Consider the following 115,343-nt stretch of genomic DNA (forward strand, 5'->3'; position numbering starts at 1 on the left):
ATTTCTACTATTCTTTTTGAAGGTCCTAATCCTGGTGGACAATTATTAAATACTTCTTCTATTGAAAATTGGCCCGGTCAATTCAATTTTATTAGTGGTCAAGAATTAATGACAAATATGAAAAAACAAGTAAAAAATTTACATATAAAAATTATAAACGATACAATACTTAAAATTTTAACAAAAAAAAAAAAATTTATTGTTTTAACAAAAAATAATCAATATTTTTCAGATTCGATTATTATTGCTACTGGAGCTATAGCTCGTTCATTAAATATTTCTACTGAAAAAAAATATTTAGGTAAAGGTGTATCTACTTGCGCTATTTGTGATGGATATTTTTATAAAAATAAACCTGTGGCTGTGATTGGTGGAGGTAATACTGCAATTGAAAATGCATTATATTTATCTAAAATTTCTAAAATTGTATATTTAATACATCGTCAAAATACTTTTCGGGCCGAAAAAATTTTAATTAAACGTTTAATGGAAAAATGTATTTCTAAAAAAATTATTATTTTTCAGCCCTTCATACTTAAAAAAATTTTAGGAGATAACTCTGGTGTATCTGGAATTAAAATTCAATCTGTTATAGAAAAAAATAATCAAATTTTAAAAATTTTTGGATTGTTTGTATCAATTGGTTATATACCCAATACTCAAATTTTTAAAAATTTGTTACATATTGATTCTAATGGTTACATTATTTTAAACAAGAAATCAAAATTTTTTACTACTGAAACAAATTATCCAGGAATATTTGCTGCTGGAGATGTAGTTGATAATGTTTATAAACAAGCAATTACTGCAGCAGCTAATGGTTGTCAAGCTGCTATGGATGTTGAAAAATATTTACATATAAAATAAAACGTTTTTTAAATTTTTTTTAAAAATATATTTTTTAAAAAAATTAAAAAATTTCTAAAAATTTTAAAAGAAGATAAAATATGAAAGAAGAAAATATTGAAATGCAAGGTATAGTAATCGATACACTTCCAAATACTATGTTTCGAGTAGAATTAGAAAATAAACATATAGTAATTGCACATATTTCAGGGAAAATGAGAAAAAATTATATTAGAATTTTAACTGGAGATAAAGTTACTTTAGAATTAACACCTTATGATTTAAGTAAAGGGCGTATTATATTTAGAAGTCGTTAAAAAATATAACATTTATATATATTAATTAATTCAAAAATATATTTTTTATAAAAAAAATTTATTTAAAAAAAAGGAAAAAAATGCGTACTATAAAATGCGGTATATTTAAAAAAAAATATTTTCAAAAAACTTGTACTTTATGTGGATGGGTTCAAAATATCAGAAATTTAGGGAATATGTTATTTATTCAATTAAAAGATCGATATGGAATTTCTCAAATTGTTTTTCATTCAGAAATTTTAAAAAAATTTCCTCTGATTATGAAAATTAAAAAAGAATTTTGTATACAAGTTACAGGTACTGTACAAAAAAAAAAAATGTTAAAAAAAAATTAGAAAATTTTGAACTTCATGCTCAAAAATATAAAATTTTTAATAAAACACTTCCAATTCCTTTAGATTATAATAAAAAAAATAAAGAAAAAATCCGACTTCAATATAGGTATTTAGATTTACGTTGTAAATTTATGATTGAAAATTTTAAAATTAGAAATATTGTTTCAATGTTAACACGAAAATATTTAGAAAAAAACAATTTTTTAGAAATTGAAACACCTATCTTAACAAAATCTACACCCGAAGGCGCTGAAAATTTTTTAATTAAAAGTAAATATTTAGGTAAGAATTATGCATTACCTCAATCTCCTCAATTATTTAAGCAATTATTAATGATTTCTGGTTTTGATAAATATTATCAAATTGCAAAATGTTTTCGAAATGAAGATTTACGTTCAGATCGACAACCTGAATTTACACAAATTGATATTGAAGCTTCTTTTATAACATCAGAAAAAATACAAGATTTTATCGAAACTTTAATTAAAAAAATTTGGTTAAAAATTTTAAAATTTAAATTAAAAGTTTTTCCTAAAATTACATATAAAAATAGTTTAAAATATTACGCAACAGATAAACCAGATTTAAGAAATCCATTAAAATTTTTAAATATTACAAAAATTTTTAAAAAAAAATGGAATATTTTTTTTTCAAATTTTGACTTCTTATTAAATCAAGATAGAATAGTTTCTCTTCATATTTTTCAAGGTGTTTTATTATTAAATGAAAAACATTTTAAAAATTATAAAAAAATTTTTAAAAAATTTAAAATTCATAATTTTTATATTGTAAAAGTTATGAAAAAAAAAATTATTATTAATAATTTTAATACAAAAAAAATTACAAAAAAAAAATATCATATGTGTTTAAAAATTATTTCTTTTATTAAATGTATACAGAATGATATTTTATTTTTTGCTATAACCTCAAAATATGTTAATAATAATTTTTTATCTAAATTAAGAATGCAAATTGGAAAAGATTTAAAAATAATTAAAGAAAAAATTTGGAAACCTGTATGGATTATAGATTTTCCATTATTTAATTTAGATTTAAGTAATAATACTATAAAATCTGTACATCATCCTTTTACAGCTCCTAAAAATATTGATGAAAATATCACTCAAGAAAATGTTTTAAAAATTATTTCTAGTGCATATGATTTAGTAATTAATGGATATGAAATAGGTGGAGGATCACAACGTATTTATGATGCTGTGTTACAAAAAAAAATTTTTAATTTTTTAAATATTAGTAAAGATTCTTTAGAAAAAAATTTTAATTTTTTTTTAAATGCTTTACAGTACGGCGCTCCTCCTCATGCTGGTATAGCTTTAGGATTAGATCGAATAATTATGTTATTAACTAATAATTCTACAATTAAAGATGTTATAGCTTTTCCTAAAACTAATTCAGCCCTTTGTTTATTAACTGGAGCTCCAAATGAATAAATAAAAAATTTTTTTCAAAAACCATCATGCGAAATAACATGTTGGTTTTTATTAAAAAAAAATCTATTAATATTTTTCGGGAGAATAAAATGGCAGGACATAGTAAATGGTCAAATACTAAACACAGAAAAGCAGCTCAAGATTATAAAAAAAATCAAAAATCTATGAAATTAATACGAAATATTACAAGTGCAAGTAAAAAATATGGTAATAATCCTAATATAAATTTTTGTTTAAGAGCAGCTATTATCAAAGCTACTAATAATAATATTTCAAAAAATTCTATAAAAAAAGCTATTCAACGTGGATCTTTGAATTTCGAAAAAAAAAAAAAAATTCAACAAATCAAATATGCAGGATGTAATAAAGAAGGAATAATTATATTAATTTCTTATATTTCTAAAAATATTTTAGATATTCAATCAAAAATTCATAAAATTTTTAAAAAATATAATTTTTTTTTTATTCATTATTTAAAAATTAAATATTTGTTTCAAGAATGTATTATTTTTTTATTTCAAAAAACTAAAAAAAATGAAGAAATTTTAATTAATCTAGCTATAGAAAATAATGCATATGATATTGACACAAATTCATTTAAAAAAATTAAAATTATTATTAATACTTTTGATGCTAAAAATATTAAAAAAGAATTTAAAAAATTTTCTTTAAAAATTTTAAAAACTGATACTAAAGTTATAGCTTTTAAAAAACATCAAATAATTTCTTTAACTATAGAAAAATTTAAAAAATTTTTAAAAGAATTAAAAAAAATTCCAGAAATTCAAAATATTTCTCATAACGCATTTACTAAAATATAAAAATTAAAAATTTTTTTAAAAAAAATTGCTTGAATTCTCCAGAATTTTTTCTGTTAAAAACAAGCAGTTTAAATATAAAAAAATTTTTCATATTTTTTTATTTTTTTTAAAAAAAAATTTTTAAAATTTTTAAAAGAAGAATTAAACTTTAAGAATACGACAAACATTCATTGTTTTATAAGTATTTTTTTTATATTTTTCTTGAATTAAAATTACAAAGCTTTCTTTTTTAACGTATTTTTTTTGTTTTAAAAATTTTATTAAAGAATTTTTAAAATATATTTCTTTTTCTGTAATATTAAATAAAATAGGTATAATACCTCGATATAAAGTACAAGTCTGTAAAACTGACATTTGAGAAGAAATTACTAATATTGGTAATGAAGTTGAAATTCTAGATGCAATCAAAGCAGGTTTACTTGAATTAGTTAATAAAATAATTGCTGAAACGTTTAATAAATGATTAGCAGCATACATTGAAGACATTAATATAGCTTCTGAAATATCTTTAAATACAGTATGTAATCTATGTTTCGAAATTCTTATACTAGGAATTTTTTCTGCTTCATAACATATCTGAATCATTTTTTGAATAGTTTCTATAGGAAATTTTCCTGATGCAGTTTCAGCAGATAACATAACAGCATCAGTACCATCTAATACTGCATTAGCAACATCTGAAACTTCAGCTCTAGTTGGGAAAGAATTAAAAACCATAGATTCCATCATTTGCGTAGCTGTAATTACAGCGCGATTTAATTTACGAGACATAGAAATTAATTTTTTTTGTATAGAAATTAATTTAGTATCTCCAATTTCCACACCTAAATCGCCACGAGCTATCATAATTGCATCAGATTCTAAAATAATTTCTTGAATATTTTTTTCTGTTTTAATAGCTTCAGCACGTTCTATTTTAGCTATAATTTTTGCATTACTACCAGAATTCTGTAATAATTGACGAGCAACTTTTAAATCTTTTGAAGTTCTAGGAAAGGAAACTGCTAAAAAATTCACATGAATTTTAGAAGCTAATAAAATATCTTTTTTATCTTTTTCAGTTAAAGCTTCGGCAGATAAACCACCTCCTAATTTATTTAATCCTTTATTATTTGTCAAAAATCCACCAATTAATACTTGAGTAATAATTTTTGTATTAAAGATTTTAATAACTTGTAATTGAATGCGACCATCATCTAATAATAAAATATCATTATATTTTACTTCTTGAGGTAATTTGCTATAATTAATTCCAACTTCAGTTTCTGTTCCATTATTTTTTTCTATGTTCGGATCTAAAACAAAAATATCTCCAATTTTTAAAAATATTTTTTTTTTTTGAAATCCAGAAATTCTAATTTTAGGACCTTGTAAATCTCCTAATAAAGACACTATAATTCCTAATTTTTTAGAAATTTTTAAAATTTCACAAGCTCGATTTTTATGATCTTCAGGTGTTCCATGAGAAAAATTTAAACGAAAAACATTAGCCCCAGCTTTAATCATATTCTCTAAAACACCCGGATAATCAGTAGAAGGCCCTAATGTTGTAATAATTTTTGTTCTTAAAAAATTTAAATCCATAAAATATTATCCTATTTTAAAAAAATATAATGTGTTTAGCAAAAAAATATAAAACTTAATATATTTTTATATTGTATATAAGAGAAATTTTATTAAAAAAAATATTTTTTTAAAAAAATATATAAAAAATATTTTTTTTAAAAGATATATAAAATTTTTATATAATTTTTTTATATTATGATTTTTTTTAAAAAAAAAATTAAAATCTGTATAATACATATTATATATATAAAAATTATATTATAAATATAAATAGTAAAAAATAATTTTATCAATATTAATAAAAAATAATATTTTTTTAATTTTTTATAAATTATAAATTTTATTATAAAATATTTTTTTTATATTATATACATTAAACTTCAAGAATTTTAATAAAAATAAAATTTTTAAAAAAATAGATATTATTTTTTTTGAAAAAATATATTTAAAAATATTTAATTTTTTAATACTAAATAAAAATTTTACAATAATTGTAAAATTATTAAAATTAAAATTTTTATAAATTTTACTTTTATATTTTAAAAAATATTATACTACATTAATTTTAAAAAAATAAATTTTTAAAAATCTCTACTTTTGAAAATTATTTTTTAAAATTCTAAAAAATAATATATTTTATAATAAATATAATTATTATTAAAATAAAAAAAATTTAATTTTTTTAAAAAAAATATAAAAATTTTTATATATAATTTTTTAAAATGATTAAAATTTTATATAAATTTTAAAAAAATTAAAATTAAATTAATAAATAAAACTGTATAAAAATATTATTTTTTATAAAAAAAAATCTAATTTTAATAATAAAATATAAATTATAAAACTACAGGAGAAAAAATATATGTTACGTATTTTTTTATTTATAGTAATTAATTTTTTCATAAATATTACATTAAGTATAATTTTACATAGTATCGGAGTACATCATAATAATATATTAAATATTTTATTAATTTCTGGAATTTTAGGGTGTTTAGGATCAATTATTTCTTTATTATTATCTAAATGGATTGCTTTAAAAACAGTTAATGGGTATATTTTAAAAAACTCTTATAATTCAAAAAATAATTGGATCTTAAAATATGTATATCAAAAATCTCTATTAATGAAAATTAAAACTCCTGATATTGCTATTTATAATTCTCTTGATTTAAATGCATTTGCAACTGGATTTTCAAAAAATAATTCTTTAATAGCTTTATCTACCGGATTATTAAATTCTATGAGTAAAAAAAATATTAAAGCTGTTTTAGCACATGAATTGTGTCATATAGAAAACGGTGATATGTTAACTATGACTTTAATTCAAAGTATTTTAAATACTTTTATAATTTTTTTTTCTCATTTTTTTGCAAAAATTTTTGAAAAAATTTTATTTAAAAATAAAAAATCTGAAAAAAATAAATTTTTATTTTTTTCTAATTCTATATTTTATTTTTTTATTTCTTTAATATTAGAATTTACTTTCGGAATTTTAGCTAACATAATTATTATGTGGTTTTCTAGAAAACGAGAATTTTATGCTGATGCTGGAGCCGCTAATATAGTAGGGAAAAAAAACATGATTTCAGCTCTCTTATCTTTAAAAAAAAGTGTAGAACCTAATATTATTTCAAATTTAAAACCTTTCTATATTCATGGTAACACAAAAAAATTTTTAAATTTATTTTTATCACATCCTACAATTGATGATCGAATTTTAGCATTAAAAAATAATATTTTTTATAAAAAATCTATAATATAAAAAATATTTTAGAAAATTTACTTAATAATATTTTTAACATGATATTATAATATAATAAATTATATTTAAAAAAATAAATATAAAACCCTTATATATCTGGAGTATAAAAATGTTTTTTTTTTTAAATACATCAAATTTGATTAGTCTTATAACATTAATTTTTTTAGAATTAATTTTAGGAATTGATAACATTGTTTTTATTTCTATTTTATCAGAAAAATTACCTTTTAATCAAAGAGAAAAAGCAAGATATACAGGATTAATATTAGCTTTATTTATGCGTATTATTGTTCTTTTATTTTTTGCTTTTTTTATTTCTTTTGAAACAATTATTATAAAAAATAATTTTTTTTCATTTTCTATAAGAGATTTAATTTTATTTTTAGGGGGTTTTTTTTTATTATTTAAATCTATTATAGAATTATATGAACGTGTAAAAAATTTAGATGAAAAAAAAAAAGAAAATAGTATTCCTCAAAAATTTTGGGTAATTGTAATACAAATTGTGGTCTTAGATGCTATTTTTTCAATAGATTCTATTATTACCGCAATTGGAATGGTAAATAATATTTTTCTTATGATTTTTGCAATTATTATTTCTACTATACTTATGTTATTTATTTCTAAAATTATTACAAATTTTTTAAGAATTCATCGAGCAATTATTATTTTATGTTTAAGTTTTTTATTTATTATTAGTATTAATTTAATTTTAGAATCCTTTAATATAAAACTTCCAAAAGGATATTTATATTCAATTGTGATTTTTTCTTTATGTATAGAATTTTTAAATCAAATAGCTACAAGAAATTTATTACATCAACAATCTAAAAAATCTATAAGAGTACGAGTTGCTGAAACTATTTCTAATTTAATTTTTCGAAACGAAGAAAAAATTTATCTTCAAACTAATAAAAATACTAAAATAGAAAAAAAAAATCATACTTCTATATTTTCAATTCCAAAATTAATAAAACCATTTAAAGATGAAGAAAAATATATGTTAACAAGTGTATTAATGTTAGCAGATAGATCAATTAGAAGTATAATGACACCTAGAAGAGAAATTTCTTGGATAAATTTAAATCATTCTAATAATGATATTAAACATCAATTATTAGATACTCCTCATAATTTATTTCCAGTATGTAAAGGCGAATTAGATGAAATTATCGGTGTAGTACGTGCTAAAGAATTTTTAAATGAAATATATAAAAATTCAAATTTATATACGTTTTCGCAAAAAACTCCTCCTATTATTATTCCTGATACTTTAGATCCTATTAAATTATTAAGAGTTTTACGTCATTCGAAAGGAAGTTTAATTATCGTTAGTAATGAATTTGGATTAATTTTAGGTTTAATTACTCCAGTAGACATTTTAGAAACTATTGCTGGAGAATTTCCTGATGCAGATGAAACCCCTGATATTATACAAGAAAAAAATAGTTTATTAGTAAAAGGAGCTACTGATCTATATACATTAAAACAAGTATTAAAAATTAATCAATTTGTAAAAAATGAAACTTATATTTCTTTAGCAGGTTTATTAATTTCTCAAACTGGAAAATTTCCAATTCCAGGTGATAAAATTAATATTTTATCTTTTTGTTTTGAAATTATTGAAGCTACAAAATATCAAATAAAACTAGTCAGAGTAACGAAATTAAATTCTATTTTATAACACAAAATTTAATTAAAAATTTAAAAAATATTTTACTATATATGAAATCTAATTATACAATTTTAGCTTTAGATACTTCTTTTCAAAATTGCTCGATAGCATTATTACATAAAAATATTTTATATCATTTTGAAGAATTATGTATCAAAAATCATGAAAAAAGAATATTAAAAATAATTATAAAAATAATAAAATATTCTAAAATAAACTTTCAAGAAATTAATTTTATTGCTTGTAATACTGGTCCTGGTCATTTTACTGGAATACGGATTTCTTTAACAATTGCTAATGCATTATCAATTGGATTAAAAATTCCTATTTTAAATTTTTCTATTTTTCAAATTTTATCTGAAAAAATTTGGTATAAATATTCTATAAGAAAAACATTAATAAAATTAAAAATTTCAAAAAATTATTTTTTTGTTGGTAAATATTTTAAAAATATACAAAATAAATGGATAGGAGTATATGAAAAATATCAGTCTGTATCTGTAAAAAATTTTTATTTTATTAATACAACTTTTTCTGGAATTTGGGCAATTTCTGGAAATATTAAAATTACACAAATTAAAAACAAAAAAAAATTAAAATTTTTTTATACAAAAATTTCTCAAATATATGCAAAAGACATTATTTTTTATATGTTATTAAAATTTAAAAAATATATAAAATTTAAAAATATTAAAAAATTTTAAAATTTTTTTAATAAAACTATTATAAAATAATATTAAAAAATTTAAAAATAAAAATTTATATTATAGAATTTTTTTTTTAAATAACATAATATTTATTTTAAAAAAAAAAAATTTTTTTATTAATTATTTTATATTTAATTTTAATCATATTTGGATTTATATTAGTATATTTGGATATAATAGTTAATAATTCATTTTTTAATTTTGGAAAATAAATTGGTTCTTTCAAAGATTTTCTTTGTTCTTTTAAAATAATTTTTAAACGTTTTTTAGCAACTAAAGCAGTTTTTTTTTGTTTAAAGAAAAAAAATTTTAAAATAGACACGATTACCTCCTAAATAACCATTGTAAAAAGCTTTTTTTTTTATATTCAATAAAACGAAAAGGAGTTTCTTTTCCAATTAAGCGCTGTATAGTATCTTGATAAGCTTTTCCAGCATTGGAAAAAGAATTTAAGATAATTGCAGTTCCTTGATTGGAAGATCGTAATACAGAATTATCTTCAGGAATAATTCCTATTAATGGAATTCGTAAAATATCAAGAATATCATCTTTACTTAACATATCTCCTTTCTTGACTTTTTGAGGATTATAACGAGTAATTAACAAATATTCTTTAATAGGAGTTTTTTTAAATTTTGCTCTATAAGATTTAGAAGATAAAATTCCTAAAATTCGATCTGAATCACGTACTGAAGAAATTTCAGGATTTGTAATAACAATGGCTTCATCAGCAAAATATAAAGCTAAAATTGCACCTTTCTCAATTCCAGCAGGAGAATCACAAATAATAAAATCAAAAGTCATACTTTTTAATAAAGTAAAAATTTTTTCTATTCCTTGTTTTGTTAATGAATCTTTATCTCTAGTTTGAGAAGCAGGTAAAATAAATAAATTAGGAGTATTTTTATCTCGAATTAATGCTTGAGAAATAACTGCTTCTTCATTAATTACATTTAAAAAATCATATACTACGCGTCTCTCACAACCCATAACTAAATCTAAATTTCTTAATCCAATATCAAAATCTATTACAACAGTTTTATAGCCTAATAATGCTAATCCTGTAGCAATAGATGCACTAGAAGTTGTTTTTCCTACTCCTCCTTTTCCAGAAGTAACTACAATAATTCGAGACATAAAAAATTTTATCCTTTTTTTTAAAATAAAAAAATTTAAATTAAAAACATTGAATTATTAAAGATTGTTCTTTTAAATAAATACTAACAGTTTTTCCGATATATTTTTCTGGAATTTGTTCCAATACCCAATATTCTCCCGCGATAGAAATTAATTCTGCAAATAAATTAGAACAAAAAATTTGACTAGTGATATCTCCATTAGCTCCTGCTAATACTTTTCCTCTCATTATTCCATAAATGTGTACATTTCCATCTGAAATAATTTCAGCTCCAGCATTAACATTATTTTTAATAATTAAGTCTCCATTTGGTATATAAATTTTTTGTCCAGATCTTATTGGTATATTAATAATATGTGTTTGAAATTTTGTTTTTATTGTTTTAGGAAATTTTGAATAAGAAATAGATTTTTTATAAAAATTAGATTGTGAAATATCAGTTCCTTCTGATAAAATTGGAATTCCAGAATTTAAAATTATATTTTTAAAATCTAGATTTTTACAACCACTTACTCCAATAATTAAAAAACCAGCAGATAAAATAACATCTTTAATATAATTCCAATTTACAGTATAGGATAGCTCCGAAACATTTAGAACTACTGGAGCTTGTTTAAAAAATTTAGGAGATTTATTTACAATTTTAAGCAATTGTTCTTCTAAAGAATTTAAAGAAATATCTTTTAAATAAATCACTGAAATTGTAAAATTTTTTCCTTTTATAGAAATCTCAAACGAACTCATTTTTTTACTCAATTAATAAAATTTTTTTAAAAAAAAATTTGTTAAAAATATTTAAATTTAAATTAGGATTGTTATAATAATGTTTAATTAATTTTAATAGTTTAAATATAGGTATAGAAAATTCTAGATGAATAATATTATTCAAGATTCAAAAAAATATCTTAAAGAAAATAAAATTTTATCTCAAAGTATTAATTTTTCTAAAATATCTAACATTATTTTTTCTGGATATTTATCACATTTAACTCCAGATATTTTTAAATTAAAAAAATATATTTTATATACACAAAAATGTAATATTTTTCAAGAATTTTCTAATAATATACATAAAAATATTATTTTTAATACATATAGAATAAAAAAAAAACTTAAAAAATGTGAAAATTTAATCTTTTTTTGGTCTAAAAATAAAAAAGAAATAATTTTTGAATTATCGTATTTATTTTCAAAATTAAAAAAAAATTGTAAAATTTATGTGACAGGTTCTAAAAAAAATGGTATTCGAAGTCTTCCAAAAATTTTTTTAAAATTTATAAATTTTAAAAAAATAGATTCAAAATCACATTATTTATTATATTACGGAAGAATAAAAAATCCTATACAATTTTTTCTAAAAGATTTTTTTAAAATACATTATTGGAAAAATTTAAAAATTTTACATTTACCAGGTGTTTTTGGATATAAAAAAATAGATGAAGGTAGCCTTTTCTTAATATCTACATTTAATAAAAATATTAAAGGAAAAATTTTAGATCTTGGATCTGGATCTGGAATTTTAAGTGTAGCATTATTTCAGATTAATAAAAACCTTAAATTACATTTAAGTGATTTTTCAAAAAATTCTCTTATTTCAAGTCAAAAAACTTTATTAATGAATAAAATTCCAGGAAAAATTTATACTAGTAATATTTTTTTAAATATTTTTAAAAAATTTAATTTAATTATTTCAAATCCTCCTATTCATAAAAATTTAAAATTAAACTATATAGTTCTTTTTAACATTATTACTAATTCTAAAAATTTTTTAAAAAAAAATGGAGAACTCAGAATAATTGTTAATTCTTTTGTATCTTGTAAATTTTTATTAAAAAAAATTTTTAAAAATTGTAATCTATTAAAAAAAAATAAAAAATATAAAATTTACCAATCATATAAAAAATAAAAAATATATACCCGAAGCGGGACTTGAACCCGCAAGACTATTTATAAGTCGAGGGATTTTAAGTCCCTTGTGTCTACCAATTTCACCATCCGGGCAAAAAAATTTTTTAATAAGCGCATCCCGGAATTGAACCGGGTTATACGGATTTGCAATCCGATGCATAACCAATCTGCCAACGCGCTTTTTATAAACTTATGATTTTAAAAAACTATTTTTTATAATAATTTTTTTTATTTAGGAGGAAGAGAGATTTGAACTCTCGAATAATTTCTTATTGGCGGTTTTCAAGACCGCTGCCTTAAACCACTCAGCCATTCCTCCAAATTTTTTCTTATAATAATAAAATATTTTACAGAAAAAAAATAAAATGTAAAGCTCATTATAATTTTTTTTATTAGAATTTTAGTATAATCTAAAATCAATATTAAAATTAATTATATGGTATTAGGCAAAGAATATAATTTTATTGTTACTCGTCTATCAAATGCTAAAAAATTTTTTAAAATTTCTTGATTTTTAATTGTAGAATATGTTGAAGCGTCAAAAAAATGATTACAACCCATTCCTTTCAAAAAAATTTTTTTAATAGGAAAATTTTTTGACTTTAAAAAATCAGCGACAATTTGTGCTCTTTTTTCTGATAATTTTTGATTATTTTCTACAGTTCCAAATTTATCAGCATATCCCGTAATCATAATATATTTTGTATCACAATTATATTGTGTAATTTTTTGTATAAAAGATTCTAAAATTTTTTTAGAAACCTCAGAAAGTTCATAACTATTAGAATCAAATAAAATATTTTCTTGAAGATCCATTGAAACATTAGATCCATTTCCAATCGAGATATTCGAAAAATTTGTATTAATTTTATTATTTTGATAAGAATATTTTGAATATGAATTTATCGGATGATTTTCAGAATTATTTTTATAATTATTAAAATTCCTAGAAATACCAACATTAAAACAGCCCCAAGTAGCATTTTCTAAAGAAGAAAATCCATCTTGCATAATTTTTTTAAAATTATAATCAAAATGCACATTAGTTTTATGAGTAAATAAATAATCTAACCCTAATGTTAAAATTGGTAAAATTTTATATGTTGTATGTAAATCTTTATTTGATTTTTCAAAATCATTCATATCTTTAAAATTTTGTACTGAATACATTGTACCAATTCGAGAATATACATTTAACGAAGAAGATAATGGTACAGAAAATTTTGCAGTTCCAGAAAAATCATAATTATAAATTTCAGGTAAAGAAAATTGTAATATTGGTAAAATTTTTCCGGATATATCTGTATCTACTTGAAAATGTAAATATGGATTAAATTTATAACCAATAAAACCACCAAAATTAAAATTTTTGATATGATTAAACAAATTTGATATAGTAAATAATTCTTTTATTTCTTGTACTCCAACTCCATTATGAGGAGGTAACCAATTATTTTTAATTCCAGTATACCAATAATGTTTTTGTATTTCTGAAGCTTGTACAGTAGAAAATATACTAGATATAAAAAATATTAAAAAAAACAATATCTTTTTCATAAAAGAACTCATAATTTTAAAAATGTTAAAATACATAAATATAAATTTTATTATTTCATTATAATATAATGAAGTATATTATTTTCATTAAATAAATTATTAAAATTTTTTTTAAAAAAAAATATAAATTTTATAAAAAATTTATAAATTAAAAATTTTTAAGATATAATATAATTTTATAAAATTTAATATTAAAAATATTTAATGAGTAATTTTATAATAAAAATGTTGTAAATTAATTCCTGTTATTTTTAAAGAAATTAAATATACAAAACTACTTAAAATAAATACTAAAAAAACTCGAGTAATTCGAATAAAAATATTACCAACATGCCATGAAGGTATAAAATACAAAATTATATATAAAAAAAGAGACATAATAATAGTTGATAAAAAAATTTTCCATAAAAAATTTAACCAATCTGGCTGAGGTTTAAAAATTTTAGTACGACATAAAGAAAAAAATAATAAAAAAGTGTTAATCCAAGCAGAAATACTAATAGATAAAGCTAATCCTGATTGTTTTAAAAAAAATACAAAAATTATATTTAAAATTTGAGTGATTAATAAAATAATAAAAGAAATTTTCATTGGAGTTACAACGTTTTTAATAGAATAAAAAGCTGTAGATAACACTTTTGTAGACATTAATGCAATAATTCCTGAAGTATAACATAAAAGAATTTTTTGAGTCATAATTGTATCAAAATCTGTAAAATGTCCATATTCAAATAAAGATATAATTAAAGGTTTAGAAAAAATAAATAAAAATGCAGTACCCGGAAAAGATAATAAAACCGAAATACGTAAACCCCAATCCAATAATTTAGAATATTCTATTTTAGAATTTAAAGTATGATGTTTAATTAATTTCGGGAATATTAATGTACTTACTGACACTCCTAATACTCCTACCGGAAACTCCATTAATCGATCAGCATAATACAACCACGAAATTGAACCAGAATTAAATAAAGAAGAAATAATACTATTAATTACTAATGAAATTTGACCAGCAGCAACACCTAAAATTGCCGGAGAAATTCTTTGTAATACTTTTTTTAATCCACTATTTTTAATATTAAATTTCGGAAAAACTAAAATATTTTTTGTACATAATGTAGGAACTTGATATGCAATTTGTAACATACCCCCAATAATAATTCCCCAACCTAAAGAAGAAATTTGAGGATTAAAACAGGATGGTTTAAAAAATGTACTTAATAAAGTAAAAAAAATAATACTAATGTTTAATAAAATAGGAGAAAAAGAAGGCAATAAAAAACAATTATATGTATATAGAATCGAAGAAATAAATGAAGATAAAGATACAAAAAAAATATAAGGAAAAATAATTTTAAACAATTGCACACCTAAATATAATTTATTTGTATCTTTAGAAAAACCAGGTGATGTTATTAATACTATTGAAGAAGGAAAAAAAATTCCTAATATAATAAAAAACATTAATAATGTAATTAAAACTCCTAAAATAGTGGCAATAAAATCTTTAATTGTTTTTTTATCATATTTTGTTTTATATTCTGATAATACAGGAATAAAAGCTTGTGAAAATGCACCATCTGAAAAAATTCTTCTTAAAAGATTAGGTATTTTAAAAATTGAAAAAAATACATCTGTTTCTACTGAAGCTCCAAATGTATAAGCAATTAAAAAATCTCGAATAAATCCTAAAATCCGACAACATGAAGTTATTATACTAATAGAGGCTAAAGATTTTAAAAGATTCATTGTATATAACCTTAGTCACATTTTACTATTGAAAATAATATTATATTAAATTATAAATATTATAATAAAATTCATCATCATGTAATATTATAAACTATGTTAAAAGAAAGATATAATTTTTTTTAAAAAATTATTTTTTGAATTATTTGATAAAATAATTATCTTAAATAAAAAAATTTTTAAAAGAAAAAATAAATTATTATATAAATATTTTTTAAAATATTCTAAAATACTTTTTTTATTCAAAAAAAATAATTATTTAATAAATTTTAAAAAATATATAAAATTTTTAAAAATATAACAAATTATATTTTTAATATCTACTTTTATTTTCAAAAAAAAATAATATATTATAAAAATATATAAATTTTTTTTTCTTTATGTAATTTCCCAAAAATAATTTTTTTTTTATTTAAGAGAATTTGGATTTTTTGATTTACTTCAGCATCTTGTAACGAAGTTCCAAAAACTTTAATTATAAAACCTTTACCATATAAAAAAATTGGAATTATATCTCCTCTTTTAACTAAAAAAAAAGAATGTAAATTTTGATATGAAAAAGGTTGATTTGGAGAAAGAGGATTTATTAATTTTTTATTTAAAATATTTTTAATATTATAAATAGAAGTAGAAATATTATATGGAATGTTTAAATATTTAATTTTAATATCAGATTTAGAAATTATAACACCTTTTTTTAAAAATTTAGAAGCTACAAAATATTTATAGAATTTTTTTTTTTTATAAAAATTTTTATTTTTATTAAAAATTTTATAATTTTTTTTTTTAAAATCATTTTTTTTAAATGTTTTTTTTATTTTATATTGTAAAAAAAAATTTTTTTTTTTCTTACTAGCATTTACGAAATGATTATTAGTTAGAATTTTAAAATCTAATATTTTTTTTTTTTTATAATAAATATTATCATTAAAATTTTTTGTTAAAATAAAAGGCTGAAAAAATACCTGAAAAATATACAAAAAAAAAAATATTAATTTTAAAAACATAAAATATCCTTTTTGAAATAAATTAATAAAAGAAATATAATCTATTGAAAAATATAAATATATTTTTTTTATAAAATTTTAATAAAAAAACAATTTACTATTTTTTTTTCTACAGATAAAATTCATTTAATTATAAATTTTTATTTGAGAAAAAAAATGTCATTTTTTGTATCAAAATTTTTTGAATTAGATAAAATTGCTTTAGAATTATTACTTTATCAACAAAAAATAATTATTTCAAATATAGTTAATATACAACGAAAGAATTATTTTTCAAAAAATATAAATTTTAAAAAATCTTTTATTGAAGCAGTTAAACAACGTCAAAAAAATTTAAAAAATCCAAATTTTAAAATTGATTATTCAAAAATCATTGTTGAAAAACGAAAAAATTTTATATGTAATAACAATATAAAAAAAAATAATAAAAATTTAGATTTAGAAAGAACAGAATTCTTAAAAAATTCCCTGATGTATCAAAAATGTTTAGCTTCAATTAAACAAAAAGAACGTATATTTTTAGACGCTATAGGAGCTAAATAATTATGCTATCATCATTATTTGATTCTTTTAATATTACGGCTGCTTCATTAATTACGCAAGCTAGATTAAAACAAATTAATATAGAAAATTTATCAAATGCATCTAGTTTAGTTAAAAATTTTAATGGTTCATATCATACATATGTTCCTAAAAAAGCTATTGTTAAATTTTTACCTTATCAAAAAAATGAAAAAAATATTGGTAGTATATATATAGATAAAATTATTGACAAAGAAAAACCAAAAAATTTTATAAATAAATTAGATTATATGTCATTAAAAAATTATGAAAATTTAAAAACAAATCATACTAATTTTTTAACCGAGACTGTTAAAAATTTAGATATTTCATTGCAATATAAAATGAGTTTAGAAATTTTAAAAACAATTAAATCTTTAATTTTAAAAACTTTATCATTATATGAAATATAATTTGTTAAGGAAAGATTATAAATGAAATATAATAATTTTGAAAAAATAAATTCTAAAAATATTAATACAGGAAATAAATTTTTTAAAAAAAAAAATTTTCTAAACTCTTCTACAATACAAAAAAATTTTTTAAAAGTCTTAAAAGCAGAAATAAGTAATCAAGATCCTACAAAACCTATTAAAAATAGCACTTTAACATCGCAAATTACACAAATGCAAATGAATGATAGAATTCATGATGTTCAACAAAATACTAAAAAAATTTTACAACAAATTAATACTAATCAATTTTTTAATGCTGTTAATTTAATTAATCGAAAAGTCTTAATTAATAATAATAAAATTTTTGATATTAAAAAAACAAAAATTCCTATTTTTTTAAAAATTTTTAAAAAATCAAAAAAAGTTCAAATGAATATTTTTAATTCATATCAACAAAAAGTTTTTTCAAAAAATTTAGGAAATTTATCACCTGGTATACATAAAATATATTGGGATTCTAAAAAAGATTTTAAAAAAGATTCTTTCAAAAAATTTCCATATACTGTAAACTTTACTGTACAAAAAAATAAATGTATAAATAAAAAAAATATTTATACACAACATATAATTAAAAATATTTCTAAAAATAGAAAAAAAATTTATGTTACATTAGATAGTGCTAAAATAGTAAAATTACATGATTTAAAAAAAATTTTTTAAAATTTATAAAAATTATAATTGTTCTTTTTAAAATTATCGATATGATACGAAGAGTCAATAAAAATTTAAAATCTTAATAACATTCTTTTAAAATTATAATGAGTAAATATCTATGAATAAAATATTAAGAATTGTATTAAATTCTGCAAATAATAATTTAATGAAACAAAAAGTAATCGCTAACAATATTGCAAATGTGTCTACAGCAGGTTTTAAAGAACAATATGTGTATAACATACGAAAAAAAGATAGAAATTCAAACATAAAAAATATTAATAATATAGTATTTAATTTTACTAGAGGAAATTTTAGAAAAACAAATAATCCTATTAATGTTTCCGCTAAAGATAATTATTGGATTTCTATTATTGATACTGATGATACTGTGGCATTTATGCAAACTGGAAAATTTCATTTAAATGAAAAAAATGAATTATTATTAAATGAATATCCTGTTTTAACTACAAAAGATGAAACGATTGTATGTGATAATCATAAAATGCCTCGAATATTAGAAGATGGAAAAGTTGTATTATCTTTTAAAAAAAACAATAAAATTGTAAATAAATTTTTAGGACAAATAAAACTTATTAAATTATTACCAGAAGATGTCATACATAGTTCACATGGTAAATATTTTTTAAGAAATAGTGGAATGAAAAAATATCAAAATCTTCAATTACGAGATTTTTATAAAGTTCCTGCAATTGCTAATGCTACAGAAGGTAGTAATGTTGATTTAACAGAAAATTTAATCAATATGTTAGACGCTATGCGTGATTTTGAATCAAATATCCAAGTAATTTCTAACGAACATGAAAATGAAGATAAAGCAAATAATTTATTAAATGGAGTTATACAATAATTATTAGGAAAAAATTTTATGATATCAACTTTATGGATTGCTAAAACTGGACTTGACGCCCAACAAATGAATATGAATGTTATTGCAAATAATTTAGCTAATGTAAATACAAATGGCTTTAAACGTTCACATGTCATTTTCGAAGATTTAATATATAAAAACATTAATCCCTCTGGTTTATTAACCATGCGGGATACTGAAAAACCTAATTCAATACAAATTGGCACTGGAGTTCAACCTGTTGCAACCGAAAAAATTTTTACACTTGGAAATTTATCTAAAACAAATTCTTGGAAAGATTTAGTAATTAACGGAGATGGATTTTTTAAAATCTTGTTACCAAATGGACAAACGCGTTTTACAAGAGACGGTTCTTTTCAAATTAATTCAAAAAGACAATTAGTCACTCATCAAGGATATTTAATATCACCAGAAATTAATATACCTCAGAATATTGAAACTATTCATATTGGAAAAGATGGACTTGTAACAGCTAAAATAGACGGAAAAATTTCACCTGAAATACTAGGTCAATATACAATTGTAAATTTTTCTAATAATTCTGGCTTAGAAAGTATAGGGGAAAATTGTTATAAAGCTACAAAATCTTCTGGAAAACCAATTATAGGAATTCCAGGTCAAGTAGGTTATGGAGAATTATATCAAGGATTTATTGAAAAATCCAATGTGAACGTTGCTGAAGAATTAGTAAATATGATTCAAGCACAACGTGCTTATGAAATTAATAGTAAAGTCTTAACTGCAACAGATCAAATGTTACATAAATTAACTCAATTATAAATTTATTATAGGAAAAAAAATTCTGTGTTTAAAAATTTTTTAAAAATTTTAAATTTTTTATTATTAATAATTAGTTTATCTTTTATAGATTCTATTTATGCTCGGAATGAATTTCCAAAAAAAAATAATATTATCTTTATACATAATAAAAAAGATAAAAAAATAATTTATCAAAAATATTATTATCATAATTGGTTTGAAGATAAACCTCATTATCAAATAGGAGATAATTTAATAATATTTTTACAAGAAAATATTATGACTCAAAATCGAACTTTTAATAATACACAAAATAATTCTTCTACTTTTTTTAAAATTCGTTCATTATTATTTTCTTTAATTAGTCAAATTTTTTCAAAAAAAAAAAATGATTTACCATTTTTACAAACTATCGGAACAAATGTTTTATTAGATGATAATAAATCATTAGAAAAAAATACTTTTTTAGGAATGATTACTGTTACAATACAAAAAATATTTCCTAACAATCATTTAGAAGTTGCAGGAAAAAATTCAATTTTAATTAATGGAAATGTAGAATCTATTCGTTTTTTTGGTATAGTAGATCCCAATGAAATTGTAAACAATATAGTTCCTTCTTCAAAAATTTCTCATAAAAATATTGAATATGTAAAACATGACACATCAAAAAAAGAAAATTTTTTTGAAATTTTAAAAAAATTTTGTATAAATTTTTTTCCTAATTTTTAAATTTTTTTATTTTATCTTAAAAATTTTTTAAATTGTAAAATTTTTTAAAGGTATTTTAATGAAAACTCTGTTAAGATATTTTTTATTATGTAATATTTTTATAAATATGATATTAATAAATTTTGCATTTGCTTCAGAAAATACAATCAAGAATTTAACTAACATTTCAGGAGCTTATACTATTCCATTAATTGGATATGGTTTAATGGTAGGATTACCTAATAGCGGCGATCAAATTCCATATTCAAATTTTACTTTACAGACTATGTTAAATCTTTTTAAAAAAATGGGAATTGATGTTAAAAATACAAAAAATATTCAAACAAAAAATATTGCATCAGTAATGGTTACCGCTGAATTACCTGCTTTTAATTATATTGGTCAAAAAATTCCTATTTATGTTTCTTCTATTGGTAATTCGCAAAATTTACAAGATGGTACTTTATTAATGACTCCTTTAAAAAATTCCAATGGTATACGCTATGGAACCGCTCAAGGACATTGTAATTTAAAAATAGAACACTTAACAAATATAAATTTATTAAATAATCAAAATTTTAAAAATAATATTAAAATTAAAAATGGGGGTATTGTTGAAAAAACTTTTCAAAATGTTATAGAACATAATGGGCATATAAAATTACAATTAAAATCTAAAAATTTTTATATGGCTCAAAAAATTAGTGATATAATTAATAAAAAATATCCTAAAATTTCTTTTCCTTTAAATGAAAGATCTATACAAATAAAAGTACCTCATAATAAAAGAACGCAATCACGTTTATTAGCAAATATACTACATTTAAAAATTAATACTAAAAAAAAAAAAAAAATATAATTTTTTTAAATTTAAAAAAAAATAAATTTTTCTTAAATCATGAAATTTATATTAAAAATTGTAAATTTTTAAAACATAATGTTTTTTTAAAAATTAAAAATTTTAAAAAAAAAAAACAACAAAATATATATAAAAAAACTAAATTATCCCATATACTTACCGCATTTAATTTTTTAGGAATTAAATCATCTAAAATTTTATCTATTCTAAAATCCTTAAAAAATAAAAAAGCGATTATTGCAACTATAAAAGTGATATAAATGAAAACATTAACATATGAAGATTTCAATACAATACAAAAAATAAAAAATTTTTTACCACAAAAAAATGATCAATTAAAAAATTTAAAAGAAATTTCTTCACAAATTCAAACTTTATTTATAAACATATTTTTAAATAGTGTAAAAAATTCTAATATAAATTTAAATCCTCAAATAAATTTAGATACTACTAGTAAATTTTATAAAGATCTATATATGAATTATCTTTCAAATAAATTTAATCAAAAAGATATAGGTTTTTTGCAATTAATAAAACAACAAATTTTATAAAAAATTTTTTTATTAAAATTTTTTTAATAAACAAGATAATTTTTTATAATTTTAAAAATTCATTATTTTAAAATATAACTATAAAAAACTTTTAAAACTTTTTCTATTTTATGAAGATAAAAAATAAATTATGATAAAAAAAGATTATAAAATTTTTATAAAAAAAGATACAAGTAATCAAAGAATTGATAATTTTTTATTTACAAAATTTAAAACACTACCTAAAAGTTTAATTTATAAAAACCTAAGATTAGGAAAAATTTTAATTAACACAAAAAAAAAAAAACCATCTTATAAATTAAAAAATCATGATGAAATATTATTAAAATCTTTAAAAATCACACCATTTAAAAAAAAAAAATATTATTTCATAAAAATTTAAAAATAAAAATTTTAAAAAACATTTTATATGAAGATTCTTCTTTAATAATTTTAAATAAAACTTCTGGAATTTCTGTACATGGAGGTAGCGGAATTAATGCTGGAATTATAGAAATTTTACGAATTATTAGAGTGGATATTTTTTTTTTAGAATTAGTACATCGATTAGATAAAGATACATCTGGAATATTATTATTAGCAAAAAAAAAATCTGTCTTAAGAAATTTACATCAACAATTACGAGAAAAAAAAATTAAAAAGTATTATATAGCTTTAGTGCATGGATTATTTAAAACTCAAAAAATCATTACAAATTTTCCAATTTTAAAAAAAAAAAATAAATTTAATCTTATGTCAATACATAAAAATGGAAAACCTTCTAAAACTATTTTTACAATTAAAAAAATTTTTTTAAATTCTACCTTAGTAAGAATACACCCTATAACAGGCAGAACTCATCAAATACGTATTCATGCTTCTAAAATTGGACATCCAATACTTTATGATTCAAAATACGGAAATAATAATTTAAATTTAAAAATTAATAAAATTTTACAAAAAAAAAGACTTTTTTTACATGCATATCAAATCTTTTTTTTACATCCTAAAAATAATAAAAAAATGTGTATAAAAGCCCCTTTAGATCAAAGATTTGAAAACGCTATTAAAATTCTTTCAAAAAATAACTAAAAATACTTAAAATATTAAAATTTTTTTTAAAAAAAAATTTTCTAATATAATTTTTTTTATAATTAAAATATAAAAATTTTTTAAAAAAATATTCAGGAATGTATATGGCAGTTCAAAAAAGTAAACCTAGTAGATCAAAACGTAATATGAGAAGATCTCACGATTTAATTATTCAAAACACAATTTCGATAGATAAAATTTCTGGAGAAACACATATTCGTCATCATATGACAAAAAAAGGATATTACAAAGGTAAAAAATTTTTTTTATAAAAAACAATTCTTCTTAAAATCAATTACAAATTAATAAAATACAGTGATTTAAAATTTTTAAACACTGTATTATATATAATATAAATTTCACTTAAATTTATTCAAAACTTTTAAAATTATAAAAATATGAAAAAAATTGTTTTATTATTTCCAGGTCAAAATTTACAAAATTTTAAAGATATTATTTATTTTAACCAAAAAACTAAAATTCTAAATAAAACTTTTGAAGAAAGTTCAGAAATTTTAAATTTAAATTTGTTAAAAATTTTAAAAAAAAGAAATTTTATAAAAAAAAAATATATTTCATATCTAATTATTAATATTTCTATTGCTTTGTATCGAGAATGGAAAAAAAATATTCCTATTATACCTAACATTATGATAGGACACAGTTTAGGGCAATATTCTGCATTAATTTGTAGTAAAAAAATAAGCCTGAAAAATGCACTTTTAAGTTTAAAAAAAAGAAATCGAATATTAAAAAATAGTTTCAAAAATATTCCAACTTTAATGTACATTATTATTGGAATTCATTTTTCTATAATTAAAAAAATATGTTATATAGTTTCTCGTATTTTTCAAAAAGTTTCTATTGCATGTATTAATTTAAAAAATCAAATTATTATTTCAGGACACAAAAAATATGTTTTAAAAGTTTTAAATTTTTGTAAAAAAATTCAAAAAAATTATATTATCCGTTTACCAATATATTTTTGTTTACATTATTCATTTCTTAAAAAAAATTCTAAAAAATTTTCAAAATATTTAAAAAAAAATATTTTTAAAAATTCACATATCAAGGTTTTTTGTGCCACACAAAAAAAATTTTTATACTCTTCTCAAAAAATAAAAAATAGTTTGTGTCAACAACTTTATAAACCAACATTATGGTATGATACTCTTAAAATAATAAAAAAAAAAAATATTAAAAATTTTATAGAAATTGGTGCGGGGAATACTTTAACTAAAATAAATTTTCATAATAAAATTTTTAATACATACTCAACAAATACATTAAAAAATTTTTTAAAAACTTTAAAAATTATTAAAAATCAAAAATTATGAAAATACACAAAAAAATTGCTTTAATAACTGGAGCTAATCGAGGAATTGGTAAAAATATTTTAACTACATTAATAAAAAAAAATATTTATGTAATAGGAACTTCTAAAACTTCGATAGGTGTAAAAAATATTAAAAATTTAGTAAAGAACAATGGAACAGGAATTTTAATAAATTTCTTAAAAAAAAAAAAATATGAAGATAATTTTAAAAAAATTCTTAAAAAATTCAAGAAAATCGATATTTTAATACATAATTCCGGAATAACTCATGATAATTTATTAATTAATATGACAGAAAAAGAATGGAAAAATGTTATAAAAATAAATTTGTCTTCTTGTTTTTATTTAACAAAAATTTTTCTACCAAATATGATTAAAAAAAAATGGGGAAGAATTATCTTTATAAGTTCTGTAAATGCATATCAAGGTCAAATAGGGCAAACTAATTATTCTGCTTCAAAATCTGGTGTCATAGGATTTTTAAAATCTTTAGCTTTAGAAGTAGCATCTTTCGGAATTACTGTAAATTCTATTGCTCCTGGATATATCAAAACTGATATGACTAAAAAATTTTTTAAAAATTTACCAAAATATATAAATAAAATTCCATTAAAAAATTTTGGAAAAACTACAGATATTTCTAATGTAATATTATTTTTAATTTCTAAAAAAACATCTTATATCACTGGACAAACTATTCATGTAAATGGAGGATTATTTATGATATAAATATTAAAAATTTTTTTAAAAAAAAATAAAAATATAATCTAAAATTATAATATATTAAGGAAAATAATGAATAAAATCGATAATTCTATAAAAAAAATTCTTTCAAAACAATTTAATTACCCAATAAAAAAAATAAAAAATACCCATATTTTAAAAAAAAAATTTAAAGTTGATTCATTAGATATGATTGAATTAATTATGTTACTTGAAGAAAAATTTAAACTGAAATTACATGATAGAAACTTTAATAAATTAAAAACTATACAAGATATTATTAACTATATAAATTTAATTTTAAAAAAATAATAAATTTTATATTAAAAAAATATTTTATATAAAAAATAAATTTTTTTTAAAAAAATAAATTTCAAAATACACTATTTAAATTCATAAAAATTTTAATTATCTTAAGAAGAAAATTATGAAAAAAGGAAAATTTATTGTTTTAGAGGGATTAGAAGGCGCCGGAAAAACAAGTGCCTGTAAATATATACAAAATTTTTTATATAATTTCGGAATTAAAAAAACTTTATTAATCAGAGAACCTGGTAGTACTTTTTTATCTGAAAAAATACGAAAATTTATAAAATTTAATCCAAAAAATGAAATTTTAAATTATAAAACAATAGTTTTATTACTTTATGCATCACGCTTACATTTAACTGATACCATTATTAAACCAACTTTAAAAAAAGGTATTTGGGTAATTAGTGATCGTTATGAATTATCTACTTTTGCCTATCAAGGGCAAAATTCACAAAAAAGAATAAATTTTATTAAAAAAATTAGTTCTTTAATTTTAAAAAAATTTTATCCTAATTTAACGATATATTTAGATGTTTTACCTCATATAGGTTTAAAAAGAATTAAAAAAAGAGGGATTTTAGATAATATTGAAAAAAATAATATAAATTTTTTTCTAAAAGTTCAAAAAACTTATTTAAAATACTTTAAAAAAAAAGAAAATATTTTTATTAATGCTAATTTATCACAAAATATGGTACAAAAAAATTTAAAACATATTTTATTAAAATGGTTAAAAAAAAATATATGAAATTTCCTATTTCTTGGTTAAATAAATATTATGTTCAAATTATTACTTTATTTATACAAAAAAAATTGCACCCCATTCTTTTATTTAAATCTACATATAATATTGGCATTCCAAAATTAATTTATGAATTAAGTTGTTTTATTTTATGCATAAAAAAAAAAAATTTTAATTATTGTAACGTTTGTTCTTCTTGTATTTTCATGAAATCTAAAAAACATCCTGATTTTTATATCATAGAAGAAAAGAAAAAGAAAAATATTGGTATTGATTTTATTCGTGATATAATTATAAAAATATATTCTACTGCACAACAAAGTAATGAAAAAATTTTATGGTTTACAAATATTTTAAAATTAACTAAAGAAGCTATAAATACATTATTAAAAACTTTTGAAGAACCACCTAAAAATACATTTTTTTTTCTATATACTTCCAACACTGAAAATATTCAAAAAACTTTATTAAGTAGAATGATTATATATAATATATCAGGAATTAAAGAAAAAAATGCATTATTATGGTTAAAAAAAAAAAATAAAAAAAAAAATTTTTCTCAAAAAAATCTAATAACTATTTTACGTTTATATAATTCTTCACCTTTTTCAGCAAATTTTTTTTTAAATAACATAATTTTTGAACAACGTATTAAAATCATAAAAATTTTTAAAAATTATTTATTCTATAAAAAAAATTTATTATTAATTAATGCTTTTAAATATATTTACAATCCAGACGTAATATTTTGGATTTGTTTCATTTTACTAGATGCTATAAAATTAATTAGTAAAAAAAAAATAAAAATTCAAAATATAGACCAAATTTTATTTTTAAAAAAAATTGCAAAAAAATACTCATATCGGATTTTATATAAGATTTTAACTTCATGGTTAAAATGTAATTATCACATACATAATATTCCAGGAATAAATAAAGAAATTTTTATTATAGAACAAGTTTTATATACAACACTTCTTATCAAAAATTAAAATTTTATATTATAATATTTTTTTTAAGGATAAAAAATGTTTTTAATTGATTCTCATTGCCATTTAAATTTATTAAATTTTAAAAAAAAAAAAATAAATAAAATATTAAAAAACGCATATTCAAAAAATATTAAAATTATTTTAACGATTTCTATTTCTTTAAAAAATTTTAAAAATTTATTACAAACTATAAAAAAAAAAAATATTTTTTTTTCTTGCGGATTACATCCCATATTAAAACATAATAAAAAAGATATAAAATTGATTAAAAAATTTTCTCAAATTAAAAAAGTTATTGCAATTGGAGAAACTGGTTTAGATTTTTTTCAAAAAAATCCACAAAAAATCAACCAAGAAAAACTTTTTAAAAAACATATTCAAATAGCTAAAAAATTAAACAAACCATTAATTGTACATAGTCGAGAAGCAAAAGATCAAACTATTAAAATTTTAAAATCTGAAAATGCATATTTATGTTCTGGAATTTTACATTCTTTTACGGAAGATATAAATATGATAAAAAAATTATTAGATTTAAATTTTTATATTTCTTTTTCTGGAATTATTACCTTTAAAAATTCTGATACTTTAAGAAAAACTTTAAAATTTGTACCTTTAAATCGTTTATTAATTGAAACAGATGCTCCATATTTAACTCCAGTACCGTATCGTGGAAAAGAAAATCAACCAAAATATTTATATGAAATTGCTAAATATATTTCAAAAATATTTAAAAAAAATATTATAGATTTTTCTAAAATTCTTAAAAAAAATTTTTTTACATTATTTAAATTATCAGCACTCAAATTCGAAAAATAAATTATATAATAAATGAATTATAATATTATAAAAAAATATTTCCATAAAAACATTTTTATATTATTTTATTTTTTTAAAAAAAATAAAATTTTTAAAAAACTTTTTTTACTTATTAAAATTAAAAAATTTATGAAAATTGAAAAAATTTTTTCTCAAATAGTTTTAAATAAAAAAAAAAAAAAAATAATTTATCAAGATAAAATTGTAACTGCATTTAAAGATAAAAATCCTCAAGCACCAATACACATTTTAGTAATTCCAAATATTTTAATTCCTACAGCAAATGATATTACTAAAAAAAACAAACACTTTTTTACACATATGTTTTATGCATCCTTAAAAATTACTAAAAAATTAAATATTCATAAAACAGGATATCGATTAATTTTCAATTGTAATGCACATGCAGGACAAGAAATCAAATATATACATTTACATATTTTAGGAGGAAAAAATTTAGGACCTATAATATGTAAATCTTAAAATTTTTTAAAAAAATTGATAGATCTGAAATATTATCTAAAAATAATATTAAATTTTAAAGATCTATCAAAATACTAAAATATTTTATAAAAATTAAAAATTTAAATTTCCTGAAGTTCTAGGAAAAGGGATTATATCACGAATATTTTTTAAACCTGTTATATATAAAATTAACCTTTCAAATCCTAAACCAAATCCTGCATGCGGAATTGTCCCATATTTTCTTAAATCTTGATACCAAATATAATCTTTTTGTGTATCCTTTAATAATTTCATATTTTCTTTTAAAATTTCAAATTTATCTTCACGTTCAGAGCCACCAATTACTTCACCTACGTGAGGTAATAAAACATCAAATGCAGATACTGTAATACCATCAGTATTTAATTTCATATAAAATGGTTTAATTTTTTTAGGATAATTATATATTATAATTGGCGCTTTAAAATATACTTCTACTAAATATTTTTCATGTTCAGTACTAAAATCTATTCCCCAATAAATTTTTTCTAAAAATAAATGAGAATTTTTTAACAATATATTTAATGCTTCTTTATATTCAATATAAAAAAATTTTATATCTAAAAAAGATTGTAAACGAGAAATAATTTTTGTATTAATATTTTTATTTAAAAAAGATAAATCTAAAAAATTTTTTTTTAATACTTTTGATATAAGAAATTTTAATAATTTTTCAGAAAATTTAGAAATTTGATTAATATTAGAAAAAGCTTCTTCTATTTCTAACATCCAAAATTCCGCTAAATGTTTACGTGTATTAGAATTCTCTGCTCTAAAAACAGGACCAAAAGAATATACTTTAGATAATGCGCAAGCATAAGCTTCTAAAGTTAATTGACCTGAAACAGTTAAAAATGCAGTACGATTAAAAAAATTTTTTTTATGTTTTTTTTTTTGATATTCATAATTTTTCATATCTAACATAGAAATTTTAAACATCTCCCCGGCACCTTCTGTATTAATACTAGTTATAATTGGTGTAGATATCCAAAAATATTTCTTAGATTGAAAAAATTTATGTATATTAAAAAATATTGTATTTCTAATGCGAGTAATAGCTCCTATAATATTAGTTCTAGGACGTAAATGACAAAAATTTCGTAAATGCTCTAACGTATGTTTTTTTGCAGACATAGGATACTTTTGAGGACTTAAAATTTTTCCTATTACATGCACAGAAATAGCTTTAATTTCATAAATATTTATACTTGAAGGTGAAAAAATCAAAATACCTTTTATAATTACTGAACATCCAATAGTTAATTTTAAAATTTCAGTAAAATAATTTGATAAAGAATTTTTGATAACTACTTGAATTGAATTAAAAATAGATCCATCATATACATTTAAAAAAGAAATTCCAGATTTTGAATCACGACGACTACGAACCCAACCACGAATTAAAATTATTTCATTAATATTTTTTTTTTTTAAAAAAATCTCGGAAAGAGACGTTACTTTCATTTTTTATTTTCCTAATTTTTAAAGTATAAATAAAATATTTTTATTATCTTTAAAATACTATTTTTTAAAAAAAATATATATAAATATTTTTAAAAATAAAATATTTTATATAAAAATAAAATTTTTTAAAATACAAAAAATAATCTTACAATATTTTATAAAACTTCATATAAAAAATTAAAAAATATTTTATTTTATACATGAAACATATATTATTTTCTTTATAATAAAAAATAATAATTTATATTTTTTTAAATTTAATTTAAAATTTAAAAATAAAATCAGAAAGAGAAAAAAATGTTAGTAAATATTAAAAACGGAAAAATAAAATTTAATAAAATTCCAATTTTAAATAATATTAATCTTATAATACATCAAAAAGAAAAAATTTGTGTTTTAGGAAATAATGGTTCCGGGAAATCAACATTATTAAAAATTATTAAAAAAAAAATATTATTAGATGCAGGTTCTTTATTTATTAAAAAAGATCTTAAAATAGCATATTTATCACAAAATTTACCTAAACGTTCCAAAGAAACTATTTATGAATTTTTATGTAAAAACATTAATAAAAAATATCGAGAACTTATAAATTTTCAAAATTTTTCAATAAAAAAAAAATCTAATTTAAAAAATTTTAATAATTTTTTTAATATTAATGAAAAAAAAATCTGGAAAAAATATTCAAAAATTAAAAAAATTATGAAAATTTTGCAATTAAAAAAAAATACACTTTTAAATTCTTTATCAGGAGGTTGGTTAAAAAAAGTTAATTTAGCAAAAATATTAATTCAAAAATCAGATTTATTATTACTAGATGAACCTACTAATCATTTAGATATTACTAGTATTGAATGGTTAGAAAAATATTTATTAAAATATAAAGGTGCAATTTTATTTACTTCTCATGATCGTGAATTTATTCATCATATTACACATAAAATTATTTATATTAACTTTAAAACTTTAAACTTTTGGAAAATAAAAAATTTTAACGATTTTTTTAAAAAACTTAAACTTCAAGAAAATATTAATAATATTAAAAATTTAAAATTTCAAAAAAAAATTAAAAAAGAAGAAATATGGTCAAAAAAAGGTATAAAAGCTAGAAGAACAAGAAATGAAGGACGTCTTAAAAAATTTATAGAATTAAAAAATGAATATGATCAAATTGAAAAAACACAAGAAAGTTATCCAATTTTAATCAATTCTTTAGAAAGATCTAATAAAATTATTTTTAATCTTAAAAATATTTCTTTAATAAGAAATCAAAAATACTTAATAAAAAATTTTTCAGAAAAAATAATATATGGAGATAAAATTTCTTTAATAGGCTCGAATGGATGTGGAAAAAGTAGTTTTTTAAAATTACTATTAAAAAAAATTAATTTAACATCTGGTAAAATCAAGATTGGAAAAAATATTAAAATTTCTTATTTTGATCAGGAACGAAAAAATCTTAATAAAAAAAAAACTATTTTAGAAAATTTTTCTACAAATTTAAATAATATAAAATTTAAAAATCAAACATATAATATTTTTAGTTTATTAAAAAAATTTAATTTTTCTACTGAAAAAATCTATTCATTAGTACAAACTTTATCTGGTGGCGAAATTAATCGATTATTATTTTTAAAAATATTTTTAAAACCTAGTCATGTATTAATATTAGATGAACCAACTAATGATTTAGATTTTACAACATTATCATTTTTAGAAAAAATCTTAAAATCTTATCCGGGAACAATTTTTCTAGTTAGTCATGACCGAAATTTTATAAAAAATATTTCAAAAAAATTTTGGTATTTCCAAAAAAACGGTAAAATTACAATCGATTTAAACTATTATCCCAATATTTATAAAAAATCAATAAATACTAAAAAAAAAATTAAAAAAAAAAATAAAAAAAAAAAAAATCTTAAAGACTCACAAAAATTAACATATAAATTAAAAAAAGAACTAAAGAATTTACCTCAAGAATTAGAAGAAATTGAAGCGCAAATACAAAAAATTGAAAAAAAAATCATTCAAAAAAATTTTTATCAACAGAATCCTATCGTAATTAAAAAAATCTTTTTAAAATTATCAAATAAAAAAAAAAAAATAAAAAAAAAATTTTTAAGATGGGAATTTCTAGAAAACTTAAAAAAATAAAAAATTTCTTATATATAACACTATAAATAATATAAAAATAATCTTAACAGTATATTTAAAAATATTAAATATTTAAAATCTGTTAAGACTAATTTTAAAAAATAAAATTATTTTTATTTTTTAGATATTTTTGCATTTCTCAGAACAAAAAAAATTAAATTTTTTAGAACAAGAATTACATTGAATAAATAATAAATGACAAAAATTATTTCTACAATTAATATATTTATTATTTGTAATTTTTTTACAATTTTTACATTTGGTAAAAATATCTGAAGTAACTTTTTCTTCTAAACGAGCATCAAATACAAATAACTTTCCTAAAAAATAAATTGGTAAATTTTTTATTTTTGCTTCATGTATATATCCTAAAATCCCCCCAAAAATTTGAAAAACATTTTTGAAATTATAATATAGTAAAAGAGAAGTAGCTTTTTCACATCTAATACCTCCTGTACAATATAAAATAATATTTTTTTTTTTATAATCTTTTAAAAAATTATGTAAATTTTTTAATTGAATTTTGAAAGTCTGAGAAGGATAAGTTATAGAATTTTTAAAATGCCCTATATAATATTCATAATGATTACGCATATCTACTAAAATAGCATTTTTTTTATGTATATATTGATTAACTTGTTCAGCATTTAAATATTTTCCAACTCTATTTCTATCAAAAATAAAATTTTTTATTTTACTAGACAAAATTTGTGATCGTATTTTAATAATTAATTTCCAAAAAGATATTTTTTTATTTGATAGTTCCCTCTGAAAATTAATATTATTTAATTTTATATCTAAATTTTTAATAAATAATTTAATAAATTTTAAAAAATACCATGGAATACTAATTTGTGCATTAATTCCTTCTTTAGAAATATAAATTCTTCCTAATATATTTTTTTTAATAAAAATTTTTTTAATTTTATTAGAAAATTCAGTTGGATTTTTTATAAAAAAATATTTATAAAAAGATAAAACATATCTTAAAAATAACTCTTTTAATACTTTCTTTTTTAATTCTAAACTTGAAATATATTTTTTTTGTACAGACATATATTTATAACATTCCTAAAAAGATTATATAAAACAATTATAAAAATTTTTAAAAATTTAAAATTTTATTATAAAAAAATTAATTTATTTTTTTAAGTATATATTTTTTTAATTTTTTTATATTTTTTTAATAATTTTTTTTTTTTTAAAATCAAAGATTGAGGAGCATTAAATAAAAAATTATGATTAGATAATTGTAATTTTAATTTTTTAATTATAAGTTCTATTTTAATGTTCTTTTGAATATTTTTTTTTTTTAAATATTCTAAATATGTACTTTTAGGTAAAAAAATAAAAATTTCTATTTCATCTATTATATATGATATAAAAAATTTTTTTATTTCTAAAAAAGGAAAAAATGTGATTTTTGTAAGGAAAGCAATTTTCTTTAATAAATTATAATTTTCATTTAAAAAAATTTTTTTATTATATGACAAATTTTTTATACAAATTTCGAAAGAATAATTATATTTAAATTTTAAGTCTGAACGTATTTTACGTAACTTAAAAATTATTTTATAAAACCATTCAATAAAATCAAATGAAGATTTATAAGAATCAACATTTATTATTTTAGGCAAATTCATAATATATTTTTTTTTAGAAAAATTTTTTAAAATTTTTACCATATTCATCCAAATATATTGTGTAATAAAAGGTATAATAGGATAAAGAAGTTTTAAAATTTTTTTTAAAACTTGAATACAAATTGTAAGAACATGAAATTTTTTCCAAGAAAATTCTTCCAAAAAAATACATTTTATATTTTCAATATATTTATCACAAAATTGATACCATACAAAATCATATAATAAAGCTACTAAAAGATCGAAACGAAAATTTTTAAAATAATTATGATAATTTTTTATTACTACCTGTAATTTAAAAAAAATCCATTTATCTAAAATAGATATATAAAAAATTTTTTGAAAATTTTTTGAAAATTTTTTTTCTATTTTTAAACAAATAAATCGACTAACATTCCATAATTTATTACAAAAATGTTTATAACCTTTGACACGATTCATATCCCAAGAAATATAACGACTCGTAGATGATAATGATAAAAAGGTTAACCTTAATGCATCAATTCCATAAGCTTTAATTCCATGAGGAAATTTTTGAATAATATTTTTTTTAATATTATTTAACATCTTTTCATCTGTTAAATTTTTTGTACGTTTTATAATTAATTTTTTTAATTTTATACCATATACAATATCTAAAGGATCTAAAATATTACCTTGAGATTTAGACATTTTCTTTCCATTATCATCGCATATTAAACCTGTAATATATACTTTTTTAAAAGGAATACAAAAATTATTATTTTTATTATCTTTTAAAATATATGCAGTCATCATAATCATACGAGCAATCCAAAAAAAAATAATATCAAATCCACTTACTAATACTTCCGTAGGATGAAACATTTTAAATTTTTTAGTACATTTAGGCCAACCTAATCCTACAAAAGTCCATAAACTAGAAGAAAACCATGTATCTAAAACATTTGTGTCTTGTAACAAAATTACATGTTTTTTGAGAAAATATTTTTTTCGAACTTCTTTTTCATTTTCAGCAATATAAATATTATTATGTTCATCATACCAAATAGGAAATCGATGTCCCCACCATAATTGTCTTGAAATACACCAATCTTCAATTTTTAACATCCAAGAAAGAAACATATTTTTATATTGCTTAGGAAAAAATATAATTTTTTTTTCAACAATTAAGTCGATTGCAATTTTAGATAATTTTTTAGTACACAAAAACCATTGATTTGTTAATTTAGGCTCTAAAATTACCTGACTACGCTCTCCATAAGGAATAAAGTTTTTCTTTAAGATACTAGAATGTAATAAATTTTTCTTTTTTAAAATTTTTATAATTATTTTACGAGCTGAAAAACGATCTTCATTCTGTAAAATAACCGGAATTTTTGAATCAAAAAAACATGATGGATTTCCTTCATAATCTAAAACTTCTAATTTCTTTAAAATTTTTCCGGAATCAGAAAAAATATTAATCATATATAATTGATGTTTTAAAGCTATTTGGTAATCAAAAAAATCATGTGCTGGAGTAATTTTTAAACATCCAGTACCAATATTTAAATCAACTGTAGAATCACCAATAATAGAAATCTTTCTATTAACAATAGGAACAATTGCAAATTTCCCAATATATTGTGAATATTTAATATTTTGAGGATTTACTGCAATTGCAGTATCTCCTAAAAGAGTTTCAGGACGAGTTGTAGACACTACAATATATTTTTTTTTTTCTTTAATATTTTTTTTTTCAAATATTAAATATTTAATATACCAAATTAAACTTTTAGATTCTAAATGTTTTACTTCTAAATCAGATAAAACAGTTCTTAATTTTGGATCCCAATATACTATTTTTTTTTTTTGATAAATTAATTTTTTTTTAAATAATTTTAAAAATACACGATTTACAGCTCTTGAAAATTTTTTATCTAATGTAAATCGTATATCTGACCAATCTACTGAGATACCTAATTTTCTAATTTGCTCAAAAATGAAAAATTCTGTATTTTTTTTCCATTTCCAAATTTTTTTTATAAAATCTTGACGTGTGTAATTAAATCTTTCTTTACCTTCTTTTCTAAATATTTCTTTTTCTATAATCAATTGCGTAGCAATACCAGCATGATCCGTACCCATCTGTAACAAAGTATTATATTTTAGTAATTTATGATAACGAATTAAGGTATCCATAATAATCTGTTGAAATGCATGCCCCATATGTAATTTTCCTGTAATATTAGGGGGAGGCATCATAATACAATAATTATTATTAATTTTAGAATATTTTTCAGAATTTTTCTGATGTAATTTTTTAAAAACAAATTCTTCTATTAAGATAGTATTATAATTTTTTTCCATAAATACCCTTTATTAATTATATTTTTTTAAAAAAATATATTAAATTAAAAAAATATTTTTTTTTAAAAAAAAAATTTAAGAAAATTTAAAATACAGTATAATAAATATATGTTATAACAATATGAAAATAAATTTTTTATTAAATTGTTTTTAATAATATTTTATTTTTATTTTTTAAATATTTTTATAAATTTTAAAAATAAAATATTATTTTTTTAAAAATATTAATATTATAAAAATATTATTATTCAAAAAAAAAATTAACAACTAAAATTATTAATATTGAGTATAATTATGAACACATTATATAAAAAAAGTTTTTTAAAATTTTCAGATTATCAAAAAAAAGAAATTTTATATCTTTTGAAGATTTCAAAAATTTTAAAAAATCAAAAAAAAGAAAAAAAATTTTTAAAATCTAAAAAAATTATTTTAATTTTTGAACAATCTTCTACACGTACACGTTGTTCTTTTGAAATTGCTGCTTATGAACAAGGAGTATATTCAACAATTTTAAATTCTAATGAATCTCATTTAGGATATAAAGAATCTATTCAAGACACAACTAAAATCTTAAATCAATTATATCATGGAATACAATATCGCGGCACTTCTCATAATACTTTAAAAATATTTAAAAAATACGCTACTATTCCAATATGGAATGGATTATCAAAACTTTTTCATCCAACGCAAATTTTAGCTGATTTATTCACAATAAAAGAAATTTATCCTAATTTAGAATTTGAAGAAATTAAATGCGCTTACATAGGTGATGCTCAAAATAATATCTCTAATACTCTTTTAGAAGCCGCTAAAATTTTAAAATTTCAATTAATTATTATAGCTCCTAAAAAATATTGGCCTAAAAAAAAATTTTTAGATAAATATATCTATAAAACAAATACAAAAATCAATAATATTCAATATACTGAAAATATTTCAATAGGAACTAAAAATATACATTTTCTTTATACAGATGTTTGGGTATCTATGACCGAACAAGAAAAAAATTGGAAAAAAAAAATATATGATTTATTACCGTATCAAATTAATTCTCAATTAATTAAAAAAATAAATAATCCAAAGCTAAAAATATTACATTGTTTACCGGCTTTTCACAATACCCAATCAACTTTAAGTAAAAAAATTCATAATAAATATAATTTAAAAAAAGGTTTAGAAATTTCAGAAAAAATTTTTAAATCTCAATATAATATAAGTTTTCAACAATCATATAACAAACTATTTACTTTAAAAGCGTTATTAATTTCTACATTATCTTCTAAAAAACATTTATAAAAAAATAATAAATTTATCAATTAAAAAATTATTAGTTTTTTAAATTAAAAAAATTTTAACAATAAAGAAATTTGAAAAATTATACAATATGTTAAAAAAATTTCAAAATTTTTTAAAAAGGATACATTAATGAAAATATTTACTGAAAAATTAAAAAATTTTAAAAAATACGGACCATATTCACATACAGTAAAAGCTGGAAATTTTTTTTTTACATCAGGACAAATTTTTGTAGAAAATGATCAAAAAACAAAAATTTTCCCTAATTTATATACTCAAACACTTTTTACATTAAAAAAAATCAAAAAATTATTATTACAAGAAAATTTAAAAATTTCAGATATCATTAAAACAACCATTTTCACTACTAAATTATCTGAAATTAAAATTATTAATCAAGCATATGAATTTTTTTTTAAAAAACATACACAAATATATCCCGCTAGATCATGTGTTGGAGTTTTAGATCTACCCTATAAAGCTTTCATAGAAATTGAAACAATTTCATATGTATCAAATTTAAAAAATTAAAAATATATGCCACATTGTGGCATAAAAACTCTTTAAAAAAAATTTTTTCAAAAATAAAAATTAATATAAAACAAAAATATTCAAATTATTTTTTTTGATATACATTTTTTTTAAATTTATCAGAAAATTTTGAAACTCTTGAATAAAAACGTTTTTTAACTATACGACGATATTCTTTAGGTTTCGCATCTGGTAATAATTGAATATTTATTGGTTTATTTAAGACACGCGTTTTTTTTAAATTTTTAAGAATTTTTAAAGAAAAATTTTTTGGTAATTCTACTGTAGAATAATCAAAAAACAATCTAATATTTCCTATAAAACGACTATTAATATCTCCTTCGTTTGCAATAGCCCCTACAATATGTCGTACTTCAACACCATCATTTCTACCTACAGAAATCTTATAAACATTCATTAAAAATCTTTCAGGTAATAAATTTTGAGTAGTGCCAGAAAAAATTTTTCTTTTAAATATTTTTTTTTTTTGTTCCTTTCCATACATCGAAAAAGATTTTTTACGAGTTGAATATAAAAAATTTTCATCTGGTTTTAGAATTAAAACACGTTCACCTTGAGCCATTTTTAATAATGCTGCCGCTAATAATTCAAAATTTTTTGTATCAGTAATTTTTAATTTAGGTAATAACAAACGATATTCTTCTAAATTTTTACTCTCTAATTGTTTTTGTAATTTTTCAGAAAATTTTTGTAATCTACGTTTACTAATAATATCAATATTAGGTAATTGAACTTCCGGAATATTCATTCTTACAACACGCTCAATATTACGTAATAAACGTCTTTCTCTATATTCTACAAATAATAATGCACTACCAGTTCTTCCAGCACGCCCAGTACGTCCAATACGATGCACATAAGATTCTGCATCCATTGGAATATCATAATTAATAACTAAACTAATTCGATCTACATCTAATCCTCTAGCAGCCACATCTGTAGCAATTAAAATATCTAATCTTCCATTCTTTAAACGAGCTAATGTTTGTTCTCTTAAAGTTTGATTCATATCACCATTTAAAGCAGCACTATTATAACCATTTTTTTCTAATGCTTCAGAAACTTCTAAAGTAGCATTTTTTGTTTTCACAAAGATAATTGTTGCAGAAAAATCCTCTGCTTCTAAAAAACGAATTAAAGCATCAGTTTTTCGTCCTCTAACTAACCAATAACTCTGTTTAATATCGGGACGAGTTGTTAAATTAGATTGTATTTGAATTTCTTGAGGATTTTTCATAAATCTTCGAGAAATACGTCGAATAATATTAGGCATAGTAGCTGAAAATAAAGCTGTTTGATGATTTTTAGGTATTTTAGACATAATATTTTCTACATCTTCTATAAAACCCATTCTCAACATTTCATCTGCTTCATCTAAAACTAATCCACATAAATTTGATAAATTTAATGTACCTCTCTTTAAATGATCTAATAAACGACCAGGTGTTCCTACTACAATTTGAGGACCTTTTTTTAAAGCTTTTAATTGTACTTCATATCTCTGACCACCATATAATGCCAAAACTTGAATACCCGTTAAATACTTTGATAAATCAGAAAATGATAAAGAAACCTGTATAGCTAATTCTCGCGTAGGAGCAAGTACTAAAATTTGAGGTACTTTACGATTAATTGATACATTATGTAATAATGGTAATGCAAATGCTGCAGTTTTTCCACTTCCAGTTTGAGCCATTCCTAAAACATCTTTTCCATTTAATAATAAAGGAATACATGCCGTTTGTATAGGAGAAGGTTTTAAGTATCCTAAATCTTTTAAAGCTTTTAATAAATTAATATTTAATTTAAAAGAAGAAAAAGATTGATAAATATGAGTCATGAAGTTTATGAGCCTCTTTTATAACCATGGCCAGTCTACTACATAACTCACGAAGAAAATAATAATATTTTCTTCTTACAGAGTGTGAACTGGCAAAAATTAAATAAATGTAAAAAATATTTAAAAATATTTAAATTTTTTAAAAAAAATATTTATAAATACTTAATATTAAATAATAAATATCATATAAAAACAATTATACAATAAAATGTAAAAGTTAGATAGTCATGATAAATTTATTATAAATAAAATTTATAATAGTTAAAACAAAATATTTTAATCTATAAAATAATTTCAAAATTTTTTAAATACTTTTCATACTTAAACGTAACCGACCATGACGATCAATTTCTAAAACTTTTACAGAAATAATTTGATTTAAACACAAGTAATCTGTAACTTTTTCTACTCTTTTATTACCAATTTGAGAAATATGTACTAATCCTTCTTTTCCTATTCCAATGGATACAAAAGCTCCAAAATCTACAATTCGAACTACTTTTCCAACATAAATTTTTCCAATTTCAATATCTTCTGTAATTTCTTCAATTCTACGAATTGCATGTTTTGCTTTAGATTCTAAAGCAGCAGAAATTTTTACAATTCCATCATCTTTAATTTCAATAATAGTACCAGTTTCTTCTGTTAACATACGTATAACTGCTCCTCCTTTTCCAATAACATCTTTAATTTTTTCAGGATTAATTTTAATAGTGTGAATCCGTGGTGCAAATGGAGAAATTTGATGACGAGGTATTTGTATAAATTTTTCCATTGTATTTAAAATAAAAATACGAGATTCCTTAGCTTGTAATAAAACTTTTTGTAAAATTTCTAAAGAAAAATCAATAATTTTAACATCCATTTGTAATGCAGTAATACCTTTAAGATTTCCAGAAACTTTTAAATCCATATCACCAAAATAATCTTCTTCTCCTACAATATCAGATAAAATAAAATATTTATTTTTTTCTTTAATTAATCCCATTGCTATACCAGCTATTGCCGATTTTACAGGTACTCCTGCATCCATTAAAGATAAAGAAGCTCCACATACCGAGGCCATTGAAGAAGAACCATTAGATTCTGTAATTTCTGAAACAACTCGCACAGTATAAGGAAATTTATCTATTGTAGGCATAATAGCTAATAAACTGCGTTTTGCTAATTTTCCATGACCTATTTCTCGACGTTTTGGAGAACTAATAATCCCTATTTCTCCGACTGAATAAGGAGGAAAATTATAATGAAATAAAAAATTTTCTATCCGATCCCCTAAAAGTTCATCTAAATTTTGAGCATCTCTTGAAGTACCTAATGTTGTAGAAACTAATGCTTGAGTATCTCCACGTGTAAATAATGCAGATCCATGTACTCGAGATAATATTCCAGTTTTAATATCTATAGTACGTATTTTTTTAAATGTTCTCCCATCTATTCTTCTTTTTTCATTTAAAATTTTTTTTCTAAAAATTTTTTTTTCTAAAATAAATAAACATTCTTCTATTTCAGAAATTTCAACATCTTTAAAATGTTCTAAACAATATTCTATTAAATTTTCTTTAATTTCTTGTAGTTTCTCTTCTCTCTTAATTTTTGAGATTATACAATATGCATTTTGAATAGATTTTTTGAAAAACTTTAAAATAAATACATATAAATTACGATTAAAAGGAATCACTATGTTAACAAATTTTTTTTTAATTGAAATAATTTTTTTAGAAAAAATTTTAATATTATCAATTAATAATTTTTGCTGTTCATGTCCAAATGAAATTGCTTTTAAAATTTTCTCTTCAGATAGAATTTTTGCTTCTGCTTCTACCATTAAAATAGTATTTTTAGTTCCAGAAATTATAAGATCTAAAGAACTATTTTTCATAATTTCTATATTTGGATTTAATAAAAATTTATTAGCAACATACCCTACACGCGCTACACCAATAGGACCTAAAAAAGGAATATTAGCAATATTTAAAGCAGCAGAAGTACCTATTAAAGAAATAATGTCTGGATTAATTTGAGGATTTAATGAAATTACTGTAATAACAATTTGTATTTCAAACAATAATCCCTTAGGAAATAATGGGCGTAACGGACGATCTATTAAACGTGCAATTAAAATTTCATTTTCACTTGGGCGCCCTTCTCGACGAAAAAATCCCCCAGGAATTCTACCCGCCGCATATGTTCGTTCTTGATAATTAATAGTTAAAGGAAAAAATTTTTGAGAATGTTGAGTAATCTTTTTACATACTACTGTAACTAAAACAGTAGTATCATCCATACTAGCAAGAATGGAAGTAGTGGCTTGACGTGCTATTACTCCTGTTTCTAAAGTAATAATATTATTACCATATAAAAATTTATGTACAATTGGGTTTAACAAAATTAGATCCTTTCTACAAAATAAAAAAAATTTAAATAAATTTTATAAAATATTTTTATATATAAATTATAAAAATTTAATCAAATATCATATAAATACTTAAAAACTATTAAATTTTTTTATAAAGAAAATAATAAGAAAAGAGCACAAAAGCCCTTTTCTAAAAAAATATTCTTAAAAAAAAATTTTAAAAAATTTTTTAATGCCGTAATCCTAAAACTTTTATTAAACTTAAATATTTTATACGATCTTTATATTTAATATAATTTAATAATTTTCGACGTTTTGAAACCATTTTCAATAAACCTCGACGACTACTATGATCTTTTTTATGTACTAAAAAATGTGACTGTAAAAAATTAATTTTTTTAGTTAATAAAGAAATTTGAAAATTTGAAGATCCGCTATTGTTTTTCATTTTTTTTTTCATAAAAAAATAACCTATAATTTTTTAAAAATATTAATTTTACTTTAAAATTATATTTTTTTGTAAAAAAACAACATATATATTGAAAATTTTTTTCTAAAAATTAAATATCAGAAATTATTTGATCCATAAATAAATAATTTTTTGAATTAATTTTACCCATTCCTACAAATTTTTGAGTATTTTCTTGAAAAATTTGAATAAATCCTAAATATTTTTTTTTTTTTAAAAATATAGATTTTCCATTTTTTAAAAAAAAAATATCTTTCTTTATTAAAAATATTTTAGGATATACGTTTACTAATGAAGTTAAAGGTAATAAAAATTCTCTTATATTTATAAAAAAATTTGTTTTTTTTTGAAACCTTTGATTATGTTTTTTTTTATATATTTGAGATAAAGTTATTAAATTTGAAATATTATATGGACCTATAGATATTCTACGTAAAAATACAACATGAGCTCCACATCCTAAACATTCTCCTATATCTTCTATTAAACTACGAATATAAGTACCTTTAGAACATACAACTTTTAATTCTAAAAAACCATATAAATATTGTATACAGATTAATTGATAAATTTTTAATATACGTTTCTTTCTAGGAACTATTATTCCTTGACGAGCATATTTATATAATGGTATACCTTTAAATTTAATTGCAGAATACATAGAAGGAATTTGATGTATAATACCATGAAATTTTTTCAAAATTTGTATAATTTTTTCAAATTTAATATCTACTATCTCTTTTTTTAAAATAATACCTGAAATATCTCCTGTAATAGTTTTTTGTCCTAATTGTGCAATCACATGATAAGTTTTTTTCATTTCTAATAAATATTTTGAAAACTTAGTTGCTTTACCAAAACAAATTGGTAACATACCAGTAGCTAAAGGATCTAAAGAACCAATATATCCTGCTTTTTTTACTGAAAAAAGATATTTAATATGTTGTAAAAAATTATTAGAAGATAAACCTTTAGGTTTATCTAATAATAACATACCATTAATCTCAATATATTTTTTAGACTTCATTAATAAACCTTTTTTTTTAAAAAAATATTATTTTTTTTTCTTTAATATTAAAGAAATTCTAGATCCTTCTAAAAAAGAAGAATCATTTAAAAAAAAAAGTTTTGGAAAAATACGTAAAGATATTCTTTTACCTAATAAAATTCCAATAAAATGTGCAGCATTTTGTAAAATTTTTAAATATCGAACAATTTTATCCTTAGTTTTTAAAGACCAAAAAATTATAAAAACTTTACTATAACTTAAATCATGAGATACTTTAACATGTGTAATAGTAAATTTCTGAAATAAACGAGGATCCCGTAAATCATAATAAAATATATTTGACAATTCTTTCTGAAAATAACAAGATAATTTCTTTAGACGATAAAATTTTTTTAACATAAAATATCCCTAAAATATTTTTTTAAAAAATAAATAAAATTTGTTTTTTGTTTTAAAAAGATTTTAAGAAAAAATTTTAAATACTTCTATTTGATCTCTAATTTGAATTTTATGATAATTTTTAATACCAATTCCACATTCTATATTAGTTCTCACTTCTATAACATCTTCTTTAAAACGACGTAAAGACTCTAAATATCCTTCATAAATAACAATATTATCTCTTAAAATACGTATAGGATTTGTTTTTTTTACAACACCTTGAAGAACTATACATCCAGCTATTAAACCAAATTTAGGAGATTTAAAAATACTTCGAACTTCAGCTAATCCTATAATTTTTTGTTTTTTAAGAGGTTTTAATAAACCCTTTAAACATAATTTTATATCATCTATTAAATTATAAATAATAGAATAATATCTTAAATCTAATTTTTCTGAATCTATTAAACGTTTTGCTGAAATATCTGCTCGTACATTAAATCCTAATAAAATAGAATGAGACGTCATACATAAAGAAGCATCAGTTTCTGTAATAGCTCCTACTCCAGAAGATATTATATTAAGTGTAAAATAAGAATTTGATAATCCTATTAAAGAATCTAAAATTGCTTCTAAAGAACCATGAGTATCTGTTTTTAAAATAATATTTAATGTTGTATTAACATCTTTTTTAATATTTTTAAATAAATTTTCTATATTTTTACGCTTGACATTTAAAAATCTTTCTTCACGATCCTTAAATCTACGATATAAAGCAACATTACGCGCTTTTTTTTCATTTTTAACAATTAAAAAAACATCTCCAGTTTTTGGTAATCCTGAAAATCCATATATTATTATAGGCATTGATGGTCCGGCTTTTAAAATTTCTTTTCGATTTTCATCTTGTATGACTCGAATCTTACCATATTCAAATCCACAAATAAAAACATCATTTTTTTGTAAACATCCTTCAGTAACTATTAAAGATGCAGCAGGACCGTATCCTTTGTCTAAAAAAGATTCTAAAATTACCCCAGAAGCCATTCCTGTATGAGAAACCTTTAATTCTAAAATTTCAGCCTGTAAGTAAATAGCTTGTAATAAATCTGAAATACCAACTCCAGTTTTAGCTGACAAATTAACAAAAATATTATTTCCACCAAAATCTTCTGAAACAATCGAATATTTTAATAAATCTTTTTTAATTTTTTTAATATTACTTTCTATTTTATCAATTTTATTAATAGCAACAATAACTGGAACATTAAAAAATTTAGAATGTTTAATAGCTTCAATAGTTTGAGGCATAACTCCATCATCAGCAGCTACTACTAATATAATAATATCAGTAAGCTTAGCACCTCGAGCTCTCATAGCAGTAAACGCTGCATGTCCAGGAGTATCTATAAATGTAATATTTCCATTTTTTGTTTTTAATAAATAAGCCCCAATATGTTGAGTAATTCCTCCAAATTCTTTTTTAACTAAATTTGTAGTACGAATTTTATCCAATAATGAAGTTTTTCCATGATCTACATGCCCCATAATAGTAATAATAGGAGAGCGTTCTTGAAGATTTTTTTTCAATATAAAATCACGCTCTTTTAATAATGATAATTCTAATTTATTATCTGCATGTAATATTACTTTATATCCCATTTCTTCTGCTATTAACTGTGCAGTTTCTTGATCTAAAACATTTTTAATGGAATTATTAAGACCTATTTTCTTTATAGTCTTTAAAACCTTTTCTTTTTTAATAGACATTTTATCTGCTAGATCAGAGATAGTAATAAAAAATCCTATATTTACAATTTTATTAATATTTTTTATAGGTTTTTTAAAAACTTGTCTCAAAGCCGAATGTACTAAAAAACAATTTTTTATTTTACGATTAATCTGAATATTTTTTTTTTCTTGTTGAGATAAATATTTTTTTTCGTTTTTTTTAAAATATTTACGAAATTTAATATTCTTTAAGTTTTTTTGAATACTTTGACGCTTAATAACAATATTTTTATTTTTCTTCTTTGCACTATTAATATTTACAGATTTTTTTTTAAAAAATTCTGTTTTACTTTTAACACCTAAAAATTTGTGATTTTTTTTTTCTTTAATTACTGAACTTCTATCAGATTTTTTATCTTTTAACGCCACAAAATTTCCTTAATATAAAAAAACTATTTTTTAAAAAAAATTATTTAATAATACAAATCACATTATTAAAATTTTAATCACTTATGGTACAAAAAAATATATAAAATAAAAATTTCTAATATACAAAAAATATAATTTTATGATATAATTTTATAATTATAAATATATAATTAATTTTTAACAATTTTAAATATTAAATTTATATAAATTTTTTATATAATATAAATATTTTAAAAATAAATAAAATTTTTATAATTTTTTATTATTTTTTTTTTAAAAAAAAAATAAAAAATATAAAATTTAAAAATTTTATAAAACTAATAAATTTTACGTGCTTGAGTAATTAAATCATTAGCTTGAATAAGATTTAAATTTGGTATATTTTTTAAATCTTCAATACATAAATTTGATAATTGTTTAATTGTATAAATTTTTTTATTAATTAATTGAATAGCAATTAAATTATTCATACCTTTTAATTTTAAAAAATTTTTTAAAAATTTCTCTGCGTTTAACATTTTTATTTTTTCATTATTATTTTTTAATAAAAAATTTTTTGCTTTAATTTGTAATTTTAACAATATATCTTTTGAAATTTCTGGTATTAAAGAAAATTGAAAAATATCTATTTTTGATAATATTTCAAGAGAAAAAATACCAAATTTTATTAAAATATTAATTAAATCTGTATTTAAATTTAAGACTTTTTTAAAAATTTTAATAATATTTTTATATGGTATATGATCTAAATTTTTCAAATCTTCAATTGTCATTATGTTAAATTCCCAACCTGTTAATTGTGAAGCTAAACGTACATTTTGACCATTTCTACCAATAGCTTGAGCTAAATTTATTGTTTCTACTGCAATATTCACAATATTTTTTTCCGGATTAAAAATTAAAGAAGTAACAGTCGCCGGAGACATAGAATTTATCACAAATTTTGAAAAATCCTGATCCCATAAAATAATATCTATTCTTTCACCATATAATTCATTAGAAATAGATTGAACTCTCGCTCCACGAATTCCCACACACGCACCGACCGGATCTATATTTTTATCTTTAGTTTGTACAGCAACTTTAGAACGAAATCCAGGATCTCGAGCTATAGATTTAATTTCTATTAAAGATTCTCCAATTTCTGGAACTTCAATTCTTAATAATTCTATAAGCATTTCTATTTTAGTACGACTAATAAACAATTGTGATTTATATGTGTCTGTGATTATTTTATATAAAATACCACGAATTCGATCCCCTATTCTAAAATTTTCTCTTGGTAACATTTCTTCTTTTAATAGTATTCCGTCAAGATCTTTTCCTAAATCTAATATTATATGATCTCTAGTAATTTTTCTAACAATACCACGAATAATTGTACCTCTTTTTTTTCTAAATTTTTCTACTAACATAGATCTTTCAGCTTCTCGTACTTTACGAACAATCACCTGTTTAGCTATTTGAGTAGCTATACGATCAAATTTTATAGAAGAAATACAATCTTCTATATATTCATTAATTTTAATACATTTATTTTCAAATTTAGCTGCTTCTAAAGTAATTTCTTTAGTAGGATAACTTACATTATATACTACTAACCAACGACGATAAGTTTTAAAAGTACCTTTTTTACGATTAATATGTATTCTAATTTCAATATCCTTATTATATTTTTTTTTTGTTGCCATTTCTAATGCTTTTTCTAAAGCATCAAAAATTTTTTCTCGTGGAAGAGATTTTTCATTAGCAACTAACTCTACTACAGTTAAAATTTCTTTTTTCATGCCCATTATCCTTAATACAGACGATGTATTTTAAAAAATTTTATTAAGATTTTATTTTTTTTTAAAAAAAAAATATAAAAAAAATTACTGAAGGCGGGATTCGAACCCGCATATTTATATTTTTTAAAAATGCTATCTCCTCAAGATAGTGTGTTTACCAATTTCACCACTTCAGTATTTTATGTTTTAATTTAAAAAAAAATCTAATTTATCTTAAAAATTATATATTTTTTTATATTTATATTAAAAAATTTAAATTACATAACATTAAACATAAAACAAAAAATAAAATAGCTAATATAAAAGTAATTTTTTTAATAGTATTTTCACTTACAAATTTACTTAAAATAGGATGCGAAACTTCCCAAATATTTGCAATTGATTCTGAACCTTCTGTAGGTTGTATTAAAATTAAAAAAATTAAAAATAAAGCAATAAAAAAAAAAAAAGATGTAAAGAAAGAAAACATACAAAAAATTTCCTTATGTTTTTTAAAAAAATAATATAATTTTAAAATATATAAAAATTTATAAAAATATTATATATCTAAAATCTAAAAAATTTTATTCTATAAAAAAAATAATTTATATTTTTAAAATATATTTCTAAAAGATTTTTTTTAAAAAAAAATGCCTATCTCATGAAATGAGATAGACAAAAGATATTGCTTAATAATATATTAAGATTTTTAATTTTAAATAATATAATTTTTCAAAATTTTTAAAGTTTTTTTAAATAATTAATCTTTCCAACCTTTTGGAGCACTAACTAATTTTCTTAACATTAATTCTTGTATTTGTTTTGAATCAATAGTTTCATATTTTAATAATGCATTTTTCATAGCATGCAAAATATCTAAATTTTTTTCTAAAATTTTTCGTGCTCGTTGATAATTTATATCAATTAATAATTTAATTTCTTCATCTATAATATGAGTCGTTTCATTAGATAAATTATTAAATTTTGTAACGGATTTTCCTAAAAAAATTTCATTATTTTCTTTATGATATAATAAAGGACCCAAACGATTTGAAAAACCCCATTTAGTTACCATATTCCTCGCTAAATCAGTTGCCATTTTAATATCATTAGAAGAACCAGTAGAAATATTTTTTGAACCGTAAATAATTTCTTCTGCAAGTCTTCCACCATATAAAGTAGAAATTTTACTTTCTAGTTTTTGACGACTATAACTTAAAATATCTCTTTCAGGTAAAAATAAAGTAACACCCAAAGCCCGTCCTCTAGGAATAATAGTAACTTTATGTACCGCATCATGTTCAGGTACTAATTGACCTATAATAACATGTCCCGCTTCATGATAAGCTGTAGATTCCTTTTGAAGATCAGTCATAACTAATGATCTTCTTTCAATACCCATAGTAATTTTATCTTTTGCTTTTTCAAATTCATCCATAGAAACTACTATATTATTAAATCTAGCAGCTAACAAAGCAGCCTCATTTACTAAATTAGCTAAATCTGCACCTGAAAATCCTGGAGTACCTCGAGCTAAAATTCTCAATTTTACATCTTTAGAGAGAGGAATTTTTTTAATATGTAATTTTAATATTTCTTCTCGACCTCGAATATCTGGTAGAGAAACAACAACTTGACGATCAAATCTACCTGGTCTTAACAATGCAGGGTCCAATACATCTGGACGATTAGTTGCTGCTATTAAAATAATCCCTTCATTTCCTTCAAAACCATCCATTTCAACTAAAATTTGATTTAAAGTTTGTTCTCGTTCATCATGCCCCCCCCCTAAACCAGAACCTCTTTGACGTCCAACAGCATCTATTTCATCAATAAAAATAATACAAGGCGCATATTTACGAGAATTTTCAAACATATTACGAACTCGCGAAGCTCCTACACCAACAAACATTTCTACAAAATCAGAACCAGAAATTGTAAAAAAAGGAACTTTTGCTTCACCTGCAATAGCTTTTGCCAATAAAGTTTTTCCGGTACCTGGAGGTCCTACCATTAAAATTCCTTTAGGAATTTTCCCTCCTAACTTCTGAAAACGTTTAGGTTCTTTTAAATATTCTACTAACTCAGATACTTCTTCTTTAGCTTCATCACAACCAGCTACATCAGAAAAAGTAATTTTAATTTCATTTTTTGCTAACATTTTTGCTTTACTTTTTCCAAAAGATAAAATTCCTTTTCCTCCTCCTAATTTCATTTTTTTCATAAAAAAAATCCAAACACATATTAATAAAAACATTGGAAACCAAGACACGAAAATAGTAAAAAAAATATTAGGTTTTTTAGAAATTATTCCAACAATTTTAATTTTCTTTTTTAATAAAATATTTAATAAATTTGCATCATACATAGGTAAAAAAGTTATATATCTATTATTATTTTTTTTAACAACTTCTATTTTTCGACCATTAATACATACTTTTTTAATTTCATTATTTGTAACTTCTGATAAAAATTCAGAATAATGATTTATATCTATTTTAGATTTTTGAAAATTTATATTATGAAATATTGACATTAAAATAATAGTTATAAAAGACCATAACATTAAATTTTTTATAGTACCCTTCAAAAGAAATCCTCACATGACATCTATAAAAGAATTCATGAATTAAATTTTTCGTTGATTAGCCACAATAAAAACTTCTCGCGATTTTTTTCGTGAAGTTTTAAGTTTAAAAATTTTAACTATTAAAAAATATTTTTTAATATGCTGTATATAAAATTGAAATCCCACTCCTTGAAATAATTTAAAAATTAAATATCCTTTTTTAGATAATAATTTTATAGATATTGTTAAAACAATATCACATAAATTAAAAAAATTTTCATTATCAATAATTGTAAAACCACTAATATTAGGAGATATATCCGATGTTATAACATCACATTTTTTTTTTTTTAATAAAAAAACAATTTTTTCAATTAAAATAGTATTTTGAATATCTCCTAAAATAAAAAATACATTTGGTATTTTTTTCATTGGCAATCTATCACATGCAATAATTCTTCCTGTATTACCTATTTTTTTTTGAATATATTCAGACCATCCGCCAGGAGAAGAACCTAAATCTATAACACACATTCCTTTTTTAAAAATTTTTAAATTATTATCTAATTCCTGTAATTTAAACCACGCTCTAGAACGTAAATTCTTTTGATTTCTTTTTTGAATAAAAAAGTCTTTTAAAGAATTTTTATACCATTTTATTGATTTTAGACTATATTTTCTTTTAATCATTATTTTTAAAATTTATTTTTTTTTCATCTAATAAAATTTCCAATTTGATTTATTAAATATATTTAAAATTTTTTTAAAAAATTATAATGTAAATATTTTATTTATATAAAATTTTACTAAAAAATTAAAAAAAATTTTTATTTTTTTAAGAAAAAATTTGTTTTTTACAAAATATGTTTAATTTTTAAAATTTTATATTGAATTTCCCCTAAAGGTGTATTAATAACCACTACATCATTAATTTTTTTACGTATTAATCCTCGAGCCATAGGTGAATAAATAGAAATTGTATTTTTTTTAAAATTAGCTTCATCATCCCCAACAATTTGATAAGAATATTTTTTTTTTGTACATAATTTCATAATAGTAATTGTTACACCAAAAATTACAATACCAGTATATGGAATTTTTGTAATATCAATCACTGATGCTTTAGATAATTTACGAGTAATTTCAGAAATTCTTCCTTCACAAAAAAATTGCTCTTCACGAGCAGCATGATATTCAGCATTTTCTTTTAAATCTCCTAATTTACGAGCTTCTGAAATTGCTAAAATAATTTTTTTTCTTTTAACAAATTTTAAATCTGATAATTCTTTCTTTAATTGTAAAAAACCTTTTAATGTCATAGGAATATTTGAAATCACCTAATTTCCTTTTTAAATTATTATAAAAAATTTGAATTATATAAAATGTAAAGATTTTATTATTATATAAAAAAATATTTTATATTTAAGCTTTCTTATAAAATATTTTTTAATTATAATAAAAAAAATAAAATATTATATCAATTTCTCTAAAAAATCTGTAATATTAAAATATTAATAATATATATCTAATTTAAAATGATACTATAAAATCTTTTTTATTATTTTCTTAAAATATTATGAATACACAACATACAAAAATTAAAAAATTATTAAAAAAAAAATTATCTTTAAAAAAAATTATCATAAAAGGTTTTGAAAAAAATATTGAAATTATAGCGATAGGAGAAATTTTTTTAAATTTAAAAACAGTACAAAGAGAAAAAATTATTTATTTTCCATTAATGAAATATTTTCAAAATAATGATATACATTCAATTTGTATACAAACATATACATTACAAGAATGGAAAAAATATAAAAAAAATCATTATCTATAAAAATTTTATAAATTTCTTTTTAATTAAAATATTTCTAATAAGAAATATTCAATATATCAAAAAAATAAAAAAATTTTAATATTTTTTTAAAATAAATATAAAAAAATATTATTATAAAATAATTTTAACAAAAAATTTTCTCATGAGAAAAATTATGTATGCTATTTTAAAACATTATAATCAACAATATAAAGTTAAAATTGGACAAACAATTCGTTTAGAAAAAATTAATGAAAAAATAGGAAAAATAATATTTTTTAAAGAAATTTTATTAATTTCTATTAAAAATCATGTTTTTTTTGGAGATCCAATAATTAAAAAATCTTATATTTCCGGAAAAATTAAAAAACATGGTAAAAATAAAAAAATTAAAATTATAAAATTTAATAGAAGAAAACATTATAAAAAAACACAAGGGCATAGACAAAAATATACTGAAGTTTTAATAGAAAAAATTATTTATACTAAATAACGAGAAAATTTATGGCACACAAAAAAGCTGGCGGATCTACAAGAAATGGACGTGATTCTAAATCTAAAAGATTAGGTATTAAAAAATATGGAGGTGAATTCGTTAAAGCAGGAAATATTCTTATAAAACAAAGAGGTACTAAATTCCATGCTGGAAAAAATGTTAAATGCGGGAAAGATCACACTTTATTTGCTCTTATAAATGGAATCGTAAAATTTCAAAAAAAAGGAATTCCTCAAAAAAAATATATACATATTATGAAAAAATTTTAATTTTTTTTTAAAAAAATTTATATAAATATTTTTTTAAAGAACATAATATAAATTAAAAATTAAGATATACTTATGAAATTTATTGATATGGCAATTATTAATGTATCTTCAGGAAATGGAGGACATGGATGCATTAGTTTTAGAAGAGAAAAATATATTCCAAAAGGAGGTCCGGATGGTGGAAATGGAGGAAAAGGAGGAAATATTTGGATTACTGCAATTTCTAATATTAACACTTTAACAGATTATAAAAATAAAAAAAATTTTATAGCTTGTCACGGAAAAAATGGTAAAAATTCTCAACGTACTGGAAAAAAAGGAAAAGATATACTGTTAAAAGTTCCATTAGGTACACGTATCATAGATTTTTCTACAAAAATTATTTTAATAGATTTAATTCAAAAAAAAAAAAAATTTTTATTAGTAAAAGGAGGAAAACCGGGATTAGGAAATACATGTTTTAAAAATTCTATTAATCAAACTCCATATTTTCGAACTTTAGGACAAAAAGGAGAAACTAAAAAAATTTTATTAGAATTAATTTTAATAGCACATGTAGGTACAATAGGACTTCCAAATTCTGGAAAATCTACTTTTGTACAAGCAGTCTCAAATTCTAAAACTCCAATTAATAATTATCCTTTTACAACTTTACATCCATATTTAGGAACAGTATTTATTAATTCTAAAAATTCATTTATTTTAGCAGATATTCCAGGAATTTTAAAGGGAGCTTCAAAAGGTATTGGTCTAGGAGACAAATTTTTAAAACATTTAGAAAGATGTTTTCTTTTATTACATATTATTGATATTAATCAAAAAAATTTTAAAAAATGTTTCAAAAATATTAAAACTATTCATACAGAAATAAAAAAATTTAATAATATTTTAATAAATAAAAAAATATGGTTAATTTTTAACAAAATAGATCTTATAAAAAACGAAGAAAAATTTTTTTATTTTTTTAAAAAAATAAAAAAAAAATTTTATAATTATAGAACTTATTATATTTCATCAAAAAAAAAAATAGGCACTCAACGTTTGTGTCAAGATTTAAATATTTTTTTTAAAAAAAAAAATATGTTTTTCTAAATTTTTATAAATAAAATATAAAATATTTTTTAAATATCTTTATTTAAAAAATAAAATTTTTCTTATCAAATATTTTTTAATTTTCTTAAAAAATATATACTATACTAAAAAAATTTTATATTTTTATAAAAATAAGTTCCCCGGATAAAAATTTTTCCGGGTTTTTTATAAAATTTTAATTTATCTCTTCGAAAATTGTGGTTTTTTTCTAGATTTTCTTAAACCAAATTTTTTACGTTCTACACGTCGAGAATCACGAGTTACAAAACCTGCATCACGTAAATCTTTTCTTAAAGATATATCATATTGTATTAAAGCTTTTGTTATACCTTGACGTATAGCTCCAGCTTGACCAGAAATACCCCCTCCTTTAACTGTAATATAAAAATCAAAAAAATCTTTCATATTAATTAATACAAGAGGTTGTATGACAATCATACAAGATGTTTTACGACTAAAATATTTATTTAATATACATTTATTAATAAAAATTTTACCCGTTCCTTTTTTTAAAAAAACTCTTGCTGAAGAACTTTTTCTTCGTCCTGTTCCATAATTTAATATTTTAGACATAATATCCTTTATTTAAACAATTAATTTTAAAAATTTAAAAAAATTGGTTTTTGTGCCATATGAATATGTACATTCTTTGAAAAAATTTTTAATTTTTTAAATATACAACGACCTAAAATTCCTTTTGGTAACATCCCTCGTACAGATTTTTCAATAATTCGTTCCGGAAAATTTTGTAACATATCTTGAAAAGTACATTTTTTAATACCTCCTATATATCCTGTATGATGATAATAAATTTTATTTTTATATTTTTTACCACTAACCAAAATTTTTGATGCATTCAAAACAATAACATAATCTCCTACATCTATATTCGGTGTATATTCTGGTTTATTTTTACCTCTTAAATATTTTACTATTACTGTAGATAATCTACCTAAAATTTTATCTGTAGCGTCTATACAATACCACTTTTTTTGAATCATATTTTTTTTTGCAATATAACTTTTCATAAAACTCCTTATTAAAAATTATAAAAATATTTTTTCAAACATTTTAAAAATTTTTTTAATTCTATATTTTTTAAAAAAAAAATATGTTATTATAAAATTTTTATGTTTTTAAAAAAATTTTAAAAAATCTCACTTCATAAAATTTTATTTACTAAAAAATAAAAATCTTTAAAATAATATTTTTTTTTAAAAAAAATAATTTTTAACTTTTCAAAATTAAATTTAGGATTTATATATGAATACTACGCATTCATTAAAATTATATAGAAATGGAATCAATAATATTGATCATCAAATTTTAAAACTTTTATCACAAAGAGAAAAATTATCCATTAATATTGTATTAGAAAAAATTAAAAATAAAATTAATATATATGATCCAATTCGTGAAAAAGAATTGTTTTCTATTTTAGAAAAAAAAAGTAATTTATATAAATTAGATCCTATTTTTATAAAAAAATTATTTTTAATTATTATTCAAAATTCAGTTCTTCTACAAAAAAAATTTAAAACAGAAATAAAAAAAAAAAAAAAAATATGTAAATTATTAGGACCTGAAGGCTCATATTCACATATTGCATTTAACAAACTTTTAATTTCAAATACTGAAAATTTAATTCCAAAATTTTATAAAAGTTTTTCTGAAATAAATACTTCATTACAAGAAAAAAAAAATTTTTTATTATTACCATTAGAAAATAATATTACAGGAATTATTTCTGAAGTATATCAATTATTAAAAAAAAAAAAATTATATATTAAAAAAGAAATTTATCTTGAAATTAAACATTATTTGTTATCATATCAAAATTTATCATTTCATAAAATTCAACATATTTATAGTCATAAACAACCTTTTCTACAATGTTCAAAATTTTTAAAAAATTTTCCTACTTGGAAAAAATATTTTTGTAATAGCACCTCAGAAGCTATAAAAAAAACTTTTAAAAAAAAAAACTCAGTGGTTTTAGGTAATTATCTAGGTAAAAATTTATATAATTTATTTACATTATCCAAAAATATTTCTAATCAAAAAAAAAATATTACACGTTTTGTTTTTGTCACATCAAAAAAACCTTATTTTTTTTTAAAAAAAAAATTTAAAATTACTATAATGTTTCAATTATATAATTATAAACATAAAATAAATAAAATTTTAAATATACTTTCACAATATAAATGTATTGTTTTAAAATTATTAAGTAATTTACAAAACAAAAATATCTTAAAAAAAATATTTTTATTAGATTTACAAACATTTCAAATAAATCTAGATGTAAAAAAAATATTTTCTAAAATTAAAAAAATTACACATTCTTTTCAAATTCTAGGAACTTCTAAAATAAATTAAAAATTCTTTTAAAAAAATATTAATAATATATTTAAAAAATATAAAAAATAATTATATTTTTAAAAAATTTCTTAAATATATCTCAATATTTTTTAGAAAAAATGAGAAAAATATTATGTTTATCAATTTAAGTAAAAAATTTTCTAAAATTTTTCAAAATATTACTCAAAAAGGACGTTTAACAAAAAAAAATATAGAAAAAACTTTAAAAAAAGTACAATATATTTTATTAGAAGCTGATGTTTCAATTTCTGTAATTAAAAAATTAAGTGAAATTTTAAAAAAAAAAACAATTGGCAAAATAATTAATAAAAGTTTAACTCCAGGTCAAGAATTCTTAAATATTGTCCAAAAAGAATTAATTCAATTAATAGATTTTCCAAATAAAAATATTAATTTTAATACTAAACCTCCTGCTATATTTTTAATTGTAGGATTACAAGGATCAGGAAAAACTACTAGTGTAATTAAATTAGCAATGTTATTAACATCAAAATTTAAAAAAAAAGTTTCCGTAGTTTCTACTGATATTATTCGACCTGCTGCTATTGAACAATTAAGAATTCTAAGTCAAAACACAAATATTAATTTTATAAATAGTCTTACTTCCCAAACACCATTAGAAATTTCAAAAAATGCTATCGAATATTCAAAAAAAAAATTATTTGATATTTTAATTATTGATACTTCAGGACGTTTACATAATAACAAAAAAATGATGATAGAACTTCAAAATTTACAAAATTTTATTAAACCTATTGAAACTTTATTTGTTATTGATTCTATGACTGGTCAAGATGGAATCAATTTAATTAAAAATTTTAATAACTTTTTAAAAATCTCAGGTATCATTTTAACAAAATTAGACAGCGATCATAAAGGAGGTATTACATTATCTATTTCTCAACTAACTAACATTCCTATTAAACTAATTGGTAATGGAGAAAAAAAATTTGATATGGAATTTTTTTATCCTAAACGAATTATAAAAAGAATTTTAGGTATGGGAGATGTTTTTTCTTTAATTGAAGATTTAAAAAAAAAAATTAAAAAAACTACTGCGTTAAAATTAGAAAAAAAATTAAAAAAAGGAAAAAATTTTAATTTAAAAGATTTTTTAATACAAATTCAAGAAATTAAAAAAATAGGAGATCTGAACATCTTAAAAAATAAATTACCAATTAAATTTTTGACACAAAATCAAAACATTTACAATTTAAATGAAATTACTTTAAAAAAAATGGAAGCAATGATATTATCAATGACATCTTTAGAAAAAGAAGAACCTAAAATTTTAAATTATTCTAGAAAAAAAAGAATTTCTCTAGGATCTGGAATTCAAATACAAGAAATTAACAATTATCTAAAACAATTTAGAAATATTCAACGTTTTATGAAAAAAATAAACAAAAAAAATACTAATACAATTTTTCAGAATTTTAAAAATCTTTTTAAAAATTAAATTTTTTAAAATATATTTATAAATATTTAAAAAATTTAAATAAGGAAAAAACAATGATTAAAATTAGATTAGCACGTCATGGTTCAAAAAAAAGACCATTTTATAAAATTATTTTAACTGATGTACGATCAGCAAGAAATGGAAAATTTATTGAAAAATTAGGATTTTTTAATCCAATAGCAAACGGAAAAGAAAAAAAAATAAAATATAATTCAAAACGTATTCAATATTGGTTAAATATAGGTGCAAAAATGTCACAAAGAATAAAAACATTATTAAAAAAATATAAATAATATAAAATTCTCTATTAATAAAAATCTATGAATAAAAAAATTCTTATTGGAAAATTTGGTAAACCATATGGAGTTAAAGGATGGATAAAATTAATTTCATATACAACAATCTCAAAAAAAATATTACAATATTTTCCTTGGTATTTAATTTCAATAAAAAAAAAATATGTAAAATCAGATATAAAAATGCAACAAAATTATAAAAAAAAAATTATTATATTATTAAAAAATATACACAATCGTACTGAAATAGAATTTTTAAATAATCAAAAAATTTTTATTAATGAAAAAATTTTACCTACTTTAAAATATAATCAATATTATTGGAAAGATCTTTTAAATTGTCAAGTTTATAATAATATGAATATAAATATAGGTATAGTTACAAAAATTTTAAACAATACTATTCATGACATTTTAGTAATAAAAAAAATTTTTAAAAATTCTTCTAAAAAAACAATATTAATTCCTTTTATTTATCCAAATTATATAAAATCTGTAGATATTCTTAAAAAAAACATCATTATAAATCCAGTATTATAATATAAAACTTTTAAAAAATGTTTTCTAAGAAATATGATAAAATTTAAAATAATTACTATTTTTCCAGAAATGTTTTCTTCTTTTTTAAAATTTGGAATTTTAAAAAAAGCTATTAACACAAAAAAAATTCAAATAAATTTTTTTAATCCTCGAGAATACAGTCCTTATAAAAATAAAAAAATAGATCATAAAACTTATGGTGGTGGACCAGGTATGGTTTTAATGTTTTTACCATTATGGAATGCTTTACAAGCAGCAAAAAAAAATATTTTACAAAAAAATATTGTTATTTATCTTTCTCCACAAGGAAAAAAAATTACTCAAAAAAATATTCCATATTTATTTAAAAAAAAAAACATTATTTTAATTTGCGGAAGATATGAAGGAATTGATGAAAGATTTATTAAACATGCAATTCATGAAGAATGGTCTATTGGAGATTATATTCTTACTGGAGGAGAATTACCAGCTATGATTATAATAGACTTAATTACTCGTAACATACCTGGAGTTTTAAAAAAACCTCAAGTTTTAATTAAAGAATCTTTTTCACAAGGATTACTAGATTATTCTCATTATACTAAACCTCAAAAAATATATAATTTGTCTGTTCCTAAAATTTTACTTTCAGGAAACCATTTAAAAATTAAAAATTGGCGTACAAAAAATTCTCTAAAAAATACATGGAATAAACGACCTGAATTATTAAATACTAAAAAATATACAAAACAACAAAAAAAATATTTAAAAAATATAAAAAATAGAGATAAAATATGAAAAAAATTATACAAAATTTAGAAAAAAAAAAAATGAAAAAAAATGTTCCTATTTTTAAAACCGGAGACACTTTAGAAATTCAAATATGGGTTGTTGAAGGATCGAAAAAACGTTTACAATCTTTTGAAGGTATTGTTATAGCGAAAAGAAATCGATTATTACAATCTTCTTTTACAATACGTAAAATTTCACATGGAGAAGGTGTAGAAAGAGTCTTTAAAACTCATTCCCCAATCATTCATAATATCAAAATTTTACGTTTAGGAAACGTAAAAAGAGCTAAACTATATTATTTACGTAATCGAACAGGAAAATCAGCGCGTATCAAAGAATATTTAAAATAAAGTATATTTTAATAAATACAAAAATAAAATTATGCAGTCATAATATATTTTTTGACTGCACAAAAAAATTTTAAAAATTATACACCTCCAATAATTAACTTATCAATTTTAATTGTAGGTTGCCCTACACCAACCGGTACACTCTGTCCTTCTTTACTGCAAGTACCCACTCCATTATCTAATTCTAAATCATTACCTATCATAGAAATTAGATTCATTGTATGAGAACCAGATCCACTAAACATAGCCCCTTTAAGAGCATAACCCACTTTTCCTTTTTGAATAATATAAGCTTCTGAAGCTTCAAAAACAAAATTTCCTGAAGTAATATCTACTTGTCCTCCAGAAAAATTCACAGCATAAATTCCATAATCTATACTTTCAATCATTTCTTTTATATTTGAATCACCAGCCGATAAAAAAGTATTAGTCATTCGAGGAAGAGGTAAAAAAGCATATGATTCTCGTCTTCCATTACCTGTACTAATTTTATTCATTAAAAAAGCATTATATTTATCATATAAGAAATTTAACAAAATTCCATTTTGAATTAAAACTGTTCTTTGACTACATGTTCCTTCATCATCAATATTAAAAGATCCTCGCTTATTTTTTAAAGTTCCATCATCAATTACAGTGCATAAGGAAGAAGCTATTTTTTCTCCTTTTTTTTTTGTAAAAATAGAAGTTTTCTTACGTATGAAATCACTTTCTAAACCATGACCTACTGCTTCATGTAATAAAATTCCAGGCCATCCAGATCCTAAAACTACCGGAAAAGTACCTGAAGGAGATATTTTAGCATGTAAAGCTAATAAAGCTATTCTTACAGCTTCTCGAGCCCAAAATTCACTACGAATCTCTCCGTTTAGATTTTTTTCAAAAAAATAATTAATATCAGAACGTTTACCACCACCACAATTACCTTTTTCTCGTTTTCCGTTTTCTTCAACTATAACTGTAATTGATAAATTAACCAAAATACGAATATCACCTAATAATTTAAAAACATCTGTAGATGCTATTAAAATATTTTCATACTCTGAAGTTAATATAATTGTTACATCTACAACTCTTGCATCTATTTTACGAATTTTTTTGTCTAAACAATATAAAAATTCTATTTTTTTTTTAATATCTAAATTTTTTAAAGGATTTTCAAAATTAGAACAAGGAAAAAAATTTTTTTTATTTTTTATATATAAAAAATTTTTATAAAATTTTTGAGGAATTATTAAACAAGAAATTTCTAAAATTTTAAATAAATTTTTTAAATTAATTTCAGTAGAATACGAAAAACCTGTCATATTTTGATGTATAACTCGAATCCCAAAACCAGAATCTTTAAAAAAATAACCTTGTTTAATAATTTTTTTATCTAATATAAAAACTTCTATTTCTTTATTTTGAAAAAAAATATCACCAAAATCAAATTTTTTAAATAAAATAATCTCTAAAATATTAAAAATTTCTTCTATCTTAATTTTATTTTTAATTAATAAAGTATTACATATAAGTTCTAACATAACTCACCATATCTTCTAAAAAATTTTTATAAAATTAAATTTTTATTATATTAAAATTATAAAAAAAATTTTTTTTATATAGATTAACTAAATTATTTCTATTATACTTTAAAATATAAAAAATATTTTATAAAAAATTTTCTAATTAAAAAAAGTGAAAATAATTATGGAAACAAAAATTAAAAAATTAAAAATTTTATTACTTAATGGACCTAATTTAAATTTATTAGGAACTCGTGAAATTAAAATTTATGGAACAACAAAATTTGATAAATTAATTTATAATCTAAAAAAAAAAGCTAAAAAATTTAATACAATCTTATTAGATTATCAATCTAATGCAGAACATAAATTAATTAAAAAAATTCATCAAAGTAAAATACTTAAAATAAAATATATTTTATTTAATCCTGGTGCATTTGCGCATACAAGTATTGCATTACGTGATGCACTTTTAGCAATTAATATTCCATTTCTTGAAATACATATTACTAATATTTTTGCACGTGAAGAATTTAGAGCTCATTCTTGGATTTCAGATATTTCTAGTGGTGTTATTACAGGATTAGGTACTGATGGATATTTTTGGGCTTTAAAAACAGCCATTAAAAGACTACAAAAATAATTTTTTGTATAATTTTTTATAAAAAATTTAAAAATAACCATTATTATATAAAGAATTTATTATAGTTATAAAATCTTTAGGAGGTTTTTTTTCAAATTGTAAAATTTCTTTTGTAATAGGATGACGAAATTTTAAAAAACTAGCATGTAAAATTTGTCTAGAACATTTTTTTAAAATTTTTTGTAAAGAAATAGAATTACAAGATTTAATTTTTTGAATATTTATTTTTTTATTAAAATTATATAATGGATCACCTAAAATTGGATGTTGAATAGATTCTAAATGCACACGAATTTGATGAGTTCTTCCAGTTTCTAATTTAATTCGCAAATGTGTAAATTCTTTAAAAATACAAATTACAAAATAATGTGTAATAGCAATTTTTCCACCTGAATGTATCATCATTTTAGTATGATAACGGATATGTCTTTTTATAGGTTTATTAATACTATTATTAAAAAAAATTTGTCCAAAAACAATTGCATCATATTCACGAATAATTTCTCTATTTTTTAATAAATTTATAAAATAATTATATGCAATTAAATTTTTAGCAACAATTAATAATCCTGTAGTATTTTTATCTAAACGATGTATGATTCCAGCTCTCGGAAGAGAATAATTTTGAGGATAATAATATAAAATCGCATTCAAAAGCGTTCCATACAAATTTTTAATTCCAGGATGCACTACAAAATTAGAAAATTTATTTACTATGAAAAAAGAAATATCTTCATATATAATATCTATAAAAATTTTTTCTTTTTTCCAAAAAAAAATTTTTTCTTTAATTCTTTTTAAACTAATAATATCTGTTTTTAAAATTTTTTTTTTGCAGAAAAAACAATTTTTCCATTCACCCTAACTAATTTTTTTTTTATTAATTTTGATAAAAATGTACGAGAATTCTGAGGAAATAAAAGTACTAAAAAACAATCCAATCTACGTTTTAAAACAAATAAATAATTTCCAGAAAAATGTAAATACGTCATAAATTTTATATCCTATATATTATATAATTTTTTTTAAAAAAAATATTAATTTGTAAAATTAAAATTTTACTATAAATAACTATAAAATTTTCTAAAAAAATATTCTTCTTAAAAAGAAAATATATAAAAAAATTATTATTTTTTAAGATATTATTTTTTAAAAAAAATATAAAAATGTATAATTAAAAGAAAAATATAATTTTAACAAAAATTTTATATAATCTCAATCTATTATATATAATTATCTTTTTAGGAATGTTTATGAAATCCTCTATCTCACAAATTCGAAAAAAATTTTTAAAATTTTTTAAAAAAAAAAAACATAAAATTTTACCAGGAAGTTCCATTATACCAGAAAATGATAAAACTTTACTATTTACAAATGCTGGTATGAATCAATTCAAAAATTTTTATTTAGGTTCTCAAATTCCAACTTATAAAAGAATAACTACTACACAATATTGTATTCGTACTGGAGGGAAAAATGATGATTTAAATAAAATTGGCTATAGTAATTTTCATCATACATTGTTTGAAATGTTAGGAAATTTTAGTTTTGGGAATTATTCTAAAAAAAAAGCTATTATTTATGCCTGGACTCTATTAACAAAAAAAAAATGGTTTAATTTATCTAAAAAAAAAATAGTAATCACATATTATAAACATGACAAAAAAACTTTAGACATTTGGTTAAATGTTATTAAAATTAATAAAAAACAAATTATCTCTATTGACGATCAAGAACATAAAAAATATTTTTCAGATAATTTTTGGAGCATGGGAGAAACAGGACCTTGTGGACCTTGTACTGAAATTTTTTATCAATTAAAATCATATAACTCTAAAAATATATATCCTACTGTTAAAAATTTAAAAAAATATTATGTCGAAATTTGGAATTTAGTTTTTTTACAATTTAATCGTTCTCTCGAAGGTAAATTATTTAAATTACCTTATTCAGCTATTGATACAGGTATGGGCATTGAAAGAATAGCAGCTATTTTACAAAAAGTAAATTCTAGTTATAAAATAAAAGAATATATAATATTAATAAAATCAATTGCAAATAAATTAAAAATTTCTCTAAATAATAAAAAACTTTTAAAAATTCTTTCTGATCATATTCGAACTACTGTTTTTCTATTAAATGAAAAATTATATCCTAGCAATGAAGGACAAGGATATGTACTCCGAAGAATAATTCGAAGAGCCTTAAGTCATGGATATTGTAAAAAATTAAAAACCCCTTTTTTTTATAAACTAATCAAATATGGTATAAAAAATTTAAATTTAAAAAATTCTTATTTAAACATTCATGAAAATTATTTAAAAACAAAAAAAATTTTAAAAAAAGAAGAAAAAAAATTTTTTTTAATTTTAAATAAAAGTATGAAAATTCTATTAAAAGAAATAAAAATTTCTAAAAATTCTCAAATATGTGGAAAAAAAATATTTTATTTAAATGATACATTAGGATTACCTATTGAAATTTCTAAAGATATTTGCCAAAAGAATAATATTACTATAAATTTTCAAGAATTTACAAAAGAACAACAAACACAAAAAATAAAACAAAAAAAAAAACTAAAGAATTATAAAAATATTTTAATCCAAGAAAATTTTATTAATATTAAACATTCTACAATTTTTTCTGGATATACAAAAAGCGAAACAACATCTAAAATTTTACAAATTATTTCAAATAATATATCTATTAAAAAAATTAAAAAAGGAATGGAAGGTATTTTAATACTAGATGAAACACCATTTTTTAGTGAATCAGGAGGTCAAATTGGAGATTCAGGAATTATTAAAAATAATAATTCAATCTTTCTTGTAAAAACAACAAAAAAATATCTAAATTTTATAGGACATATAGGAATTGTAAGTGTTGGAAATTTCCAAATTCAAAATACTATATTAGCAAAAATTGATACTAAAAAAAGATTTTCTATTCAATCAAATCATACAGCCACACATTTATTACAAGCAACATTACAAATTTTATTAAATAAAAATATTATTCAAAAAGGTTCATATATTAATGAAAAATATTTTAGATTTGATTTTAAATATACAAAAAAAATTAAACAAAAAAAAATAAATGAAATTGAACTTTTAATTAATCAAAAAATACAAAAAAATATTAATATTACTAGTACGATTACTGATTTTAAAAAAATAAAAAAAAAAAAAATAATAGCTTTATTTAAAAATAAATATAAAAAAAAAGTAAGAATAATAAATATTAAAAATTTTTCAAAAGAATTATGTGGAGGAACACATCAAAAAAATACAGGAAACATAGGATTATTTAAAATTTTATTAATTAAAAAAATAGGCTTTGAAATACAACGCATAGAAGCCTGTACAGGAATACAAGCAATTTTAGAAATACAAAAAAAAAATATACAAGAAATTAAAATATCAAAATTATTAAACACTACACCTCAAAATTTATTACAAAATGTAAAAAATTTAATAAAAAAAAATATTATTTTAATTAAAAAAAATAATTATTTAAACTTACAATATTTAAATAATTTATCTAAAAAAATTATAAAACATCAAAAAATTATAAAAAATATTTCTATAATTATTTATACCTTACAAAATAAAAATTATAATACTTTAAAAGAATTAATACAAAAAATACAACAAAAAAAAAAAAATAATATTATTATATTATTTTATCCTCAAAAAAATAATACTAATTTTATTATATATTTTAAAAAAAATACTTTAAAAAATTTTAGTGCAAAAAAAATTATGAAAAAATTATTTACCTTGAAATCCGGAAAAGGAGGCGGTAATTCTGAATTTATGACAGGTATCTTAAATACACAAAAAAATATTTATATTATTCAAAATTTACTAAAAAATTGGATATATAAAAAATTATTTAAACAGTATGAATAAAAAAATTCTTAAAAATATTAAATAATTTAAAAAAATATTAAAATTTTTTTTAAGGAGTAATAAATGCTTATTTTGACTCGACGTATTGGAGAAACAGTAATAATTGGTGATGAAATTACAATGACAATATTAGGTATTAAAGGAAATCAAGTAAGAATAGGAGTTAATGCTCCAAAAAACATTTCAGTACATCGTGAAGAAATTTATTTAAGAATTCAAAAAGAAAAAAAAATTTCTATTTATTAAATTTTTTATATTTTTATTTTTTTTTAAAAATAAAAAATATTTGACTTGTATTTAAAAAAAAAGTAAAATAATATATTAAAAATTATTTTATAAAAAAATTTTTAGGTGAGATGGCTGAGTGGTTAAAGGCGTTCCCCTGCTAAGGGAATATACAAGAAATTGTATCGAGGGTTCAAATCCCTCTCTCACCGATAAAATAAATATAAAAATTTATGCATCCGTAGCTTAGCTGGATAGAGCACTCGGCTACGAACCGGGAGGTCGGAGGTTCAAATCCTTCCGGATGCATTTTTATATTTTTTTTTAAAAAAAAAATAAATATATTTTTTTTAAAAAAAAATATATTTTTAATAAATTTAAAAAATTAATCAATAAAAAATTTATTAATCCAATTTTAAAGTATTATCAATAGAATTATTTAAAGTTATAATTTTTTCATTTAAATTTTGTAAATATTTTTCTATTTTTTTTTTTTCTAATATTAATTCATGACAAATATTTAATGCTGTTATAAATACTAATTGCTCTGTATTTGAAACATGAGTTTTATTTTTTAAATCATTTAATCGTTTGTTTAAATCATTTGCTGCTTCTTTTAATTCTTTTCCATTATTATTTGGGCAATTTACTTTTAAAAAACGACCAAAAATTTCTATATCAATAGTTTTAATAGACACAATATTTTCCTTCATGATAAAAAAATTAAAAAATATCATTTTTTAAAAATTTTTTAATCCAAATTTAAAACAAAATTTTTTATCAAAAAAAAATTAATATAAAACTTTAAAAAATTTAGTACCTGAAATTAATAAAACATCTGCTTTTCGAATACTAAATAATCCTACTGTTACAATTCCAGAAATATTATTAAGAAATTTTTCTAATTGACTAGGATAATTTAAATTTAAATTATATACATCAATAATATAATTTCCATTATCAGTAATAAAATTTTTGCGAAATTTAGGGGTACCACCTATTTTTATCAATTCATAAGAAACATATTTCAACGCAATAGGAATTACTTCAATTGGAACAGGAAAATTTCCTAATTTTTTCACATACTTAGTTTCATCTACAATACATAAAAATTTTTTAGAAAAAGAAGAAATAATTTTTTCACGAGTTAAAGCGCCACCACCACCTTTAATCATTTCTAAATTTTCATTAATTTCATCTGCACTATCAATATAAATTTCTAATTTATTAATTTCATTTAAATCAAATATTTTAATATTCATACGTTTTAAAAAATTTGAAGACTCTACTGAACTTGAAACAGCACCTCTAATAGAAAATCCAAGATTCCTTAAAGAATGTATAAAATATTTTATTGTGGAACCTGAACCGACGCCAATAATAACATCTTCAGAAATATATTTTAATGCATATTCAGCAACTTTTTTTTTTAAAATTTCTGACATTAAAATACTCCCATAACTTTTAAAAAATATCAAAATATATATTTTTTTTAAAAAAAAAAATAAAAATTTTGTTACTGGGGTACCTGGATTCGAACCAGGGATGTCGGTATCAAAAACCGATGCCTTAACCTCTTGGCTATACCCCAAATAATTTTATAAAAAAATTTTAAAATATATACGGAAGGCGAGATTTGAACTCGCATACATTTCAGTGCTAGATCCTAAATCTAGTGCGTCTACCATTTCGCCACTTCCGCATAAATATTCAAATATTTTAAAAAATAATAGCTACGACGAGATTTGAACTCATGACCTCAGCGTTATGAGTGCTGCGCTCTAACCACCTGAGCTACGTAGCCTAAAATATTATTAATTATTTACTAAAAAATATCAAATTATTATAAAAAATATTATATATATTTTTTATTAATATAAAATTCTTAAAAAAAAATTTTATATAAGTATTAATTATACTGATTTTATATTTAAAAACAATATTTTTTTTTTAAAAAAAAGAATATAATATTTTAATTTTAAAATTTTAAAATTAATTTTAAATTTTCAAAAATTAAATACTTTTAAAATTAATATTTTACTCTAGAGAAATTTTATATGTCAGATATTATAAACAACAATTTTATTCATAATATTATTAAAAAAGACTTATTAAAAAATCCCAAAAAAAAAATAAATACTAGATTTCCCCCAGAACCTAATGGATATTTACATCTAGGGCATGCTAAAGCAATATTTTTAAATTTTAATTTAGCTAAAAAATATAATGGAACTTGTAATCTTAGATTTGATGATACTAATCCAAAAACAGAAAACCTAAAATATATTAAATCTATTAAAAAAGATATAAGATGGTTAGGATATTTGTGGAATAATCATAGTAATTATACTTCTCAATATTTTAAAAAAATTTACCAATATGCTAAAAAATTAATTAAAAAAAATTTAGCCTATGTTGATCAACTAAATCAAATAGAAATTAAAAAATTTAGAGGTACCTTAAAAGAAAAAGGTATTAATAGTCCTTTTAGAAATCAAACAATTAAAAAAAATTTATCTCTTTTCAAAAAAATGAAAAATGGTTTTTTTAAAGAAGGAGAAATGTGTTTAAGAGCTAAAATTAATATGAAATCGAATTTTCTTTTACTTCGAGATCCAGTATTATATAGAATTATTTATAAAAATCATTATCACACAAAAAAAAAATGGTGTATTTATCCTACATATGATTTTGCACATTGTATATCTGATGCATTAGAAAATATTACTTATTCGTTATGCACTTTAGAATTTTTAGAAAATAAAAAATTATATAAATGGATTTTAAAAAATTTAAACTTTAAAAAAAATCCACCTATCCAATATGAATATTCACGATTAAACTTAGAATACTCTATTCTTTCAAAAAGAAAAATAAAAATTTTAATAAAAAAAAAAATAATAAAAAAATGGAATGATCCTAGATTATTGACATTATCAGGATTAAGAAAAAAAGGATATACTCCTAATTCTATCAATAATTTTTGTGAAAAAATTGGTTTTACAAAACAAAATAGTATTATACAATTAAAACTTTTAGAATCTTGTATTCGTAAAGATTTAAATCTTACTGTGCACCGGAAAATGGCTATTCTTAATCCTGTAATGTTAATAATCACAAACTATCCTAAAAATTTAAAAGAAATTTTAAAAGTTAAAAATCATCCTACGAATAAAAATATGGGATTTCGAGAAATTTTATTTTCAAAAAAAATATATATTGAAGAAGAAGATGTAAAAAAAAAAATTTTAAATTCTAAAAAAAAAATATCTGATATAAAAATTAAATTACGTTATGCATATGTAATAAAAATATATAAAATTATTAAAGACAAAAATCACAATATTTTACATATTTTAGGAAAATATAAACAAAATACAATCGGTAAAAAATTAAATAATAGTTTAAAAAATAAAATTATTCATTGGGTTTCTAAAAAAAATTCTATTCCAGCAATCTTTAAATTTTATAATAAATTATTTTTAAAAAAAAATCCGGAAAAAGAAAAAAATATTTTAAATATTATTAATCCTAATTCTTATTATATAAATAAAGGATTTGTTGAAAATTCTATTTTAACGTATAAAATTAATACAGCACTTCAATTTGAAAGATTAGGATATTTTTTATATATAAACTATAATATAAAAAAGAATTTCTTAATTTTTAATAAAATTGTTTCTTTAAAACAAAAAAAATATTCAAATAAATTTTAAATTTAATTAAATTCTTTTATAAAATTTATAATATATATAGATATCCTTATATTCTAATTTTAATTTACATAAAAAATTTATAAAAAAATTTTAAAACTATATGTCATTTATTCTTTTTAAAAAATAATGATATAATTATTATAATTTTATTTTTAATATATTTAAGGAATTTTAATATGTATACTATAAAAAATGTTATAGCACGAGAAATATTAGATTCTAGAGGAATCCCTACAATAGAAACAGATATTTATTTGAATAACGGAATTATAGGAAGAGCAATATCTCCATCTGGAGCTTCTACTGGCTCTAAAGAAGCATTAGAATTACGAGATAATAATAAAAACAGATTTTTAGGAAAAGGAGTTTTAAAAGCAGTAAATTATATTAATACGCATATTAAAAAATTTTTAATAGGAAAAAATGCTCAAATGCAAAAAGAAATTGACAATTTTCTTATTAAATTAGATGGTACTCCTAATAAATCAAAATTTGGAGCTAATACTATTTTATCTATTTCTCTAGCAATTGCAAAAGCTGTTGCTAAAAAAAAAAATATTCCTTTTTATCAATATATTGCTCAATTAAATAATACCCAAAAAAAAATTATTATGCCTTTACCTATGATTAATTTAATTAATGGAGGTATGCATTCTACAAATAATTTAAATATTCAAGAATTTATGATACAACCTATTAGCGCTCAAAATATCAAACAAGCAATTCAAATAGGATCTGAAATATTTCACAATTTAGGAAAAATTTTACTTAAAAAAGGACTTTCTACAAATGTAGGTGATGAAGGAGGATATGCACCTAATTTAAATTCTAATGAAGAAGCTTTTGAATTATTAAACGAAGCCACTGAAAAATCAAATTATATTGTAGGAAAAGATATTACTTTTGCTATTGACTGCGCTGCTTCAGAATTATATAACAAAAAAACTCAAAAATACTATTTTAAAAATGAAAATTTATCATATAGTTCTAAAGAACTTACAAAATATTTATATAATCTAACTAAAAAATATCCTATAGTATCTATTGAAGATGGACAAGATGAATCAGATTGGGATGGTTTTTTTTATCAAACTAAAAAAATGGGAAAAAATATACAATTAGTAGGTGATGATTTATTTGTAACAAATACAAAACTTTTACAAAAAGGACTAGATTTACACATAAATAATTCTATTTTAATAAAACTTAATCAAATAGGTACTTTAACCGAAACATTAAATGCTATACAATTAGCGCAAAAAAATAATTATAATGTAATTATTTCACATAGATCGGGAGAAACTGAAGATACTAGTATTGCAGATTTAGCTGTAGGAACTTCTGCAGGACAAATAAAAACTGGTTCTATGAGTCGATCTGAAAGATTAGCTAAATATAATCAATTAATTCGAATCGAAGAACAAGAAAATTTTTCTTTAAAAAAATTTTCTCAATATCAAAAATTTAATTTTTTTTTAAAAAAATATAAATAAAATCTCTAATAAAATTTATTTTTTAATTTTATAGAAATATCTTTAAAAAAATAAAAAAAGGGGGTTTAAAAACCCCAAAATATAATTTTAAAAATTTATATTCATAAAAATTTTACAAAATAAAAAAATATATAATACAATTCTAAAAAAATTTTTCTATTTTTTTAAAAAAATATTAATATAAAATACATTTATATTCTGGATAATAAATAATTATATGTTACAAAACTTTCATAAAAATAACTTACTAATTATCGATGGGCATTCATGTTTATATAAATCATATTATGCATTAATTAATTTAAAAAATAAAAATAAATATCCTACTGGAGCAATTTATGGTTTTATTAATACTTTGAATTATTTAAATAATATTTTAAATCCTAGAAAAACTATTATTGTTTTTGATACTAAATATAAAACAAATCGTACTTTATTATATAAAAAATATAAAAATCATAGGAAACCTATGCCAAAAAATTTATATATACAAATTAAACCCTTAAAAAAAATTTTATTAGCTATAGGATTTCCTATTATTACTCTAAAAAATATAGAAGCCGATGACATCATAGGTACTTTAACTCAAATATTTAAAAAAAAATTTTCAAAAATTTTTATTTATAGTTCCGATAAAGATATGTTTCAATTAATTAATAATAATGTACATCTTATTCAAAATATAAAAAACTTAAAAATTTTATCTAATTTAGAAGTTTTTAAAAAATTTAAATTACCAGCTAAAAAACTTGTAGATTTTTTTTCTTTAACTGGAGATACCGTAGATAATATTCCTGGAGTTCCAGGAATAGGCCCAAAAACAGCATTATTTTTATTAAAAAATTTTTCTTCATTAAAAAAAATTTATAAAAATTTAAAAAATATTGAAAAAAATATAGAACCAAAATTTCAGAGAATTCTTGAGATACTCAAAAAAAATAAAAAAAATGCTTTTTTATCTAAAAAATTAATTAAAATTAACAAAAATATTAATTTAAAAATTAATTTAAAAAAAATATTTCAAATAAATCCTAATATACCTTTTTTAATAAAAATTTTTACAAAATATCAATTTTATAAATATTTAAAAAATATTCATAATCAAGAATTTTCTTTATTAAAAAAAAATTAATAAAAAATATTTTTTATTATGTTTTTTTTTTTAACCAATTTTCTAAAGTATTTTTAAAAATCTCTAAACCTTCACAAGTAAGACTAGAAAAATAATTAATTTTATAATTTAAACCCCAAGATAATAATTTTTTTTTAATATTTTTTTTTTTTTTTTGTTTTTTAAATAAAGATAATTTATCTGATTTTGTTAACAATATTAAAACAGGAATTTTTCTATTTTTTGCAATTAATAAAATTTTTTCATCTAAAAATTTTAATGTAGATCGAATATCAGAAAATAATACAATACCATGTAAACAAATTCTAGTTTGGAGATACTGATATGCCCATGTAGAAATTTTATTTTTCAATTTTAAATTAATTTTAGAGTACCCATAACCCGGAAAATCAACTAATCTAAAAATTGAAGATACCTGAAAAAAATTTATTAATTGAGTTCTCCCTGGTCTTTTACTAACACGTGTCAATTTTTTTTGCTTAGTTAAAACATTTAAAGCTCTCGATTTTCCAACATTAGAATAACCTAAAAATGCTATTTCAGAACCTATAGGAGATACCCAATCATTTGATTTTAAAGCACTTTTTAAAAATTTTGTATTTTCATATTTTATACAGACAATCATATATAGTACCTTTATTTTTTTTAAAAAAACTAATCTAAGAATTTTTTATTATATCTCTTTTAATTATTAAATTTTATAATTTTTTAAAAATAAAATTTTTATACTAGGAATCTCAATTAACATGTTAAATAATCGTCGAAATATTGCAATTATAGCTCATGTAGATCATGGAAAAACAACTTTATTAGACCAATTATTACAACAATCTGGTACTTTTCAAAAACATGAAGAAAAAATTGAAAGAATTATGGATTCTCATGAACTTGAAAAAGAACGAGGAATTACAATTTTAGCTAAACATACTTCTATAAAATGGAAAAAATATTCTATTAATATTATTGATACACCTGGACATTCTGATTTTGGAGGTGAAGTAGAAAGAATTTTATCTATGGTAGACTCTGTATTAATAGTAGTTGATGCTTATGATGGTCCTATGCCTCAAACTAGATTTGTAGCAAAAAAAGCTTTTACTTATAATTTAAAACCTATTGTTATAATTAATAAAATGGATAAAAAAATTATAAGACCAGATTGGGTAATTAATCAAATATTTGACTTATTTGTAAATTTAAATGCAACTGATGAACAATTAGATTTCCCTATTGTATATACTTCTGCATTATTAGGATATTCTGGATATTTACCTAAAAATTTAAAAAAAAACTTCATACCTCTATTTGAAACAATGATTAAATATACACCAATACCTAAATTTAATTCTTCAAAAAATTTTCAAATGCAAATTTCACAATTAGATTTTAATAATTATTTTGGAGTCATCGGAATTGGAAGAATAAAAAAAGGAATTTTAAAAACTAATCAAATTGTATCTGTAATACATAAAAAAAAAATTTTATATACTGGAAAAATTAATAAAATTTTAAAATATAAAGGATTAAAACAAAAAGAAATAAATATTGCTTATTCTGGAGATATTATTGCTGTTACTGGATTAAATAAATTACATATTTCAGATACTTTATGTAATCCAGAATCTTTAAAACCTTTACCTATTTTAAAAATTGATAAACCTACTGTAAAAATGTTTTTTTGTGTAAACAAATCTCCTTTTAGTGGTCAAGATGGAAAATATATTACTTCTAGACATTTATTAAAACGTTTAAAAAATGAAACTTTACATAATGTTTCTTTAAAAATTAAAGAAACTAAAAATTCAAACATATTTTTAGTATCTGGAAGAGGAGAATTACATTTATCAATATTATTAGAACAATTAAGAAGAGAAAAATTTGAATTAGAAATTTCAAGACCGCAAGTTATCTTAAAAAAAAAAAACGGTATTATTAAAGAACCTTATGAACAAACAATTTTAGATATTCAAGATATACACCAAGGTGTCATTATCAAAAAAATTGGAGAATTACGTGGAATTATACAGAATATTACTAAAAATACTACAAATAGAATTTCTATAGAATGTATAATTTCTAGTAGAGCATTAATAGGATTTCATAACGATTTTATGCATTTAACTGCTGGAAGTGGATATTTTGTGTCTTCAATTTTACATTATGCAAAATTTCAAAAAAATTATAATTTTGGACAAAGAAAAAACGGAGTATTAATATCTAAAAATACAGGAATAGCTGTATCATTTGCTTTATATAACCTTCAAAACCGAGGAAAATTATTTATTAAACATGCCGAAAAAGTCTATAAAGGGCAAATAATCGGTATTCATACAAGATCTAATGATCTTATAGTAAATTGTTTACTAGGAAAAAAATTAACTAATATGAGAGCCTCTGGAACTGATGAAGCTATTAATTTGACACCTCCTATAAAAATTACCTTAGAATATGCTTTAAATTTTATAAACGATGATGAATTAATTGAAATTACTCCTAACTTTATCAGATTACGAAAAATTAATTTAACTCAAAAAAATAAATAAGAAATTTTCAAAATATTTTTATTAAATCATAATTTAATTTTTTATTTTTTAAATTATGATTTTTTAAAAAAATAATATATTTAATTAAAATATCTTTTTAATTTTATAGAATTATTAGAAGATAAAAAAAATTTACCTTTACATTCTAAAAATTTTTTTTTTAATAAAACTTGTAAACATATTTTTTGAGAATTTATTAAGATTGCATAAAAAACTTTTCCTACAGCATATACATGACCTTTATATAAACATAATATGTTTTCTCCAATTTTAGGTAAAATCTGAGAATTTCCTAAAAAAAAATCTAATTTCATATTAAAAATATTTTTTATTTCCATTTTAAAAATTGTTTCTTGACCATAATAACATCCTTTAGAAAAATTAATAGCATCCCAAAATTTTAAATTTAAAATTTGAGGTAAAAATTTATTTGTCATTTTTAAAGAAAAAATTGGAAAATATGATTCCATATCTAATAATAACCATTGTAAAAAATTATTTGTATTAATATTTTCTAAAAAAAAATTAAATAAAAAAGACTCTAAATTTTTCGAAATTATTATTAAAAAACGAGGAATCGGAAAAAATATTTTTAAAATTATAAAATTTTTAAAATATTCTATATTATTTTTAATAAAAAGATTTTTTTTAAAATTCATATTTAAAAAATCTATAGAATTTTTTCCTGAAAATCCAAAAATCTTAAAATTATTCAAAATTAAAATTTTAATTTTAGAAAAAATAGAGTATTTTTTTAATTCTAATATTTGTTGCTTTACTATTTCTTTAGAAATAATATATATGTAACCTTCTTGAAATAAAAAAATAATAAAAATACCCCAAACTTTTCCATTATAATTACAATGAGCTCCAATTTTATATTTTTTTTGCGTAACTTCATTTAAATCAATAGAAAATTGTTGATTTAAATAATTTTTACTATTAACTCCTGTTATATATACTATTGATAAATGTTCTAAAGACATTAAAGTAGAAACAAGATCTTTACTAAAAAAAATTTTTGAATTTAAAAATAAAAAATGTCTCATATTTAAAGATCTCTCACATTAATAAAATTTATCTAATTTTACAAAAAATATTACTATCTTTTATATAAAATATTCATTTAAAAATAAAATTTATATTTTTATTTTAAAAATAATATTATTTTTTAAAAAAATATTTTATTTAAATTTTTAAAATACTTTATACTAAAGTTTTAAAAATATTTATTTTTTCTTAAAAAACTTTATACTATATATATTTTTAAAAAAACTTTTTAATTAAATTTTTTTTAAAAAAAAATAATTATTATAATATGGAAAAAAACATGACAGAATTATTTAAAATCATTAAAAAAATAAAAAAAATTAAAAATAATATTAAAATCTTAAAGAGGAATCTTTGAATCTTTATTAAATCAAAAAAAAAAAATAAAATATTCTCTTTTAAAAAATTTTTCTCAAAAAATAAATATTAAAAAAAATAAAAAATTTTTTTTTTTACAAAAAACCATAAATGAAATAGAAGAATGGATTGAAATTTTCAAAAAAGATAAAGACCCGTATATTTTACAAGAAATAAAAATATTATATCAAAATTTAAAAAATAACGTCCATAAAATAGAAAAAAAATTTATGTTTTTACAAAAAGATGATAAAAATAATTGTTATATAGATATACAATCCGGATCCGGAGGACTAGAAGCTCAAGATTGGACTAAAATATTATTACGTATGTATTTACGTTGGGCTATTAAAAAAAACTTAAAATCATATATTATACAAGAAACTTTAGGAGAAAATTCTGGAATTAAATCTATAACATTAAAAATTATTGGAAAATACGCATTCGGATGGTTTCGTACAGAATCCGGAATACATCGATTGGTACGTAAAAATCCCCTTAATACTAACAATCGTAGACATACTTCTTTTAGTTCTGTATTTGTTTATCCAGAAATTGATAAAAAAATTAATATTAAAATTTCTCTTTCTGATATCAAAATTGATGTATATAGAGCCTCAGGAGCAGGCGGACAACATGTTAATCGCACAGAATCTGCTGTTAGAATTAAACATCTTCCAACAGGATTAGTCACACAATGTCAAAATAGTCGATCACAACATCAAAATAAAAATTCAGCCTTAAAACAATTACAGTCTAAATTATATGAATTTGAAAAAAAAAAAAAAAATATACAAAAAAAAAATATAAACAAAAAAAAATTAGATATAAGATGGGGTAATCAAATACGATCATATATTTTAGATGACTCGCGCATTAAAGATCTTCAAAGTGGAATAGAAACCCATAATATACAAAAAATATTAGATGGTAATTTAAAAATTTTTATTGAAAAAAATTTAAAAAATACAACAGGATAAAAAAATTTGAAAAATATTATTATTTCTAATGATAATCTAAAAAAAATAAATATCGAATATTTTGAACGTAAAAAAAAATTAATTAAATTAAAAAAGAATGGATTTAATTTCCCAAATCACTTATATTTTATAGAATCTTTTAAAAAAAAATATAAAAAATATTTTAAAAAAACAAAAAAAGAATTAAAAAATTTAAATATTTCTGTAAATATTTCAGGACGTATTTTAATACGTAGATTATTTGGAAAAGCATTATTTTTCATTATTCAAGATTTTAATTTTGAAATACAAATTTATATTTCTTCCAATATTTTTTCAATTTCAGAATATCAAGAAAAAATTTTAAACTTAGAGATAGGAGATATTATTGGTATACAAGGTATACTGTTCAAAACAAATACCCAAGAATTATCTATTTATTGCCAGAAAATTGATTTATTAAATAAAAGCTTATATACACTTCCTAAAAAATTTTATGGATTACGAAATCAAGAATTAAAATATAGACGAAGGTATTTAGATTTAATTATCAATCAAAAAACAAAAAAAATTTTTATTACAAGATCTAAGATATTATCTGAAATAAGATTTTTTATGGAAAAAAAAAAATTTATAGAAGTAGAAACTCCAATGATGCATATAATTCCAGGAGGAGCTCTTGCTAAACCTTTTATTACTTACAACAATACATTACATCAAAACATGTATTTACGTATTGCTCCTGAAATATATTTAAAACAAATTATCATTGGAGGATTTAAAAAAATATTTGAAATTAATAGAAATTTTAGAAATGAAGGAATATCTACTCGACATAATCCAGAATTTACTATGATGGAATGTTATACTGCATATAATAATTATAAAGATATGATGTTATTATTAAATAAATTACTATTATATTTAATTAAAAAATTATTTAATTCTTCTATTTTAAAATATAAAAAAAATTCTTTTGATTTTAAAAAAAAAATTCCTACTATGACTATGTATGAAGCTATTTTATTCTTTAACCCTAATATTAAAAAAAAAGATTTAAAAAATCTTAAAAATATAAAAAAACTTATTAAAAAACTAAATTTAATTATTGAAAAAAAATGGAAATTAGGACATATTATTAATTATATTTTTGAAAAAACAACAGAAAAAAAAATCATATCTCCTACTTTTATAACGCATTATCCAATTGAAGTATCTCCTCTTTCTAAAGCAGATAATAAAAATCCTAATTATGCTGAAAGATTTGAATTTTTTTTATTTGGTTATGAAATAGCTAATGGATATTCAGAGTTAAATGATTCTGAAGAGCAAAAAAAACGTTTTAAATTACAATTATCTTATGAAAATAAAAAAAAAAATATAAATAATAATTATGATAAAGATTATATACATGCTTTAGAATATGGTTTGCCTCCAACAGCTGGATTAGGGGTAGGGATAGATCGATTAATTATGATTTTAACTAATAACGAAAATATTCGTGATGTTATTTTTTTTCCTACACTACGCATTAAAGAAGCATAGAAAAATAAAAAACAATACTTAAAAGTGAAAATCTATGAATACTGAAATTTTAAAAAAAAAAAATATTTTTTTTTTAGATAAGAAATATAAAACTCCATTATGGTTATATAACGCTGATATCATAAAAAATCAAATTCTAAAATTAAAAAAATTTGATATCATACGTTATGCACAAAAATCTTGTTCTAATTTACATATTTTAAAAATTATTAAAAAATATGGCGCTAAGATTGATGCTGTTTCTTATGGGGAAATTAAAAGAGCTTTATTAACTGGTTTTAAACCTAAAAGTAATGATATTGTTTATACATCAGATATTTTTGAAGAACATACTTTAAAAAAAATTATTAAACATAAAATTCCAGTTAATTTAGGATCTCTAGACATGATTTCTCAACTAGGTAAAAAATCTTATCAACATCCAGTCTGGATACGTATAAATCCAAAATTTGGATCCGGACATCACATACGAACTAATACAGGAGGAGAAAATAGTAAACATGGAATTTGGAATATAACTTTTGCTTTAGAATTACTTAAAAAATATAATTTAAAATTAATTGGATTACATATTCACATTGGATCTGGAGTTAATTATTTACATTTACAAAAAGTTAGTCAATTTATGATTAATGCAGCTCTTAAATTAAACCAAAAAATTAATTTTATTTCTGCCGGAGGAGGTTTAAGTATTCCCTATAAAGATTCTGAAAAAGAAATCGATATAAAACATTATTTTAATCTTTGGAATACAGCAAAACATAATATTTCTAATTTTTTGAAATGCCCTTTAAAATTAGAAATAGAACCTGGAAGATTTATCACAGCTCAATCTGGAATCTTACTCACTAAAATATGTGCAATCAAAAAAACACAAAAAAAATATTTTATTATTATCAATTCAGGATTTAATGATTTATTAAGACCAGTATTATATGGGAGTTATCATAAAATTTCAGTAATTCCCGGACCAAAACACATTTTTAATCAAAAATATAATATTGATGCTATATTAGCTGGACCTTTATGTGAATCTGGTGATATTTTTACTGTTACTGATACAGGTCATTTACTAACTCGAAAATTTAAAAATGTTGCATTAGGAGATTATATTGTTATTCATGATACTGGAGCTTATGGATCTAGTATGTCTTCTAATTATAATAGTAAACCTTTAATTCCAGAAATTTTATATTATAAAAAAAATTTTAAAATAATTCGTAGAAGACAAACGATAACTGAAATGTTAAATTTAGAAAAATAAAAATCTTAAATTTATATAATTTTATTTATATAAAATAAATACCTAAAAATATATTAAAAAAAAATTCTTAAAATCTTTAACTAATTAAACATAATTCCTTATTTTATATAAAATAATAAAACCATGAAAAAAAAAGTATATATTAAAACTTGGGGATGCCAAATGAATGATCATGACTCCCATTTAATACAAAATATTTTAATAAAAGAAAAATATATTATTGAAATAAATCCAGAAATTTCAGATATTTTAATTCTAAATACTTGCTCTATAAGAGAAAAAGCTCAAAAAAAAGTCTTTGATCAATTAGGACGATGGAAAAAATTTAAAGAAAAAAATAAAAATTTAATTATTGCTGTTGGAGGTTGTTTAGCTACTCAAGAAGGAATTAAAATTTATAATAGAGCTCCTTTTATAAATATTATATTCGGTCCTCAAACAATCCAGAAACTACCTCATTTGTTTAAAAAAATTAATAAAAAAAAAAATTTTTTTATAGATATTAAATTAAATTCTTTAGAAAAATTTAATTTAAATTTTGTTAAAACTCCAAAAAAAAAATATATAGAATATGTTTCTATTATTGAAGGATGTAATCAATTTTGTTCTTTTTGTATTGTTCCATATACACGAGGTAAAGAAATTAGTCGTCCATCTAATGATATTTTAAATGAAATTAAAAAATTATCAAACCATGGCATTAGAGAGATTATCTTATTAGGGCAAAATGTAAATGCATATTATGAAAAAAAAAAACATAATAAAATATATGATTTCTGTGATTTATTAACAGATATTTCTAAAATTAAAAAAATTTTTCGTATTCGATATATAACTAGTCATCCTAAAAAATTTCATAATAAATTAATTAAATTATATCAAAAAATCCCAAAATTAGTAAATTTCTTGCATTTACCCGTACAAAGTGGTTCTGATAATATTTTAAAATCTATGAAAAGAGGATATACCATTTCTCAATATGAAAAAATTATTTCTAAATTAAAAAAAATACGTCCAAATATGACGTTTAGTTCTGATTTTATTGTAGGTTATCCAGGAGAAACAGAAAAAGATTTTAAAAATACTTTAGATTTTATTAAAAAAATAAATTTTGATACAAGTTTTAGTTTTTTATATTCAAAACGACCTAAGACTAAAGCAGCAAAATTAAATGATTCTATATCTTTAGAAAAAAAAAAAAAACGTTTGCAGATTCTACAAAAACAAATTAAATTACAAGCATTACAATGGCGCAGAAGAATGCTAGGTACAATACAACAAATATTAGTAGAAGGTAGTAATATCCTAAATAATACAATAGAATTTTTTGGAAAAACAGAAAATAATCGTCGAGTATATTTTTTAGGAAATGAAAAACATCTTGGTACATTAGTAAATGTAAAAATTATAAATATTAATTACCATTCTTTTTTAAAAGGAAAATTACTATAATTATTAAATTTTTTATTTAAAAAACTTATAAAAAATATCATTTAAAATTAGATATAAAATATGACAAAAATAAAAATAAATATTCAAAAAGTTTGTAAAAAAAAAAAATTTATCCCTTTAAAAAAAGATTTTCAAAAATGGTTATCTTTTTTATTTAAAAAAAAAAAAATCGAAATTACAATTAGAATAGTAGAAAAATATGAAATAAAAATGTTAAATTTTTTATATCGTAAAAAAAATTTTCCTACTAACATCTTATCATTTTCTTTTAATTCATTTTTTAAAGAAAATAATTTCTGTTATTTAGGAGACATTATTATGTGTAAAAGTTACTTAGAACAAGAAGCATTTAAATACAAAAAAAATCTAAAAGAACACTGGGCTCATTTAACTATACATGCCACTTTACATTTATTAAAATATACACATAATACATTCGAATCACAAAAAAAAATGGAGAATTTAGAAATTAAATTATTATCAAAATTAGGTTATAAAAATCCTTATTAACATAAAATAATAAAATATAGATTAAAAATAAAAAAATTATATTCATATTTCACATTAACTTAATTGGTATACTAAATAAATTACATGAATGAAAAATATCTAACATCTACTTATAAAAAATATAAAAAAGGTTTTTTTTCTGATATAATACATCATTTTTTTCAAATAGAACCTAAAAATCAAGAAGAATTATTAGAATTAATTCATTTTTTAAAAAAAAGAAAAAAATTGGATTCTGAAACTTTTGATATGTTAAAAGGAGTAATTGTTATTTCTAAAAAAAAAGTACGTGACATTATGATTCCCAAACCTCAAATCGTTTTTTTAAAATCTGATTATACATTAAAAAAATGTTTAAAAATTATTACAACTTCTTCTCATTCTAGATTTCCTGTAATTAATCATGACAAAAATTTCGTAGAAGGTTTCTTAATGGCTAAAGATTTTTTATTTTTTTCTAATAATAAAAAAAATACTTTTTTTATAAAAAATATCTTAAGACCGGCACTTTTAGTACCTGAAAGCAAATCTGCAGATAGTATGTTAAAAAATTTCCAATCCAAAAGATATCATATGGCAATTGTAATTGATGAATTTGGAAATATTTCAGGATTAGTTACTATAGAAGATATTTTAGAATTAATAGTAGGTAATATAGAAGATGAATACGATAATACAATAAATTATGAAAATAATATTAAAAAAATAGATAATAAAAATTACATAATTCAAGGATTGACCACCTTAAAACAATTTAATAATTTTTTTCATACTAAATATAACGATTCAGAAATAGAAACTATTGGAGGATTATTATTAAAGAAATTTGGAAAAATCCCAAAAAAAAATGAAAAAATTAAAATTGATACATTTATTTTTATAGTTACAATCGTAAATTATCGTCATATTATACAAACTCAAATGAAAATTCACTTGTAATAAAAAATAAAAAAATATTTAAATATACTAGTATTCAAAAATTATTTTTAAAACATATTCATTAAAAAAAAAATTTATATTATTTTTTTTAAAAAAAATATATTTTTTTTAAAAAACAGGAAAAAAATGGAAAAAGAATATAAACCGCAATATATAGAAAATTTTGTACAAAAACATTGGGAAAAATATAAAACTTTTTCTGTATATAAAAATAAAAAAAAAAAAAAATTTTATTGTTTACCTATGATGCCATATCCTTCGGGAAATTTACATATGGGACATATACGTAATTATACAATTAGTGATATTATATCACGATTTCAACGTATGTTAGGAAAAAATGTATTACAACCTATTGGATGGGATGCTTTTGGTTTACCGGCGGAGCAAGCCGCTATTATACATAATATACATCCAGAAAAATGGACTAAAAAAAATATTCAAAATATGCGAATTCAACTAAAAAAATTAGGTTTTAGTTATGATTGGAATCGAGAAATTACAACTTGTAATCCCAATTATTATCGCTGGGAACAATGGTTTTTTATACAATTATTTAAAAAAAAAATTATTTATAAAAAAAATACCTTAGTAAATTGGTGTCCTCAAGATAAAACGGTTTTAGCCAATGAACAAGTAATACAAAATTCTTGTTGGAGATGCCAAACTACTATTATTTTTAAAAAAATTCCACAATGGTTTTTAAAAATTACTAATTATGCAGAAGAACTTTTAAACGATTTAAAAAGTTTAACTAAATGGCCTCAAGATGTTATTAACATGCAAAAAAAATGGATTGGAAAATCTACTGGATTACAAATAAAATTTAAAATTCAAAATCAAAAAAAATATATAGAAATTTATACTACAGAATGCCAAACTATAATGAATATAAAATTTATCGCAATATCTCCAGAACATCCATTTACAAAAACTTTAATTTTAAAAAATTTATTAATTAAAAACTTTATAAAAAAATATCAAAAAAATTTTTTAAATAAAGAAAAAATGATTAAAAAAAAATTATATGGTATTAATACTCAAAATTATGTTTTACATCCACTTACCAAAAAAAAAATACCTATTTGGATTGCGTATTATGTGAAAAATAATTATGCAACCAGTGCAATTATGGGTGTTCCTAAATATAATTCTATAGATTTAAAATTTTCTTTATTACATCATATACATTATAAAAAAAAAAATGATCAAAATAATAACTTGACTATTTATAATCAAAAAAATAATATAAATAATATTTCTAAAAAAAAAAATTTTTCTGAAATAAAAAATTTTTTAATAAAAAAAAAAATTGCAAAAAAAAAAATTTATTATAAATTACAAGATTGGAGTATTTCTCGTCAAAGATATTGGGGTACACCTATTCCGATTGCTTATACTCAAACTGGTAAAATTGTTACAATTCCAGAAAATCAATTACCTGTTATTCTACCCAAAAATATAATTATAAAAAATGATATAAATATACTCCATAAAAATAAAAAATGGATTAATATAATTTTAAATAGCCAAAATTTAATCAGAGAAACAGATACTTTAGATACTTTTTTTGAATCTTCATGGTATTATGCACGTTATACTAATCCTTATTTTATTAAAGGTATGATTGACATTCATATGGCAAAATATTGGCTTCCTATTGATCTTTATATCGGTGGAATAGAACATGCTATTCTACATTTAATGTATTTTAGATTTTTTCATAAATTACTACGTGATTTTGGATTCGTAAAATCTAATGAACCTTCTAAAAAATTATTATGTCAAGGTATGGTTTTATCTGATGCTTTTTATTATTTTGAAAAAAATGGAAAAAAAATTTGGTTAAATAAAAAAAACATAAAAATAAAATATAATGTTCATAAACAAATTATTTCTGCAAAATTATTAAATGGAATTCCAGTACATTATGCTGGAAAAATTAAAATGTCTAAATCAAAAAAAAACGGCGTTAATCCATTAAAAATTTTAAAAAAATATGGAGCAGATACTTTAAGGTTATTTTTAATATATGCTTCTCCTATTGAATCTTCATTAGAATGGCAAGAAAACGGATTAATAGGCATGCATAGATTTTTAAAAAAAATTTGGAATTTTATTTATTTAATAAAAAATTCTCAAGAAAATTTTAAAAAATATAAAATTTCTGAACTAATTTTTAAAAAAATAAATTTTGAATTAAATAATACTATTTTAAAGATTACTAAATCTTTAAAAAATACATATTCTCTTAATACTGCAATATCTTATATTATTAAATTTTTTAATTTTTTTAAAAAAAAATATCAAAAATATGAAATTTCACTTGAAATAAGCAAAAAATCTATAAAAACAATATTAATTTTATTATATCCGTTTGCTCCACATATTTGTTTTGTATTATGGAAAAAAATATATAATAAAAAAAAAAAATCTATTGATGAAGAAAAATGGCCTATTCCTGATTTCACTGCTTTAAAAATTCATCAAAAAAATATTACTATACAGATTAATGGTAAAAAAAGACATATTATGAAGGTTAATATTGATGAAACTAAAAAAAAAATAATACAAAAAATTACAAATCTAGAAAATCTAAAAAAATATTTTAAAAATTGTGCTATAATTAAAATTATATATATTCCTTTAAAAATCATTAATTTTGTATTAAAAAATTAATTTATTATTTGTTTTCTACTAAGCTAATAAAAAAATATGAATTTTTTTTTAAAAAACATAAATCAAATACAAAAAAATAAGAAAAATATTTTTTTTTATATTATTATTACTTCTAATGAATTTTTTTTACAAGAAAATATAAAAAATATTTTAAAATTAGAAAAAAAAAAAAATTTTTTAAATTATATATATATTACTATTTTAAAAGAATCTGATTGGATTTATTTTTTTCAAAAATACAGTATAAAAAATTTTTTTTATAATAAGACTATTTTAATTGTTACAATTTTAGAAAAAAATATTCATAAAAAAATTCAAGAAAATTTTAAAAAAATCTCAAAAATTTTTACGATACACATTAAAATAATTTTTAAATTTTTAAAACTTAATCTTATAAAAAATTATACAAAAATTTTTGAGAAATATTTTTCAAAAAAATTTTTTATAATTCAAAATCAAGACTTTTCAAAAATTCAATTTTCTTTATGGAAAAAAAAAAAAATTCAAAAACTTCAAAATCATTTTGATCCTAAAATTCTCATTTCTTTATTAAAAAAAAATATATTAAATTTCTTAAAAACTTTAAAAATTTTAAAAGATTTGCAAATTATTTATCCAAATAAATTTATCACTTTTAAAATTTTTAAAAAATATAAAATTTCTAATATACCTTATACATCTTCTCAATGGATTAATGCTATTATTTTAGGAAAAAAACAAAAATCTATTTTTATTTTAAATAAATTAAAAACTTATAATATATCTTGTAAATATTTAGTTGAAATATTTACAAATTTTATTCTAACAGTATTAAAAATTAAAGAAAAAGAAATTTTTTTATATAATTATTCAAAATTTTTTATATTTTATTTAGAAATAAAATTTCAAGATATACTTAATTGTACTAAAAAAAATACTCTACAAAATATATATTCAGCTATAAAATTATTAAAAATTATAGATTTTAATTTAAAAATTAATAATCTTTATAATATCTGGACATATTTTCAAATCTTATCTATTACTTTAAATTAATAATCTATATATTAAAAATTAAAATTTTATTTTCTATCCGTTCTAATAATAGAGTCTTAATAATATGTTCCAAAAAAAAAATATATTAAATTTACAAGGATATCGTTGCCCTGAATTTTTATTAAATTTAAGAAAAAAACTACATTTTTCATTTTCTACACAAAAAATTGTTATTTTAACAGATGATATCTCCAATCAAAGAGATATCATCACATTTTGTTATTTTATGAAATATAAAATAATAACATATAAAAATACAAAAACACCTTATCAATATGTTATTCAAAAAACCTTTTTCTAAAAAAACTAAAATTTTTTATAATAAAAAATATAATTAAGAAATTAAAATTTTTAAAATTCGTCTTAAAGGTTCTGCGGCGCCCCATAATAATTGATCTCCTACAGAAAATGCAGACAAATATAATTCTCCAAAATTTAATTTACGTATTCGTCCAATAGGAATTTTTAATGTTCCAGAAACAAACGTTGGAGTTAAATATTGCATAGTTTCTTCTGGAACATTAGGAATAATTTTTACCCATTTATTATGTTCTTGAATTAAAGTATAAATATCGGAAATAGAAACATTTTTCAATAACTTAATTGTAAAAGATTGACTATGACAACGTAATGAAGAAATTCGAACACAATTACCATCAATATAAATTTTTTTTTTAGAAGATAAAATCTTATTAGTTTCAGCCATACCTTTCCATTCTTCTTTGCTTTGTCCATTTTTCATTAAAGTATCTATCCAAGGAATTAAACTATTTACTAATGGAACTTTTAAATATTCTTTCGGGAAATTATTGTGAAATAAAGATTTTAAAATTTTATGTTCTAGTTCTAAAATTGAAAATTCTAAATATTTTTCATTTTTTTGTATAATTTTTGAAATATATTTAATTTGTAACAACAATTCTTGTAAATGTTTAGCACCTCCCCCTGAAATAGCCTGATATGTCGAAACTGAAACCCAATCAATTAATTTTTTTTGAAATAAGCCACCTAAAGCTAATAACATCAAACTTACTGTACAATTTCCACCTACAAATGTTTTAATTCCAAAATTTAAACCAGATAAAATATTATTATAATTAATAGGATCTAAAACAATTATAGAGTCAGAATTCATACGTAATGTTGACGAAGCATCAATCCAATACCCTTTCCAACAAATTTTTCTTAATTTAAAAAATATTGTATTAGTATATGCAGAACCTTGACAAGTAACAATTATATCTAATTCTTTTAATATAGAAATATCATATGCATCATATAAAAAAATGTTACCAACATTTTTTATATTTGGACTCTTTTGACCAACTTGAGAAGTAGTAAAAAAAAAAGATTTTATTTTTTTAAAATCTTTTTTTTTTTTCATACGCTTTAATAATACAGATCCAACCATTCCTCTCCAACCTAAAAAACCAACTTTTTTTTTCATAATTTTAATAACCTGTTTTAAAAAACATTCTTCCTAAAAAATAAAATTTTAAAAATTAAAAAAATTTTTAAAATTTTTTATTTTTTTAAAAAATTTTTATAGTGTATCTATAAAAAAAACCATAAAATATATTAATCTTTTTTCTAAAAATATTATATTTTTTTTTAAAAAAATATTTCAAAATAAATATTATATTAATATATTATAATATAAATTATTTAAAATATTATTTAAATTTTTATTATAGGACTTGAAAATTATGCTGACACAAATTTTTTCTTTTACAATATTATTTTTTATTATTATGGATGCATTAGGAAATTTACCAATTTTTATTTCATTATTAAAAAATGTTCCTTCTACACAAAAAAAAAAAATTATTATTAGAGAATTATTTTTTTCTTTAATAATTATGTGTATTTTTCTTTTTTTAGGTCAAAATATTTTACAAATTTTACATTTAAAGATTTATACTATTTCAATCGTAGGAAGTATAATATTATTTTTTATTGCAATAAAAATGATTTATCCAGATATACTAAATGATAAAAAAATAAATAATTTTCAAGAAGTACCATTTTTGATTCCTTTAGCAGTACCTTTAATTACTGGTCCTTCTTTATTAGCAACTATACTTGTACTTTCAAAAAAATATTCTTCTCAAATTTTATACATTTTTATTTCTTTAATTTTAGCATGGCTGATGACATTTATTGTCTTATTATCTGCAGATTTTTTTTCAAAAATTTTAGGTAAAAAAGGGATTAACATATTAGAAAAAATTATGGGAATTATATTAATTCTTTTATCTACACAAATGTTTTTAGATGGAATAAACTCTTGGTTAAAATAAAATATTTTTTTATAAAAAAATAAAAAATTTATAAAAAATATTTTTATATTGTAAATATAAATTCAAATAACTCTATAATTAAGAAATATTATTAAGGATTTCTAAAATGAAAAAAATGACAGATTTTAATTTATATAAAAAAAAAATATTAATTAGAATGGATTTAAATGTTCCTATACATAATGGAAAAATTACATCTCATGCTAGAATTAAAAAATCTATACCGACAATCAAACTTGCATTATCTTATAATGCAAAAATTATTATCGCTTCTCATTTAGGAAGACCTAAAGAAGGAGTATATGATAAAAAGTATTCATTATTTCCTATTTTTAAATATTTACAAAAAAAAATTAAAAAAGTTTCAATACATTTTGAAAAAAATTACTTAAATGGATTATCATTAAAAAATTTTTCGATTATACTTTTAGAAAACGTACGTTTTAATATAGGTGAAAAAACTAATAATATACAATTATGTAAAAAATATGCAAATCTATGTGATATTTTTGTTATGGATGCATTTGCTACATCACATCGTAAAGAAGCGTCTACCTTCGGAATTTGTAATTTTGTATCTAAAATATGTGCTGGTCCATTATTTATTTCAGAAATAAAAAATTTAAATAAACTTCTTTTAAAACCTAAAAAACCATTAATTACAATTGTAGGGGGATCCAAAATTTCAACAAAATTTAAAATTTTAAAATCATTATTAAAAATTACAGATTATTTAATAGTAGGTGGAGGTATAGCAAATACTTTTATTTCAATTAATTATAATGTAGGGAAATCTTTACATGAACCAAAATTTCAAAAAAAAGCTAAAAAATTATTAAAAACAAATAAAATTATTATACCTATTGATTCTAAAATTGGAAATTCATTCTCTATACACGCTAAAGCTTATTTACGAAAACTTCATGAAATTAAAAACTCTGAAGAAATTATGGATATAGGTAATAATACTATTCAATATTATAAAAAAATTATTATGAAAGCAAAAACAATTTTGTGGAATGGACCAATCGGAGTATTTGAATTTCCAAATTTTAGAATTGGTACCCAGAAAATTGCAGAAGCCATTGTAAATAGCAAAGCTTTTTCTATTGCGGGAGGCGGAGATACATTATCTGTTATTAAACTTTTTAAATTAAAAAATAAAATATCTTATATTTCTACCGGTGGAGGAGCATTTTTAGAATTTATTGAAAAAAGAACTTTACCTATTATTTCTTTTTTAAAAAAATAATATTTAACAAATCATTTATTATGTAAAATATAAATATATTAGGATTTTAAATATGAAAAAAATATTAGATTTAATTAAACCAGGTGTAGTAAACGCTAAAGAAATGAATATTATTTTAAAATTTGCTAAAAAATATAAATTTGCTTTACCAGCTGTAAATTGCATTGATACTAATTCAATTAATAGCGCCTTAAAAACAGCTTCATATATGAAATCTCCTATTATTATCCAATTTTCATATGGAGGAGCTAGTTTCTTCAGTGGATTAAAAATTGAAAAAAAAAATCCACATCTTTCTGCTATTCAAGGTGCTATTTCAGGAGCTCAACATATTCATTTAATGTCTAAATATTATAAAATTCCTGTAATTTTACATACAGATCATTGCCATAAAGAAATATTACCTTGGATTGATTCTTTATTATCTGAAGGAAAAAAATATTTTAAAATTTATAAAAGACCTTTATTTTCTTCACATATGATTGATTTATCTAAAGAAGAATTTAATATTAACTTTCAAATTACAAAAAAATATTTAAAAAAAACCAAAAAATTAGATATGTTTTTAGAATTTGAATTAGGATGTACAGGAGGTGAAGAAGATGGAGTTGATAATACTAATCTAAAAAAAAAATTATTATATACTAATCCAAATTCTATTATATATTTTTATAAAAAATTAAAAAAAATTCATCCAGATTTTATGATTGCCGCTGCTTTTGGTAATATTCATGGAGTATACCAACCAGGAAAAATAATTTTAAAACCTTCTATTTTAAAAAATTCTCAAAAAAAAATTAATAAAGATAACATAAATTATAATCCAATTAATTTTGTATTCCATGGTGGATCTGGTACAAAAAATATAGATATTCAAAAATCTATCAAATATGGTGTTGTTAAATTTAATATTGACACTGATATACAATGGTCTACTTGGAAAGGAATACTAAAATATTATAAAAAAAATAAATTTTTCTTAAAAACACAATTAGGAAATCCAGAAGGTATTAATAAACCAAATAAAAAATATTATGATCCTAGAAATTGGATTCGGTCTTCTCAAGAGCAAATTTTTCATACATTAAAAAAATTATTTAAAAAATTAAATGCCCAAAATATTCTTTAAAACAAATATAAATAAATTTTCTATTTTAATAGTAATATTTGTAATTAAAAAAAAAATAACTATAATTATAATATATAAATTTTTATTTTTTAAATAAAAATTTAAAAATTCTGTTCACATATAAATTATAAATTAATAAAATTTAAATATATGCTCCTTCATATAATAAAATTTTTAAAATTTTATTATTATTTATTATTTTTAAAATTTTCAAATTACAGGAACTATTATCGAAGAATTACATGTTATTAAAGATATAAATACTGTTGGAAGTTGGGTATTTAAACACCATAGTTTATTATTTGCTTATATTTTTAATTTTTCTACTGCAATTATTATTTTAATGTTTGGAGTATTTTTAGGACGTTTTGTTTCTAATGGCATTCATAGCATTTTAATTACTAAAAAAATTGATAATACTATTTCAGGATTTTTATCAACTTTAATAAATTATACAATTATTACATTTTCTTTTATTGCTATATTAGAGAGAATTGGAGTACAAGCTAATTCTGTAATTACCGTCTTAGGAGCCGCAGGAATGGCAGTAGGTTTAGCACTTCAAGGATCTCTTGCAAATTTTGCTGCAGGAGTATTATTAGTAACATTTCGTCCTTTAAAAACTGGCGAATATGTAAATTTTGGTTTAATTTCCGGAACAGTAATAGATGTACATATTTTTTATACAATTTTAAGAACTTTAGATGGTAAACGAATAGTGATACCCAATGGAAAAATTATTTCAGGAAACATTGTTAACTATTCCCGAGAACCCATACGTAGAAATGAATTTTCCATTAATGTATCATATGATTCAGATGTAGATGTAGTAATAAAAATTTTAAAAAAAGTTTTAAAAAAAGAAAAAAGGATAATACATGAAAAAGGTACTTTAGTAGGTTTAAAAGAATTTGCTCCTTCTTCATTAAATTTTAAAGTGCGTTGTTGGAGCTATACTAAAGATTTAAATTCTGTATATTGGGATTTAATGTTGAAATTTAAAAAAACTTTGGATAAAAATCATATTTCAATACCTAATCCTCAAATGGATATTTATTTATATCAAAAAAATAAAAAAAAATTTAAAAGAAAAATATGGCGTAGTTAAAAAGAAATCTACGCCATATTTATTTTATATATTTTTTAAAAAAAAGTTAAAGGATTTTTTAAATTTATGTTAAAAATTTATCAATCAAATAATATAAAAAAACTTTTTAAAATAGTTTGTTCAATTTTAAAAAAAAAAAAAAAAAAAATGTTTTAGAACCTGAATTTTTTTTAATTGATAATTTAGTAGTAAAAAAATGGATACAAATTTTTATTGCAAAAAAAATGAAGATTAGTGCTAATATAAAATTTATATCTTGTCAAAAATATTTAATAAATTTTTTAGAAACGCAAAATTTATACAATACATCTTTCCCCTCTTATTTTAAAAAACAAGATTTAATTTGGATTTTAATTTTTTTGGAAGAAAAAAAAAAAATTAATTTAAAATTTTTAAAAACTACTACACTCTCAAAAAAAACAAATTTTTGTATATTATTAGCTACTATATTTCATACATATTTAATCGATGATCCTACAAATATTTTTAATTGGGAAAAAAATTTAACCTCTTTTCAAAAAAATTTTATTTTTCAAAAAAAAATATGGAGAAAAATAATAAAATATTTTAAAAAAAAATACAAAAAATTATCTTTTACAAAAACCTTAAAAAAATTTATTTCATATTCTAACTTTAAAAAAAAAAATAATAATATACCTAAAAGATTATTTATTTTCTCTACTGAACTTTTTAAACCTTTAAATATTTTTATATTAATGTATTTAAAAAAATATACTAACATATATATATTAGAATATGTTTCTGTTTTAAAAGATTTCTTATGTTACGAAATAAAAAAAAAAAAAAAACTAAATTTAAATTATATTTCTTCTAATAATATTTCTGATTTTTTTTGGAGTTCTCAAAAAAAATTTTTTAAAATTAAAAGAAGAAAATTTTTTTATATTTCTTCAAATACAATTTTACAAATAGTTCAAAAAAAAAATTTATACTTTCAGAAATATAATGAATCTAACCATTTTAAAAATATACAAAAAAATATATTTTATTCTAATCAAGATAATTCTTTTTACATTTCAAGATCTTATTCTAAAAGAGAAGAAGTTGAAAATATTTTTAATTATTTATTAATTCAATTTCAAAATAATATAACATTACAACCGCATGAAATATTAATTACATCACCTAATATAAAAAAATATTTTATACATATTAATAACATTTTTAAAAATTTTTCAATACAAAATAAATTTAAAATTCATAAAAAGAATAAATATATTTTAAAAAAAAAGAAAATTTTATTTATTTTTAAAAAAATATTAACATTATCATTTCAAGAATTTGAACACGAATGGATTATAAATTTATTAGATTTATCATTTATTAGAAAAAAATTTTTAATTAAAAAAAAAGAAATAAAAATTTTATATTTTTTATTAGAAAAAATAGGAAAATTTTGGGGGTATAATAAAAAACACTTTAAAAAAATGTCATTACCGTATTTACCTTTTCATTCTTGGGAATATTTTATTAAAAGAATTATAACTGGAATTTTATTAAAATCTAAAGACAAAATTTGGTTAGATACATTACCATATAATATTCAGTCTCAAAAATATAAAATATTATTAGGGCACTTTATTAATTTCCTAGAAACATTAAATAAATGGAGATGTTTGTTATCTTCCACAAGAAATTTGAAAAATTGGATAGTTATAATTAAAAAATTAATTCAAGAAATATTTAAAATACCTGAAAAATGGAAAAAATTTTTTAATATGTTACATAAAAATTTTTTAAAAAATATTCAAGTAGGAATTTTTTTAAATTATAAAAAAAAAATTTCAATAAAAATTTTATTAAATAAAAATTTTTTAAATTTAACACCAAAAAAATATTATAAAAATTTTTTTTCTGGAACAATTAATATTGGTAATATTAATTTATCTTATAATTTACCTTTTAAAATTATATGTATTTTAGGATGTCATAAACTAAAAGATAGTACTATTTCTAAAAAAAACTCTATAACATTATTTAAAAAAAATTTTAATATTCTACATGACATATACAGAAATTTAAAAAATAAAAATTTTTTTTTTGATACTATAATGTCTACAAAAAAATGTTTATATTTAAGTTATAAAATTTCTAAAAATAGAAATATACTTTTACCTATGTTTTTAGAAGAATTAAAAGAATTTTTTCAAAATATATTTTTATTAAAAAAATTTCAAAAAAAAAAAACTATTTTAAATAATATTTTTATTTCTTCAGAAAATTTATCTTTTAAAAAAAATGAAAATCTTAATTCTATAAATTTTGAAAAAAAAAAAATTATAAAGAAAAAGTATCATATTAATAAAAAATTTTCTCACTCATTAAATTTAAAACATTTAATAAAATTTTGGAAATCCCCAATTCAATACTTTTTTACAGAAATTTTAAATATAAAAACAAATTTTTATCAAAATACAACATATTCATTAAATGAACCTTTCCTAATTAATCCTTTGAATAAATATTTAATAAACAAAAAATTCTTAAATATGTTTCTTTATAAAAAAAAAATTAAATTTGAATACTTTCAAAAAAAAAGTATATTACCAAATAATAAATTAGGAAAAATTTATTGGAAAATAGAAAAAAAAAAAATGAAAAATTTATCTAAAAAAATTATTAAAAAAATTAATATTCCAAAAAAATTAAATTTTACTTTATCTTTAAATAAAATAACTTTAACCGGAACTATAAAAAATATTCATAACTTTGAAATAATTCGTTGGATACCTTTACACTTAAAAACAAAAAATATTATGTCTTTATGGTTAGAACATTTGACATATTCTGCTTTAGGATATCAAAAAGAAAGTTTCTTATATAGTTTAGATAAAAAATATTTAAAATTTTCTATAATAAATAAAAAAAAAGCTCAAGAATACTTATTACAATATTTAAACGGATATTATATGGGTATTAAAAAACCATTATTATTATTAGAATCTGGTATTAAATGGTTAAATTCTATATACTTTATAAAAAATAATATCTTAAAAAAAAAAAATATAAACAAAAACTTAAAAAATAAAATTTTTCAAAAAACATGGAATGGAAATTTTTTATATCCGGGTGAAAAAAAAAATATTTATATTCAAAAAATTATTCCTATTTTAACACCAGAAAAAATTAAAAAAATTAAAAAAATTTCAAAATATTGGTGGTTTCCACTTTTAAAATCTCTTTACTTTATAAAATAAAAAAAATATGAAAAAAATTTCATTACTTTTTAAAAAAAAAATAAATACAGGAATTATATTAATTGAGTCTTCAGCAGGTACTGGTAAAACTTTTACAATAGTAAAATTATTTTTAAATTTTTTATTTATAAAAAATTCTAAAAATTTATATAAATATTCAATACAAAAAATTTTACTATTAACTTTTACAAAAAATTCAAAAATTGAATTAAATAATAGAATTATTGAAACTTTAAAAAATTTACTTCAAATATATAAAAAAAAAAATATAAAAGAAATTTTTAAAAACAAAATATTAACATCTACAGAAAATATAAATGATATAGAAAATCATTTAAAAAAAATTAAAAAAAACATACATAATCTTGAAATTTATACTGTACATAGTTTTTTCTGGAAAATTTTACAAGAATTCCAATTTTCAATTTTACAAGATATTCCAAAAAATATTTTAAAAAATATAAAAAATTTATTATTTCAAGCTACTAAAAATTTTTGGAGAAAAATTTTTTATAATTTTAAAAAAGATATTTTAAAAATTTTAATAAAAAAATGGTATTCCCCACTTATTTTATATAAATCAATCTTTATAAAAATATCATTAAATCAGTACACAAAATCTATATTTCCAATAAAAAAAATATTAAATAAAAAACATAAATATTTTATTAATACTATTAATACTACTAAAAATTTATGGATATTAAAAAAAAAAAAAATTATACCTCTGTTAAAAAATTTTGTATTAAATAAAAGAATTTATACATCTAAAAATATAAAAAAATGGCATAATGAAATTTCTCAATGGGCTTATACTCCCACTAAAAATTATAATTTTCCAAAAGTTTTAAAATATTTTTCTAATTTACAATTTAAATCAAAAATTTTTAATGAAAATAAAATGTTAATTTTTAAAAATATAGAAAAATTTTTAAAAATAGATTTTTCATTACATAAAATTTTTTTAACATTAGCTACTTCTGAAATTTTTTTTATTTTTCAAAAAATTAAAATAAAAAAAAATTATATTGATTTTAATGATATTACTCAAATTTTTTTAAAAAATGTTAAAAAAAAAAAATCATTATTAAAAAAATATATACAAAAAAAATATCCTATGGTTTTAATTGATGAATGCCAAGACCTTGATATTTTTCAAAATAAAATATTTATAAAAATATATCAAAATTCTTTAAAAAATACATTATTTTTAATTGGAGACCCTAAACAATCAATTTATAGTTTTAGAAATGTAAATTTAAAATATTACTTTTTTTTTCATAAAATAGCTCAAGAAAAATATAATTTAAATATAAATTATCGATCTTCACCTAAAATTATACAAAGTATCAATGAAATATTTCTATATAAAAAAAATTCATTTTTTATAAAAAAATTAAAATATTCTTTTTGTCAACATTCCCCAAAAAATTCTGAATTCAATTTTTTTCTAAAAAACATCATACAAGAACCTCTAAAATTTTTTTTATGTTCACAAAATTCTATTACAAAAAAAAAATACTATAAAATTTCAGCAAAAGAATGTGCAGCAAGTATCTCAAAATGGATATTATTATCCTCTAAAAAACAAGCAATGTTAACTTTTCAAAAAAATATTCAAAAAAAAATTTTACCAAAAGATATTGTCATTTTAATAAAAAATAAACTTGAAGCCAAAATTATTAAAAAAGAATTAAAAAAACATGGTTTGTCGTCTTTTTATACTTCTGAAAAAAAAAATATTTTTTTACAAAAAATTTCTTTAGAAATATTATGGATCTTAGATTGTATTATACATCCCAATAATGAATATAAATTTCAAAAAATTTTTTTAACAAGATTTTTTAATATAAATATTTATAAAATTCATAAAATTAATACAAATTTAAATAATAAAATAAAAATTCTAAAAAAAATAAATCAATATTATAAAATTTGGAACAAATTTGGTATTTTTGAAATGTTAAAAAAAATTTTTTTTGAATATCAAAAAAATTCTCAAATAATACAAGAAAATTTTTTAATAAAGGAGCAAGAATTTATAATTCTTATTCATATTTTAGAAAAAAAAAATAATTTAATATATAATAAATTTCTTTTAATTCAATGGTTACAAAAAAAAATACAAAAAAATTATGAATTATCTACGCATCAAAAAAATTTTTCTATTAATTCTAAAAAAAAAATTCAAATTATGACTATTTTTAAAGCAAAAGGATTAGAATTTCCTATTGTCTGGATTCCATTTTTTAGTTTTTTTAATAATAAAATTAATGAATTTTTAACATATAAAATAATTTTTCAAAAAAAAACATTCAATATAAAATACTTTAAAAAAAATATTAATCATCTTTTAAAAGAAAAATTTTCCGAAGAACTAAGATTATTATATGTTGCAATTACACGAAGTATAATTCATTGTCGTATTAGTATTGCTACTATAAAATCTAAAAAAGAAAATATCTATGATAATGCATTAAAATATTTATTAAAAAATAGAATTAATAAAAAAAAATTATATTTTTCTAATATTTTAAAAAGTACTCCAAAAAATCTTGTTAAGATATACCAAAAAAAAACAAAATTTTATAAAATAAAAAATTTAAATAAAATTTCTTACATAGAAAAAAAAAAAAATCTTATAAAAAATATTTGTTTACCTTGGGAAATCCTAAGTTATTCTAAAATTTTACATAAACAAAAAAAAATTATTAAATTACCTAAAAAAATTTTTGATACATCTCACTCTTTTAAAACAATTACTAAAAAAAAATATACTTCTTACAATTTTCCAAAAGGTAAAAAAAATGGTATATTAATACATAAAATATTAAAAAATATTAATTTTTCAAATTTCTCTAAAGATTCTTATATTTTAACTAATACAGAAAATCTAATATTAACAAAAAAAAAAAAAAAATTTTTTTCTAAATGGATATTTAATATTTTAAATTGTCCTATATATTCTAAAAAATTTTCTTTAAATAAAATTCAAAAAAAACAATACATTCAAGAAATGCAATTCTTTATACCATTACAAAAAAAATTTAATATTCAAAACTTCAATAAAATCATTAAAACTTATGATGTAAATTCTAAAAAACTCCCTGATATTCAATACCCTGATATTACTGGTATGTTAACAGGGGCTATAGATTTAATATATATTTACAATAATCAATATTTTTTATTAGATTATAAAACCAATTGGTTAGGACCAAAAAATATTTTTTATAATCAAAAAAATATATATAAAGAAATCTATAAAAATCGTTATGATGTTCAATATCAAATTTATAGTATCGCTTTACATCGATATTTAATAAATAAATTAAAAAATTATAAATATTCTAAACATTTTGGAGGCATAATATATTTATTCATTAGATCTTTCGATAATATTCATAATAAAAATGGAATTTTTTTTTATCTTCCAAACTATTCTTTAATTAAAAAACTAAATTTATTATTTTAGGAAAAAATAGTGTTATTAAGTAAAAAAAATTTTTTAAGAATTTTAAAAAAATCTAAAATTAAAAAAATAATTCAAGAAATAGATTTTTATTGTATAAAAACTTTATTGCCATATTTTTCAATAAAAAAATTATTAATTATATTAATTTTAAATTATGAATCGAATAAAGGAAATACTTGTCTTTCAATAAAATATTTTTCTAAGAATCATATTTTAAAAAAAAAAATTCAAAAACTACAATATTTTTGGAATATTATAAAAAATATTAAATTATGGAATAATAAAAAAAATTTACCTTATATAATTAAAAAAAAATACATATATTTATCACGATACTGGAAACAAGAAAAAAAAATTTTAAAATTTTTTAAAAATAAAACTATTAATTATACTAGAATTTTAAAAAAGTATTCTAAAATATATAAAAATTTTAATTTTAAAAATATAGATAAAAAACAAAAATTAGCTATTGGAATAATATTATTTCATAAAATTTCTTTTTTAATTGGAGGACCAGGAACTGGAAAAACAACAATTTTAGCATATATTTTAATAATATTAATTAAAACAACTACTCACACATTAAAAATTGCATTAACAGCTTTAACGGGAAAAGCCACAACACATTTAACAAATACAATATATAAAATTTTACACAAACAAAAATTTTCTTCATTAGAAAATAAAAAATATTTAATCACTGCAAACACCTTACACAAAACTTTATTAATTCAAAAAAATTTTATTATTAACAAAAAATACAAAAAAAAAATAAATTTTGATCTTTTAATTATTGATGAAGCTTCAATGTTAGATACTAATATTATGGAAATTTTATGTCAAAGAATTTCTCTACATACAAAAATAATATTTTCTGGAGATATAAACCAATTACAACCTATTGAAACCGCTTCAATTTTAAAAGAAATTTGTTATTTTGCAAAAAATACATACAATCCTATATTTTCACAATATATTTCAATATTTACGAAACAAAAATTAAAAATTTGTAAAAAAATATCTGAAAAAAATATTAAAAATTCAATTGTGATTTTAAAAAAAAATTATCGTTTTAACACAAATAATATGGTAATAAAGTTCACAAAAATTTTAGAAAATAAAAAAAAAATTTTTTTAAAAGATTTAATTTTTTTAAAAAATACTAAAAATTTTATTTTATCTGATATTTCTACAGAATTTTATTATAAAAAAATGTTAAAAAGTATCAAAAATTTATACCAAAAACATTGGAAACTAATAAAAAAAAAAAACAATAATTTTCCTTTAAATATTAAAAAAATTTTAAAAAATTTTCAAAAAAATCGAGTATTATGTGCAATAAAAGATGGATATTTCGGGGAAAAATTTTTAAATAATTTTTTAGACAATATTTTTTTTCAAAAAAATAATCTATCTCAAAAAAAATCTAAAATATGGTATCATGGAAAAATAATTTTAATTACAAAAAATAATTTTAAATTAAAATTATTTAATGGAATAATTGGAATTTGTATATTATATAAAAAAAAATATAAAATATTTTTTCAATCTTCTAATAATACAATTTTCTCTATTAATCCTATATTAATAAAAAATTTTCAAAGTGCATGGGTTATGACAATTCACAAATCACAAGGATCTGAATTTAAAAATGTTATTTTAATTTTTCCTAATAAATATTATTCAATTATGAATAAAGAATTATTTTATACAGCCTTAACAAGAACAAAAAAAAAAATTAAAATATATATAAATAATAAAATTATGTTAAAAATTATAAATAATATTAAAAAAAAGAAATCAGGACTACATAAAAATTTTTAAAAAAAATAAAATGGTTGCGGGGGATGGATTTGAACCAACGACCTTCGGGTTATGAGCCCGACGAGCTACCAAACTGCTCCACCCCGCTTTTTATTATTGTATATTATATAATATTTTTTTTTAAAAAACAAGAATTTTTACAAAATATTTATATTTAAATATTCTAAAATTTTTTTTAAAAAAAATAAATTTTTACAAAATAAATTTTTTCAAAATGTATTTAAAATTATCTTTGAGAAATATTAAATGATTCCTAAAAAAAGAAGAAAAGCTCGTATAATTGCATTACAAACTTTGTATTCTTGGCAAATTTCTAAAAATATTATGACTCAAGAAATTATAAAATATTTTTTAAAAAAACAAGATATCAAAAAAATTGATTTGATTTATTTTCATGATATTATATATGGTGTTATTAAATATGTAAAAAATTTAGATGTTTTTATGATTCCTTATTTATCTCGACATATTCGTACACTCGGAAATATAGAAATAATTATTTTAAGAATTTCTTTATTCGAAATTTTAAAAAGAAAAGATATACCTTATAAAGTTTCGATTAATGAAGGTATCGAATTAGCAAAAATTTTTGGAGCCGAAAAAAGTCATAAATTTATTAATGGAGTATTAGATAAAATTGTAAAATATTTACTTCAAAAAATTAAAAATTAAGTTTTTTTATAAAAATTTTTAATTTTAAAAAAAATTTAAAAAGAAAATATTTAAAAAAACTAAATATACACAAACATGTATATTTAGAAAAAATAAAAAAATTTTTTAAATAATAAAAAACTTCTAAATACACTTTTTTTTTATAAAATATATATACTATTTAAAAAATATTTTTTCATGCTTTTAAAAAAATTCTTAAAAAAATTATGAAAAATCTATTAACAAAAAAAATATCTGAACCTTGGAATAAAAATATCGCTATAAAAATTGCTTTAAAATATTCAATATATTTAAAAAAAATACATTGGAAAATTATTTTTTTTTTAAGATCTTTTTATTTACGTTATAAAATTATTCCTTCAATAAAAATGATTATACTAACTATAAAAAAAACATCTGATATAAATTTAAATACTCAAATTTTTTTTAAATTATTTTCTAGAAATCCCCTTAAAAATGCATGTAAAATTGCAGGATTACCTACTAATCATTTATGCATATAAAAAATTATTTTTTATAAAAAATTTAAAAAAAATATATTTTTTAAAAAAATTACAAATAAAGAAAAAATAAAAATATAATATGACCATTTTTTATCAGATAAAAAAAATCTACCAAATATAGAAAAAAATATCCAAAAAAAATAGAAAAAACATAAAATAAAATAATTTAAAAAATTTACTGATATGTAAACACTTAATAATAATAAAAATAAAAAATTTAAAAAAATGCTAGAAATTATTATTATTTGAGATTTTAAAATTCCTTTTTTTATAAAATACGTTGGTATTTTAATATTTTGATAATCTTCTAAACAATAAATAGAAATTGAAAATGTATGCGGAATTTGCCAAAAAAAATATACTAAAAATAATATAATACTACAAATATCAAATTTTTTCTGTATAGTAACATACCCAATAAGAGGCGGTAAAGATCCTGAAATACCGCCTATTAAAGTCGCATAAATTTTTTTTCTTTTTAAAAAGATAGTATAAATAACTGTATAAATAAAAAAACCTAAAATAAATAATATTAAACAAAATAAATTATTATATTGATAACACAAAAAAAATCCTAAAAATAATAAAAAAAAAGAATATAAATAAGATAAAAAAATCATAAAAATATTAGAATTACACAAAAATCTATTCTTAGTACGATTCATTTGACGATCAATATCTCGATCAAAAATATTATTTATAATACATGCAGAACCTATAATACTAATTAAACTTATTAATGAGATTAAAAAATATTTTAATTCAAACTGATTCTTGGAAGCTATCAAAAATCCACTTAAAAATGTTAAACTATTACCTAATAAAATACCAGGTTTTAACAACATTAAAAAATGTATTACCTTATATAAATAATTTTTTAGAAATTTTAATGGTTTAAATGATTCATTATCCATAAAGATCCTATAAAAATTATACCAATTATTAAAATAGTAAAAAATAAAGAAAAAAAATTTAAAATTATTAAATTATTTTTTTTAATATTTAAGACATGATATAAATGTATTATAATTTGTATTAAAAAACTCAAAATAAGAATATTTTTTTTTGATATTTTAGAAAAATTTTTTAAAAAAATAATATAAAATGTAAAAAAAATCAATACTAAAATAAAAAAAAAACTTATAAATAAAGAATTTAAAAAAAATTTTTTTTTACAAATTGACATAATGATACCTAAAATTTAAGAAATTTTGTGTAATAAATAAACAAAAATAATAATAAATAACCATATAATATCTAAAAATTGAAAAAATAAATTTAAACAAAAAAAGTCTGAATAAAGATTTTTTATATTTTCATTAAAAAAAATACGGAATATTAAAAGTAATATCCAAAAAATTGCCCCAAAAATATGTATACAATGCATACCCAACAATGCAAAAAAAGAAGAAAAAAAACCATTAATTTCATATGGACAAAAAACTAAAAAAATATGATTTAATTCATAAATTTCTAATATTAAAAATAAAGAAGTAAAAAATAATGTTAAACATAATATAAAAAATATATTTCTAATAGAAATTCTTTTAAAAAAATATACAATAATACTATATATAAATGAACTAAGTAATAAAAAAATTGTTTCTAAAAAAATTATTTGAAAAGATATTTCATGAGTTTTCATCATATTAAAACATTGATTCTTAGTATTCATTAAAAAAAAAACTACAAATAAAACTGAAAAAACAATACATTCACTCATTAAATATAGCCAAAAACCAAAAATTTTTTTTTCAAAATTAATATTTTTTTTCGAAGTAATTTTTATAAACTTATTTTGTGAATTTTCTTTTTTAAATATCATTTTTTTCCTATTTCTTAAAATTATTTTTTTCATTTTTTTTAATTTTCTTTATAGAAATTAAATGCATTTTTGGATCTTGAAAAATTTTTAAGATAATTAATAATAATATACCAAAAAATAAATATTTTATTATCCAAAAAATACGCCATACCATAGAAAAACCAAAAATTGTAACAAATAAACCTATGAAAAATCCAAAACTACTATTACAAGGTAAATAAATATCTTTATAAAGAATATTGTTACAACTTTTTAAAGAAGTATTTTTAAAAATCCAAAAAGCATCTTTACTAGTCACGATGGGTAAAATAGAAAAATTATATATAGGAGGAGGAGATTTTGTAGACCATTCTAATGTACGACCATCCCATGGATCACCTGTAATATCCATATAAGATTTACGATTTTTTATAGAAATATAAATTTGAATTATTTGAGATAAAATACCAAAAAAAATTAAAAAAACACCACACATAGATACCATTAATAAAAATTGAAAATCTTTATCAATATTTTGACTCAAACGACGAGTCATTCCCATTAAACCTAGAATATATAAAGGCATAAAAGTAATAAAAAAACCAATTATCCATAACCAAAATGCTCTAAAACCCCATTTTTCATCTAAAGTAAAACCAAAAATTTTTGGAAACCAATATGTAATACCAGCAAAACCTCCAAAAACAACACCTCCAATAATAACATTATGAAAATGAGCAACTAAAAATAAACTATTATGTAAAATAAAATCAATAGGAGGAATTGCTAAAAATATACCAGCCATTCCACCAATCGTAAAAGTAATTAAGAAACCAATAGTCCATAACATCGAAGAATGAAATTCAATACGTCCTCGATACATTGTAAATAACCAATTAAAAATTTTTACACCAGTAGGTATAGCAATAATCATTGTTGTAATACTAAAAAACGTATTTACACTAGCTCCTGACCCCATAGTAAAAAAATGATGTAACCACACAATAAAAGATAAGACAGTAATTACAATTGTAGCCCAAACTAAAGATAAATATCCAAATAATTTCTTTTTCGAAAAAGTAGATACTATTTCTGAAAAAACACCAAACATTGGTAAAATTAATATATAAACTTCCGGATGACCCCAAATCCATATTAAATTTATATATACCATCATATTTCCACCAATATCATTCGTAAAAAAATGAAAATTTAAATATCTATCTAAAGTTAATAATCCCAACGTAATACTCAAAACAGGAAAAGAAATTAAAATTAAAACATTTGTACATAAAGATGCCCAAGTAAAAATAGGTAAACGAAACATCTTCATACCTTTCGTACGCATTTTAAAAATTGTAACTAAAAAATTAATTGCAGTAAAAATAGTGCCAATACCGGAAATCTGTAAAATCCAAATCCAATAATCAACACCTACACCAGGACTATATTGTAATTCAGATAATGGTGGATAACCTAACCATCCTGTTTTTGCGAATTCACCAATAATTACAGATAAATTCATTAGTAACATAGAACTAACAGTTAACCAAAAACTAATACTATTTAATAATGGAAAAGCTAAATCTCTTGCTCCAATTTGTAATGGAATCACAAAATTCATAAGTCCTATTACTAAAGGCATAGCAACAAAAAAAATCATAATAACACCATGAGCTGTAAAAATCTGATCATAATGATGCGGTGGTAAAAATCCTAAAAACCCTAAAGAAACTATACATTGTTGAATTCGCATCATAATAGCATCAACAAATCCTCTTAAAAACATTAAAAAACTTAAAAAAAAATACATAATAGCAATTTTTTTATGATCAACTGTAGTCAGCCAAGTATTCCATAAATATTTCCATTTTTTTAAATATGTTAAAATTATAAAAATACAACTACTAAATAATAGTAATATAAAAAAAGTAAATAAAATTATTGGTTCTTGAAAAGGAATAGAATTAATAGTTAATTTTCCAAACATTTGAAATCCTTTAATCTGAAATAACTTATATATAAAATTTCATTTTATAATTTATATTTATATTTTATAAATATTTTAAAATAAATTTACAATATTATTAAAAAGATTTGGAGAAATAGAAGAAAAATATTTTATCCGAAAATTTTTATTAGATTCTAAAATATTAAATAATTTTCTAGATGTATCTATCTTTAGAGGAGAACGATGTATTACATTAACCCAATGTTTAAAATTAAATTCATTTTTTACCACACGTACTTGAAATTTCATATTTGAAAATCCAAAACCACTATAATTTGAAGAAATTCCTTTATATTTTCCTACTGAATTTGCAATTAAATTTAATTGAGTTACCATTCCTGCCATAGAATAAATTTGACTTCCCAAAGAAGGAATAAAAAAAGAATTCATTACTGAATAAGAAGTAATTTTAAATTTTATGGGAGTATTAATAGGTATCACAATTTCATTAATTGTTGCAATTTTATATTTTGGATAGATAAATAACCATCTCCAGTCTAAAGAAATTACTTCAATAATAATAGGAGATCTAATGCTTCTCAAAGATTTCCTAGGCTCTAACAAATGAGTATATTTCAAAGATAAATAAGATAAAAAAAATACTATTAAAATAGGAATAACCCAAACTATAATTTCTATTTTATATGAATGAGACCAATTTGGCTTATAAATAGATTTTAAATTAAATTTATTATATTTATATAAAATAAAAAATATTAAAAAAAAAACAGGAAGAACTATTAATAACATAATCTTAAAAACAATCCACATTAACATAAATTCCGTATGAGCAATTCTACTTTGTGAAATGTTCAAAAATTTAAAAATAAGATAAAAAATTAAAAAAAAAGATACACAAAATAAAATTAAAATTTTATGTATTATATTTATATTATTACTATTATTCATAAAAAACCTATATTATTTTTTATAAAAATTAAAATTATTTTTAAAAAAAGTATATCATTTTTTTAAAAAAAATATAAAAATTTATTTTAATACTGTAAAAAATAAATACTACTATATAAAAAAATAAAAATATTTTATTTTTTTAAAAAAAAAATGTTATACTATTAATAATATAAAAATAAAAATATTTTTTATTTTATAGATAATTATTCAAATACTAAAATATATTATTTATATTTAAGAATATTATATTATACACTATTTTAAGTTTCTAGATATTTTTTAAAAACAATCTATACATTATTTAATATACATAAAATTTAATATATTTTAACAAATATAAAAATTCCCCCCTAAAATTCACATTCATGATTTTTATTTTTTCTAAAAATATCAAAAAAGGTTTAAATTAGTAAAAAATGAAAAAATTTATTTTAGAAAAATTACAAAAAAAAATAATTTTACATTATTTAAAAATTTATAATGATACAAAATTACATAAAAAAACAAATAATCAAAAAAAACATTATACTTTTGTTATTGTCTCAAAAAATTTTTCAAATATTAGTTTACTAAATCGTCATAAATTAATTTATAAAATTTTTAGAAAATATATTCCAAAAAATATTTATAGTCTAAACTTATTTACTTATACAATCGAAGAATGGTCAAAAAAAAAATTTATAATTAAAAAAAATATTTGCTTAAAAAAAAATATTTGAAAAATATTTTAACCTATCAAACATTTTTCTTAACATTTTTTTTAAACATTATTAAACTATAACGTTAAAAAATTTTAAAAAAATTATAAATATAAAGTATTTAAAATATTATAATTTTATATATATCATTTTACTTCAAAAAAAATCATAATTTTAATTTTTAATAAAAATCAAAAAATTTTACTTATAGAGACGTCATATGCCATATATATCCACTAAAAAAAAAACAAAAAATACATTTACATCTATTCCTTATGTAATTGAAAAAAATACATATAATGAAAATACTTATGATATTTATTCAAGGTTATTAAAAGATCGAATTATTTTTTTAACGGGTGAGATTAATGATAATTCTTCTAATTTAATAATAGCTCAAATGTTATTTTTAGAAGCTAAGAATCCTAATCAAGATATTTTTTTATATATTAACTCTCCAGGAGGAATCGTTACCTCTGGTTTATCTATTTATGATACTATGCAATTTATTCAACCAGATATAAATACCATTTGTTTAGGGCAAGCATGTTCTATGGCTGCCTTATTATTATGCTCCGGTACTTTTGGAAAAAGATTTTGTTTACCAAACTCTCGAATTATGTTACATCAACCTTCCGGAGGATTTCAAGGTCAAGCATCTGACATTATGATTCAAGCACAAGAAATCAAAAAAATTAAAAAAAAAATTAATACTTTAATTGCATTTCATACTAAAAATAATATTAAAAAAATTAAAAAAGATACTAATAGAGATTATTTTTTATCACCTAAAGAATCTTTACAATATGGAATTATTGATTCTATCTTTACTACTCGAAAAAAATAATAATAAAAAATATATATCTATAATTAAAAAAATTAAAAAAATAAATTAAAATATATTAAGAGAAAAAAATGAATCAAATTATAAATTACAAAAAACATACATTTTGTACTTTTTGTCAAAAAAAACCCAAAAAAAAATCACAAATAATTACAACATCTAATGCAAATATTTGTAAAAAATGTATTCAAATTTATCAAAATTTTTTTTCAAAAAAAAAAAAAATAAAAAATATAAAATTTTTATTTCCAAATCCCATAAAAATCTATGAACATTTAAATAAATTTGTTATAGGGCAAAAATATACAAAAAAAGTTTTATCAGTAGCAATTTATAACCACTATTTACGTTTAAATAATATTCAAAAAAATAAATTACCTTTAGAAAAAAGCAATATTTTATTAATTGGTCCAACAGGATGCGGAAAAACATTATTAGCTAAAATATTAGCTAAATTTATTAATGTTCCATTTATAATTGCAGACGCAACTACATTAACTGAAGCGGGATATGTCGGAGAAGATGTAGAAAATATTCTTCTAAATTTATTACAAAAATGTAATTATGAAATAGAATTAGCGCAAAAAGGAATTATTTATATAGATGAAATCGATAAAATTGCTAAAAAAAATAAAAACATATCATTAACACGAGACGTCTCAGGAGAAGGGGTACAACAAGCTTTATTAAAAATTATTGAAGGAACAATAGCTTCTATTCCACCGAAAGGAGGACGTAAACATCCAGATCAAGAATATATTAAAATTGACACTACTAATATTTTATTTATATGTGGAGGATCTTTTAACGGATTAAAATCTATTATACAAAATAGATTACAAAAAAATTCTTTAATTGGTTTTAATTCTAAAATTTACACTCATATAAAAAAAAAAAATCTTCAATCAAAAAATATTTTACCAAAAGATTTAATAAATTTTGGATTAATTCCAGAATTTATAGGTAGATTACCTATTTCAGTAACATTAAAAAAATTAAATATAAAACAATTAACATCAATATTATATAAACCTAAAAATTCATTAATTGAACAATATAAAACATTATTTAAACTTCATAATGTCAAATTAAAATTTAATAAAGAAGCATTAATTGAAATTGCAAAAAAATCAAAAAAAGCTAACACAGGAGCCAGAGGATTAAAAATAGTTTTAGAATCTTTGTTATTAGATACAATGTATTATTTACCTAATTACAAAAATTTACAGAAAATTTATATTAATAAAAAAGTTGTACTAGGATTAGAAAAACCAAAATTAATATTTTCATTAAATTTATAAAAAATTTTCATACAAAAATCAAATAAAAAACATGATATATTTTGAGTATAAAAATCTTATTTATACATATTTTTTATATGTAATATTATAGAAATCTGTAATTTTTGTCCATTTTAACTTCAAAAAGAGACATTTTTATGAATTCTAGTCGCTCTAAAAATCTTAAAATGCCGGTTTTACCTTTAAGAGATGTAGTCGTATATCCAAATATGGTAATTCCTTTATTTATTGGGCGTAAAAAATCAATTCATTGTATTGAATCGGCAGTCCATAATAATAAAAAAATTATGTTAATAGCACAAAAAGATGCTGTTATAGAAACACCAAATGAAAAAGATTTATTTACTACTGGTACAATCGCTGACATTTTACAAACTTTAAAACTTCCAGATGGAACAATCAAAGTTCTTGTAGAAGGACTATATCGAGCAGAAATTTTACAATATGAAAAAAATAAATTTTTTTTTTATGCAAAATTAAAAAAAATTGTTTGCCCAATTCTACCTATACAAGAACAATCTATTTTAATTAAAACTACTATTACTCAATTTAAAAAATATATTAAATTAAATAAAAAAATTTCACATGAAATTTTAAAAACTCTTGATAAAATTGATCAAGCCGAAAAATTGGGTGATGCTATAGCAATTCATATGCCTTTAAAATTACATGAAAAACAAAAGTTTTTAGAAATTTTTAAAATTAATGAAAGATTAGAATTTTTAATGTCAATTATGCAATCTGAAATAGAATTATTAAATATTGAAAAAAGAATTCAAAACCGCGTAAAACGACAAATGGAAAAAAGTCAACGTGAATATTATTTAAATGAACAAATTAAAGCTATACAAAAAGAACTAGGAGATTTAGAAAATATTCCAGATGAATACGAAATTTTAGAAAAAAAAATTAAAAATTCTAAAATGCCTTTAGAAGCAAAAAAAAAAACTCAAATAGAATTACACAAATTAAAATCTATGCCCACAATGTCAGCTGAAGCTACAGTAGTCCGAAGTTATATTGAATGGATGATACAAGTTCCATGGAAAAAACGTAGTAAAATTAAAAAAAACATCAAAATAGCTCAAGAAATCTTAAATAAAGATCATTTTGGATTAGAGAAAGTTAAAGAAAGAATTTTAGAATGTTTAGCTGTTCAAAATCGTATTAATAAAATTAAAGGACCTATATTATGTTTAGTGGGACCGCCTGGTGTAGGAAAAACTTCTCTAGGAAAATCAATAGCACGGGCTACTGGTAGAAAATACATCCGAATGGCATTAGGAGGTATGAGAGATGAAGCTGAAATTAGAGGGCATCGCAGAACATATATAGGATCTATGCCAGGAAAAATTATCCAAAAAATCGCTAAAATAGGTGTAAAAAATCCATTATTTTTATTAGATGAAATAGACAAAATGTCTTGCGATATGAGAGTAGATCCTTCTGCAGCTTTATTAGAAGTATTAGATCCAGAACAAAATATTTCTTTTAATGATCATTATTTAGAAGTCGATTACGACCTTTCTGAAGTCATGTTTATTGCTACGTCAAATTCCCTTAATATTCCTGCGCCTTTATTAGATCGAATGGAAGTTATTCGATTATCTGGATATACAGAAGATGAAAAATTTCATATAGCAAAAAAACATTTATATATTAAACAAATAAAAGAAAATGCTTTAAAATTACATGAATTAACAATTCATGATAATGCTTTTCTAAATATTATTCGCTATTATACTAGAGAAGCCGGTGTACGAAATTTAGAAAGATCTATTTCTAAAATTTGTAGAAAATCTGTTAAATATTTATTATTAAACCCTCCAAAAAAAAATATTGAAATTAATAAAAAAAATTTAAAAAAATATCTAGGAATAAAAAAATATTCTTATGGAAAAAAAAATATAAAAAATCAAATAGGTCAAGTTATTGGTTTAGCGTGGACAGAAGTTGGAGGAGATCTTTTAACTATAGAAAGTGTTTGTATTATCGGTAAAGGTAAATTAACTTATACTGGATCTTTAGGTAAAGTAATGCAAGAATCTATTCAAACAGCTTTAACAGTTGTACGATCCCAAGCTATGAAATTAGGTATCAAAAAAGATTTTTATGAAAAAAATGATATTCATGTACATGTCCCTGAAGGTGCAACCCCTAAAGATGGACCAAGTGCTGGAATAGCTATGTGTACTTCAATTATTTCTTGTTTAACTAACAATCCAGTAAGATCAGATATTGCAATGACTGGAGAAATCACTTTATATGGTAATGTTTTAACTATTGGAGGTTTAAAAGAAAAATTAATTGCAGCTCACCGAGGTGGAATTAAAAATGTTTTAATTCCAAAGGAAAATATAAAAGATTTAGAAGAAATTCCAAAAAATATTATTAAAAACTTATCTATCTATCCTGTTAAAAATATTTCAGAAACTTTAATTATAGCATTAGAAAAAAACCCATATTAATTTATATAATTAAAAATTTTACAAAAAAAATAAAATTATTGCTAAAATTAAATATAAAAAATATTGCTGGCAAATTTTTTTATTGCCAGCTTTTTCAATATCTAAACTGATATAAAATTTAAAGAATTATTTTTTAAAAATATTCTATATATAAATTATTTTTAAAAATAAAATTTAATTTTTTTCTAAATATTTTTTTTTAAAAAATATTTATTTTTTTTAAAATTATTTTTTTAAATACCCTAATATGTTAAAATTATTATATTTTTTTTAAAAATTTATATTTTTTAAAAAAATATTTTCTAAAAATATATTCTATTTTAAAATTTAATTTTTATTTCAAAAGGTTATTATATGCAATTATTTCAACAATTAAAATGGTATTTTAAAAAAGAATGGAAAAGATATTTAGGAGCTTTATTATTGTTAATTCTTGTTACAATATTACAATTACTACCTTCTTCTATTATCGGAAAAATTATTGATAATATTTATCATAAAAATATTAATACAAAATTTACATTATTATGGATGTTTACAGTAATTGGAATTTCAGGTTTAATTTATATTTTAAGATATTTTTGGAGAATTTTATTATTTGGAGCATCTTATGCTTTAGCTACAGAATTACGAATAAAATTTTGTCAATCATTAATTAAAAAAAATGCAAAATTTTATAATAAAACAAATAATGGAGATTTAATGGCTCGTGCAACAAATGATATTGATAAAGTAGTTTTTGCAGCAGGTGAAGGAGTATTAACTTTAATTGATTCTTTTGTATTAGGATTTTCAGTATTTAGTACAATGTGTATTCAAATTAATTATAAATTATCCTTTGCTTCTTTATTACCTTTACCAATTATGGCTATAATTGTAAAAATTTTTGGCAAAAAAATACATTTTTATTTTCAAAAATCTCAAAAATCTTTTTCTAAATTAACCAGTTATACTCAAGATTGTTTAAGTAATATACGTATGATCCGAGGATTCGGATTAGAAAAAAAAGAATTAAAAAAATTTACTATATTATTATCTAAAAATAGTCTAAAAAATTTAAATGTGACAAAAATAGATGCTCAATTTGATCCTATTATTTATTTATCTATTGCTGCTTCAAATTTAATTGCAATTTTAGGGGGTAGTTTTCTTATTTCTCAAGGAAAAATGACTTTTGGGCAATTAACTAGTTTTCTTTTATATTTAGGGACTATGATTTGGCCTATGTTAGCTTTTGCATGGCTCTTTAATATTATTGAAAGAGGAAGTGTATCATGGGAAAGAATACAAAAAATTTTAATAAAAAAAAATTTAAAAAAAATAACATTAAAAAAAATAAAATTTAAAAAAAATCATATATTAAAAATATATATAAAAAAATTTCATTATCCCAATTCTAAAAATTGTATATTAAAGAATATTAAAATTAACTTATTACCCGGAAAAATTTTAGGAATCTGTGGACCTACAGGCGCAGGAAAAACAACATTAATTAAAATAATCCAAGGAACGTATAAAAATCATAAACAAAAAATATTATATGGTATATATAATATACATAAAATATCCAAAAAAAATTGGAAAAAAAACATTTCTATAGTAGAGCAATCTCCATTTCTATTTTCTGATACGATTTTAAATAATATTTCTTTCGGAAATCCTAATGCGTCTATTTCCGAAATAAAAAATGTAGCAAAATTAGCTAAAATACATCATGAAATAAAAAATTTTTCAGAAGGTTATAATACTCAAATTGGTGAAAGTGGAATTACTTTATCAGGAGGACAAAAACAAAGAATTTGTATAGCTCGTGCTTTATTAATGAAACCTAACATTTTAATTTTAGATGATCCTTTATCAGCTGTCGATAATGAAACAGAACAAAAAATTTTAAAAAATATTTATCAACAAAAATTTAAAACACAAACTATTATTTTAATTTCACATAAATTATCTATTTTAAAAAAATCTGATAATATCATAGTTCTTAAAAAGGGTAAAATAATACAAAAAGGTACTCATAAAGAATTATTAAATAAAAAAAATTGGTATCAAAAAATGTATCATTATCAAAAATTATAATACCAATTTAAAAAATTATAAAATAAAATAAAAAAGGATAAAATGATCTCGTGAATAATACCTTAAAATCTTGGATAACAATTAAAAAATTATTATCTTATTATACACTTTATTTATATTCATTCATCTTATCATGTTTACTTATGTTATTTTCTACAATTACAGAAATTCTAGGTCCAATAATTATTAGTATTTTTCTAAAAAATATGTTAAAATATAAAATTTTTAATTATAAAATATCTATATATTTAATTTTTATTTTTTTAACATTACAAATAATTTCTTCCATTTTAAATTATCTTCAAAAAATAATATTTAATAAAATTTCTATTAATATTATTCAAAAAATTAGAATTCAAGTAATGAAATCAATTTTAAACCAACCAATGAAAATATTTGACTATATTCCAATTGGAAAATTAGTTACAAATGTTATTAATGATATAGAATCTGTTAAAGATTTTTATGACATTATTGTATGTTCTATATTAAAAAATTTTATATTATTTATTATGATTAGTATTG

The 115,343-nt window shown here is 19.4% G+C and carries 106 protein-coding genes and 10 tRNA genes (2 of these 116 only partly in view); 73 read left to right on the forward strand and 43 right to left on the reverse strand.

Annotation, left to right across the window (positions count from 1 at the left end):
- From trxB to RJT25_RS01020, 5 genes are all read left to right on the forward strand, one after another.
- Nucleotides 1-867: the 3' portion of a thioredoxin-disulfide reductase gene (trxB, locus tag RJT25_RS01000; RefSeq protein WP_343126369.1), read on the forward strand. The gene continues 93 nt to the left of window position 1, outside the view; only the last 867 of its 960 coding nucleotides appear in the window; its start codon lies off the left edge, out of view; it ends in the stop codon at nucleotides 865-867.
- Between the two features lie 80 nt (nucleotides 868-947).
- Nucleotides 948-1,163: a translation initiation factor IF-1 gene (gene infA, locus RJT25_RS01005; protein WP_343126370.1), complete on the forward strand. Its 216-nt coding sequence runs from the start codon at nucleotides 948-950 to the stop codon at nucleotides 1,161-1,163.
- 80 nt (nucleotides 1,164-1,243) lie between these two features.
- On the forward strand, nucleotides 1,244-1,498 hold the full coding sequence (locus RJT25_RS01010; RefSeq protein ID WP_343126371.1) for an OB-fold nucleic acid binding domain-containing protein: 255 nt from the start codon (nucleotides 1,244-1,246) through the stop codon (nucleotides 1,496-1,498).
- Nucleotides 1,444-2,949, forward strand: a complete 1,506-nt coding sequence (gene aspS, locus RJT25_RS01015) for an aspartate--tRNA ligase (protein ID WP_343126372.1) — start codon at nucleotides 1,444-1,446, stop codon at nucleotides 2,947-2,949. Before RJT25_RS01010 ends, aspS begins: the two co-directional genes overlap by 55 nt.
- 38 nt (nucleotides 2,950-2,987) lie before the next feature.
- Nucleotides 2,988-3,770, forward strand: coding sequence for a YebC/PmpR family DNA-binding transcriptional regulator (locus RJT25_RS01020; RefSeq protein WP_343126373.1), 783 nt, complete (start codon nucleotides 2,988-2,990; stop codon nucleotides 3,768-3,770).
- Nucleotides 3,771-3,911: 141 nt separating this feature from the next.
- Here the strand turns inward: RJT25_RS01020 and pyk are convergent, their stop codons facing one another.
- Nucleotides 3,912-5,354, reverse strand: coding sequence for a pyruvate kinase (pyk, locus tag RJT25_RS01025; RefSeq protein WP_343126374.1), 1,443 nt, complete (start codon nucleotides 5,352-5,354; stop codon nucleotides 3,912-3,914).
- An 844-nt stretch (nucleotides 5,355-6,198) separates the two neighbouring features.
- On the opposite strand from pyk, the gene htpX reads away from it, so the two are divergent.
- The 3 genes from htpX (at nucleotide 6,199) to tsaB (ending at nucleotide 9,480) form a co-directional block, all read left to right on the forward strand.
- Entirely contained in the window at nucleotides 6,199-7,101 is a 903-nt protein-coding gene (gene htpX / locus RJT25_RS01030) for a protease HtpX (protein ID WP_343126375.1), read from the forward strand.
- A gap of 109 nt (nucleotides 7,102-7,210) precedes the next feature.
- On the forward strand, nucleotides 7,211-8,785 hold the full coding sequence (locus RJT25_RS01035; protein WP_343126376.1) for a TerC family protein: 1,575 nt from the start codon (nucleotides 7,211-7,213) through the stop codon (nucleotides 8,783-8,785).
- A 41-nt stretch (nucleotides 8,786-8,826) separates the two neighbouring features.
- Entirely contained in the window at nucleotides 8,827-9,480 is a 654-nt protein-coding gene (gene tsaB / locus RJT25_RS01040) for a tRNA (adenosine(37)-N6)-threonylcarbamoyltransferase complex dimerization subunit type 1 TsaB (RefSeq protein WP_343126377.1), read from the forward strand.
- 97 nt (nucleotides 9,481-9,577) lie between these two features.
- On the opposite strand, the gene minE is transcribed toward tsaB, so the two are convergent.
- Genes minE through minC form a run of 3 tightly spaced genes read right to left on the reverse strand, consistent with a single transcriptional unit; the run spans nucleotide 9,578 to nucleotide 11,365 of the window.
- Nucleotides 9,578-9,805 carry a cell division topological specificity factor MinE gene (minE, locus tag RJT25_RS01045; protein WP_343126378.1) on the reverse strand — a complete coding sequence of 76 codons (228 nt, stop codon included), beginning with the start codon at nucleotides 9,803-9,805 and terminating at the stop codon, nucleotides 9,578-9,580.
- 2 nt (nucleotides 9,806-9,807) lie between these two features.
- Nucleotides 9,808-10,620 carry a septum site-determining protein MinD gene (gene minD / locus RJT25_RS01050; RefSeq protein ID WP_343126379.1) on the reverse strand — a complete coding sequence of 271 codons (813 nt, stop codon included), beginning with the start codon at nucleotides 10,618-10,620 and terminating at the stop codon, nucleotides 9,808-9,810.
- Nucleotides 10,621-10,660: 40 nt separating this feature from the next.
- The gene (gene minC / locus RJT25_RS01055) at nucleotides 10,661-11,365 is read right to left on the reverse strand and encodes a septum site-determining protein MinC (RefSeq protein WP_343126380.1); all 705 of its coding nucleotides are present in this window, start codon (nucleotides 11,363-11,365) and stop codon (nucleotides 10,661-10,663) included.
- 127 nt (nucleotides 11,366-11,492) lie between these two features.
- Between minC and RJT25_RS01060 the strand changes: the two genes are divergently transcribed.
- Nucleotides 11,493-12,527, forward strand: coding sequence for a methyltransferase (locus tag RJT25_RS01060; RefSeq protein ID WP_343126381.1), 1,035 nt, complete (start codon nucleotides 11,493-11,495; stop codon nucleotides 12,525-12,527).
- A gap of 8 nt (nucleotides 12,528-12,535) precedes the next feature.
- Here the strand turns inward: RJT25_RS01060 and RJT25_RS01065 are convergent.
- The 6 genes from RJT25_RS01065 to flgA form a co-directional block, all read right to left on the reverse strand.
- Nucleotides 12,536-12,622: transfer RNA gene (locus RJT25_RS01065), tRNA-Leu, on the reverse strand.
- Nucleotides 12,623-12,638: 16 nt separating this feature from the next.
- Nucleotides 12,639-12,709 (reverse strand) — tRNA-Cys (locus RJT25_RS01070).
- Nucleotides 12,710-12,763: 54 nt separating this feature from the next.
- Nucleotides 12,764-12,848, reverse strand: a tRNA-Ser gene (locus tag RJT25_RS01075).
- A gap of 113 nt (nucleotides 12,849-12,961) precedes the next feature.
- Nucleotides 12,962-14,086 carry an OmpA family protein gene (locus RJT25_RS01080; protein ID WP_343126382.1) on the reverse strand — a complete coding sequence of 375 codons (1,125 nt, stop codon included), beginning with the start codon at nucleotides 14,084-14,086 and terminating at the stop codon, nucleotides 12,962-12,964.
- Nucleotides 14,087-14,287: 201 nt separating this feature from the next.
- Nucleotides 14,288-15,838 carry a murein biosynthesis integral membrane protein MurJ gene (gene murJ / locus RJT25_RS01085; protein ID WP_343126383.1) on the reverse strand — a complete coding sequence of 517 codons (1,551 nt, stop codon included), beginning with the start codon at nucleotides 15,836-15,838 and terminating at the stop codon, nucleotides 14,288-14,290.
- Nucleotides 15,839-16,188: 350 nt separating this feature from the next.
- Nucleotides 16,189-16,845 carry a flagellar basal body P-ring formation chaperone FlgA gene (gene flgA, locus RJT25_RS01090; RefSeq protein ID WP_343126384.1) on the reverse strand — a complete coding sequence of 219 codons (657 nt, stop codon included), beginning with the start codon at nucleotides 16,843-16,845 and terminating at the stop codon, nucleotides 16,189-16,191.
- A 156-nt stretch (nucleotides 16,846-17,001) separates the two neighbouring features.
- Here flgA and RJT25_RS01095 point away from each other — a divergent pair, with 156 nt between their 5' ends.
- The 18 genes from RJT25_RS01095 (at nucleotide 17,002) to RJT25_RS01180 (ending at nucleotide 28,765) form a co-directional block, all read left to right on the forward strand.
- Nucleotides 17,002-17,388, forward strand: a complete 387-nt coding sequence (locus RJT25_RS01095; RefSeq protein ID WP_343126385.1) for a hypothetical protein — start codon at nucleotides 17,002-17,004, stop codon at nucleotides 17,386-17,388.
- Nucleotides 17,389-17,390: 2 nt separating this feature from the next.
- On the forward strand, nucleotides 17,391-17,819 hold the full coding sequence (locus tag RJT25_RS01100) for a hypothetical protein (RefSeq protein ID WP_343126386.1): 429 nt from the start codon (nucleotides 17,391-17,393) through the stop codon (nucleotides 17,817-17,819).
- Nucleotides 17,820-17,840: 21 nt separating this feature from the next.
- Nucleotides 17,841-18,521 carry a flagellar hook assembly protein FlgD gene (locus tag RJT25_RS01105; RefSeq protein WP_343126387.1) on the forward strand — a complete coding sequence of 227 codons (681 nt, stop codon included), beginning with the start codon at nucleotides 17,841-17,843 and terminating at the stop codon, nucleotides 18,519-18,521.
- 112 nt (nucleotides 18,522-18,633) lie between these two features.
- Complete coding sequence (locus RJT25_RS01110; protein WP_343126388.1) at nucleotides 18,634-19,386, forward strand: flagellar basal body rod C-terminal domain-containing protein; 753 nt, start codon at nucleotides 18,634-18,636, stop codon at nucleotides 19,384-19,386.
- A gap of 18 nt (nucleotides 19,387-19,404) precedes the next feature.
- The gene (gene flgG / locus RJT25_RS01115) at nucleotides 19,405-20,187 is read left to right on the forward strand and encodes a flagellar basal-body rod protein FlgG (protein WP_343126389.1); all 783 of its coding nucleotides are present in this window, start codon (nucleotides 19,405-19,407) and stop codon (nucleotides 20,185-20,187) included.
- Nucleotides 20,188-20,211: 24 nt separating this feature from the next.
- The gene (locus RJT25_RS01120) at nucleotides 20,212-20,898 is read left to right on the forward strand and encodes a flagellar basal body L-ring protein FlgH (RefSeq protein WP_343126390.1); all 687 of its coding nucleotides are present in this window, start codon (nucleotides 20,212-20,214) and stop codon (nucleotides 20,896-20,898) included.
- 58 nt (nucleotides 20,899-20,956) lie between these two features.
- On the forward strand, nucleotides 20,957-21,736 hold the full coding sequence (locus RJT25_RS01125; protein ID WP_343126391.1) for a flagellar basal body P-ring protein FlgI: 780 nt from the start codon (nucleotides 20,957-20,959) through the stop codon (nucleotides 21,734-21,736).
- A gap of 260 nt (nucleotides 21,737-21,996) precedes the next feature.
- On the forward strand, nucleotides 21,997-22,287 hold the full coding sequence (locus RJT25_RS01130; protein WP_343126392.1) for a hypothetical protein: 291 nt from the start codon (nucleotides 21,997-21,999) through the stop codon (nucleotides 22,285-22,287).
- A gap of 130 nt (nucleotides 22,288-22,417) precedes the next feature.
- A complete protein-coding gene (locus RJT25_RS01135) occupies nucleotides 22,418-22,669 on the forward strand; it encodes a S4 domain-containing protein (protein ID WP_343126393.1) in 252 nt (83 codons plus the stop codon).
- Between the two features lie 47 nt (nucleotides 22,670-22,716).
- Nucleotides 22,717-23,358 carry an RluA family pseudouridine synthase gene (locus tag RJT25_RS01140; RefSeq protein ID WP_343126716.1) on the forward strand — a complete coding sequence of 214 codons (642 nt, stop codon included), beginning with the start codon at nucleotides 22,717-22,719 and terminating at the stop codon, nucleotides 23,356-23,358.
- Between the two features lie 104 nt (nucleotides 23,359-23,462).
- Entirely contained in the window at nucleotides 23,463-23,630 is a 168-nt protein-coding gene (gene rpmF, locus RJT25_RS01145; protein ID WP_343126394.1) for a 50S ribosomal protein L32, read from the forward strand.
- Nucleotides 23,631-23,756: 126 nt separating this feature from the next.
- The gene (locus RJT25_RS01150) at nucleotides 23,757-24,695 is read left to right on the forward strand and encodes a hypothetical protein (RefSeq protein WP_343126395.1); all 939 of its coding nucleotides are present in this window, start codon (nucleotides 23,757-23,759) and stop codon (nucleotides 24,693-24,695) included.
- The gene (locus tag RJT25_RS01155; protein ID WP_343126396.1) at nucleotides 24,692-25,423 is read left to right on the forward strand and encodes an SDR family NAD(P)-dependent oxidoreductase; all 732 of its coding nucleotides are present in this window, start codon (nucleotides 24,692-24,694) and stop codon (nucleotides 25,421-25,423) included. The genes RJT25_RS01150 and RJT25_RS01155 overlap by 4 nt, the downstream gene beginning before the upstream one ends.
- Before the next feature lie 66 nt (nucleotides 25,424-25,489).
- Nucleotides 25,490-25,729, forward strand: a complete 240-nt coding sequence (locus RJT25_RS01160) for an acyl carrier protein (protein ID WP_343126397.1) — start codon at nucleotides 25,490-25,492, stop codon at nucleotides 25,727-25,729.
- A 115-nt stretch (nucleotides 25,730-25,844) separates the two neighbouring features.
- Entirely contained in the window at nucleotides 25,845-26,477 is a 633-nt protein-coding gene (gene tmk, locus RJT25_RS01165; RefSeq protein WP_343126398.1) for a dTMP kinase, read from the forward strand.
- Entirely contained in the window at nucleotides 26,474-27,463 is a 990-nt protein-coding gene (locus tag RJT25_RS01170; protein ID WP_343126399.1) for a DNA polymerase III subunit delta' C-terminal domain-containing protein, read from the forward strand. Before tmk ends, RJT25_RS01170 begins: the two co-directional genes overlap by 4 nt.
- Before the next feature lie 36 nt (nucleotides 27,464-27,499).
- On the forward strand, nucleotides 27,500-28,282 hold the full coding sequence (locus RJT25_RS01175) for a TatD family hydrolase (protein WP_343126400.1): 783 nt from the start codon (nucleotides 27,500-27,502) through the stop codon (nucleotides 28,280-28,282).
- A 129-nt stretch (nucleotides 28,283-28,411) separates the two neighbouring features.
- Entirely contained in the window at nucleotides 28,412-28,765 is a 354-nt protein-coding gene (locus RJT25_RS01180; RefSeq protein WP_343126401.1) for an HIT domain-containing protein, read from the forward strand.
- A 93-nt stretch (nucleotides 28,766-28,858) separates the two neighbouring features.
- Here RJT25_RS01180 and asnS read toward each other — a convergent pair whose 3' ends face one another.
- Complete coding sequence (gene asnS / locus RJT25_RS01185) at nucleotides 28,859-30,250, reverse strand: asparagine--tRNA ligase (RefSeq protein ID WP_343126402.1); 1,392 nt, start codon at nucleotides 30,248-30,250, stop codon at nucleotides 28,859-28,861.
- Nucleotides 30,251-30,547: 297 nt separating this feature from the next.
- Between asnS and RJT25_RS01190 the strand changes: the two genes are divergently transcribed.
- Nucleotides 30,548-32,404: an ATP-binding cassette domain-containing protein gene (locus RJT25_RS01190; RefSeq protein ID WP_343126403.1), complete on the forward strand. Its 1,857-nt coding sequence runs from the start codon at nucleotides 30,548-30,550 to the stop codon at nucleotides 32,402-32,404.
- 120 nt (nucleotides 32,405-32,524) lie between these two features.
- On the opposite strand, the gene RJT25_RS01195 is transcribed toward RJT25_RS01190, so the two are convergent.
- Together RJT25_RS01195 and RJT25_RS01200 are read right to left on the reverse strand one after the other, a co-directional pair.
- On the reverse strand, nucleotides 32,525-33,460 hold the full coding sequence (locus RJT25_RS01195) for a rhodanese-related sulfurtransferase (RefSeq protein ID WP_343126404.1): 936 nt from the start codon (nucleotides 33,458-33,460) through the stop codon (nucleotides 32,525-32,527).
- A gap of 92 nt (nucleotides 33,461-33,552) precedes the next feature.
- The gene (locus tag RJT25_RS01200) at nucleotides 33,553-36,378 is read right to left on the reverse strand and encodes a valine--tRNA ligase (protein ID WP_343126405.1); all 2,826 of its coding nucleotides are present in this window, start codon (nucleotides 36,376-36,378) and stop codon (nucleotides 33,553-33,555) included.
- A 294-nt stretch (nucleotides 36,379-36,672) separates the two neighbouring features.
- On the opposite strand from RJT25_RS01200, the gene argF reads away from it, so the two are divergent.
- Together argF and RJT25_RS01210 are read left to right on the forward strand one after the other, a co-directional pair.
- Nucleotides 36,673-37,680 (forward strand): ornithine carbamoyltransferase, encoded by a 1,008-nt coding sequence (argF, locus tag RJT25_RS01205; RefSeq protein WP_343126406.1) that lies wholly within the window; start codon nucleotides 36,673-36,675, stop codon nucleotides 37,678-37,680.
- A gap of 129 nt (nucleotides 37,681-37,809) precedes the next feature.
- Entirely contained in the window at nucleotides 37,810-38,211 is a 402-nt protein-coding gene (locus RJT25_RS01210) for a Rid family hydrolase (RefSeq protein ID WP_343126407.1), read from the forward strand.
- Between the two features lie 85 nt (nucleotides 38,212-38,296).
- Here RJT25_RS01210 and RJT25_RS01215 read toward each other — a convergent pair whose 3' ends face one another.
- The 12 genes from RJT25_RS01215 to greA form a co-directional block, all read right to left on the reverse strand.
- Nucleotides 38,297-40,072 carry a DEAD/DEAH box helicase gene (locus tag RJT25_RS01215; protein ID WP_343128830.1) on the reverse strand — a complete coding sequence of 592 codons (1,776 nt, stop codon included), beginning with the start codon at nucleotides 40,070-40,072 and terminating at the stop codon, nucleotides 38,297-38,299.
- A 304-nt stretch (nucleotides 40,073-40,376) separates the two neighbouring features.
- Nucleotides 40,377-42,461: a polyribonucleotide nucleotidyltransferase gene (pnp, locus tag RJT25_RS01220; protein ID WP_343126409.1), complete on the reverse strand. Its 2,085-nt coding sequence runs from the start codon at nucleotides 42,459-42,461 to the stop codon at nucleotides 40,377-40,379.
- A 199-nt stretch (nucleotides 42,462-42,660) separates the two neighbouring features.
- A complete protein-coding gene (rpsO, locus tag RJT25_RS01225) occupies nucleotides 42,661-42,891 on the reverse strand; it encodes a 30S ribosomal protein S15 (protein ID WP_343126410.1) in 231 nt (76 codons plus the stop codon).
- A 100-nt stretch (nucleotides 42,892-42,991) separates the two neighbouring features.
- Nucleotides 42,992-43,927, reverse strand: coding sequence for a tRNA pseudouridine(55) synthase TruB (truB, locus tag RJT25_RS01230; protein ID WP_343126411.1), 936 nt, complete (start codon nucleotides 43,925-43,927; stop codon nucleotides 42,992-42,994).
- Nucleotides 43,928-43,954: 27 nt separating this feature from the next.
- Nucleotides 43,955-44,308 (reverse strand): 30S ribosome-binding factor RbfA, encoded by a 354-nt coding sequence (gene rbfA, locus RJT25_RS01235; RefSeq protein WP_343126412.1) that lies wholly within the window; start codon nucleotides 44,306-44,308, stop codon nucleotides 43,955-43,957.
- Nucleotides 44,309-44,371: 63 nt separating this feature from the next.
- On the reverse strand, nucleotides 44,372-46,450 hold the full coding sequence (infB, locus tag RJT25_RS01240; protein ID WP_343126413.1) for a translation initiation factor IF-2: 2,079 nt from the start codon (nucleotides 46,448-46,450) through the stop codon (nucleotides 44,372-44,374).
- A 317-nt stretch (nucleotides 46,451-46,767) separates the two neighbouring features.
- On the reverse strand, nucleotides 46,768-48,237 hold the full coding sequence (gene nusA, locus RJT25_RS01245; protein ID WP_343126414.1) for a transcription termination factor NusA: 1,470 nt from the start codon (nucleotides 48,235-48,237) through the stop codon (nucleotides 46,768-46,770).
- An 85-nt stretch (nucleotides 48,238-48,322) separates the two neighbouring features.
- Nucleotides 48,323-48,413 (reverse strand) — tRNA-Leu (locus tag RJT25_RS01250).
- A 62-nt stretch (nucleotides 48,414-48,475) separates the two neighbouring features.
- Nucleotides 48,476-48,706, reverse strand: a complete 231-nt coding sequence (gene secG, locus RJT25_RS01255) for a preprotein translocase subunit SecG (protein WP_343126415.1) — start codon at nucleotides 48,704-48,706, stop codon at nucleotides 48,476-48,478.
- Nucleotides 48,707-48,976: 270 nt separating this feature from the next.
- Nucleotides 48,977-50,782 carry an ATP-dependent zinc metalloprotease FtsH gene (gene ftsH / locus RJT25_RS01260; protein ID WP_343126717.1) on the reverse strand — a complete coding sequence of 602 codons (1,806 nt, stop codon included), beginning with the start codon at nucleotides 50,780-50,782 and terminating at the stop codon, nucleotides 48,977-48,979.
- A 63-nt stretch (nucleotides 50,783-50,845) separates the two neighbouring features.
- Nucleotides 50,846-51,475: an RlmE family RNA methyltransferase gene (locus RJT25_RS01265; protein ID WP_343126416.1), complete on the reverse strand. Its 630-nt coding sequence runs from the start codon at nucleotides 51,473-51,475 to the stop codon at nucleotides 50,846-50,848.
- A gap of 164 nt (nucleotides 51,476-51,639) precedes the next feature.
- A complete protein-coding gene (gene greA / locus RJT25_RS01270; RefSeq protein ID WP_343126718.1) occupies nucleotides 51,640-52,119 on the reverse strand; it encodes a transcription elongation factor GreA in 480 nt (159 codons plus the stop codon).
- Between the two features lie 242 nt (nucleotides 52,120-52,361).
- Between greA and RJT25_RS01275 the strand changes: the two genes are divergently transcribed.
- From RJT25_RS01275 to cgtA, 4 genes are all read left to right on the forward strand, one after another.
- Entirely contained in the window at nucleotides 52,362-52,622 is a 261-nt protein-coding gene (locus RJT25_RS01275) for a BolA family transcriptional regulator (RefSeq protein WP_343126417.1), read from the forward strand.
- Between the two features lie 154 nt (nucleotides 52,623-52,776).
- A complete protein-coding gene (gene rplU / locus RJT25_RS01280; RefSeq protein WP_343126418.1) occupies nucleotides 52,777-53,094 on the forward strand; it encodes a 50S ribosomal protein L21 in 318 nt (105 codons plus the stop codon).
- An 11-nt stretch (nucleotides 53,095-53,105) separates the two neighbouring features.
- A complete protein-coding gene (rpmA, locus tag RJT25_RS01285) occupies nucleotides 53,106-53,366 on the forward strand; it encodes a 50S ribosomal protein L27 (RefSeq protein ID WP_343126419.1) in 261 nt (86 codons plus the stop codon).
- Between the two features lie 72 nt (nucleotides 53,367-53,438).
- The gene (cgtA, locus tag RJT25_RS01290) at nucleotides 53,439-54,458 is read left to right on the forward strand and encodes an Obg family GTPase CgtA (RefSeq protein ID WP_343126420.1); all 1,020 of its coding nucleotides are present in this window, start codon (nucleotides 53,439-53,441) and stop codon (nucleotides 54,456-54,458) included.
- A gap of 180 nt (nucleotides 54,459-54,638) precedes the next feature.
- Here the strand turns inward: cgtA and rpsI are convergent, their stop codons facing one another.
- Nucleotides 54,639-55,031 (reverse strand): 30S ribosomal protein S9, encoded by a 393-nt coding sequence (gene rpsI, locus RJT25_RS01295; RefSeq protein ID WP_343126421.1) that lies wholly within the window; start codon nucleotides 55,029-55,031, stop codon nucleotides 54,639-54,641.
- A 26-nt stretch (nucleotides 55,032-55,057) separates the two neighbouring features.
- Nucleotides 55,058-55,486 (reverse strand): 50S ribosomal protein L13, encoded by a 429-nt coding sequence (gene rplM / locus RJT25_RS01300; protein ID WP_343126422.1) that lies wholly within the window; start codon nucleotides 55,484-55,486, stop codon nucleotides 55,058-55,060.
- 235 nt (nucleotides 55,487-55,721) lie between these two features.
- Here rplM and RJT25_RS01305 point away from each other — a divergent pair, with 235 nt between their 5' ends.
- The 6 genes from RJT25_RS01305 to rplS all read left to right on the forward strand — a co-directional run bounded on the left by RJT25_RS01305 (nucleotide 55,722) and on the right by rplS (nucleotide 60,256).
- Nucleotides 55,722-56,837 (forward strand): prephenate dehydratase domain-containing protein, encoded by a 1,116-nt coding sequence (locus RJT25_RS01305; protein WP_343126423.1) that lies wholly within the window; start codon nucleotides 55,722-55,724, stop codon nucleotides 56,835-56,837.
- Between the two features lie 115 nt (nucleotides 56,838-56,952).
- Nucleotides 56,953-58,299, forward strand: a complete 1,347-nt coding sequence (locus tag RJT25_RS01310; protein WP_343126424.1) for a signal recognition particle protein — start codon at nucleotides 56,953-56,955, stop codon at nucleotides 58,297-58,299.
- 53 nt (nucleotides 58,300-58,352) lie between these two features.
- Complete coding sequence (gene rpsP / locus RJT25_RS01315) at nucleotides 58,353-58,592, forward strand: 30S ribosomal protein S16 (RefSeq protein ID WP_343126425.1); 240 nt, start codon at nucleotides 58,353-58,355, stop codon at nucleotides 58,590-58,592.
- A 27-nt stretch (nucleotides 58,593-58,619) separates the two neighbouring features.
- A complete protein-coding gene (rimM, locus tag RJT25_RS01320; protein WP_343126426.1) occupies nucleotides 58,620-59,135 on the forward strand; it encodes a ribosome maturation factor RimM in 516 nt (171 codons plus the stop codon).
- A gap of 33 nt (nucleotides 59,136-59,168) precedes the next feature.
- Nucleotides 59,169-59,912 (forward strand): tRNA (guanosine(37)-N1)-methyltransferase TrmD, encoded by a 744-nt coding sequence (gene trmD, locus RJT25_RS01325; RefSeq protein WP_343126427.1) that lies wholly within the window; start codon nucleotides 59,169-59,171, stop codon nucleotides 59,910-59,912.
- Nucleotides 59,909-60,256, forward strand: coding sequence for a 50S ribosomal protein L19 (gene rplS, locus RJT25_RS01330; RefSeq protein ID WP_343126428.1), 348 nt, complete (start codon nucleotides 59,909-59,911; stop codon nucleotides 60,254-60,256). The genes trmD and rplS overlap by 4 nt, the downstream gene beginning before the upstream one ends.
- Before the next feature lie 77 nt (nucleotides 60,257-60,333).
- Here rplS and tldD read toward each other — a convergent pair whose 3' ends face one another.
- Nucleotides 60,334-61,782 (reverse strand): metalloprotease TldD, encoded by a 1,449-nt coding sequence (gene tldD / locus RJT25_RS01335; RefSeq protein WP_343126429.1) that lies wholly within the window; start codon nucleotides 61,780-61,782, stop codon nucleotides 60,334-60,336.
- 166 nt (nucleotides 61,783-61,948) lie between these two features.
- Between tldD and RJT25_RS01340 the strand changes: the two genes are divergently transcribed.
- On the forward strand, nucleotides 61,949-62,407 hold the full coding sequence (locus RJT25_RS01340) for a type II 3-dehydroquinate dehydratase (RefSeq protein ID WP_343126430.1): 459 nt from the start codon (nucleotides 61,949-61,951) through the stop codon (nucleotides 62,405-62,407).
- A gap of 27 nt (nucleotides 62,408-62,434) precedes the next feature.
- Here the strand turns inward: RJT25_RS01340 and RJT25_RS01345 are convergent, their stop codons facing one another.
- Complete coding sequence (locus RJT25_RS01345) at nucleotides 62,435-63,232, reverse strand: RluA family pseudouridine synthase (protein ID WP_343126719.1); 798 nt, start codon at nucleotides 63,230-63,232, stop codon at nucleotides 62,435-62,437.
- A complete protein-coding gene (locus RJT25_RS01350) occupies nucleotides 63,226-63,399 on the reverse strand; it encodes a S4 domain-containing protein (RefSeq protein WP_343126431.1) in 174 nt (57 codons plus the stop codon). Before RJT25_RS01350 ends, RJT25_RS01345 begins: the two co-directional genes overlap by 7 nt.
- 261 nt (nucleotides 63,400-63,660) lie before the next feature.
- Here RJT25_RS01350 and alaS point away from each other — a divergent pair, with 261 nt between their 5' ends.
- The 4 genes from alaS to RJT25_RS01370 all read left to right on the forward strand — a co-directional run bounded on the left by alaS (nucleotide 63,661) and on the right by RJT25_RS01370 (nucleotide 66,852).
- Nucleotides 63,661-66,318, forward strand: a complete 2,658-nt coding sequence (gene alaS / locus RJT25_RS01355) for an alanine--tRNA ligase (protein WP_343126432.1) — start codon at nucleotides 63,661-63,663, stop codon at nucleotides 66,316-66,318.
- Nucleotides 66,319-66,381: 63 nt separating this feature from the next.
- Entirely contained in the window at nucleotides 66,382-66,564 is a 183-nt protein-coding gene (csrA, locus tag RJT25_RS01360) for a carbon storage regulator CsrA (protein WP_343126433.1), read from the forward strand.
- A 104-nt stretch (nucleotides 66,565-66,668) separates the two neighbouring features.
- A tRNA-Ser gene (locus RJT25_RS01365) sits at nucleotides 66,669-66,755 on the forward strand.
- A 23-nt stretch (nucleotides 66,756-66,778) separates the two neighbouring features.
- Nucleotides 66,779-66,852: transfer RNA gene (locus tag RJT25_RS01370), tRNA-Arg, on the forward strand.
- A 95-nt stretch (nucleotides 66,853-66,947) separates the two neighbouring features.
- On the opposite strand, the gene zapA is transcribed toward RJT25_RS01370, so the two are convergent.
- The 5 genes from zapA to RJT25_RS01395 all read right to left on the reverse strand — a co-directional run bounded on the left by zapA (nucleotide 66,948) and on the right by RJT25_RS01395 (nucleotide 68,347).
- Nucleotides 66,948-67,241, reverse strand: a complete 294-nt coding sequence (gene zapA / locus RJT25_RS01375; RefSeq protein WP_343126434.1) for a cell division protein ZapA — start codon at nucleotides 67,239-67,241, stop codon at nucleotides 66,948-66,950.
- Between the two features lie 93 nt (nucleotides 67,242-67,334).
- Complete coding sequence (gene rpiA, locus RJT25_RS01380; RefSeq protein WP_343126435.1) at nucleotides 67,335-67,988, reverse strand: ribose-5-phosphate isomerase RpiA; 654 nt, start codon at nucleotides 67,986-67,988, stop codon at nucleotides 67,335-67,337.
- Nucleotides 67,989-68,062: 74 nt separating this feature from the next.
- Nucleotides 68,063-68,134: transfer RNA gene (locus tag RJT25_RS01385), tRNA-Gln, on the reverse strand.
- A 30-nt stretch (nucleotides 68,135-68,164) separates the two neighbouring features.
- Nucleotides 68,165-68,245: transfer RNA gene (locus RJT25_RS01390), tRNA-Leu, on the reverse strand.
- A 28-nt stretch (nucleotides 68,246-68,273) separates the two neighbouring features.
- Nucleotides 68,274-68,347 (reverse strand) — tRNA-Met (locus RJT25_RS01395).
- A gap of 253 nt (nucleotides 68,348-68,600) precedes the next feature.
- On the opposite strand from RJT25_RS01395, the gene glnS reads away from it, so the two are divergent.
- From glnS to RJT25_RS01410, 3 genes are all read left to right on the forward strand, one after another.
- Nucleotides 68,601-70,259 (forward strand): glutamine--tRNA ligase, encoded by a 1,659-nt coding sequence (glnS, locus tag RJT25_RS01400; protein ID WP_343126436.1) that lies wholly within the window; start codon nucleotides 68,601-68,603, stop codon nucleotides 70,257-70,259.
- A 176-nt stretch (nucleotides 70,260-70,435) separates the two neighbouring features.
- Nucleotides 70,436-71,752, forward strand: coding sequence for a phosphopyruvate hydratase (eno, locus tag RJT25_RS01405; protein ID WP_343126437.1), 1,317 nt, complete (start codon nucleotides 70,436-70,438; stop codon nucleotides 71,750-71,752).
- Between the two features lie 217 nt (nucleotides 71,753-71,969).
- Nucleotides 71,970-72,884 (forward strand): 5'-3' exonuclease, encoded by a 915-nt coding sequence (locus tag RJT25_RS01410; protein ID WP_343126438.1) that lies wholly within the window; start codon nucleotides 71,970-71,972, stop codon nucleotides 72,882-72,884.
- A 16-nt stretch (nucleotides 72,885-72,900) separates the two neighbouring features.
- Here RJT25_RS01410 and yihA read toward each other — a convergent pair whose 3' ends face one another.
- A complete protein-coding gene (yihA, locus tag RJT25_RS01415; RefSeq protein WP_343126439.1) occupies nucleotides 72,901-73,509 on the reverse strand; it encodes a ribosome biogenesis GTP-binding protein YihA/YsxC in 609 nt (202 codons plus the stop codon).
- 121 nt (nucleotides 73,510-73,630) lie between these two features.
- Between yihA and typA the strand changes: the two genes are divergently transcribed.
- The gene (typA, locus tag RJT25_RS01420; RefSeq protein WP_343126440.1) at nucleotides 73,631-75,427 is read left to right on the forward strand and encodes a translational GTPase TypA; all 1,797 of its coding nucleotides are present in this window, start codon (nucleotides 73,631-73,633) and stop codon (nucleotides 75,425-75,427) included.
- A gap of 80 nt (nucleotides 75,428-75,507) precedes the next feature.
- Here typA and RJT25_RS01425 read toward each other — a convergent pair whose 3' ends face one another.
- On the reverse strand, nucleotides 75,508-76,476 hold the full coding sequence (locus RJT25_RS01425) for a tRNA-modifying protein YgfZ (protein WP_343126441.1): 969 nt from the start codon (nucleotides 76,474-76,476) through the stop codon (nucleotides 75,508-75,510).
- A 281-nt stretch (nucleotides 76,477-76,757) separates the two neighbouring features.
- Between RJT25_RS01425 and prfB the strand changes: the two genes are divergently transcribed.
- From prfB to RJT25_RS01470, 9 genes are all read left to right on the forward strand, one after another.
- A protein-coding gene (gene prfB / locus RJT25_RS01430) for a peptide chain release factor 2 (RefSeq protein ID WP_428994265.1) occupies nucleotides 76,758-77,814 on the forward strand; the annotation gives its coding sequence in 2 pieces (ribosomal slippage) (nucleotides 76,758-76,832 and nucleotides 76,834-77,814; 1,056 coding nt in all).
- 6 nt (nucleotides 77,815-77,820) lie between these two features.
- Nucleotides 77,821-79,338: a lysine--tRNA ligase gene (gene lysS / locus RJT25_RS01435; RefSeq protein WP_343126443.1), complete on the forward strand. Its 1,518-nt coding sequence runs from the start codon at nucleotides 77,821-77,823 to the stop codon at nucleotides 79,336-79,338.
- A 34-nt stretch (nucleotides 79,339-79,372) separates the two neighbouring features.
- Complete coding sequence (lysA, locus tag RJT25_RS01440; RefSeq protein WP_343126444.1) at nucleotides 79,373-80,602, forward strand: diaminopimelate decarboxylase; 1,230 nt, start codon at nucleotides 79,373-79,375, stop codon at nucleotides 80,600-80,602.
- Nucleotides 80,603-80,725: 123 nt separating this feature from the next.
- A complete protein-coding gene (gene miaB / locus RJT25_RS01445) occupies nucleotides 80,726-82,054 on the forward strand; it encodes a tRNA (N6-isopentenyl adenosine(37)-C2)-methylthiotransferase MiaB (protein WP_343128831.1) in 1,329 nt (442 codons plus the stop codon).
- Nucleotides 82,055-82,114: 60 nt separating this feature from the next.
- On the forward strand, nucleotides 82,115-82,564 hold the full coding sequence (gene ybeY / locus RJT25_RS01450) for an rRNA maturation RNase YbeY (RefSeq protein WP_343126446.1): 450 nt from the start codon (nucleotides 82,115-82,117) through the stop codon (nucleotides 82,562-82,564).
- Between the two features lie 84 nt (nucleotides 82,565-82,648).
- A complete protein-coding gene (locus RJT25_RS01455; RefSeq protein WP_343126447.1) occupies nucleotides 82,649-83,503 on the forward strand; it encodes an HlyC/CorC family transporter in 855 nt (284 codons plus the stop codon).
- 126 nt (nucleotides 83,504-83,629) lie between these two features.
- A complete protein-coding gene (gene leuS, locus RJT25_RS01460; RefSeq protein WP_343128832.1) occupies nucleotides 83,630-86,182 on the forward strand; it encodes a leucine--tRNA ligase in 2,553 nt (850 codons plus the stop codon).
- Between the two features lie 36 nt (nucleotides 86,183-86,218).
- Nucleotides 86,219-87,217: a hypothetical protein gene (locus RJT25_RS01465; RefSeq protein ID WP_343126449.1), complete on the forward strand. Its 999-nt coding sequence runs from the start codon at nucleotides 86,219-86,221 to the stop codon at nucleotides 87,215-87,217.
- A gap of 64 nt (nucleotides 87,218-87,281) precedes the next feature.
- On the forward strand, nucleotides 87,282-87,518 hold the full coding sequence (locus RJT25_RS01470; protein WP_343126450.1) for a sulfurtransferase TusA family protein: 237 nt from the start codon (nucleotides 87,282-87,284) through the stop codon (nucleotides 87,516-87,518).
- Nucleotides 87,519-87,551: 33 nt separating this feature from the next.
- On the opposite strand, the gene asd is transcribed toward RJT25_RS01470, so the two are convergent.
- Entirely contained in the window at nucleotides 87,552-88,664 is a 1,113-nt protein-coding gene (gene asd, locus RJT25_RS01475) for an aspartate-semialdehyde dehydrogenase (RefSeq protein ID WP_343126451.1), read from the reverse strand.
- A gap of 262 nt (nucleotides 88,665-88,926) precedes the next feature.
- Here asd and RJT25_RS01480 point away from each other — a divergent pair, with 262 nt between their 5' ends.
- The 7 genes from RJT25_RS01480 to recD all read left to right on the forward strand — a co-directional run bounded on the left by RJT25_RS01480 (nucleotide 88,927) and on the right by recD (nucleotide 101,523).
- Entirely contained in the window at nucleotides 88,927-89,517 is a 591-nt protein-coding gene (locus RJT25_RS01480) for a YhgN family NAAT transporter (RefSeq protein WP_343126720.1), read from the forward strand.
- A 106-nt stretch (nucleotides 89,518-89,623) separates the two neighbouring features.
- Nucleotides 89,624-90,769 carry a phosphoglycerate kinase gene (locus RJT25_RS01485; RefSeq protein ID WP_343126452.1) on the forward strand — a complete coding sequence of 382 codons (1,146 nt, stop codon included), beginning with the start codon at nucleotides 89,624-89,626 and terminating at the stop codon, nucleotides 90,767-90,769.
- 52 nt (nucleotides 90,770-90,821) lie between these two features.
- Nucleotides 90,822-91,898: a class II fructose-bisphosphate aldolase gene (fbaA, locus tag RJT25_RS01490; protein WP_343126453.1), complete on the forward strand. Its 1,077-nt coding sequence runs from the start codon at nucleotides 90,822-90,824 to the stop codon at nucleotides 91,896-91,898.
- Between the two features lie 229 nt (nucleotides 91,899-92,127).
- Complete coding sequence (gene mscS / locus RJT25_RS01495; protein WP_343126721.1) at nucleotides 92,128-93,006, forward strand: small-conductance mechanosensitive channel MscS; 879 nt, start codon at nucleotides 92,128-92,130, stop codon at nucleotides 93,004-93,006.
- A 116-nt stretch (nucleotides 93,007-93,122) separates the two neighbouring features.
- The gene (locus tag RJT25_RS01500; protein WP_343128833.1) at nucleotides 93,123-96,224 is read left to right on the forward strand and encodes an exodeoxyribonuclease V subunit gamma; all 3,102 of its coding nucleotides are present in this window, start codon (nucleotides 93,123-93,125) and stop codon (nucleotides 96,222-96,224) included.
- 7 nt (nucleotides 96,225-96,231) lie between these two features.
- Complete coding sequence (gene recB / locus RJT25_RS01505) at nucleotides 96,232-99,699, forward strand: exodeoxyribonuclease V subunit beta (RefSeq protein ID WP_343128834.1); 3,468 nt, start codon at nucleotides 96,232-96,234, stop codon at nucleotides 99,697-99,699.
- Nucleotides 99,700-99,708: 9 nt separating this feature from the next.
- Nucleotides 99,709-101,523 carry an exodeoxyribonuclease V subunit alpha gene (gene recD, locus RJT25_RS01510; RefSeq protein ID WP_343126456.1) on the forward strand — a complete coding sequence of 605 codons (1,815 nt, stop codon included), beginning with the start codon at nucleotides 99,709-99,711 and terminating at the stop codon, nucleotides 101,521-101,523.
- 11 nt (nucleotides 101,524-101,534) lie between these two features.
- Here recD and RJT25_RS01515 read toward each other — a convergent pair.
- A tRNA-Met gene (locus tag RJT25_RS01515) sits at nucleotides 101,535-101,611 on the reverse strand.
- A gap of 158 nt (nucleotides 101,612-101,769) precedes the next feature.
- On the opposite strand from RJT25_RS01515, the gene nusB reads away from it, so the two are divergent.
- Together nusB and RJT25_RS01525 are read left to right on the forward strand one after the other, a co-directional pair.
- Nucleotides 101,770-102,195, forward strand: coding sequence for a transcription antitermination factor NusB (gene nusB / locus RJT25_RS01520; RefSeq protein WP_343126457.1), 426 nt, complete (start codon nucleotides 101,770-101,772; stop codon nucleotides 102,193-102,195).
- Nucleotides 102,196-102,401: 206 nt separating this feature from the next.
- Nucleotides 102,402-102,698: a TusE/DsrC/DsvC family sulfur relay protein gene (locus RJT25_RS01525; protein ID WP_343126458.1), complete on the forward strand. Its 297-nt coding sequence runs from the start codon at nucleotides 102,402-102,404 to the stop codon at nucleotides 102,696-102,698.
- Between the two features lie 11 nt (nucleotides 102,699-102,709).
- On the opposite strand, the gene RJT25_RS01530 is transcribed toward RJT25_RS01525, so the two are convergent.
- The 4 genes from RJT25_RS01530 to cyoA all read right to left on the reverse strand — a co-directional run bounded on the left by RJT25_RS01530 (nucleotide 102,710) and on the right by cyoA (nucleotide 107,422).
- Nucleotides 102,710-103,612, reverse strand: coding sequence for a protoheme IX farnesyltransferase (locus tag RJT25_RS01530; protein ID WP_343126459.1), 903 nt, complete (start codon nucleotides 103,610-103,612; stop codon nucleotides 102,710-102,712).
- A 287-nt stretch (nucleotides 103,613-103,899) separates the two neighbouring features.
- Nucleotides 103,900-104,523 (reverse strand): cytochrome o ubiquinol oxidase subunit III, encoded by a 624-nt coding sequence (locus RJT25_RS01535; protein ID WP_343126460.1) that lies wholly within the window; start codon nucleotides 104,521-104,523, stop codon nucleotides 103,900-103,902.
- A gap of 7 nt (nucleotides 104,524-104,530) precedes the next feature.
- Nucleotides 104,531-106,492: a cytochrome o ubiquinol oxidase subunit I gene (cyoB, locus tag RJT25_RS01540; RefSeq protein WP_343126461.1), complete on the reverse strand. Its 1,962-nt coding sequence runs from the start codon at nucleotides 106,490-106,492 to the stop codon at nucleotides 104,531-104,533.
- A gap of 75 nt (nucleotides 106,493-106,567) precedes the next feature.
- Nucleotides 106,568-107,422 (reverse strand): ubiquinol oxidase subunit II, encoded by an 855-nt coding sequence (gene cyoA / locus RJT25_RS01545; protein ID WP_343126462.1) that lies wholly within the window; start codon nucleotides 107,420-107,422, stop codon nucleotides 106,568-106,570.
- Between the two features lie 419 nt (nucleotides 107,423-107,841).
- Between cyoA and RJT25_RS01550 the strand changes: the two genes are divergently transcribed.
- The 6 genes from RJT25_RS01550 to RJT25_RS01575 all read left to right on the forward strand — a co-directional run.
- On the forward strand, nucleotides 107,842-108,144 hold the full coding sequence (locus tag RJT25_RS01550) for a BolA family protein (RefSeq protein ID WP_343126463.1): 303 nt from the start codon (nucleotides 107,842-107,844) through the stop codon (nucleotides 108,142-108,144).
- Nucleotides 108,145-108,343: 199 nt separating this feature from the next.
- Nucleotides 108,344-108,970, forward strand: a complete 627-nt coding sequence (locus RJT25_RS01555; RefSeq protein WP_343126464.1) for an ATP-dependent Clp protease proteolytic subunit — start codon at nucleotides 108,344-108,346, stop codon at nucleotides 108,968-108,970.
- A gap of 68 nt (nucleotides 108,971-109,038) precedes the next feature.
- Nucleotides 109,039-110,268, forward strand: a complete 1,230-nt coding sequence (gene clpX, locus RJT25_RS01560; RefSeq protein WP_343126465.1) for an ATP-dependent Clp protease ATP-binding subunit ClpX — start codon at nucleotides 109,039-109,041, stop codon at nucleotides 110,266-110,268.
- A gap of 137 nt (nucleotides 110,269-110,405) precedes the next feature.
- Complete coding sequence (gene lon, locus RJT25_RS01565) at nucleotides 110,406-112,736, forward strand: endopeptidase La (RefSeq protein WP_343126466.1); 2,331 nt, start codon at nucleotides 110,406-110,408, stop codon at nucleotides 112,734-112,736.
- Between the two features lie 354 nt (nucleotides 112,737-113,090).
- Nucleotides 113,091-114,818, forward strand: coding sequence for an ABC transporter transmembrane domain-containing protein (locus tag RJT25_RS01570; protein WP_343126467.1), 1,728 nt, complete (start codon nucleotides 113,091-113,093; stop codon nucleotides 114,816-114,818).
- Nucleotides 114,819-114,868: 50 nt separating this feature from the next.
- Nucleotides 114,869-115,343, forward strand: the start of a protein-coding gene (locus tag RJT25_RS01575; protein ID WP_343126468.1) for an ABC transporter transmembrane domain-containing protein. Its footprint extends 1,277 nt past the window's final position; the window shows 475 of its 1,752 coding nt (coding positions 1-475); the start codon lies at nucleotides 114,869-114,871; its stop codon lies off the right edge, out of view.

This window comes from Buchnera aphidicola (Nippolachnus piri) (assembly GCF_039383305.1).
Taxonomy (GTDB): domain Bacteria; phylum Pseudomonadota; class Gammaproteobacteria; order Enterobacterales; family Enterobacteriaceae; genus Buchnera_F; species Buchnera_F aphidicola_AZ.

Excerpts from the sequence above, each read along its gene's own strand:
- infA (WP_343126370.1), top strand. The coding sequence starts at position 948 with ATGAAAGAAGAAAATATTGAAATGCAAGGTATAGTAATCGATACACTT.
- RJT25_RS01010 (WP_343126371.1), top strand. The coding sequence starts at position 1,244 with ATGCGTACTATAAAATGCGGTATATTTAAAAAAAAATATTTTCAAAAA.
- RJT25_RS01020 (WP_343126373.1), top strand. The coding sequence starts at position 2,988 with ATGTTGGTTTTTATTAAAAAAAAATCTATTAATATTTTTCGGGAGAAT.
- pyk (WP_343126374.1), bottom strand. The coding sequence starts at position 5,354 with ATGGATTTAAATTTTTTAAGAACAAAAATTATTACAACATTAGGGCCT.
- htpX (WP_343126375.1), top strand. The coding sequence starts at position 6,199 with ATGTTACGTATTTTTTTATTTATAGTAATTAATTTTTTCATAAATATT.
- RJT25_RS01035 (WP_343126376.1), top strand. The coding sequence starts at position 7,211 with ATGTTTTTTTTTTTAAATACATCAAATTTGATTAGTCTTATAACATTA.
- tsaB (WP_343126377.1), top strand. The coding sequence starts at position 8,827 with ATGAAATCTAATTATACAATTTTAGCTTTAGATACTTCTTTTCAAAAT.
- minD (WP_343126379.1), bottom strand. The coding sequence starts at position 10,620 with ATGTCTCGAATTATTGTAGTTACTTCTGGAAAAGGAGGAGTAGGAAAA.
- minC (WP_343126380.1), bottom strand. The coding sequence starts at position 11,365 with ATGAGTTCGTTTGAGATTTCTATAAAAGGAAAAAATTTTACAATTTCA.
- RJT25_RS01060 (WP_343126381.1), top strand. The coding sequence starts at position 11,493 with ATGAATAATATTATTCAAGATTCAAAAAAATATCTTAAAGAAAATAAA.
- RJT25_RS01080 (WP_343126382.1), bottom strand. The coding sequence starts at position 14,086 with ATGAAAAAGATATTGTTTTTTTTAATATTTTTTATATCTAGTATATTT.
- murJ (WP_343126383.1), bottom strand. The coding sequence starts at position 15,838 with ATGAATCTTTTAAAATCTTTAGCCTCTATTAGTATAATAACTTCATGT.
- flgA (WP_343126384.1), bottom strand. The coding sequence starts at position 16,845 with ATGTTTTTAAAATTAATATTTTTTTTTTTGTATATTTTTCAGGTATTT.
- RJT25_RS01095 (WP_343126385.1), top strand. The coding sequence starts at position 17,002 with ATGTCATTTTTTGTATCAAAATTTTTTGAATTAGATAAAATTGCTTTA.
- RJT25_RS01100 (WP_343126386.1), top strand. The coding sequence starts at position 17,391 with ATGCTATCATCATTATTTGATTCTTTTAATATTACGGCTGCTTCATTA.
- RJT25_RS01105 (WP_343126387.1), top strand. The coding sequence starts at position 17,841 with ATGAAATATAATAATTTTGAAAAAATAAATTCTAAAAATATTAATACA.
- RJT25_RS01110 (WP_343126388.1), top strand. The coding sequence starts at position 18,634 with ATGAATAAAATATTAAGAATTGTATTAAATTCTGCAAATAATAATTTA.
- flgG (WP_343126389.1), top strand. The coding sequence starts at position 19,405 with ATGATATCAACTTTATGGATTGCTAAAACTGGACTTGACGCCCAACAA.
- RJT25_RS01125 (WP_343126391.1), top strand. The coding sequence starts at position 20,957 with ATGAAAACTCTGTTAAGATATTTTTTATTATGTAATATTTTTATAAAT.
- RJT25_RS01130 (WP_343126392.1), top strand. The coding sequence starts at position 21,997 with ATGAAAACATTAACATATGAAGATTTCAATACAATACAAAAAATAAAA.
- RJT25_RS01135 (WP_343126393.1), top strand. The coding sequence starts at position 22,418 with ATGATAAAAAAAGATTATAAAATTTTTATAAAAAAAGATACAAGTAAT.
- rpmF (WP_343126394.1), top strand. The coding sequence starts at position 23,463 with ATGGCAGTTCAAAAAAGTAAACCTAGTAGATCAAAACGTAATATGAGA.
- RJT25_RS01150 (WP_343126395.1), top strand. The coding sequence starts at position 23,757 with ATGAAAAAAATTGTTTTATTATTTCCAGGTCAAAATTTACAAAATTTT.
- RJT25_RS01155 (WP_343126396.1), top strand. The coding sequence starts at position 24,692 with ATGAAAATACACAAAAAAATTGCTTTAATAACTGGAGCTAATCGAGGA.
- RJT25_RS01160 (WP_343126397.1), top strand. The coding sequence starts at position 25,490 with ATGAATAAAATCGATAATTCTATAAAAAAAATTCTTTCAAAACAATTT.
- tmk (WP_343126398.1), top strand. The coding sequence starts at position 25,845 with ATGAAAAAAGGAAAATTTATTGTTTTAGAGGGATTAGAAGGCGCCGGA.
- RJT25_RS01170 (WP_343126399.1), top strand. The coding sequence starts at position 26,474 with ATGAAATTTCCTATTTCTTGGTTAAATAAATATTATGTTCAAATTATT.
- RJT25_RS01175 (WP_343126400.1), top strand. The coding sequence starts at position 27,500 with ATGTTTTTAATTGATTCTCATTGCCATTTAAATTTATTAAATTTTAAA.
- RJT25_RS01180 (WP_343126401.1), top strand. The coding sequence starts at position 28,412 with ATGAAAATTGAAAAAATTTTTTCTCAAATAGTTTTAAATAAAAAAAAA.
- asnS (WP_343126402.1), bottom strand. The coding sequence starts at position 30,250 with ATGAAAGTAACGTCTCTTTCCGAGATTTTTTTAAAAAAAAAAAATATT.
- RJT25_RS01190 (WP_343126403.1), top strand. The coding sequence starts at position 30,548 with ATGTTAGTAAATATTAAAAACGGAAAAATAAAATTTAATAAAATTCCA.
- RJT25_RS01195 (WP_343126404.1), bottom strand. The coding sequence starts at position 33,460 with ATGTCTGTACAAAAAAAATATATTTCAAGTTTAGAATTAAAAAAGAAA.
- RJT25_RS01200 (WP_343126405.1), bottom strand. The coding sequence starts at position 36,378 with ATGGAAAAAAATTATAATACTATCTTAATAGAAGAATTTGTTTTTAAA.
- argF (WP_343126406.1), top strand. The coding sequence starts at position 36,673 with ATGAACACATTATATAAAAAAAGTTTTTTAAAATTTTCAGATTATCAA.
- RJT25_RS01210 (WP_343126407.1), top strand. The coding sequence starts at position 37,810 with ATGAAAATATTTACTGAAAAATTAAAAAATTTTAAAAAATACGGACCA.
- RJT25_RS01215 (WP_343128830.1), bottom strand. The coding sequence starts at position 40,072 with ATGACTCATATTTATCAATCTTTTTCTTCTTTTAAATTAAATATTAAT.
- rpsO (WP_343126410.1), bottom strand. The coding sequence starts at position 42,891 with ATGAAAAAAAAAATGAAAAACAATAGCGGATCTTCAAATTTTCAAATT.
- truB (WP_343126411.1), bottom strand. The coding sequence starts at position 43,927 with ATGAAGTCTAAAAAATATATTGAGATTAATGGTATGTTATTATTAGAT.
- rbfA (WP_343126412.1), bottom strand. The coding sequence starts at position 44,308 with ATGTTAAAAAAATTTTATCGTCTAAAGAAATTATCTTGTTATTTTCAG.
- nusA (WP_343126414.1), bottom strand. The coding sequence starts at position 48,237 with ATGAAAAAAGAAATTTTAACTGTAGTAGAGTTAGTTGCTAATGAAAAA.
- secG (WP_343126415.1), bottom strand. The coding sequence starts at position 48,706 with ATGTTTTCTTTCTTTACATCTTTTTTTTTTTTTATTGCTTTATTTTTA.
- ftsH (WP_343126717.1), bottom strand. The coding sequence starts at position 50,782 with ATGTTATGGTCTTTTATAACTATTATTTTAATGTCAATATTTCATAAT.
- RJT25_RS01265 (WP_343126416.1), bottom strand. The coding sequence starts at position 51,475 with ATGATTAAAAGAAAATATAGTCTAAAATCAATAAAATGGTATAAAAAT.
- RJT25_RS01275 (WP_343126417.1), top strand. The coding sequence starts at position 52,362 with ATGAATACACAACATACAAAAATTAAAAAATTATTAAAAAAAAAATTA.
- rplU (WP_343126418.1), top strand. The coding sequence starts at position 52,777 with ATGTATGCTATTTTAAAACATTATAATCAACAATATAAAGTTAAAATT.
- rpmA (WP_343126419.1), top strand. The coding sequence starts at position 53,106 with ATGGCACACAAAAAAGCTGGCGGATCTACAAGAAATGGACGTGATTCT.
- cgtA (WP_343126420.1), top strand. The coding sequence starts at position 53,439 with ATGAAATTTATTGATATGGCAATTATTAATGTATCTTCAGGAAATGGA.
- rpsI (WP_343126421.1), bottom strand. The coding sequence starts at position 55,031 with ATGTCTAAAATATTAAATTATGGAACAGGACGAAGAAAAAGTTCTTCA.
- rplM (WP_343126422.1), bottom strand. The coding sequence starts at position 55,486 with ATGAAAAGTTATATTGCAAAAAAAAATATGATTCAAAAAAAGTGGTAT.
- RJT25_RS01305 (WP_343126423.1), top strand. The coding sequence starts at position 55,722 with ATGAATACTACGCATTCATTAAAATTATATAGAAATGGAATCAATAAT.
- RJT25_RS01310 (WP_343126424.1), top strand. The coding sequence starts at position 56,953 with ATGTTTATCAATTTAAGTAAAAAATTTTCTAAAATTTTTCAAAATATT.
- rpsP (WP_343126425.1), top strand. The coding sequence starts at position 58,353 with ATGATTAAAATTAGATTAGCACGTCATGGTTCAAAAAAAAGACCATTT.
- rimM (WP_343126426.1), top strand. The coding sequence starts at position 58,620 with ATGAATAAAAAAATTCTTATTGGAAAATTTGGTAAACCATATGGAGTT.
- trmD (WP_343126427.1), top strand. The coding sequence starts at position 59,169 with ATGATAAAATTTAAAATAATTACTATTTTTCCAGAAATGTTTTCTTCT.
- rplS (WP_343126428.1), top strand. The coding sequence starts at position 59,909 with ATGAAAAAAATTATACAAAATTTAGAAAAAAAAAAAATGAAAAAAAAT.
- tldD (WP_343126429.1), bottom strand. The coding sequence starts at position 61,782 with ATGTTAGAACTTATATGTAATACTTTATTAATTAAAAATAAAATTAAG.
- RJT25_RS01340 (WP_343126430.1), top strand. The coding sequence starts at position 61,949 with ATGGAAACAAAAATTAAAAAATTAAAAATTTTATTACTTAATGGACCT.
- RJT25_RS01350 (WP_343126431.1), bottom strand. The coding sequence starts at position 63,399 with ATGACGTATTTACATTTTTCTGGAAATTATTTATTTGTTTTAAAACGT.
- alaS (WP_343126432.1), top strand. The coding sequence starts at position 63,661 with ATGAAATCCTCTATCTCACAAATTCGAAAAAAATTTTTAAAATTTTTT.
- csrA (WP_343126433.1), top strand. The coding sequence starts at position 66,382 with ATGCTTATTTTGACTCGACGTATTGGAGAAACAGTAATAATTGGTGAT.
- rpiA (WP_343126435.1), bottom strand. The coding sequence starts at position 67,988 with ATGTCAGAAATTTTAAAAAAAAAAGTTGCTGAATATGCATTAAAATAT.
- glnS (WP_343126436.1), top strand. The coding sequence starts at position 68,601 with ATGTCAGATATTATAAACAACAATTTTATTCATAATATTATTAAAAAA.
- eno (WP_343126437.1), top strand. The coding sequence starts at position 70,436 with ATGTATACTATAAAAAATGTTATAGCACGAGAAATATTAGATTCTAGA.
- RJT25_RS01410 (WP_343126438.1), top strand. The coding sequence starts at position 71,970 with ATGTTACAAAACTTTCATAAAAATAACTTACTAATTATCGATGGGCAT.
- yihA (WP_343126439.1), bottom strand. The coding sequence starts at position 73,509 with ATGATTGTCTGTATAAAATATGAAAATACAAAATTTTTAAAAAGTGCT.
- typA (WP_343126440.1), top strand. The coding sequence starts at position 73,631 with ATGTTAAATAATCGTCGAAATATTGCAATTATAGCTCATGTAGATCAT.
- RJT25_RS01425 (WP_343126441.1), bottom strand. The coding sequence starts at position 76,476 with ATGAGACATTTTTTATTTTTAAATTCAAAAATTTTTTTTAGTAAAGAT.
- lysA (WP_343126444.1), top strand. The coding sequence starts at position 79,373 with ATGAATACTGAAATTTTAAAAAAAAAAAATATTTTTTTTTTAGATAAG.
- miaB (WP_343128831.1), top strand. The coding sequence starts at position 80,726 with ATGAAAAAAAAAGTATATATTAAAACTTGGGGATGCCAAATGAATGAT.
- ybeY (WP_343126446.1), top strand. The coding sequence starts at position 82,115 with ATGACAAAAATAAAAATAAATATTCAAAAAGTTTGTAAAAAAAAAAAA.
- RJT25_RS01455 (WP_343126447.1), top strand. The coding sequence starts at position 82,649 with ATGAATGAAAAATATCTAACATCTACTTATAAAAAATATAAAAAAGGT.
- leuS (WP_343128832.1), top strand. The coding sequence starts at position 83,630 with ATGGAAAAAGAATATAAACCGCAATATATAGAAAATTTTGTACAAAAA.
- RJT25_RS01465 (WP_343126449.1), top strand. The coding sequence starts at position 86,219 with ATGAATTTTTTTTTAAAAAACATAAATCAAATACAAAAAAATAAGAAA.
- RJT25_RS01470 (WP_343126450.1), top strand. The coding sequence starts at position 87,282 with ATGTTCCAAAAAAAAAATATATTAAATTTACAAGGATATCGTTGCCCT.
- asd (WP_343126451.1), bottom strand. The coding sequence starts at position 88,664 with ATGAAAAAAAAAGTTGGTTTTTTAGGTTGGAGAGGAATGGTTGGATCT.
- RJT25_RS01485 (WP_343126452.1), top strand. The coding sequence starts at position 89,624 with ATGAAAAAAATGACAGATTTTAATTTATATAAAAAAAAAATATTAATT.
- fbaA (WP_343126453.1), top strand. The coding sequence starts at position 90,822 with ATGAAAAAAATATTAGATTTAATTAAACCAGGTGTAGTAAACGCTAAA.
- recB (WP_343128834.1), top strand. The coding sequence starts at position 96,232 with ATGAAAAAAATTTCATTACTTTTTAAAAAAAAAATAAATACAGGAATT.
- nusB (WP_343126457.1), top strand. The coding sequence starts at position 101,770 with ATGATTCCTAAAAAAAGAAGAAAAGCTCGTATAATTGCATTACAAACT.
- RJT25_RS01525 (WP_343126458.1), top strand. The coding sequence starts at position 102,402 with ATGAAAAATCTATTAACAAAAAAAATATCTGAACCTTGGAATAAAAAT.
- RJT25_RS01530 (WP_343126459.1), bottom strand. The coding sequence starts at position 103,612 with ATGGATAATGAATCATTTAAACCATTAAAATTTCTAAAAAATTATTTA.
- RJT25_RS01535 (WP_343126460.1), bottom strand. The coding sequence starts at position 104,523 with ATGATATTTAAAAAAGAAAATTCACAAAATAAGTTTATAAAAATTACT.
- cyoB (WP_343126461.1), bottom strand. The coding sequence starts at position 106,492 with ATGTTTGGAAAATTAACTATTAATTCTATTCCTTTTCAAGAACCAATA.
- cyoA (WP_343126462.1), bottom strand. The coding sequence starts at position 107,422 with ATGAATAATAGTAATAATATAAATATAATACATAAAATTTTAATTTTA.
- RJT25_RS01550 (WP_343126463.1), top strand. The coding sequence starts at position 107,842 with ATGAAAAAATTTATTTTAGAAAAATTACAAAAAAAAATAATTTTACAT.
- RJT25_RS01555 (WP_343126464.1), top strand. The coding sequence starts at position 108,344 with ATGCCATATATATCCACTAAAAAAAAAACAAAAAATACATTTACATCT.
- clpX (WP_343126465.1), top strand. The coding sequence starts at position 109,039 with ATGAATCAAATTATAAATTACAAAAAACATACATTTTGTACTTTTTGT.
- lon (WP_343126466.1), top strand. The coding sequence starts at position 110,406 with ATGAATTCTAGTCGCTCTAAAAATCTTAAAATGCCGGTTTTACCTTTA.
- RJT25_RS01570 (WP_343126467.1), top strand. The coding sequence starts at position 113,091 with ATGCAATTATTTCAACAATTAAAATGGTATTTTAAAAAAGAATGGAAA.